Origin of the sequence: Plantibacter sp. lyk4-40-MEA-4 (assembly GCF_030209415.1) — a bacterium.
In the GTDB taxonomy this organism is placed as follows: domain Bacteria; phylum Actinomycetota; class Actinomycetes; order Actinomycetales; family Microbacteriaceae; genus Plantibacter; species Plantibacter flavus_A.
Map to the genome: position 1 here is coordinate 1 of NZ_JARVSA010000010.1, position 113,351 is coordinate 113,351.

Here is a 113,351-nt window from a genome sequence, read left to right on the forward strand (position 1 = left end):
GCAACGACGCGGAACGCCTCGTGAACGAAGCGCCGGCCGTGCTCGCCTCGCTCGAGGCCGGTCGTATCTCGGCACGGCACGCGCAGACGATCGTCGACCAGCTCAGTGACGTCCCGACCGCGGGGCGGGCGGTGTTCCTCGCGGAAGTCCTGCCGGTCGCGGAACACTCCACCAATGCGTACCTCCGGAAGCGCGCCCGCGTTCTGCGCGAGCGGCTCCACCCGGAATCGATCACTGCGAGAGCGGTCCGGTCCGAGGCGGACCGCCGGGTCGAGTTCGAACCGGCAGCGGACGGCATGGCGTGGGTGCACCTGTTCACAACCGCCCCGATCGCCCAGGGCATCATCGAGCGGGTCGAGGCAGCGGCCTCAGAATCACGCGCATCTGGCGAAACCCGCACCTGCGCCCAACTGCAGGCCGACGCCCTGGCGGCGCTCGCCCTCACCGGTGTGACGCCTGAAGACGTCCTGTCGAGCCCGGTGCTCCCGCACCCGATCGAGGTCCAGGAACACATCACACCGACCGTGCAGATCACCGTCCCGGCACTCAGCATGGCCGGCGTCTCCGAGGCCCCGGCAACCCTCGACGGCTACGGCCCGATCGACCCCGAGACCGCGGCGCGTATCGCGGTGAACGCACCGAGCTTCACCCGGATCCTCGTCCAACCGGAAACAGGCGCGGTCCTCTCCGTCGGCCGAAACCAGTACCGCGTCCCGGCCGATCTCCAACGGGCGGTGCGCCTTCGGGACGGCACCTGTCGCGCACCAGGCTGCGGCAGACGGGCCAGAGCGTGCGATCTCGATCATTCGGTCGCGTGGGCGGACGGCGGCACCACGGATGTCGCGAATCTCGCCTGCCTGTGCCGACATCACCACCGGATGAAGCACCTCCCCGGATGGAACCTCGACCACGGACCCGGTGGGGTGCTCGAGTGGACGACACCCGACGGCAGATACCACCGGACGGCACCCGATCCCGCACCGTTCTGAACCCGCCGGCGAAGGGTTCCTCGTGGGCACTTCGACAAGCTCAGTGACCGGGAGGAGGCTGTCCGCACCGCTTCGGTTCCCGAGCCGTGCTGCACATCGACAAGCTCAGTGACCGGGGGAGGTTGTCCGGGAACGATTCGGTCCCTGAGCCTGTCGAAGGGCACTCGGGTCGCGCTGCCCCGGCTCGGGGGAGAGAGGTGTGCCCGGATGGACCTGGAGGAGGGACCCACTCGAAGCCGACAGGTGCTGTCTCGGACAGCTGTCCGAGAAGTCGTGGTACACTGGTGGGAATGCCTCGCACATCAGGAGTTCCCGCCCTCGGTGTCGAGCAGTCCACCACAGAACGTCCCGCTCCGCCGTCGCGCGTCGAGCGCTTCACTCCCGTCCTCCGAGCGACGGGCGACCCACGTGCCGAGCGCACCAGGCAGACGATCTTCGACGCCGTCGCCACCATTCTGGCGGGTCGGCCGGAACGCGTGTCCGTCGGCGACATCGTCCGCGTCGCCGGGATCAGCCGCAGCTCGTTCTACGCCCACTTCGCCAGCCTCGACGACCTCACCGCGGCCTACCTGCGGGTGCAGTTCGCCGGCCTTGCCGCGTCCGGAGTCTCGGTGCGGCCCGCGGGCGAGTCGCTGGGTAGCGCCGAGCGCGCCCGCGAAGCCTACCGACGCCTCGTCGCCCAGCTCCTCGAAGACGCACCGCTCTACTCGAGCGTGCTCGAGCTCCCCGTCGCCCGCAGCGCATTCGACGACCTCGTCGGCGAGCACGCCGACCACCTCATCGGCTCGCTGCTCGAGCGCACCGAGGTCCCGGTCGGCATCCCGGCGGGCCTGGTCTCCGCCTATGTCGCCGGTGGCACGCTCTCCCTCGTCGACGGCTGGCGCCGCGGACGCATCGACGTCTCGGACGACGAACTGGTCGAAGCCCTGGTCGCCCTGCTGCCCGCCTGGCTGCTCGACGAACGACCCGTCGGCGCGTCACCGCCACCACCGACCCCCGAACCATCCGGCCGCTGAACCGCCGGAGCACGACGACGCCGGTGCGCGAGTACCGGTGACGACCTGAGAAGAGAAGAGGAACCATGCAGTTCATCGTTGGAGAGACCCTGGTCTACCCGCACCACGGAGCGGTCACCATCACCGAGTTGTCGAAGGTGACGATCAAGGGTGTCGAGCAGGACGTCATGACGCTTCGCGTGCACACGTCCGAGCTCACCATCAAGCTGCCGATCGCGAACGCCGACCTCGTCGGTGTGCGCGACGTCATCGACCACGACGGCGTCCAGGCCGTCTACGGCGTGCTCCGCGAGCCGTTCGTCGAGGAGCCCGGCAACTGGTCGCGTCGATACAAGGCCAACCAGGAGAAGATGGCCAGTGGCAACGTCCACCGTGTCGGCGAGGTCGTCCGCGACCTGTGGCGTCGCGACCAGGACAGCGGCGTGTCGGCCGGCGAGAAGCGCATGCTCCAGAAGGCGCGCCAGGTGCTCGTCTCCGAACTCGCGCTCGCGCAGTCGATGACCGACGAAGAGGCGTCCGCGGGCCTCGACGAGGTGCTCGCCTCGTCGATCGCGACCCCCGAGGCCGTCGCAGCCAAGTAGGACCCATGCAGACGAAGAGCGCCCCGCCGGTTCGGCGGGGCGCTCTTCGTCGTCGTGGAGGGTGCCTCAGCTCCCGGTGTTGCCGCTGACGATCGCCAGCACGCCGACGACCGCGATGGCGATGATCGGCCCGAAGGACAGGGCGGCCTTGGTGATCGTCCAGGCGCGGCTCTCGCGTTCCGGGGCCGGCAGTTCGGCGGGCGACACGTAGACCGGAGCCTGCCCGCCGTCAGCGGACGCGCCGCCGCTGAGCTGCAACACCCGCGTGTCCGTCCATGCTCGTCCGTCGAAGTGGACCTGGCGTTCCTCGTCGGTCGGGTGCGGGTACCAGCCCGCGGCGTCGGCCTGCGACGGCTTGTCCCGCTGGAACCGCAGCACCCTCGAGTCGCCCCAGGTCTCGCCGTCGAAGTGGAGTTCCTTCGTCGGGTCGTCGGGGTGCGGGTACCAGCCTGCGGTCGTAGCCATCCCTCAAGTATGACAGCGGGATCGGGGATGCCGAGACCGTCCGATGGGCGGCAGAATGGAGACAATCATGACGACGACACCGCGACCTCGAGCCCCACGTCCACAGATCATCCTCGAGGTGGTACGCAGTTCCTGGGTCACACCGCACCTCGTGCGCCTCACCCTCGGCGGTCCAGGCTTCGCCGACTTCCAGCCCAAGGACGCCACCGACAGCTACGTGAAGATCTCCTTCGCCAAGCCCGAACTCGGCCTCGAGCCACCGTATGACCTCGCGGCGCTCCGTGAGACGCTGGCACCCGCCGACCTCCCGGTCACCCGCACCTACACGGTGCGACGCGTGGACCAGGCGGCGGGCACCATCGACATCGACTTCGTGGTGCACGGCGACGAGGGCATCGCCGGCCCGTGGGCCGCTGCCGCTCAGCCGGGAGACCGCGTCGTGCTCGCCGGCCCCGGCGGTGCCTACCGGCCCGACCCGACTGCCGACTGGCACCTCTTCGCGGGCGACGAGTCGGCGATCCCCGCGATCGCCGCCGCCCTCGAGGCGCTCCCAGCGGAAGCGAAGGGGCTCGCGTTCCTCGAGATCGGTGGGCGGGACGACCTCGTCGAGCTCGACCACCCGGCCGGGGTGCAGCTCATCTGGGTCGGCCGTGCGGCCCGCGACGAATCGACGGCCGCGCTCCTCGCGACCGCCATCACCGGACACCCGTGGCCTGACGGACGCGTGCAGGTCTTCGCCCACGGCGAGCGGGAGTCGATGAAAGCACTTCGTGAGGTGTTCCTCACCCAGCGCGGGCTCGACCGCTCCCAGCTCTCACTGTCCGGGTACTGGGCCTACGGACGCACCGAAGACCGCTTCCAGGCGGAGAAGCGCGAACCGATCGGGGTCGTCCTGCCGGCCTCGTGACGCCCGCCCCGGCGCCGCGCTGCGGGCGGGCGCCTGACTCAATGTGAGGGGTCGGCCGGCTTGCTGCGCGTCCGGCGGACCCGCGACGGACGCTCGACGCGTGCCCGGATGTCCGGTGGAACGAGGTCGAGCAGCTGATCGCGACGCAACGGGAGGTCGAGCAGGCTGAGTTTCATCCGGCCCTTGCGCGAGTGCCGGCTCGGGTCGAGTCGCACGACGTTGGCTGCGTCGCGCACGAGCCGGACGGTCACGACCGCGCCACTTGCGACATCGGACAGGACCTGGCCGTCGATCTCGACGGCGGCCTGCTTCGTCGCCGTGCCGATCGAGAACTGCAGGCGCTCCGCCGGCCCGAGGATGAACGAGCGGTCGATGCCCGACATGGGCGCGACCGGCGTGACGACGGTGGCGGCGACGGCGGGGGAGAGCACCGGCCCGCCGGCCGCGTAGTTGTAGGCCGTCGATCCGGTCGGGGTGGCGATCACGATCGCATCGGCTTTGAAGTACCCGTAGGCGGTGCCGTCCACGGCGAGGTCGGCCATGACCACGCCGGTTCCCGGGCGCCGGGCGATGGAGACGTCGTTGAAGGCGAGGAGATGGGCGACCTGCTCGCCGGTGGTGATCGTCACCTCGAGGCCGTGGTGCGGTTCGAGGGAGAACTCGTTGTCGCTGACCCGTTGGAGTGCCTCAGCGAGCGCGGCCGGCTCGACCTCGACGAGGAAGCCGACGTTGCCGTAGTTGACGCCGAGCACCGGTGCGGATCGGCCGGCGAGCAGCCGCATCGCGCCGAGCATCGTGCCGTCGCCGCCCATCGCCACGGCGACGTCGACCGACGACGCGAAGGCGTCCTCGTCGAGCAGTTCGACGTCGTCGCCGAGCCGGTTGGCCTCCGCGCGGAGTCCGACGAGGCGCGCGCCGTGTTCGAGCTGCCATGAGCGGAGGATGCGGACGGAGTCGTCGATGTTCTTCGTCGGGTGCGTGATGAGGCCGATCGTCATCGACGGCCCGGTGGGGTGCTTCGTGCGAGTGGTGGTCACCCGTCGAGCATAGGCCGATCGCCTGGCAGCACGACCGGGACGCGGGCTCCCGGCGGGCAGTGGCGTGCCTCGCGACCGACGCGCCCTGGGCCGCGTTTGGGATACTGGAGGGAGCCGGTCCGCCGTGATCCTCGCGGGGCGCCGAGCGTGGAGGAACGACATGAGCGATGTGACCGAGCACCCTGGCCGACCGCGGCGGGCGGGGCGGCTGAAGTCGATCCTCATCGGAATCCTGTGCACGGTGCTCGTCGTCGTCCTCGGGTTCGTCGTCTGGACCCAGATCGTCATGCAGGGCACCCGTCCCGCCGCACTCGCGGTGTGGGAGGACCCTGCGGTCTCCGTCACCGACGTCGGCGACGCCGTGGTCCTCGCCCCGACCGCGGACGCCGAGCGTCCGGCCTCCGGTACCGGTCTCGTCTTCATCCCCGGGGCGAAGGTCGACCCCTACGCCTACCTGTACAAGCTGTCCGGCGTCGTCGAGGAGGCCGGCGTGACCGTGGTCATCACGAAGCCGACGCTCAACCTGGCGTTCTTCGATCAACGGCCGCTGGAGACGTTCACCGCCGCCGCCCCGGACGTCGACACCTGGTTCGTCGGCGGCCACTCGCTCGGCGGGGTGCGCGCCTGCCAGCTCGCAGAGGATCCCGCGGTGACGGGTCTCGTCCTGTTCGGGAGTTACTGCGCGAACGACCTCTCCGGCTCGGCCCTCGAGGTGCTGAGCCTCGCGGGGAGCGACGACGGACTGAGTACCCCGGAGAAGGTCGCCGACGCGCGCGTCCGGCTGCCCGCCGACGCGACGATGGTCGAGATCGGCGGGGCGAACCACGCGAGCTTCGGTGACTACGGGGTACAGCCCGGTGACGGTTCGGCGACGATCTCCAGTGATGAGGCCCGCTCCGAGATCACGCGGAATCTGGTCGAGCTGCTCGGCTGAGCGGGCGGGGTGGGCCCCGGCGGTCCGCAGGGACCCTGACGATCAGCCCTTCGGGACCGGCGGCCCGACGACGAGCAGCGCCGTGAAGACGGCGACGACCACGAGGCCGCCGACGACCACGAGCAGGATCGGGTGTCGGACGAGCCAGCGGGTCAGGCGGTCGAGCACGCGCTGGTCGCGCGGGTCGGCACCAGCCTCACGGCGCCACGCCCCGTCGAGTCGGCCGGTGCGGTCCGCCCAGAGGTCGAAGGGGATGGTCGCGTACGGGACGACGGCGCTCACGAGGCCCACGAGGATCGTGCCGATGGGCCAGCGCTGGTTGATGCCGATGAGCAGGACCGTCGCGCCGTAGACGAGGAACACGAAGCCGTGCAGCGCGCCACCGATGCTCACGCCGAGGTCGGTCGTCTTCGTGACGTACTTGAGGATCATCCCGATGATGAGCAGGGTCCAGGTGATCGCCTCGGCGATCGCGATCAGGCGGAAGAGGCGGCGCGGCGACACAGGGGCTCCAAGGCTCGGGGTGCAGGTCTTCCAGCTTGCCAGGCACTGCTGAGAGGGTGCTCCCAGCGGGCGCCCGGTTCTGCCACCCTGGGTGGATCGGGAATACGCGTCAGAGCGACGCGGTTCACCGAGATGTATGCAAACACATACAATCGCCGTGACAGCTCGCGGCGAGCCACACGACGTTGGAGAACCCCATGACCACACCCCTCGAGTTCGGCATCGACACCTTCGGTGACGTCACGGTCGACGCCGACGGCGCACCACTGTCCCAGGCGCAGGTCCTGCGCAACGTCGTGGAGCAGGGTGTCCACGCCGAGGCGGTCGGCCTCGACTTCATCGGGGTGGGGGAGCACCACCGTGAGGACTTCGCGGTCTCGTCACCCGAGGTCGTGCTGGCGGCGATCGCGGCCCGCACCGAGCGCATCCATCTCGGATCCGCCGTCACGGTGCTGAGTTCCGACGACCCGGTGCGCGTCTACCAGCGGTTCGCGACGCTCGACGGCATCTCGGGAGGGCGGGCCGAAGCCATCCTGGGCCGCGGATCCTTCACCGAGTCGTTCCCGCTCTTCGGGTACGAGCTGTCGCAGTACGAGGAACTCTTCGAGGAGAAGCTCGAGCTGTTCGTCGCCCTCCTCGAGCAGGGACCGGTCACCTGGTCGGGCAAGACGCGCGCGCCGCTCCGGGAACAGTCGGTCTACCCGCGGGTGGAACACGGGAAGCTGAAGACGTGGGTCGGTGTGGGCGGAAGCCCCGAGTCGGTCGTGCGGACCGCTCGATACGGCCTGCCGATGATGCTGGCCGTGATCGGTGGTGGGCCGCTGCGGTTCGCCCCCTTCGTCGACCTCTACCACCGCGCACTCGCGCAGTTCCAGCTGCCGACCCAGCCCGTGGGCATGCACTCTCCGGCCCACATCGCCGAGACCGATGAGCTCGCGCAGGAGCAGCTCTGGCCGCACTACCGGGCGATGATGGACCGGATCGGCCGCGAGCGGGGCTGGAGCCCGATGACCCGTGGGCACTTCGAGCAGGAGGCCGGCCCGGAGGGTGCCCTGTTCGTCGGTTCGCCGGAGACGGTCGCACGCAAGGTCGCGACCGCGGTCGACGGCTTGGGGCTGTCCCGCGTGGATCTGAAGATCAGCAACGGTTCGCTGTCGCACGAGCACCTCATGGACAGCATCGGTCTGTACGGCTCCGCGGTCGTCCCGCGCGTCCGCGAACTGCTGACCGAGGCCTCGACCGCCTGATCCGGTTCAGCGGATCGCCGGCGGGCGGTAGGGCATCGTCAGCGTCAGGACGGTGCCGCCGGTCTCGTCGGCTGCCGGGCCGACCCTGAGGGACCCGCCGAAGGCGCCGGCCCGTCGATCCAGTTGCAGCAGGCCGCCGGACGGTTCGGCGTCGTCGCGGATTCCGGAGCCGTTGTCGACGACGCGCAGCTCGACGGCGCCCGCAATCGTCCCTCGCCGCTCGGTGGCTGGCGACGAGACCCGGAGGTCCACGACGAGTCGATCGGCCGCCCCGTGGGTCAGCGCGTTCGTCACGCCCTCCTCGAGCGTGCGGACGACCACCGCGCGCTCCGCCGTCGTGAAGACGTTGTCGATCGGGTCGTCGAGGAGCCGGAAGTCCGGAGAGACGTCGAGACTGGTGGTGATCGACGGGGGGAGCCGTTGCAGGATCGCGCGGATGCTCGGTGCGATCCCGACCTCGAGCAGCGGCGGCGACAGGAGCCGGCTGAGCTCGCGCACGTCGCGCTCGCGCACGGTCCGGAGTTCCTCGCCGAGGGACCGAAGGGTCCTGGCCGCATCCGACCCGACGTCCGGGCCGCCCCGTTCGAGTGCTGTCGTGACGGACGCGAGCTGGGCGCTGATCAGGACGAGGTGCTGCTGCAACGTGCCATGCAGCCCTTCCGCGACCTCCCGCTTCACCCGCAGCTCCTCACCCTGCAGGGATTGGAGGGCGAGGTCGGCCCGGTGTCGCTGATCGGCGTGCGCGCGCTCCTGCTCGCGGGCGCGTCGCCGGGCGGCACTGAGGCTGAACCCGAACGTCGCGCAGACCGCCAGGGCGAGCGTCGTCGTCCCGGCCTCGACGAGGACCGTCTGCAAGCTCGGGTCGCGGTACACGCCCAGCAGCAGCTGGAGGCCGCTCCGCAGCAGCCCCGTCAGCACCGCCACGAGGAGGACACCCCCGAGCACCTTCGGGCGCCACCACTCGTGGAGCGACGGCCCCCACCTCGACCACAGCAGGAGTGCGAGTACGAGGATCGCCGCGCTCAACGAGACGAGGTTGGCGGTGACCCGTTCGGCGAGCATGCCACGCGTCCCACCCGGGGCGACCCAGGTGTAGATGTAGACGCTCTGGAAGGACACCGCGAGTCCGAAGACCGCTGCCATGGCACCACTGGCCGTGATGAACGCCCGGCTGTCGCTCCAGCGCTCAGCGCGAGCGGTCCGGGCCTCCTGGGTCATGGCTCCATTCTGACCTGCCGTGCGCGCCACCGCCGACATCGACGTGCGGTCGCTCGGGAGCTTCCCCCTCGGTCGTTCCCATCTCGATCCGGGATACTCGGAACATGCACCACCAGTCGCACTCCGACCCTTCGCCCGCCGCGCTGTCCACGGTCGACGATGCGACGACGGACGCCGCGACCACCAGGCCGCTGCGTGTCGGGGTGATCGAGGACCAGCCGCTGCTCGGCGGCATGCTCGCCGAGCTGCTCGACGGGGCGCCAGGCGTGACGTTCGTCGGGCGTGCGGGTACGGTCGCCGAGGCCCGCGGGCTGTTCCTCCCGGGGACGGTGGACGTGCTGACCATGGACATCGAGCTGCCCGACGGCAACGGGGTGAGCCTCGGCGTCTCCCTCCGCCGGGCGCAACCCGGCCTCGGTGTCGTCCTGCTGTCCGCCTACGACCTGATGGACATGCTGCTCGAGATGCCGGCCGACGTCCGCGAAGGGTGGAGCTACCTGTCGAAGACCTCGTCACTCACGCGCGAGATCCTCCTCGAGGCCATCCGGGTTTCCGCTCGCGGCGAGACGATGCTCGATCCCGAACTCATCGACCGGACCAGGCCCAGGGCGGGGTCGAGTCTCGAGTCGCTCACTGACCGGCAGTACGCCGTGCTGCAGCTGCTCGCGACCGGTCGATCGAACACGGGGATCGCGACCAGGCTCGGGATCGCGGAGAAGTCCGTTCAGAACCACCTCACGGCGATCTACGCCGCACTCGGGATCGAGCATGACACCTCGAGCAACCCGCGGGTGTCGGCCGTTCTCGCCCTCCTCTCCGAATCCGGCCGCTTGTCCTGACCCGACGTCCGCGGTCGGTGCGCGGGCTCAGCGTCCGCGGTCCGGCGCTTCGAGATCGTCCACCGTCCGATCAGGGCGCCATCCGCGCCAGACCGGATGCCTGAACCGTCCATCCGGTGTCCACTCGCTGAAGCGGACCTCCCCGATGAGGACCGGTTCCACCCAGTTGGCGTCGGCCGCGTCGGCCGGCGGGACACCCACGAGAGCCGTCGACGCCCGACCCAACCGTTCGAAGCGCAGCGCGGTCGCCGCCAACTCCCGATCGCTGAAGCCGCTCCCGACCCGCCCCGCGTAGTGCAGCAGCCCATCCGCGCCCGGCACCCCGAGCAGGAGCGACCCGATCCCACCCGAGCGCCCGCCCCGACCGGGACGCCAGCCCGCGACCACCACCTCCTCCATGCGTTCGTGCTTGAACTTGACCCAGGTGCTGCTGCGCCGACCCGGTCGGTAGCGGCCGTCGAGCTCCTTCGCCATCACCCCCTCCAACCGCAACCCCCGACTCACCTCGAGCGCATCGTCGAGCGAACCGTCGATCGTCGGCGGTACCTGGACGACGGTCCCGGACGCGATCGTCCGCTCGAGCAGCTCCCGACGCTCCCGGTACGGCAGTTCCGTCCGATCCGTGTCGTCCAGCGCGAGCAGGTCGAACAGCAGCAGACGGACCGGTGTCCGACGGCGCTCCCGTTCGACGTCCCGCTCCGCGGTGAGCTGCATCCGACGCTGCAGGAGCGAGAAGTCGGGACGGCCGTCAGGCCCTGACGCCACGATCTCACCGTCGAGGACGACCGCACGGCCGGCGAGCGACGTCGCGAGCTCCTCGACCACCTCCGGGTACGCCATCGTGAGGTCCTTGCCGTTCCGGCTCGACAACCGCACCCGCCCCGTCGAGCCGTCGACGCTCGCGATCGCACGGATGCCGTCCCACTTCATCTCGAACGCCCAGGATCCGTCGTCGACCAGCTCGCCGGGTGCCGCGACACTCGCGAGCATGGGGGTGGGTATCCCACGAGGCCGTACGACCGGTGGAGCGGGCGGGTCACCCGGCGCGCGCATCCGGTGGATGAGCCACGACGGCGCCTCCCGTCCCGTCCCGCCCGCGGTCCGGATGAGCGCGAACCGCATCGGCCCGCCGAGCGCGCCTCCCGCCCGGCCGTGCAGGGTCCCGATGACCTCGTCGTCGCGCCACTTCTCCAGCTCGTAGGTGCCCGCGTCCCAGATGGTCACCTCACCGGCCCCGTACTCCCCAGCCGGGATCGTCCCCTCGAAACTGCCGTACTCGATGGGGTGGTCCTCCGTGCGCACCGCCAGGTGGTTGCTGCTCGGATCCGTCGGGACCCCCTTCGGCAGGGCCCACGACACCAGCACACCGTCGTGCTCGAGCCGGAAGTCATGGTGCAGTTTCCGCGCCTCGTGTCGCTGGATCACGAACGAGGGCGGTGTCCCGGCAGCGGCAGGCGACGGCGGTCCGTCCGGGACGGGCTCGGGCGTCCGCTCCGCGTCCCGCTTCCGCCGGTACTCCGCGAGCCGGTCCTCGTGCTCCGACGGGAGGATCGTGATCGACGGACGCGGGTCGCCGAGCACCCGCAGCGGGTCCTCACCGTCCGCCAGACGCTCGAGAACCGCAGGGAACTCCAGCTGCACCAGCCCCGGATCGTCGAGCTCCTCCCACCGGCGGGGAGCCGCCACCGTCGGCCGCGACCGACCACGCAACGAGAACGGCGCGATCGTCGTCTTCGACCCGTTGTTCTGACTCCAATCGACGAAGACCTTCCCCGTGCGTCGCTGCTTCGACATCTCGCTCACCACGAGGCCCGGCTCGTCCGCGGCCAGCGCCCGCGCGAGCTCATGCGCCACGAGCGACACCTCCTCGGAACTCTGCCGGCCGTCCAACGCCGCATACAGGTGGATCCCCTTGCTCCCACTCGTGAGCGGGACCGGATCCAGCCCCATGTCCACCAACACCGCCCGCGCCAGGCCCGCGACCCCAGCGCACTCTACGAGGGACACCCCCTCACCCGGATCGAGGTCGAGGACGAGACGGTCGGGCGGACGGCGCTCGCCGGATCGGTCGAACCGCCACTGCGGCACGTGCAGCTCCAGCGCACCCAACTGCGCCAGCCACGTGAGGGTCGCGAGATCGTCGACGATCGGGTATTCGTTCGTGTGATCGCTGTGCTCGATGGGGAGCCGCTGGACCCAGTCGGGAGCCGCTGTGCCCAGATCCTTCTGGAAGAACCCGGACTCCGGCGCCGCAGCCGTCCCGACGCCGTGCACCCAGCGTTTCCGGGTCACCGGCCGATCGGCGAGGTGCGGGAGGAGGTGTTCGGCGACCGCGGCGTAGTAGGCGAGGACCTCGGCCTTCGTCGTGCCGGTCTCGGGGTACAGCACCTTGTCGAGATGGGTGAGTTGGATCCGGCGTCCGTCGACGTCGACCCACTGCGTCTGCGCGCCGCCACCGCTCGTCCTCGCCATGGCGATCAGCCTGCCGCCCACGGGCGTCAAGGGCTAGCCCTTGACGATGTTCCGGGTGTCTACTGGTCACCACGACAGCGCGGGCGGAACCGCCGGCGGACGGGAGCGGTCATGCGCGCGATCTGGAAGGGTGCGGTCACCTTCGGTCTGGTGAACGTCCCGGTGAAGGTGTACAGCGCCACGGAGGACCACGACCTGTCGCTGCACCAGGTCCACGACGCCGACGGCGGGCGCATCCGGTACCAGCGCAAGTGCGAGGTCTGCGGCAAGGTCGTCAGCTACGACCACATCGACAAGGCCTACCAGGACGGCGAGCAGACGGTGGTCCTCACCGCCGACGACCTGGCATCGCTCCCCGAGGAACGCAGCCGCGAGATCGAGGTCGTCGAGTTCGTGCCGAGCGACGACCTCGACCCCATCATGTTCGACCGCAGTTACTTCCTCGAACCCGACTCCTCCTCGTCGAAGGCCTACGTCCTGCTCCGGCGGACGCTCGAGGAGACCGACCGCACGGCCATCGTGCGGTTCGCCCTCCGCCAGAAGACGCGTCTCGGCGCCCTCCGGGTGCGCGAGGACGTCATCCTCCTGCAGACGCTGCTCTGGGAGGACGAGGTCCGCGAGGTGCGGTTCCCGGCACTCGAGGAACGCGTGCGCATCTCCGCGAAGGAACTCGAGATGTCGGAGGCGCTCGTCGAGTCGTTCTCGTCGCGCTTCCGCCCGGACGCGTTCGTCGACGAATACCAGGCACAGCTCCGGAAGCTCATCGAGGCGAAACTCGAGCAGGGCGACGCACTCGACACCGCCGCCACCTTCGGCGAGCAGCCCGAGCCCGACGACGACACGGGCGCCGAGCCGATCGACCTCATGGAGGTGCTGCAACGCAGTATCGAACGGCAGCGCGGCACGACCGGCGCGAAGACGGCGAGCGGGGCGAAGCGATCCGGCACCGCCAAGCCCGCAGCGACGAGCCGCTCGGCGAAGACCGGTACCGCGAAGACCGGTACAGCGAAGACGGGTACCGCCAAGACGAGCGGCGCGAAGAGCGCTACCGCCAGGACCGCGCCGTCGAAGCCGTCGACCGCGACGAAACGCAAGAAGAGCGCCTGAGCGACGACGCCCGGGCCGAGAGGGAGCACGACATGATGGAGCACCGCATCACCCCGTTCCTCTGGTACGACTCACAGGCCGAGGAAGCGGCGACCTTCTACGTGTCACTGTTCCCCGACTCCCGGATCACCTCGGTGAGCCGCTACCCGGAAGGCGGACCCATGCCGGCCGGCCAGGCGATGGTCGTCGAGTTCGAGCTCGAAGGCCTCCCCGTCAGCGCGATGAACGCCGGGCCCATCTTCTCCTTCACCGAGGCGTTCTCCTTCTCCGTCAGAGCCGACACCCAGGACGAGATCGACCGACTCTGGGACGCCCTCATCGCCGACGGCGGCGCCCCGAGCCAATGCGGCTGGCTCAAGGACCGCTGGGGACTGTCCTGGCAGATCGTGCCCGGCATCCTCACCGAACTGCAGAACGACCCCGACCGGGAACGCGCGGCACGAGCCATGCGATGCATGATGGGGCAGACCAAGCTCGTCATCGCCGAACTCGTCGCCGCAGCGGACGGTCGATAGCGGCTCCTCCACAAGCGACCGACCGCCGGGACACCGCCCCTCCGAGACACCGACGCAGTCCACCGTCAGCAGCTCCTGACAGACTTGCCGCATGTCCCACCCCAGCGCGCCCACCCCCGCCCACCCCGAACCAGCCCCCACCGGATCGGTCGCCGAGGCGACGTCGGCGCTCGCCGCACTCACGGGCGTTCCGGGGGCCACGTTCCACGACGGTCAGCTCGAGGCGATCCTCGCGCTCGTCGACGAACATCGTCGTGCGCTCGTCGTCCAGCGCACCGGTTGGGGCAAGTCCGCCGTCTACTTCATCGCGACCGCCCTCCTGCGCCGACGGGGCGCCGGGCCGACCCTGTTGGTCTCGCCGTTGCTCGCGCTCATGCGCGACCAGGTGGCGGCCGCCGAGCGCGCCGGCGTGCGCGCGGTGGCGATCAACTCGGCGAACGCGCACGAATGGGACGACGTCCGGGCGCGGCTGGAGGCCGACGAGGTCGACGTCCTGCTCGTTTCACCCGAGCGGCTCAACAATCCGCGCTTCCGCGATGAGCAGCTCCCGACCCTCGTGGCCCGCACGGGCATGCTGGTGGTGGACGAGGCGCACTGCATCTCCGACTGGGGTCACGACTTCCGACCCGACTACCGGCGGCTCGCCGAACTGATCGGGCGTCTTCCTACCGAGGTCCCGGTCTTGGCGACCACCGCGACGGCCAACGCACGCGTCGTCCGCGACATCGCCGAGCAGCTCACCGCACCCGGTGCCGCAGGCTCCCGCGGAGCCGAGGTGCTCACCATCCGTGGCTCACTCGCGAGGGCGTCCCTCCGGCTCGGCGTGCTCCGGCTGCCGGAGTCACGGGACCGCCTCACCTGGCTGCTCAGCCACCTCGGCGGGCTCACCGGGTCCGGCATCATCTACACGCTCACGGTGTCGGCCGCGGAGGACACCGCGCGGCTGCTGCGCGAGGCCGGCCACGAGGTCCGGGCGTACACCGGCCGGACCGATCCCGACGAACGCGAGGAGTCCGAGCGGCTCCTCAAGGAGAACCGCCTGAAGGCGCTGGTCGCGACGAGCGCGCTCGGCATGGGGTTCGACAAACCGGACCTCGGGTTCGTCGTGCATCTCGGCGCTCCGTCCTCGCCGGTCGCGTACTACCAGCAGGTCGGCCGTGCGGGCCGTGCCACCGAGCACGCAGACGTCCTGCTCCTGCCAGGAGCGGAGGACGAGGAGATCTGGCAGTACTTCGCGACCGCGTCGATGCCGGACGAAGCGCGGGCCACCGCGGTCCTCGACGCACTCGACAGCCAGCCACGGTCCACGCCTGCGCTCGAGGCGCTCGTGAACCTGCGTCGCACACCCCTCGAACTCCTCCTCAAGGTGCTCGACGTGGACGGCGCGGTCCAGCGGGTGGCCGCGGGGTGGGTGTCGACCGGGCAGCCGTGGGTCTACGACCGGGAGCGGTACCGGCGGATCGCCGAGGCCAGGGTGGCGGAGCAGCAGGCGATGCTGGCCTACGAGCGGGGCGACGAGTGCCGGATGCTCGTGCTGCAACGCGAGCTCGACGACGCGAGCGCGGCGCCCTGTGGCCGATGCGACCGGTGCGCCGGGCCGTGGTTCCCCACCGAACTCGACAGTGCGGCGGCCGCTTCGGCGTCGGAGGCGCTCGGGCGGGTGGGCGTCGAGCTCGAACCGCGGGCGCAATGGCCGACGGGAGCCGACCGCCTCGGCGTCACCGCGGACGGCGCAGCGGTGAAGGGACGCATCGCGCTCGAGGACCGCCTCGAGGCCGGGCGCGCCCTCGCTCGGCTCACCGACCTCGGCTGGGGCGGTGTCCTCCGCGAGCTCTTCGCCGCGGGCGCGCCCGATGCTCCCGCCTCCCGCGCGGTCATCGACGCGAGCGTCCGCGTCCTGGCGGATTGGCCGTGGACGCAACGACCGGCCGCCGTGGTCAGTGTGCCCTCACGGTCGCGTCCGCAGCTCGTCGACTCCGTGGCGAGGGGTATCGCGTCGCTCGGGCGACTGCCCTACCTCGGGGAGCTCGACCTCGTCGGCGACGGCCCGCGCGGTGGTCCCGGCGGCAACAGCGCCTACCGGCTGGCCGGGGTCTGGGACGCCTTCACCGTCGGATCCGAACTCCGGGCGCAGCTCGCAGCGCTCGAGGGTGCGCCGGTCCTGATCGTCGACGACCGCGCCGACAGCCGGTGGACGCTCACCGTCGCCGGTCGCGCGCTCCGCCGCGCCGGATCCGGACCGGTCCTCCCGTTCGCGCTCGGGATCGTGGGCTGATCGCCCGTCAGCCCTCGTGGAGGCTGGAGCGGGTGTCCTTGGCCAAGTGCCGCGGCAGCAGGATCGTGCAGACGAGTCCGACGACGGCCGCTGCAGCGCAGATCGCGAAGCTCAGGCGGAAGGCGTCCGCACTGGGTGTCGTGACAGCTCCGTCGGTGACGACCTGGGAGGCCAGGATGGCGCCGATCACCGCACTCGCGATCGTGGAACCGAGCGTCCGCATGACGGAGTTGAGTCCGTTGGACGCCGCCGTCTCGCTGGGTGGGACGGCACCCATGATGAGCGTCGGCATGGCGGCGTAGGCGAACCCCACCCCGAAGCCGACCGCGGTGGCCGTGAGCACGGTGTGCCAGACCTCGGTCATGAGTCCGATCGCGATCGCGTAGCCGACCGCGATGATCGCGATGCCGATCAGCAGGCTCAACCGGGCGCCCTTGGCTGCGGTCAACCGCGCGGCGACCGGCGACATCGCCCACATGATGAGACCGCTCGGCATGAGGCAGAGGCTCGCGATGAGCATGTTCTGCCCGAGACCGACCCCGGTGCCGACCGGCGCCTCGAGGATGCCCGGGAGGACGACCGTGCTGCCGAAGAAGGCGAAGCCGACCGTGATGGACGCGAGGTTCGTGAAGAGCACCGTCCGCCTGGCGGCGATGCGCAGGTCGACGAGCGGGCTGGCGGAGCGTACCTCGAACCACCCCCAGACCAGGAGCACGACGATGCCGCCGATCAAGCAGCCGAGCGTCCCGGCACTCGTCCAACCCCACTCGTTGCCTTTCGAGACGGCGAGGAGGATGGGGACGAGGCCGGCGGCGAGACCGATCGCGCCGATCCAGTCGAAACCACCTTCACTCCGAAGGGTGCTCACCGGGACGAAACGCGCGACGAGGACGAAGCCGATGAGCCCGAGGGCGCCGGCGACCCAGAACAGCACGTGCCAGTCGAGGTACTGCGAGATCACCGCGGAGATCGGCAGACCGACGGCACCACCGATGCCGAGCGTGGCACTCACGAGCGCGACCGCGGGGCCGAGCCGCTTCGCGTGGAGCACGTCGCGCAGGATGCTGATGCCGAGCGGGATCACGCCCATCGCCATCCCCTGGAGGGCCCGGGCGACGATGAGCGGGACGATCGTGGACGAGAAGGCGGCGAGCACCGAACCGGCCATCATGATCCCGAGCAGGACGAGCACCATCCGCCGTTTGCCGTAGAGGTCGCCGAGCCGGCCGGCGATCGGGGTCGCGACCGCGGCCGACAGGAGCGTCGCCGTCACGACCCACATGCTGTCGGAGGCGTGCACGCCGAGGATCGTGGGGAGCGACGGCACGAGCGGGGTGACGAGCGTCATCATGAACGCCGCGACGAGACCGGTGAACGCGAGGCTCGTGACGACCGCGCGCTCCGGAAGCGGCTTGCGGAGCGCCGCGCGCTCCTCGTCGCTGAGCCAGGGACGCTCGGCCTCAGGCTGGTCCTCATCGTGGTCGTCGGGCTGCGCTGAATCCTGCGTCACGGGTCCTGTTCCTGTGGAGAGTCGATGCGGCCGAGGCCACTCGGAGTCGAACACCGTCCGTCGGTGCGGTATTCCCGGCTCGGCCACGCCGATGTCGTCCGGCCTCGTCGCCGGTTCAGCGCGGGAGGCGGGGGATCGCCGCGATGAGCTGCTTCGTGTAGGCCTCGGCGGGATCATGGAGGATCTGAGCGGTGGCGCCGGCCTCGACGACCTGCCCGTGTCGGAGGACCACCGTGCGTTCACACAGCGCTGCCACCGTGCCGAGGTCGTGCGAGACCATGACCAGGGCCAGACCGTTCGAAGCCCGCAGCTCGGCGAGGAGCTCGATGATCTGGATCCGGGTGCTCATGTCGAGGGCGCTGACGGGCTCGTCGGCGAGGAGGAGCCGGGGGTTCGGGACGATCGCGCGGGCGATGGCGATCCGCTGCCGCTGGCCGCCCGAGAACTCGTGCGGGAACCGCGACGCCGCGTCGGCGGGCAGTCCCACCGCCTCGAGCGCCGCGGACGCGCGGACGGCCGCCTGCTCGGTGGTCGCCAGCCGGAGGGAGCGCAACGGTTCGGCCACGATGCGCCCGATACGTTGCCGCGGGTCGAGCGAGGAGTACGGATCCTGGAAGACGGCCTGCACCGATGCGCGGAATCGACGGACCCGCGTCCGGTCGCGCGGGTCCAGCGCGCCACCGTCGAACCGGACCGAGCCCGAGGTCGGCCGGTCGAGGCCGAGCAGCAGTCGGAGGAGGGTGCTCTTGCCGGCGCCGGACTGACCGACGATCCCGACGGCCTCGCCTGCACCGACGGCCAGCGAGACGCCGTCCAGGGCCTCCTGACCACCGCGGTATCGGAAACCGACCGCGTCCAGCTCGAGGATCGGCGTCGTCGTGATCGGTGCATCGATCATCGCGGGTCCTCCAGCGCGTCGTCGAGCGCGCGGGCGCTGGCGACCAGACGACGGGTGTCCTCGTGCTGCGGTGCCGTCAGCACCTGCGCCACCGCGCCGCGTTCCACGGCCCGACCATCGCTCAGCACGACGACCTCGTCGACCATGGCCGACACGACGGCGAGGTCGTGACTGATGAACAGGAGCGCCATGCCGCGTTCCCGGACGAGCCGGTCGATGAGCGCGAGCACCTCCGCCTGGACGGTCACGTCGAGGGCCGTCGTCGGCTCGTCCGCGATCAGGAGCTGCGGGCGACCGGCGAGCGCGATGGCGATGGCGACCCGCTGCCGCTGCCCGCCGGACAGCTCATGGGGGTAGGAGGCGGCGATGCGCGCGGTGTCGGTGAGGGACACCTCCACGAGGGCCGCTTCGACGGCCTCCTCGAGCCGTTCGCCCCGGAGCCCCAGATGGCGACGCAGGGGCTCGGCGAGTTGGGCGCCGACCCGCATGAGCGGGTCGAGTGCGGTCAGCGGCTCCTGGAAGACGAGTCCCGCCACCCGGCCGCGGAGCGGCCGCAGCGCGCGGTCCGGGGCGCCGATCACCTGGGTGCCGGCCAGTTCGACGCTGCCGCTCGCGCTCAGCTGCTCGCCGAGCAGCCCGATCACTGCGAGGGAGGTCAAGGACTTCCCGGACCCGGAACCGCCGATGAGGCCGAGGCGACCCCCGGCGGCGATGGTCAGGTCCAGCCCGTCGAGGAGCGGCCGGTCCGTGCCGTCGGGAGCTCCGCGCCGGATGCCTCGGGTGATGGTCAGGCCGGAGATGTCGAGGAGATCGCTCATGCGCCGCGCCTCCTCGTCGGATCGCCGAGGTCCCGCAGGCCGTCCGCGATGAAGTTCACGCCCACCACGAGCATCACCACGGCGACGCCCGGAGCGATCGCGCCGATCGGTGCCGTCGTGACGGTGGCCTGGGCCTCCTGCAGCAGGCGTCCCCAGGAGGCGTTCGGCGGTGGCGCACCGAGGCCGAGGTACGACAGGCTCGCTTCGGCGAGGACGGCGATGCCGAACTGCAGTGCGAGGTTGACGCTCAGGGTGGGCCAGATGTTCGGGAGCACGTGCTGGCCGATGACACCGGCCCAGCTCGTCCCGGCGGTCCTGGCCGCGACGACGTACTGCTCGCTGAGGACCCGCTTCGTGAGGATCCGGGTCAGGCGGGCCACGATGGCCGACATGGCGAGTCCGATCGCGATGATCGCGGTGCCGAGTGACGCGCCCTGCGCGGCCACGATGAGCATGGCGAGCAGGAGCACCGGGAAGGCGATCACGACGTCGAGCGCGGCGGAGATCGTGTCGTCCAGCCAGGCCGATGCGAAGGCCGCGGCGAGTCCCACGGCGATCCCGATGACCGCCCCGACCGCGACGGCCCCGGCGCCGGTCACGAGCGCGATGCGCGCGCCGATCATGAGCTGGGTCATGAGGTCGCGACCGAGCTTGTCGGTACCGAGCCAGTGGGTGCCGGTCGGACCTTCGAGACGACCGCCGGCGGTGTCCGTGGGGGCGAAGGGCAACCACACGAGCGAGACGGCCGCCAGGACGGCGATGACGCCGACGAGGACCAGTCCGACGGTCAGCGTCGCGGACCTGGCGCGTCGCCGCACCGGGCGGCGGTCGGTGAGCGCGGTCTGGGCGTCGACGGCGCTCATCGGAGCCCGTTCCCCGAGATCGAGGTGCGCAGACGCGGATCGATGAGCCGTTGCGCGATGTCGGCGAGGAAGCCCGTCAGGAGGACGACGAGGGTCGAGACGAGGAGGATGCCCTGGATGTTCGGGTAGTCGTGCTGCTGGATCGCCGTCAGGAGCATCGACCCGAGGCCCGGCAGGCTGAACACGCTCTCGACCACGACGGCGCCGAGGAAGGTGGTGGCGAGCTCGATGCCGAGGATCGCGACGACGGGCACCGCGGCGTTCCGGGCGCCGTGTCGGAGCAGGGCCTCGCCGAAGCCGGCTCCCTGCGCCCGCGAGGACCGCAGGTAGTCGCTGCCGACCACGTCGAGCGTGGCGGAACGGACGTACCGGGTGATCGACGCACTCATGACGATGGCGATGGTGATGACCGGAAGGGCGAGGCTCGTGAGCGCCGCGGCGGGGTCGGCCCAGTCGTCGCGCGGGAAGCCGCCGGACGGGAACAGCCGGAGCGTCACCGCGAACACGCTGACGAGCAGGATGCCGACCCAGAACACCGGCACGGCTATCCCGAGCTGCGAGAGGCCGGACAACGCGATGCCGTACCAGCGGTCGGCTCGCAGCGCGGACACGACCCCGGCCACGAGGGCGAGCACCACGGCGAGGAGGAACGCGAGGAGCGTCAGCGGCACGGTGACCTGGAGGCGCGACGCGATCTCGGGCCCTACCGGGAGTGAACTCACGAACGAGGAACCGAGGTCGAGGGTCAGGACGCCGCCGAACCAGGCCGCGAACTGCTCGCCGAGCGGCCGGTCGGCTCCCACCTGCTCGCGTGCAGCGTCGATCTGCTCCTGCGTGGCGTTCACCGAGAGGAGGGCGTTCGACGGGTCGCCCGGCAGTAGGCGGAGCAGCACGAACAGCACGGTCATGGCGACGAGGAACGACACCACGAGGAACGCGGATCGGCGCAGCAGGTAAGCGAGCATGGTGGACCTCAGCGTAGCGAGGCCCGGGCCGACCAGGCGGTGCCGGTCGGCCCGGGCGACGACTACTTGCGGACGATGTCCGCCACGAAGAACTGCGAGTTCAGGCCGTTGACGCCGTATCCCGAGACATCACTCGCGGCGACGACGATCTGCGGGTAGAGGTACAGCCACACGCTCGCCGCGTCCTCGGCGATCTGCTCGTTGACGAGCTTCAGCTTCGCGGTCTGCTCTTCGGTGGTCGTCGCCTGTTCTGCCTCCGACACCCACTGGGTCACCTCGGGGTTGTCGTAGCCCCAGTAGAAGTCCGGGTTGCCGTACCAGACGACGTCACGGTCGTTCACGTGCTCCTGGAGCGTCGCCTGGAAGTCGCGTTCCTTGAACACCTTCGAGTACCACTCGTCCGCACTGATCGTGTTGATCTCGACCGTGATGCCGACCTTCGCGAGTTCACTCTGGAGGAACTCGGCGACGGCCGGGTGCGGGTCGTAGCTCGGGGTGTCGAGCGTGAACGTGAAGCCGTCGGCGAAGCCCGCTTCGGCGAGCTGCTGCTTGGCGAGCTCGGGGTCGTAGGGGTTCACCTGTGTGAGGTCTTCGTACCAGGGGTCCGTCGGCGGGACCATCGACCCGATGAGTGTGCCGTAGTCACCCCAGATGGACGAGAGCAGCTTCTTGGTGTCGATCGCGGAGTACACGGCCTTCCGGACGAGCGCCTGGTCGAACGGGGCGACCCGGTCGTTGAAGGCGAGCAGCTCCTTCGTCGTGGAGTCGCCGTCGGAGACGACGTAGTCCGCGTTGTCGGTGAACTGGCTCAGCTGGTCGGGGCTCTGCACGCTCGTGATGATGTCGATCTGCTTCGTGACGAGCGCATTGCTGAGCGCGGTCGCGTCGGTGAAGTAGGTGAAGACCACCTCCGCGTTCTTGGCGGGCTCGCCCCAGTAGTCGTCCCAGCGCTCGAGGCTCAGAGTGCTGCCGCGCTTCCAGTCGCCGAGCGTGTACGGACCTGTGCCGTCCTCGGTCGTCTTGAGGTCCTTCGCCGCGTCGTTGACGATCCAGACGTAGCTCAGGTTGTAGATGAAGGAGATGGAGCGCTCGGAGAGGGTGATGACGACGGTCTTGTCGTCGGGGGTCGCGATGTCCGAGATCACCGCGAAGCTGCTCTTCCGCGCGGACTGCGAGTCCTCGGCGGTCACGGCCTCGATGCTCGACTTCACATCTGCCGAGGTGAGTGGGTCGCCGGAGTGGAAGGTGACGCCGTCCTTGAGGGTGAAGGTGTACGTCAGGCCGTCGTCGCTCACGGTGCTGTCGGCGGCGAGCACGGGCTCGACCTCGCCGTCGTCCGTGAGGCGGTAGAGGCCCTCGTACACGTTGCCGGTGAAGGCCTCCGTGACGCCCTGGCCGCCGCCGCCGGTGTTGCTGAGGTTCTGCGGCTCGTAGAGCGAGCCGACGGCGATGGTCGCGTCGTCGCCCGTCGCCGAGCCGCCACCACCACCGGCGCAGCCGGCGAGGGCGACGGCGGCGGCGACGGACAGGGCGACGAGCCCGATGGTTCTCTTCACGGATACTCCTGTGGTGTGGGGGTGCTGGTGCTGGGTGCGGGCTGTGGGGTGTGGCGGTGTGGACGGGTCAGACGGCGTAGAGGTCGAAGCCCTCGCGGAACCGGACGATCCGTTCCCCGGCGAGGACCGCTCCGGCGAACCGGTTCTGCGGCGGCGGCATCGGACAGTTGTACTGCACGGAGAAGCCGCAGGGCGGGACGAACGCGCGGTTGAAGTCGAGGACGACCTCGCCCGCCGTGCCGAAGCCGCCGTCGTCGGTCCGCTGCACGAACAGGAACCGGCCGGCGCCGTAGGTGCCCGATTCGTCGTCGCGACCGTTCGTCGCGTCGCCGAACACGAGGAGCAGCGTGCCGCCGTCGTCGAAGGCGCTCATCGTGTACTCGACCCCGTCTCGCGTGAACACGATGTCGCCGGGGACGACGAGCTCCCGTGATCCGCCGTTGTCGCGGATGTGCTCGAAGGGCACGGTCCGCGAGCCGTCGACCGGCGTGAACCGCGCCGTCTGGACCCAGGCGGGGTCGTACGGGAAGACGTCGATGCCCTCGAACGCGCGGATGGCGGGTGCGTTCGCGTCCCAGCGGCGGACACCGACCTCGTCCTGGCCCGTGTCGAGGTGGGTGCGGCGGAGCGTCGTCACCGTGACGCCGCTCGGCTGCTCGGCGGCGATGGCGGCTGCGGCCTCGTCGACGGTGGCCGGCGTCTCCTCCGCGAGCCACCGTGTCTCGACGAGGGCGAGGTTGCCGAGCGGCGAGGTCACGGCGGCTCGGCGGTCGTCGCGCCAGGCGTCGTGCTCGGCGATCGCGTTCGGCTGCGGGGCGGTGTGGATCGGCATGTCTCGATTCTCCGGATGACGGCGGGCGGGTCCCAATCGTGTGTCCTTCGGAGTCCAGCTCGTTTCGGGCGGGAACTATTCCCGAGCCCGGCGACGACCCTGCGCAGGACGGCGAGCGACGGGGTCGCGCCGTTCTGGGAGGATGTCCTCATGAACGCCACGCTCGTCCGCATGCCCGCCGATCGACTGCGGGGGTGGATGCTCGCCGCGAACGCGCAGTACCGCCTCGAACGCATCGAAGCGGGGGAGACCGAGGCGGAGGCGACGGCGAAGGCGGCGCAGTCCCTCGCCGAGACGTTCCCGGCCGGCCGGCTCCAGGTCGGACACCTCGTCTTCGAGGTGGTCCTCGACGACGCCGCGGTCGGCGTGCTCTGGATCGGACCGCGGAGCACGAGCCACCCGGACGAGTGGTGGGTCTGGGACGTGGAGATCGACGAGTCGTTCCGTGGCCGTGGGCTCGGTCGGCAGGCCATGCAGCTCGCCGAGACGGCGGCCAAGGAGCAGGGCGCGAAGACGCTGGGGCTGAACGTGTTCGGGTTCAACCGGATCGCGCGCGGCCTGTACGAGTCGCTCGGCTACGAGACGATGGCCGTGCAGATGCGCAAGGCGCTCTAACGCGGGTCCAGCCCGTCGATCAGCTCGGTCATGACCCGGTCGGCGAGTGATGGAGGCTTCGGGTGCCCGTCGGCGGTGGTCCGCGAGGTCGTCGCGCGGTCGAGCGCGAGGACCTCTCCGTGGAGGTGCTCCATCTTCGCGTCGAGCCTGGAGGCCGCCTCGGCGGCGTGCTTGAGCTCGGCGAGCAGGCTGTCCGGCACGGCCTTGTCGTACTTGTAGTAGATCTTGTGTTCGAGGCTCGCCCAGAAGTCCATGGCGATCGTCCGGAACTGGATCTCGACGGGCACCTGCACGACGCCGTCGGACATGAACACCGGAACCTCGACGATCACGTGGAGGCTCTGGTACCCGTTCGGCTTCGGGTTCGCGATGTAGTCCTTGACCTTCACCACGGTGATGTCCTGCTGGCTCGTCAGGAGTTCGAACACCTTGTACGTGTCGGAGATGAAGCTGCAGGTGACGCGGATGCCCGCGATGTCGGTGATGTGTTCGCGGATGTCGTCGATGTCCTGCCCGTACTGCTTGCGTTCGATCTTGCCGATGATGCTCTCCGGCGACTTCAACCGCGAGCTGATGTGCTCGATCGGGTTGTAGTCGTGGATCTGCGTGAACTCCTCCTTGAGGATGTTGAGCTTCGTGGTGATCTCGTCGATGCCGAACTTGTACAGCATCATGAACCGCGTGAACTCGTCCTTGAGGCGCTTCAGCTCCTCGAGGTTGTCCGACGACGTTGGTCCGGTCATGGGCATGCACTCCAGCTCTGTCTCCGACGGGCCGACGGCCCGCTCGCACTCTACTGAAGCGGCCTTGGAACGCCTCTCAGCCTCCTGTGAATCAGGACCGTGCCGGGCGCTTCAGTGCTGCAGGGCCGCGCGGCGGCGTGACGAGGCCTGGAGCCGGCGGGCGCGCCCGGCGGTCAGCATCAGGCCGAGGACGACCCCGGCGACGGCACCGGACGTGTTCGCGAGGAGGTCGCGGGGATCGCTCACGCGTCCGGGGATCGCGAGCTGCGCGGCCTCGATGCCGACCGTCAGCGCCGCTGCGACGAGGATGGCGAGCCACCAGCGCCGCCGTCCGAGCAGGAGCAGGAAGAAGACGCCGATCGGGACGAACATGGCGATGTTCGCCCCGAACTCGAGGCGTTCGTAGGTGATCCAAGCCGTCGACTCCCACCGAGCGAGGACGTCGACGAGTCGGTACACGAGGGATTCGGTCCTGCCGTCGAAGGGCCGAGGGCCGAGGGTGATGGTCGCCACGAGCGCGAGGTACACCACGGTGAGGGTGCTGAGCACGGGATGGCGGCGGAACATCGGCCCAGCATGCCCGAGTCACCTTGGCGGCGCTTGAGTGTTCCCTGGACGGGGTCGATGCGTCGCCGATGAGGCCGGTCGGATCGTCAGCAGCGCGTCAGCGCCCTCGCAACCGCTCGATGTCGCGTCGTTCACGCTTCGTCGGTCGACCGGCGCCCCGGTCGCGGACGGCCACGACCTGCCGTTCCGCCGGCGTCGGCAGCGGGGGAGAGCGGTCGATGAGACATTCCGCCGCGACGTCCGCGCCGACCCGTTTCGCGATGAGGCGCCGGACCTCCACGATCCGGTCGAAGCCCGCCACGCGGAGCCGGACCTCGTCGCCGATCCTGACGGCCTGTGCCGGCTTCGCCCGATCGCCGTTGACCCGGACGTGGCCGGCTCGGCAGGCGGTCGCGCCGGCCGAGCGGGTCTTCGTCAGCCGGACCGCCCAGATCCATGCGTCGACGCGTACGCTCGACGGGCTGTCCATCCTCCGATGGTAGAGCAGCCCATCGGTAGACTCGACCCGTGACTGACGGGGCGGGGCGCGGGGCTCGACGGACCGGTGAAGACCGCGTCGTCACCCTCCCGAACGCGCTCAGCGTCTTCCGGATCCTCCTCGTCCCGGTCTTCCTGATCCTCCTCGTGCAGGGGCATGACCTGTTGGCCCTCGCGACGCTCGCGTTCTCCGGCGTCACCGACCTGCTCGACGGGTGGATCGCGAGACGGTTCGACCAGATGACGAAGCTCGGCCGTCAACTCGATCCGGCCGCCGATCGCCTCTACATCCTCGCGGCGTTGATCGGTCTCGCGGCCCGCGGACTGATCCCGTGGTGGTTGCTCGTCGTCGTCTTCGCCCGCGACCTGCTGCTCGTCGGGCTCGCCGTCGCGCTCCACCGGTCCGGCACCGGCGTGCTGCCGGTCATCCGTGTGGGGAAGTGGGGTACGGCGCTGCTTTTCATCGGGCTCCCGGTCCTCATGCTCGGCCAGGCGTTCCCAGCCGTCGCGATGATCGCGGCGCCGCTCGGTTGGGTGTCGGTGATCGCCGGAGCGACGCTCTACTGGTGGGCCGGCATCCTCTATCTGCTGCAGACCGTGCGCATCTCGGGGGATGCCCGTGCGAAGCAGCGGGAACGGGCCGGATCCGGTGGGTCACCCTCGACCGGGCGGCTCGACAGCGACGCCACATCGGATACGCTTGACGGAGAGGAGGTCGACGGTGGCTGAGCACGATGAGAAGTATCCCGCGACCGGGGCGTACACGCCGGGAGCCGTCGACGACGGTGCCCCGACGAGCGGCTCGGGCGATCGGGAAGTCGACACGACACTCACCTTCGGTGAAGACCTCGGAGCGGCCCTCGCGGCGATCGACTCCGACGTCACCGCTGAGGAGCACGAGGCGATCGCGGCCCTGCCGTCCGGTTCCGCCCTGCTGATCGTCCGTCGTGGTCCGAACGCCGGTGCGCGGTTCCTCCTCGACGCCGACGTCACGACCGTCGGACGTCACCCCGAGGCAGACATCTTCCTCGACGACGTCACGGTGTCGCGTCGGCACACCGAGTTCCACCGTCACGGGACCGCGTTCGAGATCCGCGACCTCAACTCGCTGAACGGCACGTACTTCGACGGTGTCCGCATCGACAAGGCGATCCTGCGTGACGCCGCCGAGGTGCAGATCGGCAAGTTCCGCCTCACCTTCTACGCGTCGCGGATCGACCTCGCCTCCCAGCTGGGAAGCTAGTGGCGGCAGCCAGCGCGAACGCGCGAAGCGATGGCGCTCCGCTGCTGAGCATCGGGCAGGTGCTCGCACGCCTCACTCCGGAGTTCCCCGAACTGAGCAATTCGAAGCTCCGGTTCCTCGAGGAGCAGGGGCTGGTGTCCCCGGCACGGACGAAGTCGGGCTACCGGAAGTTCTCGAGTGAGGACCTCGAACGTCTGCGGCTGATCCTGTCGATGCAGCGCGACCACTACTTCCCCCTCAAGGTCATCCGCACCTACCTCGTCGAGGTCGACGCGGGACGGTCGCCCCTGTTCCCGGGCAGCGGGCAAGCCGTCGGCGCGCCGTCGATCCATCCCGGCGTTCGCAGGTTCTCGCGGAACGAATTGATCCGCGAAGCCAGCGCCACCCCGATGCTCTTCAACGACGCCGTGAGCGCGTCGCTGATCCTGCCCGCCGAGAACTACGGCGAGGACGTCGCGTCCCTCCTGAGGATCCTGGTGGAGTTGCAGCGCTCCGGCATCGAACCACGGCACCTCCGCGGGTTCCGCGCCTCGATCGAGCGCGAGGTCGGGCTCATCGAGAGCGCGTTGAGCGCCGTCGCCAAGCGGAACGACGCCGCCGGCCGGGCACGCACCGCCGACCGGGCGCTGGAGATCGCCGCACAGCTCGAGGGCGTGCGGTCGAACCTCGTCCGCTCGGCACTCGAGCGACACCAATCCTCCTGATCGACGTCCCAGGGCGTAGACTGCCCTCATCCATCACGTCCAGGTCACAGTTCGATCACTCGTCACGACACGCCGTCCGTTTCGAACGGATGTCGCAGCGTTGACCGGGGCGGATCGGTAGCGTGGTGGGAGTGGTCAAGCCGTCTCGACGCCCCCGTCGAGACCGTACCGACCGTGCAGCGAACATCGAGGAGAAGCAGACATGAGTGAACTCAGTCGCGACGGGGCGTCACGGTACGGTGACCTCGGGCTGCTGTTCACCGACGGGCTTCCAGAACTCGAAGAGGGCCAGGGCTACCGCGGAGCGGTCGCCGCCCGTGCAGCCGGCATCAGCTACCGCCAGCTCGACTACTGGGCCCGGACGGGTCTGGTCGAGCCGACCGTGCGCGGTGCATCCGGATCCGGAACGCAGCGCCTCTACGGCTTCCGCGACATCCTCGTCCTCAAGCTCGTCAAGCGACTGCTCGACACGGGTATCTCCCTGCAGCAGATCCGCACGGCGGTCGACCAGCTCCGCGAAGCGGGCATCGTCGACCTCGCCCAGACCACGCTCATGAGCGACGGCGCGAGTGTGTACCTCTGCACCTCGAACGACGAGGTCATCGACCTCGTCAGTCGCGGACAGGGCGTCTTCGGCATCGCCGTCGGCAAGGTGCTGCGCGAGGTGGAGTCCACGCTCATCGAGTTCGACGCACAGTCGGCCGACCCCATGGACGAGCTCGCAGCACGTCGCTCCGCTCGCAGCGCCTGACCCGAGCCGAAGGCGCAGGTCCTGAGCCTGTCGAACGGTTCACCGACGCGCGCCACACGTTCCCTGAGCACGCATCTCGGGTACTTGGTGCTCCTGCCGGTCCCTGAGCCTGTCGAAGGGCGACCCGAGCGAGCGCCTGGGCCGGGAGGCGGCCGAACGTTCTCGCCGCGACCTCAGCTGTCGGTGGAGGGCGCTTCGACGGCGGCGGGGCTGGTGACGGCAGCCGGCTCCGGGGGAGCGCCGTCGGCGTACTCGCCGACGCGGCCCGTGCGCAACACGCGGTCGAGGAGTGAGTCGAAGTTCTTCGCCATCTCCTGCGCCGTGTCACCCGGCCACACGTGGACGGGCTTGGCGGCACCCTGAGCCTGCTGGAGGGACGTGCGCTCCAGCAGCTGCGGGTTGAGGATGAGGGGACCGAACATGTCGCGCAGTTCCTTGATGCGGAACTGGTGCTCCATCGACTGCGGACGCACCCGGTTGACGATGATGCCGAGCGGCTGCAGCCGGGGGCTCAGCCCGCGACGGATCTCCTCGACGGCGCGGAGGGCGCGGTCGGCTGCGGAGACCGAGAACAGGCCCGGCTCCGTGACGACGGCGACGCGGTCGCTCGCCGCCCAGGCGGTGCGGGTGAGCGCGTTGAGCGAGGGGGCGCTGTCGATCAGGACGAGGTCGTACTCCTCCTCGACGTGCGCGAGCGCCTCTTCCAGGCGCCAGATGTCGCGGATGCTGGGGTGCGGGCCGTCGAAGTTGATCGCAGACGGGCTGCCGATCATGACGTCCATCTTGCCCGGGTGGATCTTCGTCCAGCCGCTCGCCACGATCGCCTGCTCGACGATCTTCTTCTTCGGCGAGGTCAGCACATCCGTCACCGTGAGGTGCCCTGCGACGTCGACGGCCATGCCGGTCGAGACGTCGGATTGGGGGTCGAGATCCACGACCAGCGTGCGGATGTCCTTCGAGAACGCGGCGGAAGCCAGGCCAAGGGTGACGGTGGTCTTGCCGACGCCCCCCTTCAGGGAGCTAACGCTGAGTACATGCACAAGGCTCAACGTTACCGTGACTAGGCTAGGGAATCTCAACGTTTGCTGAGTTGGCTGTTGTGGGAAGGGTTCCATGTTCAGGAAGATTCTTGTCGCCAATCGCGGAGAGATCGCCATCCGGGCGTTCCGTGCCGCGTACGAGCTGGGGGCGAAGACGGTTGCGGTGTTCCCCTATGAGGACCGCAACTCGATGCATCGGCTGAAGGCCGATGAGGCTTACCAGATCGGCACGGAGGGTCATCCGGTGCGCGCCTACCTCGACGTCTCGGAGATCATCCGCGTCGCGAAGGAGTCGGGCGCCGACGCGATCTACCCCGGGTACGGCTTCCTGTCCGAGAATCCGGAACTGGCCGAGGCCGCCCGGGCAGCCGGCATCACCTTCATCGGTCCGCCGTCCTCCGTCCTGGAGATGGCCGGTAACAAGGTGACCGCCAAGGAGCACGCCATCGCGGCCGGGGTCCCGGTCCTGAAGTCGACGCCGGCCAGCCGCGACATCGAAGAGTTGCTCGCCGGTGCCGCCGACATCGGATTCCCGATCTTCGCGAAGGCGGTCGCCGGTGGCGGCGGCCGTGGCATGCGCCGCGTCGACAACGCCGAGGACCTCCGCGGAGCCCTCGAGGCCGCCATGCGCGAGGCGGACAGCGCCTTCGGCGACCCGACGATGTTCCTCGAGCAGGCCGTCGTCCGCCCCCGGCACATCGAGGTCCAGATCCTGGCGAGCGCCGACGGCGAGACCATCCACCTCTTCGAGCGCGACTGCTCGGTGCAGCGCCGACACCAGAAGGTCGTCGAGATCGCGCCGGCCCCGAACCTCGACGAGGACACCCGTCAGGCGATGTACCGCGACGCCATCGCGTTCGCCAAGTCGATCGGCTACGTCAACGCCGGGACGGTCGAGTTCCTCCTCGACACCGCGGGGGAGCGCGCCGGTCAGCACGTGTTCATCGAGATGAATCCGCGCATCCAGGTCGAGCACACCGTGACCGAGGAGGTCACGGACGTCGACCTCGTCCAGTCGCAGATGCGCATCGCCGCCGGCGAGTCGCTCGGCGACCTCGGCCTCACGCAGGAGTCCCTGCACCTCCGTGGCTTCGCACTCCAGTGCCGCATCACCACCGAGGACCCCACGGCGGGCTTCCGTCCCGACACCGGGAAGATCACGACCTACCGTTCTCCGGGCGGCGGCGGCATCCGACTCGACGGCGGTACGGTCGCCTCCGGCGCCCAGATCAGCCCCCACTTCGACTCGATGCTCGCGAAGCTCACCTGCCGCGGGCGCACCTTCGAGGCGGCCGTCACCCGCGCCAAGCGCGCCCTCGCCGAGTTCCGCATCCGCGGCGTCTCCACGAACATCCCGTTCCTGCAGGCGGTCCTCGAAGACGCCTCGTTCGTGGCCGGCGACCTCAGCACCTCCTTCATCGACGAGCGTCCGCAGCTCCTCCGCGGCCACGTCTCGAAGGACCGCGGGACGAAGATCGTGAACTGGCTCGCCGACGTCACGGTCAACCAGCCCAACGGGTCGCGTCCGTCCGGACCGGACCCGGTCGAGAAGCTGCCCGCGATCGACATCACGACCGACGCCCCGGCCGGCTCGCGTCAGCGGCTGCTCGAGCTCGGACCGAAGGGCTTCGCTGACGCCCTCCGCGCCCAGACCGCCCTCGCCGTGACCGAGACCACCTTCCGCGACGCCCACCAGTCGCTCCTGGCCACGCGCGTCCGGACGAAGGACCTGCTCGCGGTCGCACCGTTCGTGTCGCGGCTCACCCCCGAGCTGCTCTCCGTCGAGGCCTGGGGTGGCGCGACGTACGACGTGGCCCTCCGCTTCCTCGGTGAGGAGCCGTGGGAGCGACTGGCCTCCCTGCGTCAGGCGATGCCGAACATCGCGATCCAGATGCTGCTGCGCGGCCGGAACACCGTCGGCTACACGCCCTATCCCACAGAGGTGACGAACGCCTTCGTGCGGGAGGCCGCCGACACCGGGATCGACATCTTCCGGATCTTCGACGCCCTCAACGACGTGTCGCAGATGCGCCCGGCCATCGATGCGGTCCTGGAGACGGGGACGACCGTGGCGGAGGTCGCCGTCTGCTACACCGGCGACCTGCTGAACCCGGCCGAGGACCTCTACACCCTCGACTACTACCTCCGTCTCGCCGAGAAGATCGTCGAGTCCGGTGCCCATGTGCTCGCCATCAAGGACATGGCTGGGCTCCTCCGTCCGTCCGCGGCGGCCAAGCTCGTCGCGGCGTTCCGCGAGCGCTTCGACCTGCCGGTCCACGTGCACACGCACGACACCCCCGGTGGACAGCTGGCGACCCTCCTCGCGGCGAGCAACGCGGGCGCCGACGCCGTCGACGTCGCGAGCGCGCCGATGGCCGGCACGACGAGTCAGCCGTCCGCGTCCTCGCTGGTCGCCGCGTTGGCCCACACGGAGCGCGACACCGGCATCTCCTTGCAGGGGATCGCCGACCTCGAGCCCTACTGGGAGGCCGTCCGCGCGATGTACCGGCCGTTCGAGTCAGGACTCGCGGGGCCGACCGGTCGCGTGTACACGCACGAGATCCCGGGCGGTCAGCTGTCGAACCTCCGCCAGCAGGCGATCGCGCTCGGACTCGCAGACCACTTCGAGCTCATCGAGGACATGTACGCGGCCTCCAACCGGATCCTCGGTCGGGTGCCCAAGGTGACCCCGTCGAGCAAGGTCGTCGGCGACCTCGCCCTCCACCTCGCCGCCGTCAAGGCGGATCCGGCGGACTTCGAGGCCAACCCCGACAAGTACGACGTCCCGGACTCCGTCGTGGGGTTCATGGCGGGCGAACTCGGGGAGCTCCCGGGCGGATGGCCGGAGCCGTTCCGCTCGAAGGTCCTCGCCGGTCGTTCGGTCGACATCGGGATCACGCCGATCTCCGCTGAGGACCAGGCCTCGCTCGACGGCGGGTCCACCGAGCGCCGCTCGACCCTCAACCGCCTGTTGTTCCCGGCGCCGACCAAGCAGTTCGAGCAGCAGCGCGACCTGTACGGCGACCTCTCCGTCGTCGACACCGCCGACTACCTGTACGGCCTCGAGCCGGGCATGGAGCACGTCGTCGAGATCGACAAGGGCGTCCGGCTGTTCGTCGGGCTCGAAGCGATCGGTGCGGCCGACGAGAAGGGCATGCGCACCGTCATGGCGACCCTCAACGGTCAGCTGCGGCCGGTGTTCGTCCGCGACCGCAGCATCGAGGTCGACTCCCGCGCGGCCGAGAAGGCCGACACCTCCGTCCCCGGTCAGGTGGCCGCGCCGTTCTCCGGTGTCGTGACCGTCAAGGTCGCCGTCGGCGACCGCGTCGAGGCCGGCCAGCCGGTCGCCTCGATCGAGGCCATGAAGATGGAGGCGGCGATCACGACCGCCGTCGCCGGCGTCGTCGAGCGCCTCGCCATCCCGGCGACCCAGCAGGTCGAGGCGGGCGACCTGCTCGTCGTCGTGAAGCCGAGCGCCTGACCCTCCCGAGACCGGCCGCGTCCCTCCTCGAGGCGACGCGGCCGGTCTCCGCGTCCACCACACCTGTCCCGCCCGGAAGGATCCAACCCGTGACGACACGACCCATCAGACACTTCGGCGACCCGGTCCTGAAGGCTCCGACGGCCGAGGTCGTCACGATCGACGACGACATCCGCAGCCTCGTCCGCGATCTCGTGGACAGCGTGGAGCTCCCCGGCCGTGCCGGCGTCGCCGCGACGCAGATCGGCGTCGGACTCCGCGTGTTCAGCTACAACGTCGACGGCGTCATCGGGTACCTCATCAACCCGAAGCTCGTCGAGGTGCGCGGTGAACTCGAGGAGATCGGCGAGGGCTGCCTGTCGGTGCCCGGACTCTGGTTCCCGACGCCGCGCCATCCCTACGCCCGTGCCGTCGGCATCGACCTCGACGGGCAGGAGCTCGTCGTCGAGGGTGAAGGACTCCTCGCCCAGGCGTTGCAGCACGAGACCGACCACCTCGACGGCACGCTCTACCTCGACCGGCTGTCGAAGGAGCACCGCCGCGAGGCGATGAAGCAGGTCCGCGAGAGCGACTGGTTCTAGACGCCGGTCGACGGGCCCGGCGGTCGTCGACCGACCGCCGAGCCCGTCGAGGCGCTACTTCAGGGACATCCCCTGGGTCTCGGGCGAACCCGCTCCGAGGTACATGCCCTCGATCGTCTCCGCGAAGTCCTTGAGGATCACGTTCCGCTTGATGCTGAGCTTCGGCGTGAGGTGCCCGCTCGCCTCCGTGAGCTCGTCGTCGAGGATGACGAACTTGCGGATCGACTCCGCGCGGGACACCTTGGTGTTGGCCTCGTCGATGGCGCGCTGCACGGCGGCGAGCACCGCGGGGTTCCGAGCAGCCTCGGCGGCGCTCATCGAGGCGTCCTGGCCGTTGTTGGCGAGCCATGACGGCAGCATCTCGGTGTCGAGCGTGATGAGGGCGCTGATGAACGGCTTCTGATCGCCGACGACGACGACCTGGCCGACGACCGGGGTCGCGCGGATCGGGTCCTCGAGCGCCGCCGGGGCGACGTTCTTCCCGCCGGCGGTGACGATGATCTCCTTCTTCCGCCCGGTGATCGTGAGGAAGCCGTCGGCGTCGAAGGAGCCGATGTCGCCGGTGCGGAACCAGCCGTCGTCGAAGGCCTCCGCCGTCGCCTCGGGGTTCTGCCAGTACTCCTTGAAGACGTTGATGCCGCGCACCTCGACCTCGCCGTCGTCGGCGATGCGGAGGGAGACGCCGGGGAGTGCCGGTCCGACCGTCCCGATCTTCGACTTCTGGGCGAGGTTCACCGTCGCGGGCGCGGTGGTCTCGGTGAGGCCGTAGCCCTCGAGGATCACGATGCCGAGCGCGTGGAAGAAGTGACCGAGTCGCGGACCGAGTGGAGCGCTGCCGGAGACCGCGTACCGCACCCGGCCGCCCATGGCCGTGCGGATCTTCGACAGCACGAGGCGGTCGAGGACCCGGAACTTCACCTTCAGGCCGAACGGTACGGAACCGCTCTCGAGGGCCTTCGAGTAGGCGATCCCGGTCTCGGCGGCTGCACGGAAGATCTTGCCCTTGCCGCCGGCCTCCGCCTTCTGCTCGGAGGAGTTGTAGACCTTCTCGAAGACCCGGGGGACCGCGAGGAGGAATGTCGGCTTGAACGTGCCGAGCGAGGGGAGCAGCTGCTTCGTGTCGGGCTGATGGCCCGTCTTCACGCCGGAGTGCACGCACAGCACGGCGATGAAGCGCGCGAAGATGTGCGCCGTCGTGATGAAGAGGAGGGTGGAGGCACCGGGAGCGGACACGACGTCCTTGAGTGCGACTGCCGAGTTCCGCGACAGCTCGACGAAGTTCGAGTGGGTGAGGACGCACCCCTTCGGCCGACCGGTCGAGCCGGAGGTGTAGATGAGGGTCGCCATGTCGGAACCCACCGCGAGGTTCCGACGGCGTTCGATCTCCTCGTCGGGGACGTCGACGCCCGCGGCCGCGATCTTGTCGAGGTCTCCGAGGTCGATCTGCCAGACCCGCGCGACGTCGGGGAGGTCACCGTGCACCTCGTCGAAGCGGGCGAACTGGTCGGGTGTCTCGACCAGCACGCTGGTCGCTCCCGAGTCGCTGAGGATCCACTGCACCTGGCTCGGCGAGCTGGTCTCGTAGATCGGGACGAGGAGTGCTCCGGCGAACCAGACGGCGAAGTCGATGAGGGTCCACTCGTACCGGGTCTTGCACATGAGCCCGATCTTGTCGCCGGGTTCGATCCCCGCGGCGACGAGGCCCTTCGCCAGGGCGACGACCTGCGCGTGGAATTCGGCGGTGGTCACGTCCACCCACTCCGACCCGCGGGGAACGGCGAACAGCGCGGCGTCGGGCGCAGCAGCCAGGCGCTTCACGAGCAGATCGGTCGCATTGGCGGATGGGTCTGCTGCGACGACTGCAGGGACGTCGAACTGTTCCACGGCAACTCCTTCGGTACCAGGTCGGCAAGATGTTGCTCCATCCTAGAGCACGGGTGTTTGCGCGGTTTCTGTGGCGCGCAGACGCTCAGTAGACTCGACTGCGGCGCGCGAGCGACCGACTCGACTGACGGTCGGTCACACGCCGCTGCCGGTATCGGCGACATCAGGACAGGGAGACGGCACCGTTATGGCAAACGCGATCGGCATCGACATCGGCGGGACGAAGATCGCGGGCGGGGTCGTCGACGACGACGGCCGGATCCTCGCGGCCGGGCGCACGCCGACGCAGGCCTCCGATCCCGACGCCATCATCGACGACGTCGTCGCCATGGTCCGGTCCTTGGACGACGGCAGCATCTCGAGCGTGGGCGTCGCAGCGCCGGGGTTCTTCGACGCCACTCGCTCGACCGTCTACTACTCGCCGAACATCGCCTGGCGGAACGAGCCCCTGCAGGCCCGGCTGGCCGCGCGGCTGCCCGACAAGGTCGTGACGATCGAGAACGACGCGAACGCCGCGGGTTGGGCCGAGTTCCGGTTCGGTGCGGGGCGCGAGGAACGCAGCATGGTCATGGTGACGATCGGCACGGGTGTCGGCGGGGCGATCGTCCTCGACGACCGGCTGCTGACCGGTGGCTTCGGCAGCGGTGCGGAACTGGGACACATGCGCCTCATCCCGGACGGACTGCCCTGCGGCTGCGGCGCGCGTGGCTGCGTCGAGCAGTACTGTTCGGGGAACGCGTTGCTCCGGCTCGCGAACGAGGCCGCGGACGCCGGTGGCGACGGTGCCGCCCTCGCCCGAGCCCGGGCCGCGGCCGGCGGACTGCTGAACGGACACCACGTCTCCGCCCTGCTCGAGTCCGGTGATCCCGGCGCCCTCCGATGCCTCAACGAGCTCGCCGATCTGCTGGGGCAGGCCCTCGCGAGCATGTCGGCCATCCTCGACCCCAACATCTTCGTGATCGGCGGCGGCGTCGCCCAGGCCGGCGACCTCCTCCTGGACCCCGTTCGTGAGGCGTTCCTGACGCACCTCCCGGCGCGCGGATTCCACCCGGAGCCGTCCTTCAGCATCGCGCAGCTCGTGAACGACGCCGGGGTCATCGGCGCCGGCGATCTCGCCAGGAGCGCCCTCGTCCTCGGCTGACGACGACGGCAAGACGGAGGAGCACGATGTTCTACTGGTTCATGAAGTACCTGGTCGCCGGCCCGATCCTCAAGTCGATCTTCCGGCCGTGGGTGATCGGCGCCGAGAACATCCCGGAGCACGGCGGCGCGATCATCGCCAGCAACCACCTGTCCTTCATCGACTCGGTGATCCTCCCGCTGTGCGTCGACCGGCGGATCTCCTTCCTGGCCAAGAGCGAGTACTTCCGCGGCAAGGGATTCGGTGGCTGGGCCACGAAGACCTTCATGCTCGGCACGGGGCAGCTCCCGATCGACCGGTCGGGCGGCAAGGCCTCCGAGGCCTCGCTCAACACCGGGCTCGCGGTCCTCGGTGGCGGTCACCTGCTGGGGATCTATCCGGAGGGCACCCGCAGTCCCGACGGGACGATGTACCGCGGCCGCACCGGCGTCGCGCGGATGGTGCTCGAGGCCGGGGTCCCCATCGTCCCCGTCGCGATGATCGACACCGAGAAGGTCATGCCCATCGGCACGAAGCTGCCCCGGATCCGCCGGATCGGGATCGTCATCGGCAAGCCGCTCGACTTCTCGCGGTTCGAGGGCATGGAGGGCGACCGCTTCATCCTCCGCAGCGTCACGGACGAGTTGATGGTCGAGCTCCGCAAGCTCTCGGGCCAGGACTATCGCGACGTCTACGCCACGAGCGTCAAGGAGCGCGCCGCGTCGGCGTGACGCTAAGCTGAAAAACCGGGCCGCGATCGCGGTCCGTTCCCCCTTCCGGGCGGGCTCCGGAGCGCGTCCGGTCGAAGAGAAACAGGAAATCCGTGTCCCACGCTACAGAACCAGTCGTCATGGCCGAACCCTCGGTGATCGCCGGACTGGACTATTGGCGTGAGCTGCCGATCAAGCAGCAGCCGTCATGGCCGGACCAGGCCGCCGTCGCGCGTGCCTCCGCCGAACTCGCGACGCTCCCTCCGCTGGTCTTCGCCGGCGAGGTCGACATCCTGCGCGACCGCTTGGCCCGGGCGGCGAGCGGCAACGCGTTCCTGCTCCAGGGCGGCGACTGCGCCGAGACCTTCGCCGGTGCGACGGCCGAGCAGATCCGCAACCGCGTGAAGACGGTCCTGCAGATGGCCGTCGTGCTCACGTACGGTGCGTCGATGCCGGTCGTGAAGATGGGCCGGATGGCCGGGCAGTTCGCCAAGCCGCGCTCCAACGACTCGGAGACGCGGGGCGACGTCACCCTGCCCGCCTACCGCGGCGACATCGTCAACGGCTACGACTTCACCCCGGAGTCGCGCACGGCCGACCCCGCTCGGCTCGTCAAGGGGTACCACACCTCCGCATCGACCCTGAACCTCATCCGGGCGTTCACCCAGGGCGGGTTCGCCGACCTCCGCGAGGTCCACAGCTGGAACAAGGGGTTCGCCGCCAACCCGGTGAACCACCGCTACGAGGGACTGGCGCGCGACATCGATCGTGCGATCAAGTTCATGGAGGCGGCCGGAGCCGACTTCGACCAGCTGCGGGGTGTCGAGTTCTACTCGAGCCACGAGGCGCTGCTCATGGACTACGAGCGACCGATGACGCGGATCGACTCGCGGACCGGCACGCCGTACAACACCTCCGCCCACTTCGTGTGGATCGGGGAGCGGACCCGCGAGCTCGACGGCGCGCACGTCGACTTCCTGTCGCGCGTCCGCAACCCGATCGGCGTGAAGCTCGGCCCCACCACCTCGGCCGACGACATGCTGCGTCTCATCGACAAGCTCGACCCCGAGCGCGAGCCCGGGCGCCTGACGTTCATCACGCGGATGGGTGCGGGCAAGATCAGGGACGCCCTGCCTCCGCTGCTCGAGGCGATCAAGGGTGCCGACGCGACGCCGCTCTGGGTCACCGATCCGATGCACGGCAACGGGCTCACGACGCCCACCGGCTACAAGACGCGTCGCTTCGACGACGTCGTGGACGAGGTCAAGGGGTTCTTCGAAGCCCACCGCGCCGCAGGGACGCACCCCGGCGGCATCCACGTCGAGCTCACCGGCGACGACGTCACCGAGTGCCTGGGCGGCTCGGAGCAGATCGACGAGGCCACCCTGGCGACGCGGTACGAGTCGCTGTGCGATCCTCGCCTCAACCACATGCAGTCGCTGGAGCTCGCCTTCCTCGTGGCGGAGGAGCTCGCCGCCGCGAAGTAGGTCTCACACGACGAAGCGCCCGTGCCGGATCCGGCATGGGCGCTTCGTCGTGTGACAGCCGTGTGGGTCGAGCACGTGTCGCCGTGGCTACAGACCGAAGTCGGTGATGTTGACGGTCGAGCCCTTCTTGACGGACTTGCCCGCCGGGGGATCGGTCTTCTTCACCTTGAAGATGTCGCGGAAGGCCTCTGCCACGGCGATGTCACCGACGGTGAATCCGGCGTCTTGGAGTGTCGTGATGGCCTGATTGATCGTCTGGCCGGTGGTGTCGGGGACGGCGACCAACTCGACGCCCTTGGACACGATCAAGGTCACGTCGTCGCCAGGGATGAACGCCGTCTCGTTCCCGTCCGCATCGGTCTTGGCCTGGATGCCGATGACCTGCCCAGCGGGGATCGTGTCGTCGAACGCCTCGTCGGAGGTGCCCACGCCGAGCCCGACGGATTCGAGGGCGTCGCGCGCCTGATCCGGCGTCATCCCCGAGACCGAGGGCACCTGTCCGGCCGACACGAGCAGCGTCACCGTGGAGCCTTGGAAGGACGGCCCACCCTGGCTGTAGTCGGCTCCCGAGGTCGCGTCGGTCGCCGCGAGCACGATGTCCTTCGCGATGCTCGGGTCGAACTGCTGGTTCACGGTGCCGACGGCGACGCCGAGCGCGTCCAACTGCTGTTCGGCGTCGGACTGTGCGAGCCCGGCGAGGACCGGGATGTCCACCGGTTGCGGTCCCTGGGAGACGAGGACCGTGACGGAGCTGCCCTTCTCGATCTTCGAGCCGGACGGCGGATCGCTGCCGGCGACCGTGCCGGCCGGGACGGTGAGGCTGAACGTCGCGCCTTCGACGGGCACGAAGCCCAGCTCCACGAGTTTGGCTGACGCCTGGTCGAAACTCCCGTCGGCGACGTTCGGGACCTCGACGAGCGAGCCGGGGCCCTGGCCGAAGTACCATCCGGTCCCACCGGCGAGCGCGGCGAGCATGAGGACGATCGTGAACAGCGCGACGCCCGCGCGGCTGCGCTTGCGCGCCTTCGTGGCGAGCTTGCCCGGACCGTCCGTCGCGTCGGCGCGCACCGGGACCTGCTGCGGTTTGGTGTTGCGGCCGATGACCTGGGTGACGTCGTCGGCGTGCTCGCTCGAGTAGGAGGCCGGCATGACGATCGTGGGCTGCGCCCCGGTGGCGACCGAGGTGAACCCGAGACTGGACTCGATGGACCGCAAACGCTCGAGCATCTCGCCGGCGTTGGACGGACGATCGTCCGGTTCGCGCTCGGTGGCCCAGAAGACGAGGTCGTCGAGTTCCTTCGGGACGGCGGGGTTCTTGGCGCTCGGTGCGGGGACCGACTCGTTGGCGTGCTGGTAGGCGATCTGCATCGGCTGCTCGCCCTTGTAGGGCTGCTCGCCGGTGAGCATCTCGTAGAGCATGATCCCGAGCGCGTAGATGTCGCTCCGCGCGTCGGCCTGTCCACGGGTGACGAGTTCGGGGGAGAGGTAGGCGATCGTCCCGAGGAGTGCCTGGCCGGTGGCCGTGTTCGCGCTCGCGGCTCTCGCGAGGCCGAAGTCGCCGATCTTGATGCGCCCGTCGTCGGCGAGCAGGACGTTCTCCGGCTTGACGTCGCGGTGGACGATGCCGGCGCGGTGCGCGGCGGCGAGACCGGACAGCACGGCGTCGAGGATGTCGGCGGCCTGCCGAGGGGTGAGCGTGCCGTTGTCGCGGATGAGGTCGCGGAGGGTGATCCCCGGCAGGTGCTCCATGACGAGGTAGGCCATGTCGGAGTCCTGGCCCTGGTCGAACACGCTGACGACGTGCGGGTTCGCGAGCCGGGCGGCGGAGCGCGCCTCCTGGATGAAGCGGTTCTTGAACGTCGTGTCGTCCGAGAGATGGCCGTGCATGACCTTGATCGCGACGCGTCGTTCCAGCCGGAGATCGGTGGCGAGGTACACCGTCGCCATGCCGCCCCGGGCGATGCGTGAGCGCACCTGATATCTCCCGTCGAGGAGACGGCCGATCATCGGATCGGTCTGCTGGTTGCTACTCACCAGTCGAGTGTATGGAACGTCGGGCGCGAAGAGCTGTCAACACCCCGGGAGGGCGGCGAGGCGCCTGGATCGTTACCCGAACGCGATCCGATGGCGCCGAGCGGAGCGCGGTCGTGGCAGACTGCTGTGCGTGACTGAGCAGAATTCCGAACTCGTGTGGTTCACCCTTCCCGATCTGGCGACCGAACTCGGGCTGCCGATCCGACGCATCCGCCAGTACCTCGAGGAGCGCGACCTCCTCGCCGTCCGGCGTGACGGCGTGCTGCAGGTGCCGTCGTCGTTCATCGCGGACGGCGGGCCGGTGCACAACCTGCGCGGCACGCTCACGCTGCTGTCCGACAACGGCTTCGACGACGAGGCCGCGATGGTCTGGATGCTCGAGGACGACGACGCGATCGGGACCTCCCCGATCCAAGCCCTCCGCGAGGGACGTCGTTCCGAGGTCCGCCGGGTGGCTCAGGCGCTCGCCTGATCCCGTGCCGTCCGAGCCGGACGGCTCAGGTCTCGCGGCGTGCGACCGCGACCGCGAGGCCGCGCAGGTGGGCCCGGGCGTCGTCGTTGATCGGAGCCTCGCCCAGTGCGGAGAGTGCCCGTGCGACGTGGTCCTGGATGAGCTTCTCCACCTGGTCGACGGCCCCGCTGTCGCGGATGGTCGCCTGGAGCAGGCCGATCTGGTCGTCGTCGAGTTCGGGATCCCCGAGCATCTCGTCGAGGATGGCGCGCGCGCCCGGCTGGAGGGCCTCCCTCGTGAGCGCGATGAGGATGGTGCGCTTCCCCTCGCGGAGGTCGTCGCCACTCGGCTTGCCGGTCACAGCGGGATCGCCGTAGACGCCGAGGAGGTCGTCGCGCAGCTGGAAGGCGATGCCGAGGGGGAGGCCGTACCCGCGGAGCGACGCGAGCTGCTGCTCGTTCCCGCCGCCGAGGAGTGCCCCGAGCGCGAGCGGGGACTCGATGCTGTACTTGGCCGATTTGAAGATGAGGACGCGCTCGGCCCGGCGGCGCTGTTCGTCGTCGGCGGCGTCGCGCCAGGCGCGCTCCTCGAGGATGTCGAGGTACTGGCCGGCCGTGACCTCGGTCCGCATCCGGTTGAACTCGGCCCGCGCTGCGCGAGCGGCGGTGCGGTCGTCCAGCTGGTCGAGTCCGTCGTCGAGGAGTTCGTCACTCCAGCCGAGGAGCAGGTCGCCGAGGAGCGTGGCGGCTCCGGTGCCGAAGGTGGTCGGGTCGCCGTCCCATCTGCTGCGGCGGTGCAACTCCGCGAAGGAGACGTGAGCCGACGGTGCACCCCGGCGGGTGTCGGAGTTGTCGATGATGTCGTCGTGGACGAGTGCTGCGGCGTGGAACAGTTCGAGCGCTCCACAGGTCGCGATGACGGTCTCGAGGCCGCCCTGACCACTGGCGTGCCTGCCGGTGGAGACGGCCTGCCAGCCCCGGAAACAGAACTGTGCTCGGAACCGCTTCCCACCGCTGAGAAATTCCCGGGAGAAGTCGAGGAACGGGGAGAGCTCCGGGCCGATCTGCGCGACAATGGAGCTTCGCGAGGAGAGAAAGTCGGAGAGCCCGCGGCCCACCAGGGTGGCGAGTTCATTGCTTTCGATCACGCACCTAGCCTAGTCATGCTTCGGTGGCTAGACTCGATCAACAACGTCGCGTCGTGTGACCTTGAGGGGAATCAGATGCCACTTTCAGAGCAGGAGCAACGGCTCCTCGATGAGATGGAACGCCACCTCTACCGCAGCGATGCCGATTTCGTCTCCAAGGTCAGCGCTGGAGCGGGCAAACCGAGTTACCGCGGAATCGCGCTCGGCTCCCTCATCGCGGTGGTCGGGGCGATCGGCCTCGTGCTCGGAGTCGTGATCCAGCAGCCCATCGTCGGTCTGCTCGGGTTCGCGATCATGCTCACGGGCGTGCTCGTGGCGACCAAACCGACCCGGGCTCCACTCGAACAGCCGCGGCCTCGTCAGGCTGCTCCGGCCGGTCAGAAGTCGTCCCGTCTGATGGACCGCTTCAACGACCGCTGGGACAAGCGTCAGTCTGGCGACGAGCAGTAACGATGCCGCGCCTCCCGGTCGCTCCGCGTCCGGCCGCCTGACTCCACTTCCCTCCCTCGCGGCGCCGCCGCACCACGACTCCGAACGGGGCCGATCTTCGGATCGGCCCCGTTTCGTCGTTTCAGGCCCTCCCTGACCGTTCCGGATAGGGCGAAGTCCCTCCATTTCCCTCCACCCCGCAAAGCGCTGACTTTGCGGGGTTTTTTCGTGGGTAATCGAGCCAATGTGGGGGAATGTGCTGCATTGGTGGGGCAAAGTGGAGTAAAGTGGAGCCCAACCAAGATGTTGGCCAGAACGATTGGGGGCGGGGGCGTATGTTCCTCGGTAGTCACGCCCCCAAACTCGACGAAAAAGGCCGCATCATCCTGCCGGCGAAGTTCCGCGATGAGCTCTCCGGCGGGGTCGTCATGACCCGAGGCCAAGAGCACTGCATCTACGTCTTCAGCACGCGAGAGTTCGAGGCGCTCCACGAGAAGATCCGCCAGGCTCCGGTCACCAGCAAGCAGGCCCGCGACTACCTGCGCGTGTTCCTCTCCGGAGCGAGCGCCGAGACCCCCGACAAGCAGCACCGCGTGACCATTCCGTCCAACCTCCGCCAGTACGCCGGGCTCAGCCGCGACCTCGTGGTCATCGGCGCCGGCAGCCGCGCGGAGATCTGGGACGCCGAGGCATGGGAGTCCTACCTCGCCGAACAGGAGAGCGTCTTCTCCGAGACCGCCGAGGAGGTGATCCCCGGACTCTTCTAGTGCCCTGCCCCCTGACTCCCAGCCGTCCCGCCCTGACACACTTCCCCGGTGCCAGGTCGGAGCCCGCCCTGACACACTTCCCCGGTGCCAGGTCGGAACGGATGGGGATCAGGGGTCAGGGACCGTCCGGATTACGCATATGGCCATCGACGACATCCACACCCCGGTCCTCCTCGAGCGATGCATCGAGTTGCTCGCCCCCGCCGTGTCACACGAGGGCGCGGTCCTCATCGACGCCACGCTCGGCATGGCGGGGCACGCCGAAGCGATGCTCGAGCGGTTCCCGCAGTTGACCCTCATCGGGCTCGACCGCGACCTCGATGCACTCGACATCGCCCAGGAGCGGCTCGAGCGCTTCGGGTCGCGAGCCCGGTTCGTCAAAGCCGTCTACGACGACATCGACGAGGCCGCTGAGGAGCTCGGCTTCCCACAGGTGGACGGCATCCTGTTCGACCTCGGTGTCTCCTCGCTGCAACTCGATCGGACCGAACGCGGCTTCTCGTACTCGCAGGACGCTCCTCTCGACATGCGGATGGACGCCTCGAGCGAGCTGACGGCGGAGACGATCCTCGCCACCTACGACGAGGTCGCGCTTCGGAAGATCTTCTGGGAGTACGGCGACGAGAAGTTGGCGCAGCGCTACGCGCGCCGCATCGTCGAGGAACGCCAGCAGCGACCCCTGACGAGTTCCGGTCAGCTCGTCGAGCTCATCGATCGGGCCACGCCGGCGGCCGCACGTCGCACCGGCCATCCGGCCAAGCGGGTCTTCCAGGCGCTGCGCATCGAGGTCAACGCGGAGCTGTCGGTCCTCGAGTCCGCCGTGCCCCGCGCGCTCGACCTGCTTCGGGTCGGAGGACGGATCGTGTTCCTGTCCTACCAGTCGCTCGAGGACCGGATCGTCAAGCGCGAGCTCCAGGCCCGGGCGAAGTCGACAACTCCGGCGGGTCTGCCCGTCGAACTCCCGGAACACAGTGCGGAGCTGAAGCTCCTTGTCAAGGGCGCCGAACTCGCCACCGAGGCCGAGATCGACGAGAACCCCAGAGCGAAACCCGTGCGACTCCGCGCGGCCGAACGGCTGAGGAGGCCAGCATGAGCGGAGCGACCGCAGCACTCGATCTCGCACCAGAACGGCTCGGACGCGCTCGGCCGCAGCCGACCCGGACGGCCCCCGAACGGCAGCACATCCGTGCGGTCACGACCGGGGCGCGCTCGAAGCTCCGACCACGGCCGATGTACGCGGTCGTCGTCGTCGGTGCGGTCGTCGCCATCGTCGTCGGTCAGTTGCTCCTCAGCGTCGGGTTGAGCCAGGGCGCGTACCAGATCCAGCAGCTCGAGGGGAAGCAGGTCGAACTCGGCCGCACCTCGGCCGCGCTGGCCGAGGACCTCGACCGCCTGGCCTCGCCCCAGTACCTCGCCGTGAACGCGCAGGCACTCGGCATGGTGGGCAACTCGCTCCCGACCTACCTCCGACTCTCCGACGGTGCCGTGCTGGGGACGCCCACGCCGGCGTCGGCGAGCACGAGTCCGATCTTCAACGCCGCCCTCGTGCCGAACGCACAGGCCGCGACGCTCCCGCTCGTCGGCGGGCAGAACGCCGCCGCCGCAGACGGCGCGTCGAGCCAGGAAGCGGTCACCCCGCCCGTACCGTTGCAGGACGGGCTGCCGTCGCCGACCACACGATGACCGGACGGCTCACGGTGGAGGACGACGCCCTGCTCGGAGGTGCGACGTCGGGAGAGGACGCGGTGCGGGCATCATGGTGAGACACACGAAGACCACGCGCCGACGCCTCGCGTTCACCATCGTCGCGGTCTCCATCGTGATGACGCTCTTCGTCCTGCGTCTGGTGGACATCCAAGTGGTCCGCGCGAGTGCCTTGAGCGCCGAATCCCTCGAGAAGACCGAGACGGGTGACACGATCCTCGCCACCCGCGGCAACATCCTCGCCTCCGACGGTTCGGTGCTCGCCGAAGCGGTCATGCGGTACAGCATGGCGGCATCTCCGAAGGACGCCGGTCCGTTCGAACGCGACGTCGACGGCGCTGAGCAGACGATCACCCTCGAGCAGGCGACGAACGAGATCGGCGCGATCATCGGCAAGCCCGGTCCGGAGGTCCTCGCGCTCATCACGGATGCCCTCGCCGCGGACAAGGACTCGCTTTACGCCCTCATCGCGAAGAAGCTCACGCTCGACCAGCTCCGAGCGCTCAAGGCGCTGGAGATCCCGTGGACGACCTTCAAGGAGGAGCCCTACCGGGTGTACCCGAACGGTGCGGTCGCCGGCAACATCGTCGGCTTCGTGGGCGAGGAGGGCGAGGCCCAGGCGGGCGTCGAACTCATGGAGAACTCCTGCCTCGCCGGCAAGGACGGTCGCACGACGTACGAGAAGGGCAGCGGCGGTCTCCCGCTCCCCGGCACCACGGTGACGAAGCCGGCGAAGGACGGCGGCGACGTCGTGCTCACGCTCGACAAGGACATCCAGTGGTTCTCGCAGCAGTCGCTCGCCGCACAGGCCGAAGCGGTCGGTGCGAGCTGGGGCGTCGTCACGGTGATGGAGGTCAAGACCGGCAAGCTCCTCGCCGTCGCCGAGTACCCGGCCGTCGACCCCGGCAACGTCAGCGCGACGCCGTCCGAGGACCGAGGCTCACGGGCCTTCGCCGCGCCGTTCGAACCGGGATCGACGTACAAGTCACTCACCGCCGCGGCGCTCATCGACCAGGGTGTCGCGAATCCGAACTCCCAGGTGGTCGCTCCGTTCCGGTACAAGCCCTCGAACGGTGCCGACATCAACGACAGCGAGTTCCACGCGGATCTGAACCTCACCCTGTCGGGTGTCATGGTCGAATCGTCCAACACGGGGATCTCGCAGTTCGGCGAGAAGATGAGCGCCGACACCCGCTACGCGTACTTCCAGAAGTTCGGTCAGCTCCAGAAGACCGAGGTCGGCTTCCCGAGCGAGTCCGGTGGCCTCATGGCGGACCCTGCGGACTGGGACAACCAGACGGACTACGCGACCATGTTCGGTCAGGGCTTCTCGACGACCGCGATCCAGGGCGCCAGCCTGTACCAGACGATCGCGAACGGCGGTGTCCGCATGCCCGTCCAGCTGGTCGAGGGGTGCCGGAACGCCGACGGCACCATGACCGACGTCCCCGACGCGACCGGGACCCAGGTCGTCTCCGCCGACGCGGCGAAGCAGGTCAGCGACATGCTCGAGATGGTCGACCAGGAGAGCTGGGTCGCCAAGAACGTCGACGTCCCCGGCTACCGGGTGGCCATGAAGACCGGTACCGCACAGCAGCCCGACGGCGACGGTGGCTACAGCTCGAGCTACCTCGTCTCGATGGCCGGTTTCGCGCCTGCGGAAGCGCCGCAGTTCGTCGTTTCGGTGAACCTGGCCGACCCGGTTAAGATGAATTCATCGGCTGCAGTCGCTCCCATCTTCCGGGATGTGACCACCCAGGTGCTGAAGAGCAGGGGAGTGCAGCCGTCCACGGAGCCGGCACCGAACCTGCCGCTCAGATTTTGAACGACCTCATGAAGGATGGGCTCAGCGTGAACAATCAGGGCCCGATCAGCCTCAGGCCGGAACATCCGCAACGGCGGGCGCTCTCGCAGCTGGTGACCGAATTCGACCTCGACCTGCACGGCTCGGCCGACGGCGTGGAGATCAGCGGCGTCAGTCTGAGCTCCGGTGCCGTCGAGCCCGGTGACCTCTACATCGGCATGCCGGGTGTCCGCGCCCACGGTGCCGCGTACGCCGAGCAGGCGAAGGAACGCGGCGCTGTCGCAGTGCTCACGGACGACGCCGGACGAGACCTGGCCGCAGCGGCCGGTCTGCCGATCATCGTCGTGCCGGAGCCGCGTGCCGCCCTCGGCCACCTCGCCGCCTGGGTCTACCGCACCGCCGAGGAGCCGCCGACGCTGTTCGGCGTGACCGGCACCAACGGCAAGACGAGCGTGGTCTACCTCCTGAGCGGCATGCTCGCGCAACTCGGGATCGTCGCCGGGCTGAGCTCGACCGCGGAGCGGCGCATCGGCGACCTCGCGGTGACGAGCTCCCTCACCACGCCGGAGGCCAGCGAGCTCCACGCGCTGCTCGCGCGCATGCGCGAGTCCGAGGTGCGCGCGGTCGCCATCGAGGTCTCCGCCCAGGCGCTGACGAGGCACCGCGTCGACGGCATCGTCTTCGACGTCGTCGGCTTCACCAACCTCAGTCACGACCACTTCGACGACTACGGCGACTTCGACGAGTACTTCGCGGCCAAGCGGGAGCTGTTCGAGCCCGATCGCGCCCGACGAGGAGTGGTCACGATCGATTCCGAGTGGGGCGGTCGACTCGTCGAGCAGAGCCGGATCCCGGTGACGACCCTGACGACCCGCCCGGAGGTCGACGCCGACTGGCGCATGACGATCCTCGAGGAGACCGCCGGTTCCACGACGTTCCGCCTCGACGGCCCCGGCGACCAGGTGCTCGTGACGAGCGTGCCGCTGCTCGGCTGGTTCATGGCGGCGAACGCCGCGCTCGCGATCGTGATGCTCGTCGAGTCCGGTGTGGAGTTCGACATGATCGCCCAGGCCCTCGAACGGGACGGTGGGATCGACGCCTACATCCCCGGGCGTGCCGAGCGGATCAGCGGCGACCGCGGCCCGGTCGTGTACATCGACTACGGGCACAGCCCCGACGCGTTCCTCAACACCCTCGCGGCCATCCGCGCCGTCACGCCGGGCCGCGTCATCATGGTGTTCGGCGCCGACGGAGACCGCGACACGACGAAGCGTCGCGACATGGGCGCGATCGCGGCCCGGGGTGCCGACATCGTGGTGGTCACCGACTTCCATCCCCGGAGCGAGAACCCGGCGTCGATCCGACGCGTGCTCCTCGAGGCCGCCCGCGAAGCCGCACCGGACGGCGAGCTGCACGAGGTCGCCGACCCGGCGACCGCGTTCCGCACGGCGCTGGCGCTGGCCGGTCAGGGCGACACCATCCTCTACGCCGGACCCGGGCACGAGGACTACCACGAGGTGGCCGGCGTGAAGCTCCCGTACTCGGCGCGCGACGACTCGCGCGACGCGCTGCGTGAGGCAGGGTGGCTCTGATGATCGACCTGACCCTCACCGAGATCGCCGCGGCGACCGACGGCCGACTGATCCCCGGTCCGGCGGACCCCGGCCTCGTCGTGTCCGGCGTCGCCGACACCGACTCCCGACTCATCACGCCCGGCGACATCTTCGTCGCGAAGCCCGGCGAGGAGACCGACGGACACCTGTTCGCCGATGCGGCGGTCGCCAACGGCGCCGCCCTGCTCATCGTTGAACGGGAACTGGCCGTCGCCGTGCCGCAGATCGTCGTCGAGAACTCCGTGACCGCGCTCGGTGCCCTCGCCACCGAGGTCATCACGAGGGTGCGCGCGCTCGGACGACTCCGGATCGTCGGTATCACCGGCTCCAACGGCAAGACCACGACCAAGAACCTCCTCGCCGCGGTCCTCGAGCGCGTCGGGGAGACGGTCAGCCCCAAGGCCTCCTTCAACAACGAGGTCGGAGCGCCGATCACCATGCTGCGCGTGACGAACGACACGCGATTCCTCGTCGCGGAGATGGGTGCCAGCGGCATCGGTGAGATCGCCCGACTCATCCGCATGGCGAAGCCCGACATCGGCGTGGTCCTCAAGGTCGGACTCGCGCACGCGGGGGAGTTCGGCGGGATCGAAGCGACCGTCACGGCGAAGACCGAGATGGTGTCCGAGCTGCTCCCGGAGGACGTCGCCGTCCTCAACCTCGACGATCCACGGGTGGCCGGTATGGCGCATGCCACCCAGGCACGCGTGCTGTGGTTCGGCCTCGACGACCGCGCCGCCGTTCGCGCGACCGACATCGTCGCGACGGCGTCCGGAACCGCGTTCACGCTGCACCTGCCCGACGGTTCCTCTGCGCCCGTCCGGTTCAAGGTGCTCGGTGAGCACCACGTCATGAACGCCCTCGCCGCGGCCGCAGCCGCCCACGAACTCGGTGTGGAGATCGACCTCATCGTCGACGCCCTCGAGAGCGTGAGTCGGGCGGAGCGCTGGCGGATGGAGCCCCTCGGCGGACGCGACGACGTGTCCATCATCAACGACGCCTACAACGCCAGCCCCGACTCGATGTCGGCCGCCATCCGGACCCTCGCCCAGATCGGTGCTGAACGTGGCCGGACCATCGCGGTCCTCGGCGCCATGAGCGAACTGGGCGACTGGGCGGGCGAGGAACACGACCGGATCGGGCTCCAGGTCGTCCGGCTCGGTATCGGCCGCCTCGTCGTGGTCGGCCCCGAGGCCCGCCGCATGCACATCACCGCGATCAACGAAGGGTCGTGGGACGGGGAGTCGGTGTACTTCGCGACCGCGGACGAGGCGTTCGCGTACTTGAGCGCGGAGATCGCCCCGGGCGACACCGTGCTCGTCAAATCGTCCAACGCGGCCGGACTCCGGTTGTTGGGCGATCGACTGGGGGAGTTGTACGCATGAGAGTCCTGTTGGCTGCGGGAGCGATCTCGCTGGCGTTCTCCCTCTTCCTGACCCCGCTGTTCATCAGAGCGTTCCGCAAGCTGGCCTGGGGCCAGTTCATCCGTGACGACGGGCCGCAGAGCCACCACACGAAGCGCGGGACCGCGACGATGGGCGGCGTCATCATCATCGTCGGCACCCTCGTCGGTTTCTTCGCGAGCTATCTGATCTTCCAGGAACAGGTCGGCGTCTCGGCGCTCCTGGTCCTGCTCATGATGGTCGGCCTCGGCATCGTCGGATTCATCGACGACTTCCTGAAGGTCCGGAAGAAGCAGAGCCTCGGCCTCGGCGGGTGGGCGAAGGTCGCCGGGCAACTCATCGTCGCGACGGTCTTCGCCGTCCTCGCGATCAACTTCCCGAACACCGAGGGGTTCACCCCGGCGTCGACGAACATCTCGATCATCCGCGACATCCCGATCAACTTCATGGCGATCGGCATCCCGGTGATCGGCATCCTGCTGTACATCCTCTGGACCTCGGTGATCGTGGCCGCGACGTCGAACGGCGTGAACGTCACCGACGGGCTCGACGGGCTCGCCACCGGCGCCTCGATCCTCGCGATCGGCTCGTACATCATCATCGGCTTCTGGCAGTTCAACCAGTCGTGCTTCAGCTCCTCGCTCGCCTCCGACGTCGCCTACAAGTGTTACGACGTCAGGGATCCACTCGACCTCGCCGTGGTCGCAGCGGCGATCGTGGGTGCGCTCATCGGGTTCCTCTGGTGGAACACCTCGCCGGCGCAGATCTTCATGGGTGACAGCGGGTCGTTGGCGCTCGGTGGAGCGCTCGCGGCTCTGGCCATCCTCAGCAAGACCGAGCTCCTCCTGGTGCTCGTCGGTGGTCTCTTCGTCATCGAGGCCGGTTCCGTGATCGTCCAGCGGGTCTACTTCAAGGCGACCCACGGCAAGCGCATCTTCCTCATGAGCCCCATCCACCATCACTTCGAGCTCAAGGGTTGGGCCGAGGTCACCGTCGTCGTCCGCTTCTGGATCATCGGCGGTCTGCTCGTCGCCGCGGGTGTGGGTTCCTTCTACCTCGAGTGGCTGAGCCGATGAGCGCTGAGCGCCTCGACGGGCTCCGCAGCTGGCACGCCGACTGGCGTGGTCTGCGGGTCGCCGTCCTGGGACTCGGGATGACCGGGTTCTCCGTCGCCGACACCCTCGCCGAGCTCGGCTCGGAGGTATTGGTCCTGGCAGGCGAGGCGGCGGACGAACGCGCCGAACTCGTCGGCGTCATCGGTGCGCGGCTCATCCAGCGGGACCTGTCGACCGTGCCGTCCGAGCTCGTGGAGTTCGCTCCGGAGCTCGTCGTCGTCTCACCCGGATTCCACCCCGACCACGCCGTGGTCACCTGGGCGCAGGCGGCGGGGGTCGCCGTCTGGGGCGACATCGAACTCGCCTGGCGGGTCCGCGACAAGGTCGGCACGCCGGCCGAGTGGATCTGCGTCACCGGTACGAACGGCAAGACCACCACCGTTCAGCTGACGGCGTCGATGCTCGTCGAGGCGGGTTTCCGCGCGGCGCCCTGCGGCAACATCGGTGTCCCGGTCCTGGACGCCGTCCGTGATCCGCAGGGCTTCGACTTCTTCGTCGTCGAGCTCTCCAGTTACCAGTTGCACACCCTCGGCCTGCAGGGCGGTCGGAGCATCGTCTCACCGCTCGCCAGCGTCTGCCTGAACCTCGCCGACGACCACCTCGACTGGCACGGCTCCGCCGAGGCGTACCGGGCGGCGAAGGCCGTGGTGTACGAGAACACGAAGGTCGCGTGCGTCTACAACCGCGCTGACGCGGCGACGATGTCGATGGTCGAGGAGGCCGAGGTCGTCGACGGCGCCCGCGCCGTCGGGTTCGGCCTCGACGTCCCCGGACCGAGCGACTTCGGCGTCGTCGACGGCATTCTGGTCGACCGCGCGTTCCTCGACGACCGTCGGACGAGCGCCCTCGAGATCACGACGGTCGAAGCGCTCGCCCAGCGCGGGCTCGCCGCCCCGCACATCGTCGCCAACATCCTGGCGGCAGCCGCACTCGCCCGGGCCGCCGGCATCACGGTCGAGGCCGTGCGCGACACCCTGCTGTCGTTCGGCCTGGACGCGCACCGGATCCAGCTCATCACCCGGAGACTCGAGGTGGACTGGATCGACGACTCGAAGGCCACCAACCCGCACGCCGCCGACGCATCGCTCGCCGCCTACCGCTCGGTGGTGTGGATCGTCGGAGGCCTGTTGAAGGGCGTCTCGATCGATCGCCTGGTGGAGCGGCACGCCGACCACCTGCGCGCGGCCGTCGTGATCGGCGCCGACCGCTCGGAGGTCCTCGCGGCATTCGCGCGACACGCGCCGACGCTGACCGTCATCGAGGTCGACGCAGCGGAGACTGAACACGTCATGCCGGAGGCCGTTCGCCGGGCCGCCGAGGTCGCGCAGGCAGGGGACACCGTGCTCCTCGCTCCTGCAGCCGCCTCGATGGACCAGTTCACGGACTACGGGCACCGTGGTCGCCTGTTCCAGGCCGCCGTCGAAGCAGAGCTGGGAGGTGAGGCGGATGATCGATCCGCCTCGCGCTGACCCGCGCCGCGTGCGGTCGTCGTCGTCCCGGATGACGGCGACCGCCTCAGGTAGTGGGACACCCGACGCGCCGACGTCGCCGAGAGGCATGTCGAGTGCGCGGATCTCGCTGGGCAAGGTGCTGCGTCCGGAGTCGAAGAACTACTTCCTCCTGCTGGGCGTCACCCTCTTCCTCGTCGGGCTCGGCCTCGTCATGGTGCTGTCCTCGTCCTCCGTCGAGTCCTACGAGGCCGGCGACGGGTATTTCGGGCTGTTCTGGCGCCAGGCGACGTTCGCGATGATCGGTGTCCCGCTCATGCTGATCGTGAGCCGCTTCCCGGCACGGTTCTGGAAGAAGTGGGCGTGGGTGTTCCTCCTCGTCGCCATGGGCTTGCAACTGCTCGTCTTCACACCGCTCGGCTACGAGATCGGCGGCAACCGCAACTGGATCGAGATCGGCGGCTTCACCGCGCAGCCCTCGGAAGCGGTCAAGCTCGCGCTGGTCGTGTGGCTCGGGCTCGTGCTGACGATCAAGCAGCCGCGTCTCCTCGAGTGGAAGCACGCCCTGATCCCGGTCATCCCCTTCGCCGGTCTCTCCATCGGCCTCGTCCTGCTCGGTGGCGACCTCGGTACCGTCGTGATCATGGCACTCATCGTGTTCTCGGCGCTGTACTTCGCGGGAGTGCGACTGCGCTACATCGCGATCCCGGTGGTCGCCGGGGCCGTGCTGTTCCTCATCATGGCCGTCACGAGCGCCAACCGCATGCAGCGCATCATGGCGTTCTTCGGCGACGGCAAGGGCGACTACGAGAACGCCGACTGGCAGTCGACCCACGGCACGTGGGCCCTGGCGAACGGCGGCCTCTGGGGCGTCGGTCTCGGCAACTCGCGCGCGAAGTACGGGTGGCTGCCGGCGATCTCGAACGACTTCATCTTCGCGGCGATCGGCGAGGAGCTGGGCCTCATCGGCGCCGTCCTCGTCCTCGGACTGTTCGTCTTCCTCGCCGTCATGTTCATCCGGGTGATCCGTACCAGCGACGACTCCTTCGTCCGGATCACCACCGGCGCCATCATGGCCTGGATCATCGGCCAGGCACTCGTGAACATCGGCGTCGTCCTCGGAGTCCTCCCGGTGCTCGGCGTGCCGTTACCGCTCCTGTCCTCGGGTGGCACGGCGCTGCTCACCACCCTCGTCGCGATCGGGATCGTCCTGTCGTTCGCCCGGGAGCGGGGGCGTCCCACGCCCCAGCAGTCCCGCCGATCACCCGCTCGACGTCCCCAATCCTCCGGAGTCACCCGATGACCACCTACCTCCTCGCCGGCGGCGGCACCGCCGGCCATGTCAATCCGCTGTTGGCGGTGGCCGACGGACTCCGCGCCAGAGACCCTGAAGCGACGATCCTCGTCGTCGGCACGGCGGAGGGCCTCGAGGCTCGACTCGTCCCGGAACGCGGTTACGAGTTGCTCACGATCCCCAAACTGCCCTTCCCCCGCCGTCCGAACATCGACGCACTCCGCTTCCCCGGTCGCCTCCGCCGGGCGGTCGCAGCCGTCGTCGCGATGATCCGCGAGCACCGCGTGGACGTCGTGATCGGTTTCGGTGGCTACGCGGCCGCGCCGGCGTACACGGCGGCCAGGCGCGCCGGGGTCCCGCTGGTCATCCACGAGGCGAACGCGCGTCCAGGCCTCGCGAACCGACTCGGTGCGAGGTACACGCCCTACGTCGGCGTCGCCTTCCACCACACGCCCATCCGCAACGCACGCTTCGTCGGCATGCCGCTGCGTCGCGAGATCGAGGGGTTGGACCGCGAGACGCTCCGGCCGGCGGCCCTCGCCGAGTTCGGCCTCGTGTCGGACCGACCGCTGCTGCTCGTCACCGGCGGTTCGCTCGGCGCGAGACGGATCAACGCGACGATGAGTCAGAGCGCCGAGGACGTCGTCGCGGCCGGCTGGCAGGTGCTCCACATCACGGGTGCGAAGAGCGAGATCTCGGATCCGGGTGTCGACCACTACCACCTGCTCGAGTACTGCTCCCGGATGGAGCTCGCCATCGCCGCAGCCGACTTCGCGGTGTCGCGTGCGGGCAGCGCCACGGTCAGCGAGCTGTGTGCGGTCGGGCTGCCGGCCGTCTACGTGCCCTATCCGGTCGGCAACGGTGAGCAGCGCTTCAACGCGGCCGACGTCGTTCGGGCCGGGGGAGCGGTTATGGTAGATGACGCGCAGTTCGTGCCGGCCTGGGTGCATGAGCACCTCGTCCCGTTGCTGAGCGATCGGCACCGGGTCGACGACCTGGCCGCCCAATCCAAGAGCGTCGGTGTCTCCGACGGCACGGCTCGCGTCATCGCCCTCATCGATGAGGCGCTCCAACCATCGGTGCAGCGCGTGCGCGGCCGGTGATCCAGTCTTCCCAGAAAGCGTGACACCGTGATCAAGCCAGACCCCACCGTCGAGATCCCCGCCGACCTCGGCGTCGTGCACTTCGTCGGCATCGGCGGCAGCGGGATGAGCGGCATCGCACGGTTGTTCGTGAGCGCCGGATCACGCGTGACCGGCTCGGACGTACGCGAGTCGAAGAACATCGACGCCCTGCGCGAACTCGGGGTCCCGGTCGCCATCGGCCACGATGCGCAGAACGTCGGTGATGCGGACACCCTCGTCGTGACCGGAGCGCTGTGGGCGGACAACCCCGAGTACCTGCTCGCGAAGGAACGGGGTCTGACGATCCTGCACCGGTCGCAGGCGCTCGCGTGGCTGACCTCAGGGACGCGACTCATCTCCGTCGCGGGGGCCCACGGGAAGACGACGTCGACCGGCATGATCATCACGGCGCTCCTGGAGCTCGGCGCCGACCCCAGCTTCGTCAACGGTGGCGTGATCGAATCCCTCGGGCTGAGCTCGGCCAGAGGCGCCGGAGAACTGTTCCTCGTCGAGGCGGACGAGTCCGACGGTTCGTTCCTGCTCTACGACACGGCCGTCGCGCTCATCACGAACATCGACCCGGACCACTTGGACCACTACGGCTCGCTCGAAGCGTTCGAGCAGGCGTTCGTGACCTTCGCCCAGCAGGCACGCGAACTCGTCGTCATCTCCTCGGACGACGCCGGCGCGGTCCGGATCACCCCGGCGCTTCGCGAGGCCGCCGACGGCAAGCGCGTGCTGACCTTCGGAGAGGCCGCCGACGCGGACGTCCGACTGCACGACGTCGGCTCGACCGGTCCGGTCTCGTTCCAGCTCAGCTACGAGGGCACCAGCTACGCGGCGACCCTCCGCGTGCCCGGGCGCCACAACGCCATCAACGCCGCCGGCGCCTTCGCGGTCCTCGTCGGTGTCGGATTCGATCCGGCGGACGCGCTCCGAGGCATCACCGCCTTCGGCGGGACGCAGCGCCGATTCGAACTGCACGGTGTCGTCGACGGTGTGAGCGTCTACGACGACTACGCGCACCACCCCACCGAGGTCGCCGCAGCCCTCGCCGCAGCGCGCACGGTGGTCGGCGACGGTCGCATCATCGCCGTCCACCAGCCGCACCTGTACAGCCGGACCCGTCTGTTCGCCCAGGAGTTCGCCGACGCCCTCGAACGGTACGCCGACCACACGGTCGTGCTCGAGGTCTACGGTGCGCGCGAGGACCCCGAGCCCGGCGTGACCGGTGCGACCGTGTCGACCCGGTTCTCTGACGCGGACCGCGTCGCGTACATCGACGACTGGCAGCGCGCCGCGGACTACACGGCGACGGTCGTGCGACCAGGCGACTTCGTCATCACGCTCGGATGCGGCGACGTCTACCGGATCGTTCCGCAGCTCCTCGAGGCCATCGCCGGTCGCGAGTCCGTCTGATGGGCGTCCGGTGAAGCGCCCGGACGGCTTCGACCCCGCGGCCGGTCCGCGCCCCGAGCGTCAGACACGGCCGGCGGTGTCGGCCCCGGTCGACCGCGACGGCGTGACCGCCGAGCCCGTCGCCGAGCAGGAGACGGACGTCATCGCGCTCGACGCCGCTCGGCTCCGGCCGAAGCGGTCGGGTGCCGGCGCATCCGCCCGGCCGTCGGGCCCGAAGTCGACATCGAGGTCGGCTGCACCCTCAGCGACGCCGTCCCCGTCGTCGAAGGTCGATGCGAAACCGACGGCGACGTCCTCCGCCTCCGCGACGGTGACCCTGGAGCGCCCGGACGAACCTGCTGACGAGGCGTTCCTCACCCCGCGTGAGGCCGCCAAGCTGCGACGTCGTCACGAACGCCAGGAGATCCGTCGGTTCACGGCCCGCAAGCGTGGCCGCCACCGTCCTTGGGTGATCGCGGCCGCGATCCTCGGCGTCCTGATCGTCGTCTCGGTCGCCGGAGCCTATTCGCCGCTGCTGGCAGTCCGGTCCATCGAGGTCGTCGGTGCGAGCCGGGTGAACCAGGCCGAGATCACCGAGGCGCTCAGTGATCAGCTGGGTCGCCCACTCGCACTGGTCGACGCGGGAGCCGTCAAGGCGGTGCTCGTCGGATACCCGCTCATCGCGAGTTACTCCCTCGAATCCCAGCCTCCGAGCACACTCGTCGTGCGGATCGTCGAACGCGAGCCGGTGGGCGTGCTGCAGTCCGGATCGGTGTACACCCTGGTCGACGCCGCCGGGGTCACGATCGAGCGCAGCGACCAGCCGATCGCCGGGTATCCGACGCTCATGGTCACCGGTGGCCCGACCTCCAAGGGCTTCGTCGCCGCGGCCGCGGTGATCCGGGCGTTGCCGACGGATCTGCGTGCCCGCGTGGCGTCCGTTTCGGCGTCGACCGCGGACGACGTCACCCTCACGCTCGTGGACTCGCCCGCCGAGGTCGTGTGGGGGAGTGCGGAGGACTCGGTCCTGAAAGCGCGGATCCTCGCGACCACGATGGCGGCCACCGACCCGTCCCAGGTGAACCAGTACGACGTGTCGTCGCCGTCCGCCGCCATCGTCCGCTGAGGAAGAGCACCGGGATATTCCCGTCGATGTGCCGACACGCCCGGAAGCGTCCCGACACGGTCGGGGCTGGGCCCTAACGTCGTGCTCAGGACAGAAAATGCATACGCAGCATAACTTTAAACCTTAACTAGAGGTTGAGAGTTCTCACGGAGGCCTGAAGTGACTACAAACCAGAACTACCTCGCCGTCATCAAGGTCGTCGGTATCGGCGGCGGCGGTGTCAACGCGGTCAACCGCATGATCGAGCTCGGCCTCCGAGGCGTGGAATTCATCGCCATCAACACGGACGCGCAAGCGCTGCTGATGAGCGATGCCGACGTCAAGCTCGACGTCGGCCGCGAGATCACCCGCGGCCTCGGCGCCGGTGCCGACCCCGAGGTCGGACGCCGTGCGGCGGAGGATCACGCCGAGGAGATCGAAGAGGCGATCGCCGGCGCCGACATGGTGTTCGTCACCGCCGGCGAGGGTGGCGGCACCGGAACCGGTGGCGCACCCGTCGTGGCGCGGATCGCGAAGTCGATCGGTGCGCTGACCATCGGTGTCGTCACGAAGCCCTTCGGCTTCGAGGGTCGTCGCCGTCAGGCCCAGGCCGAGCTCGGCGTCGCCCGCCTGAAGGAGGAGGTCGACACGCTCATCGTCGTGCCGAACGACCGCCTGCTGGAGATCAGCGACCGCGGCATCAGCATGCTCGAGGCGTTCGCGACCGCCGACCAGGTGCTCCTCGCCGGTGTCCAGGGCATCACCGACCTCATCACCACCCCCGGCCTCATCAACCTCGACTTCGCCGACGTCAAGTCGGTCATGCAGGGAGCCGGCTCCGCCCTCATGGGTATCGGCTCCTCGCGTGGCGCGGACCGTGCCATCAAGGCGGCCGAACTCGCCGTCGCCTCCCCGCTCCTCGAAGCGAGCATCGAGGGCGCCCACGGTGTCCTGCTGTCCATCCAGGGTGGCTCGAACCTCGGTATCTTCGAGATCAACGACGCCGCCAAACTCGTCCAGGAGGCCGTGCACCCCGAGGCGAACATCATCTTCGGTGCGGTCGTCGACGACACCCTCGGCGACGAGGTGCGCGTCACGGTCATCGCCGCCGGATTCGACGGTGGCGAGCCCCTCACCAGGACGGCGGCCTCGCCGGCCGACGCGGTCATCTCGGGCGGCGTCATGAGCACCTCGGACGAGGCGCCCAGTGCTCCGATCAGCACCTCGGCCAACCCGGCCTCCGAGTCGTCCGAGCACCGCTCGGCACCTGCTGCGGCGCCGGTCGCCTCCGGCGGTGACTGGGGCTCCAGGCAGAACGCGTCCTCGCCCTTCTCCGGCGCGACGCACCGTCAGCCCGATGCGGTCGTCGAGACCGCCGTCGTCGACCCCTCGTTCGACGACGAGGGCGAGCTGGACATCCCCGACTTCCTGAAGTAGTGGGCGGCGACTCGATCACCCCGGCCGGATCGGGCTCTTCGGAGCCCGATCCGGCTCTGGTCGATCGCCTCGCGGCGATCCGCGGCCGTGTCGCAGACACCGCCCGTGCAGCCGGTCGAGCCGATGAGCCGACGCTCATCGTCGTGACGAAGTTCCATCCGGTCGCACTCGTGCAGCAGCTCGCGGCCGCGGGGGTCACCGACGTGGGGGAGAACCGACACCCGGAGGCCCGAGACAAGGCCGAGGCTGCGTCCGGACTCGGGTTGCGGTGGCACTTCATCGGCCAGTTGCAGACGAATAAGGCCAAGCAGGTGCGCCGATACGTCGACGCCGTGCACTCGGTGGACCGACCCGAACTCCTGCGGGCGCTCTCATCACCGGACCGCCTCCTCGAGGTCTTCCTCCAGGTGAACCTGACCGACGACCCGGGTCGTGGCGGCGTGGTCGGCGATGCGGCGCTGGAAGCGCTCGCCACGGAGACGCTCGAAGCCCAAGGCGTGCTCCTGCGAGGTGTGATGGCCGTCGCCCCGCTCGACGAGCCACCGGCCGATGCGTTCGCGCGCGTCGTCGCGGCGTCCGCGCGGGTGCGATCCCTCGCTCCGCAGGCCGACGGTCTGTCGATCGGGATGAGCCACGACTACGTCGAGGCGATCGAAGCGGGCGCGACACACCTACGCATCGGCACGGCAATCACCGGGAATCGTCCGGTGTGACGTTAATCTCGAAGGTGCAAGGACCGCAGATCACGGAGGAAACGATGTCGAACCCACTGAAGAAGACCATGGTGTACCTCGGGCTCGCCGACGATGATCTCGAGTACGAGCAGCAGCACGCTGCTCAGGCCGAGCCCACGCAGCAGGCCGAGCCTCGCCGGGCAGAACGTCCTGAGCGCGCAGAGCGGGTCGAGCGCGTCGAGAAGGCCGCTCCCGTGACCCCGCTGCGCAAGCCGGTCCCGGTCCGTCAGCCGGTCGCCCCGAGCTCCGACCTCAACGAGATCCTCACGGTGCACCCCAAGCAGTACCGCGACGCTCAGATCATCGCCGAGAGCTTCCGCGACGGTGTGCCGGTCATCATCAACCTCTCCCAGATGAGCGACGGCGACGCCCGACGCCTCATCGACTTCGCCAGTGGCCTCTCGCAGGGCCTCTACGGGAAGATCGAGCGAGTGACGAGCAAGGTCTTCCTGCTCTCGCCCGAGCACGTCGCCGTTTCCGGCGACAACGGGCAGGGTGCACCGGAAGCGACCGAGGCGACCTTCTTCGCTCAGTCATAATCGAGGGGTGGCTTCTCTCATCTCCGTGATCGGCACGATCCTCTATCTCGCGCTGCTCCTGTACTTCTTCGTCCTCTGGGCGCGGTTCATCCTCGACCTGGCTCGGGTGCTCCGCCCGCAGTGGCGACCGTCGGGCGTGGGCCTGGTCCTCGCCGAGCTGAGTTTCACGGTCACCGACCCGCCGATCCGGTTCTTCCGCCGCGTCCTGCCGCGCGTCGCGGTCGGTCCCGTCGCGCTCGACTTCGGTTGGACGCTGACGATGCTGTGTTGCATCATCGCGATGACGCTCGTCCAGCTCCTGTAGCCGCCGACGTCGATGCCCGCGCAGGGTTCACGACGATTGTGCGGCTACGATAGAACGCCCGTCACCTGACGGGAAGCTCCGACGCTGACAACATGTCTCACCCACTGGGTCAGACTTTGCTAGCGTGGGGGCGTTGTACACAGATTTTCGATTCGACAGTGAAGGTGGTTCGCTATGGCGCTCACTCCCGAAGACGTGGTCCAGAAGCGGTTTCAGCAGACCAAGTTCCGCGAAGGCTACGACCAGGACGAGGTGGACGACTTCCTCGACGAGGTCGTCGTCGAACTGCGTCGCCTCATCCAGGAGAAGGACGAGGTCCAGCAGAAGCTGACCGCGGCCGAGGCCAAGGTCGCCGAGCTGCAGAAGGGCGGCTCCTCCGCTCCCGCCGCGCTCGCGAAGGCTGAGCCCGCTCCCGCACCGGCTCCGGTCGTCGCACCCGCAGCGGCTCCTGCCGCCGAGTCGACCGACAACACGGCCGAGAGCTCCAACAACCTCCTGCAGCTGGCGCGCCGCCTGCACGACGAGCACGTCGCAGAGGGCGCTCAGCGTCGCGACGCACTCATCGCCGAAGGTCACGCGACCGCAGCACGTGTCGTCGCCGAGGCCGAGGCCAAGCAGCGCGCACAGATGCAGATCCTCGAGCAGGAGCGCTCTGTGCTGGAGCACAAGATCGACGAGCTGCGCAACTTCGAGCGTGAGTACCGCTCGCAGCTCCGCAGCTACATCGAGGGTCAGCTGAAGGACCTCGACGCCTCGTCGTCGAGCTCCGCTCCCGATGCGAAGTCCGGCGTCACCGCCGACAGCGCAGCGGTCTAGCGCAGACACCCGGTTGTCTCCCGCATCACCGTCGAAGGCCAGCGCCAGGACTCTTGCAGTCCTGGCGCTGGTTGCCGTCGTGGCCTATTCGGCCGATCAGTTCACGAAGTTCCTCGTCACCACCAACCTGACGGTCGGTGAGTCCGTCCCCGTCTTCGGGCAGGCTCTGGTCCTGTACTTCGTCAAGAATTCGGGTGCCGCCTTCTCGCTGGGGGCCGGCTACACCTGGATCTTCTCGATCCTCGCCGCGGTCGTCGTCATCGTCATCGTCTGGTTCGCGCGCCGCATCCGTTCGCGAGCGTGGGCGATCGTCTTCGGTCTGCTCCTCGGCGGCGTGCTCGGCAATCTGACCGACCGCCTCTTCCGAGAGCCGTCCTTCGGCCTCGGCCACGTCGTCGACTTCATCTCGACGCCCTGGATGCTCCCCGCGATCTACAACGTGGCCGACATCTGCATCGTGGTCAGCATGGCGCTGTTCATCCTCCTGACGCTCTTCGGTGTCAACCTCGACGGCACGCGCACGACGCGAGCGAGTGAACGGGCCGCCCAGGAGGCGGAGGACCGCGAGGCCGAAGCCGACGCGGCCACCCTCGATCCCGCAGAGCCTGGCGACGCGAACCCGGACGCAGGTCGCCCGTGAACGAGTCCCGCAGCCTGTACGTCCCCGACGGACTCGACGGCGAGCGCGTCGACGCCGGACTCGCCAAGCTCCTGGGCTTCTCGCGCAGCTACGCGGCCGAGGTGGCCTTGGCCGGCGGAGTCGCCATGAACGGGAAGTCGGTCGACAAGTCCGATCGCCTGCTCGGCGGCGCCTGGCTCGAGATCGAATGGACGCCTCGACGGGAGGCCGTGATCGTCCCGATCGCCGTCCCCGACCTCGGCGTCGTCCACGACGACGACGAGATCGTCGTCGTCGACAAGCCTGCGGGCGTCGCGGCGCATCCTTCGGTCGGTTGGGAGGGACCGACGGTGCTCGGTGCCCTCGCGGCGGCGGGCTTCCGCATCTCGACCTCGGGAGCCGCCGAGCGCGCAGGCATCGTCCATCGGCTGGACGCCGGGACGAGCGGCCTCATGGTCGTCGCGAAGACCGAGCGGGCATACACCTGGCTCAAGCGGGCCTTCCACGACCGCGAGGTGGAGAAGATCTACCGCGCTGTGGTGCAGGGGCACCCCGATCCACTCGCGGGCACCATCGACGGACCGATCGGCCGCCATCCGCGTCACGACTGGCGGTTCGCTGTGACAGCCGACGGCAAGCCGTCGATCACCCACTACGAGACGCTCGAGGCGTTCCCGTATGCCTCGCTGCTCGAGGTGCACCTGGAGACCGGCCGCACCCACCAGATCCGCGTGCACATGGCGGCCCAGCGGCACCCCTGCGTCGGCGACACGATGTACGGAGCCGACGCTGCGCTCTCAGCGCGGCTGGGGCTCACCCGCCAGTGGCTCCACGCCACGAAGCTCGGGTTCGCCCACCCGGCCACGGGGGAGTTCGTGCGGTTCGAGGCTGCCTATCCGGCGGACCTCCAGCACGCCCTGTCCGTGCTCGAACTCGACTGAGCCGACGCCCAGCCCTCCCGTCGCCGTGCGTGACGACGTCGCAGGAGTCGACCGTCAGCGGTGACGGTTAGGCTGGATCACAGACCACCTCGGCGTCCGCGCCGAACCCCACAGCACGATCCCCGGAGGCGCCGTCCGTGCCCACGTCCACCGATTCGTTCGTCCATCTGCACGTCCACAGCGAGTATTCGATGCTCGACGGAGCAGCCCGCGTGAAGCCGCTCATCCAGGCCGCGGTCGAGCAGGGCATGCCCGCCGTCGCCGTGACCGACCACGGCAACATGTTCGGCGCCTTCGACTTCTGGCGCACGGCGACCGATGCCGGGATCAAGCCGATCATCGGGACCGAGGCGTACATCACCCCGGGGACCGCGCGCGGCGACCGGACGCGGATCAAGTGGGGCGACGGCGGGGGAGACGACGTCTCCGGCGCCGGCGCCTACACGCACATGACCTTGCTCTCGGAGACGACCGAGGGGATGCACAACCTCTTCCGGCTCTCGTCGAAGGCGTCGATCGAGGGGTACTACTTCAAGCCGCGCATGGACCGCGAGATCCTGAGCCAGTACAGCGCCGGCCTCATCGCGACGACCGGCTGCCCGAGTGGCGAGGTGCAGACGAGACTCCGTCTCGGCCAGTACGACGAGGCGGTCAAGGCCGCTGCGGACTTCCGCGACATCTTCGGCGCGGAGAACTACTTCTGCGAGATCATGGACCACGGGCTCGGGATCGAGCGCCGGATCATGGCCGACCTCATCAGGCTGTCGAAGGACCTTGGTCTCCCGCTCCTCGCGACGAACGACCTCCACTACACGCACGCTGCGGACGCCAAAGCGCACGCCGCCCTCCTCTGCGTGCAGTCCGGTTCCACGCTCAACGACCCGAACCGCTTCAAGTTCGACGCCGACGAGTTCTACCTGAAGTCCGCGGACGAGATGCGCCGGCTGTTCCGCGAGTACCCCGAGGCGTGCGACAACACCCTCGCGATCGCCGAGCGATGCGACGTCGCCTTCGACACCTCGGCCAACTACATGCCGCGCTTCCCCGTGCCGGAGGGGGAGAACGAGGAGAGCTGGTTCATCAAGGAGGTCGAGACCGGGCTGAACCTGCGGTACCCGAACGGGATCCCCGCCGACGTCCGCGAGCGTGCGAACTACGAGACGCGCGTCATCGTGCAGATGGGCTTCCCCGGGTACTTCCTCGTCGTCGCCGACTTCATCCAGTGGTCGAAGCGCAACGGCATCCGCGTCGGGCCCGGTCGTGGTTCCGGTGCGGGTTCCATGGCGGCGTACGCGATGCAGATCACCGATCTCGACCCACTCCGCCACGGGCTCATCTTCGAGCGGTTCCTCAACCCCGACCGCGTCTCGATGCCCGACTTCGACGTCGACTTCGACGACCGCCGCCGCGGCGAGGTCATCAAGTACGTCACCGAGAAGTACGGCGACGAGCGCGTCGCGCAGATCGTCACGTACGGCACCATCAAGGCCAAGCAGGCGCTCAAGGACTCGTCGCGCGTCCTCGGCTTCCCGTTCGGCATGGGCGACAAGCTGACGAAGGCCATGCCGCCGGCGGTCATGGGCAAGGACATCCCGCTCGAGGGCATCCTCGACACCAAGCACCCGCGGTACAAGGAGGCGGTCGACCTCCGTGGCATCCTCGACACCGACCCGGAGGCGCGGACCGTCTTCGAGACCGCGCTCGGCATCGAGAACCTGAAGCGTCAGTGGGGCGTGCACGCGGCCGGCGTGATCATGTCGAGCGACCCGCTCATCGACATCATCCCGATCATGAAGCGCGAGCAGGACGGCCAGATCGTCACGCAGTTCGACTACCCGGCGTGCGAGTCCCTCGGATTGATCAAGATGGACTTCCTCGGGTTGCGCAACCTGACGATCATCAACGACGCCCTCGACAACATCAAGAGCAACCGCGATCTCGACCTCGTCCTCGAGGATCTCGAGCTCGACGACCGCGGCGCCTACGAACTCCTGTCCCGAGGCGACACCCTCGGGGTGTTCCAGCTCGACGGCGGACCGATGCGCGCGCTGCTCCGCCTCATGAAGCCGGACAACTTCGAGGACATCTCGGCGTTGATCGCCCTGTACCGGCCCGGGCCGATGGGCGCGAACTCGCACACGAACTACGCGCTGCGGAAGAACGGCCTGCAGGAGATCACCCCGATCCATCCGCAGCTCGAGGAACCGCTCTCCGAGATCCTGTCGACGAGCTACGGCCTCATCATCTACCAGGAGCAGGTGATGGCGATCGCGCAGAAGGTCGCCGGTTTCTCCCTCGGACAGGCCGACATCCTCCGTCGCGCGATGGGCAAGAAGAAGAAGTCCGAACTGGACAAGCAGTTCGAGGGCTTCTCCGGCGGCATGGTCGCGAACGGGTTCTCGATGGAGGCCGTCAACAAGCTGTGGGAGATCCTCCTCCCGTTCTCGGACTACGCCTTCAACAAAGCGCACTCCGCCGCCTACGGGGTCATCTCCTACTGGACGGCGTACCTCAAGGCGCACTATCCGGCCGAGTACATGGCCGGTCTGCTGACGAGTGTCGGCGACTCCAAGGACAAGATGGCGCTCTACCTCAACGAGTGCCGCCGCATGGGGATCCAGGTCCTGCCACCCGACGTCAACGAGTCCATCGGGTTCTTCGCCGCAGTCGGGGAGGACATCCGGTTCGGCCTGGGTGCCGTGCGCAACGTCGGTTCGAACGTCGTGGAGCTCATCCGGCAGGCACGCGAGCGCGAGGGGCGGTTCACCTCCTTCCACGACTTCCTCCGCAAGGTGCCGCTGCCGGTGGCGAACAAGCGGACCATCGAGTCGCTCATCAAAGCCGGCGCGTTCGACTCCATGGGCGACAGCAGACGTGCGCTCTACGAGATCCACGAGGACGCCGTCGACTCGGTCGTGAAGGACAAGCGTGCCGAGGCCTCCGGGAGCATCGGCTTCGACTTCGACAGCCTGTTCGCCGAGGTCGGCGAGGTGCCGCTCGCGAGCGTCCCCGCGCGTCCCGACTGGAGCAAGCGCGACAAACTCAACTTCGAGCGGGAGATGCTGGGGCTGTACGTCTCGGACCACCCGCTGGCCGGACTCGAGATCGAGCTGGCGAAGCACGCCACGACGACCATCACCGACCTCATGACCTCCGAGGGCATGGACGGCGAGACCGTCGTGATCTCGGGGCTCGTCACGAGTGTCCAGCATCGGATCGCCAAGGCCTCCGGCAACCAGTACGGCATGATCCAGGTCGAGGACTTCGGCGGCGAGATGACCGCCATGTTCATGGGCAAGGCGTATCAGGAGTTCGCCTCCGAACTCGTCGGCGACTCGATCGTGGTGGTCCGCGGGCGGGTCAGTGTCCGAGACGACGGGATGAACCTCCACGCGTACAGCATCTTCTCGCCCGAACTGCCAGAGGCCGGTGCCGACCGCATGCTCCAGCTGTCGATGGCGGACGCCCGGGCGACGACCGAGACGGTGACCACCCTCAGCGACGTCCTGACGCGGCACGCCGGGTCGACCGAGGTCCGGTTGAAGCTCATTCGAGGCGAGATCGCGCGGGTGTTCGAGCTGCCCCATCGCGTCAGCCTCTCGTCCGGACTCTTCGGCGAGCTGAAGTCCCTGCTCGGCCCGAACTGTCTCGGCTGACTCCGCTCGGGCGCTGGCGGCAGCCGGGACGGTCCTCTGCGGACGATAGGCTGTGACGGCCATGATCACCACCATTGACCTCAGGGGAGTGCGGCCGAGCCGCACCGAGCTCCTGGACATGCTGCCCCGTCCCGTCGTCGACATCACCGCGGCCGCGCATGCCGCTCAGGCGCTGATCGACGACGTCCGATCGGACGGGTCCAAGGCGCTTCTGGCGCAGGCGGACCGGTTCGACGGGGGGCGCCCCGAGCGGCTCCGCGTCCCGCAGGCCGAGATCGACGCGGCCGTCACGGCACTCGAGCCGGCCGTGCGCGCCGCGCTCGTCGAGGCCATCGACCGGGTCCGGACGGCCACCAGGGCGCAGGTCCCGCCGGAGCGCACGACCGAGCTCGGCGACGGCGCGACCGTTGTGCAGCGCTGGGCACCGGTCGGTCGTGTCGGCCTCTACGTTCCGGGCGGGAAGGCCGTCTACCCGTCGAGTGTCGTCATGAACGTCGTGCCGGCCCAGGAGGCCGGCGTCGGCTCCGTGGCGCTCGCTTCGCCCCCGCAGCGCGAGTTCGGCGGCCGCGTCCACCCGACGATCCTCGGCGCCGCCGGGCTGCTCGGGGTGACCGAGGTCTACGCCATGGGCGGCGCCGGAGCGATCGGTGCGTTCGCCTACGGGGTACCCGACCTCGCCCTCGACCCGGTGGACGTCGTGACCGGGCCGGGCAACATCTTCGTGGCGGCCGCCAAGCGCCTCGTGAAGGGGCAGGTGGGGATCGACGCCGAAGCCGGGACCACCGAGATCCTGGTCATCGCGGACGCCGGGGCCGATGCCCGGCTCGTCGCAGCCGATCTCGTGAGCCAGGCGGAACACGACGAGGCGGCGGCATCACTGCTCGTCACCGACAGCGCGCCGCTCGCGACCGCGGTGGAGGAGTGGTTGCAGCGGTACGCCGCAGGCACGCGTCACGGATCGCGCGTCGTCGAGGCCCTGGGCGGACCGCAGTCGGCGATCGTGCTCGTCGACGACCTGGAGGCGGCCGTGGCGTTCAGCAACGCGTACGGGCCGGAGCACCTCGAGGTGCAGACGCGCGACCCGGAGTCGCTCCTCGGCGCCATCACGAACGCCGGCGCGATCTTCCTCGGTGATCACACCCCGGTGAGCCTCGGAGACTACCTGGCCGGGTCGAACCACGTCCTCCCCACGGGCGGCCAGGCACGGTTCTCCTCGGGCCTCGGAGCGTTCACCTTCCTCCGGCCGCAGCAGGTCGTCCGGTACGACGAACCGGCGCTCCGTCAGGTCTCTGCCCACATCGTCGCTCTTTCGGGTTCGGAGGACCTGCCGGCGCACGGCGAGGCGGTGACGGCCCGATTCGGGCTCGTCGATGCCGAGATCCGTGCGGCGGACGACACCACCGCCCCCACCACCCCCGAGGGAGCCCGCTGATGTACTGCCCGTTCTGCCGCCACCCGGACTCCCGGGTGATCGACTCCCGCACCAGCGACGACGGACTCGCCATCCGCCGACGTCGGCAGTGCCCCGAGTGCGGGAGGCGCTTCAGCACCATGGAGACCTCGAGTCTCGGTGTGATCAAGCGTTCCGGCGTGGTTGAGCCCTTCAGCCGGGAGAAGGTCGTGAGCGGTGTCCGCAAGGCCTGCCAGGGCCGCCCGGTGACGGACTCGGACCTCGCCGTCCTGGCTCAGCGGGTGGAGGAGTCCATCCGGGCCACCGGCGCGTCGCAGATCGACGCGAACGACATCGGACTGGCGATCCTCGCACCGCTGCGGGAGCTGGACGAGGTCGCGTACCTCCGCTTCGCCAGCGTGTACCAGGCCTTCGAATCGCTCGACGACTTCGAGTCCGCGATCGCGCTGCTGCGCGTCGAGCACGCTTCGGGCGCCGCCCCCGTCCCGTCCGAGGAGCTCTGAGCCGTGTACCGCTTCCTCTTCGCCCAGGTGCTGTCCAAGCTCGATCCCGAACGCGCACACCACCTGGCTTTCGACGTCATCCGCGCGCTTCCCGCGACCGGCCTCGGCCCCGCCATCAGGCGCTGGACGCTGCCGCGACTCGACCAGTCGGTGGAGACGCTGGGGCTGCGGTTCGAGACCCCGTTCGGTGTCGCCGCCGGCTTCGACAAGGACGGCAAGGGCGTCCTCGGTCTCGGACTGCTCGGGTTCGGCCATGTCGAGGTGGGCACGATCACGGCGATCCCGCAGCCAGGTAATCCCAAGCCCCGACTGTTCCGACTCATCGCCGATCGGGCGGTCGTCAACCGCATGGGCTTCAACAACGGGGGAGCCGACCAGGCCAGGCGTCGGCTCGAACGGACCGCGCGGGTGAGCCGCCGACCCGTCCTCGGCGTGAACATCGGCAAGAGCCGTGTCGTGGACGTCGCCGACGCCACGGCCGACTACGTCCGGAGCGCGACGCTCCTCGCGCCCGTGGCCGACTACCTCGTGGTCAACGTCAGCTCGCCGAACACCCCTGGGCTCCGCGGCCTCCAGGAGCTCGACCAGCTCGCGCCGCTGCTCGAGGCCGTCCGCGCCGCCGCCGGTTCGACGCCGTTGCTCGTCAAGATCGCGCCCGACCTCAGCGATGCGGAGGTCGACCGCATCGCAGCGCTGGTCGTGGAACTCGGCCTGGACGGCGTCATCGCGACGAACACGACCATCTCGCGCGACGGACTGACCACCGATCCCGCCATCGTCGAGGCGGCCGGGGCCGGCGGACTGTCCGGTGCGCCGCTGGCCGCCCGCTCGCTCGTCGTCCTGCGGCGCATCCGGGCCATCGTGCCCCCGGAGTTGTGCGTCATCTCGGTCGGAGGCGTCGACACCGCCGAGGACGTCCAGGAGCGTCTGGCCGCGGGAGCCACGCTGGTGCAGGGGTACACGGCGTTCCTGTACCGCGGGCCGCTCTGGGCGAGGCACATCAACCGCGGACTCGACCGACTGGCTCGAACCGGCCGCTGAGCGGTACCACGCGCTGTCGACGACGAACGCCCGCCGGTCTGGGACCGGCGGGCGTTCGGTTTCGTGGGACTACTTGTTGGGGAACTGGCCGCGCTTGACCTGCGGCTTGGGCAGGCGGAGCGGGCGCAGCTGCAGCGCGCGCATGGCGGCGTACCAGCGCACGCCCCGCTCGTCCTGCCCGAACTTCGCCCGCAGCGCCTTCCGGACGCGGAAGCCGAGGAAGAAGCAGTCGGCGATCGCGATGATGAAGAACACCCAGAGGGTGAGCATGCCGTAGACCTGGATCTCGGGCACCGGCATGAAGGTGAGGATGATCACGAGGAACATCACCGGGATCATGAACTCACCGATGTTGAACCGGGCGTCGACGTAGTCGCGGACGAACTTCTTCTGCGGGCCGCGCTCGCGTGCCGGGAGGAACTTGTCGTCGCCGGCGGCCATGCCGGCCTGCGCCCGCCTCCGTGCCTCGGCCTGCTGCGCCTTCGCCGCCTTCGAGGCCTCCTTGCGGTCGGAGGGGACGAGTGGACGCTTGTTCTGCGCCTCGCGTTCCGCCCGGGACGGGGTCGGTCGACCCTTCGCCTCCTTGGCGCCGCGGGCGAGGCGCTCAGCCGTCTGCGCTGCGGTCTCGACGATCGGCTCTGATGCCGGGGTGCTCTGCTGTTTGGCCACGATGGAACGTCCTTGATTCGGGGATTCCCTTAAGATTACTCGCATGACGACAGGTACCACGACGGAATCGACCCAAGACCCACGCAACGACCAGGAAGTCCTCGATCGGCTGCGCGAATCCGTCGCCGGTGCGTTGCCGTCGTCGATCGCCGATCTGTCGGCGCTCGTCCGCATCCCCTCGGTGTCGTGGTCGGCGTTCGACGCGGCCGAGGTGGCGCGGAGTGCCGAGGCGGTCGCGGAGCTCGCACGCGGTCTCGGTGTCTTCGACGAGGTCTCGGTGCGCCGGTCCGCCATCGACGGCGGAGCGGAGCTCGGGCAGCCCGCCGTGCTGGCCCGACGAGAACCGCGGAACGGCCGACCGACCGTGCTGCTCTACGCGCACCACGACGTCCAGCCCCCCGGAAGCGACGACAAGTGGGACTCGCCGCCGTTCGAGCCGACCGTCCGCGACGGCCGCATCTACGGACGGGGCGCGGCTGACGACAAGGCCGGCGTCATGTCCCACATCGCCGCGATCCGGGCCGTCACCGAGGTCCTCGGTTCCGACCTCGACCTCGGTATCGTGCTGTTCATCGAGGGCGAGGAGGAGTTCGGCTCGCGGTCCTTCGGTTCCTTCCTGGAGGAGCACCGCGACACCCTCGCTGCGGACGTGATCGTCGTCGCCGACAGCGACAACTGGGACGAGCGGACGCCGGCGCTGACGATCGGTCTGCGCGGCAACGTCACGTTCCGGCTGCGCGTGAAGACCCTCGACCACGCCTCCCACTCCGGGATGCTCGGGGGAGCGGTGCCGGACGCGATGCTGGCCGCGGTCACCCTGCTCGCCACACTGTGGGACGCGGACGGTTCGGTGGCGGTCTCCGGACTCACCTCGCACGACGCCGTCACCCCGGAGTTCGACGAGGCGCAGCTCCGCGCCGAGTCAGGTCTGTCCGAGGGGGTCACGCCGATCGGACGCGGCTCGATCCTCAGCCGGATCTGGTCGCAGCCGGCGATCACCGTCACGGGCATCGACGCACCGTCGGTGGCCAACGCCTCGAACACGCTCATCCCGGAGGTGTCGGTTCGCATCAGTGCGCGGATCGCCCCCGGGCAGGATCCGGCCGAGGCCTACCGTGCACTCGAGGCCCACCTCCTCGCCAACAGCCCGTTCGGCGCGCAGCTGACGATCGACGAGGTCGACCAGGGGAGCCCGTTCCTCGTGGACACGAGCGGTTGGGCCGTCGCCGAGGCGAAGCGCGCCATGGCCGACGCCTGGGAGGTCGAGCCCGTGGAGACGGGTGTCGGCGGATCGATCCCGTTCATCGCCGACCTCGTCCGGGTCTTCCCGGACGCCCAGATCCTCGTCACCGGTGTCGAGGACCCGCACTCGCGCGCCCACAGCCCGAACGAGTCGCTGCACCTCGGCGTCTTCCAGAAGGCGATCCTCACGGAGGCGGTGCTCCTCGCTCGCCTGGCGGCCGCACCCCGTCCGTCCTCGGACGCGTAGACGCGACGGACGCGCCGCCGCACTTCCAGGGGTGCGTCCGTCGCGGCAGGCGGTAGAATCTCACACAGGCGTCGACCCGGCGCCGCCAGACCTCGCGAGGAGCATCATGAGCGACACCATCCTGACCGAGACCAAGATCGACGCGGCTCACGGCGTCGGCCTGTCCGACACGGCGGCGCAGAAGGTCAAGAGCCTCCTCGAGCAGGAGGGTCGCGACGACCTCCGTCTCCGCGTGGCCGTGCAGCCGGGCGGATGCTCGGGCCTCATCTACCAGCTGTACTTCGACGAGCGCATGCTCGACGGCGACGCCACGGTCGACTTCGACGGCGTCGAGGTCATCGTCGACAAGATGAGCGTCCCCTACCTCGACGGCGCCAAGATCGACTTCGAGGACACCATCCAGAAGCAGGGGTTCACCATCGACAACCCCAACGCCGAGGGTAGCTGCGCCTGCGGCGACAGCTTCCACTGAGCCAGATTCTTCCTGAAGGGGAAATTGCCCGGTCCCGGGTGGTTTCCCCTTCGTCATTCCGGTCACGATCCCGCACCGCGGACCCGAATGGTCCGGCGTTCACCGCCCATCCCCACTAGACTGGGGGGCGATCCACAGGTGTGTATTCGAAAGGTTTCAGAGGTGCGCTCGACTCGTCGTCTCAGATGGGCTGCCATTCCGGTCGCAGCCACACTCGCCATAGTCCTGGCGGGTTGTACGCAGGCGGAACTGCATGGTTACCTGCCGGGATTCGTCGAGGGCGAATCTCCCGTCACGAACCACACGGACCGCATCGCGGGCCTGTGGGTGACGGCATGGCTGGTGCTGCTCGCAGTCGGCGTCATCACGTGGGGGCTCATCATCTGGGCCGTCATCGTGTACCGACGCCGCAAGGGGCAGACCGGTCTTCCGGTCCAGCTGCGGTACAACATGCCGATCGAGATCTTCTACACGATCGTCCCGCTCATCCTGGTGCTCGGCTTCTTCGCCTTCACGGCACGCGACCAGAACGCGATCGAGACCCAGTACGAGGATCCCGACGTGGCCATCGAGGTCTTCGCCAAGCAGTGGGCGTGGGACTTCGTGTACGACGAGGCCGTCGACGGCCAGGACGTCTGGACCGCAGGCGTGCAGGCCGATGAGAAGCCCGGTGGCGTCATCGACCAGGACGCACTCCCGACGCTCTACCTGCCCGTCGGCAAGACGGTGAAGATCGCGCTGCAGTCGCGCGACGTCATCCACTCCTTCTGGGTCATCGACTTCCTCTACAAGAAGGACATGATCCCGGGCAAGACGAACTACATGTCCTTCACCCCTGAGCGCGAGGGCACGTACGCCGGCAAGTGCGCCGAGCTCTGTGGCGAGTACCACTCGCTCATGCTCTTCAACGTGAAGGTCGTCTCGCAGGCCGAGTACGACAAGCACCTCGAAGACCTGGCCGAGTCGGGCAACATCGGCGACTACGGCACGGCATACGACCGCAACAGTAACCTCCCCGGCACCAAGGCGCCGGCAGGTCTCGAAGAGCACGGAGACGGGGAATGACCTCCACCACGCTTCCCGCAGGCCAGGCGAGCGTCGTCGGACGCACCTCGGTCGAGCGCAAGGGCAACATCCTGGTCAAGTGGATCACCTCCACCGACCACAAGACCATCGGGTACATGTACCTGATCGCCTCGTTCATCTTCTTCTGCCTCGGCGGCGTGATGGCGCTCATCATCCGCGCCCAGCTCTTCGAGCCCGGCGGCACGATCGTGGAGACCAAGGAGCAGTACAACCAGCTCTTCACGATGCACGGCACGATCATGCTCCTCATGTTCGCGACGCCACTCTTCGCCGGGTTCGCGAACGCGCTCATGCCGCTGCAGATCGGCGCACCGGACGTCGCCTTCCCGCGACTGAACGCCTTCGCGTTCTGGCTCTACGCCTTCGGTAGCCTCATCGCCGTCGGTGGCTTCCTCACCCCGCAGGGCGCCGCCGCCTTCGGCTGGTTCGCCTATGCGCCACTGTCGAGTACGACGTTCTCGCCAGGCCTCGGAGGCAATCTCTGGGTCCTCGGACTGGCGCTCAGCGGCTTCGGCACCATCCTCGGTGGCGTCAACTTCATCACCACGATCATCACGATGCGCGCCCCCGGCATGACGATGTTCCGCATGCCGATCTTCACGTGGAACGTCCTCGTGACGTCCATCCTCGTCCTGATGGCGTTCCCGGTGCTCGCAGCGGCCCTCTTCGGCCTTGCCGCGGACCGCGTGTTCGACGCCCACATCTACGACGCGGCCAACGGCGGCGTCATCCTGTGGCAGCACCTCTTCTGGTTCTTCGGGCACCCCGAGGTCTACATCATCGCGCTGCCGTTCTTCGGCATCGTCTCCGAGATCTTCCCGGTGTTCAGCCGCAAGCCGATCTTCGGCTACAAGACCCTGATCTACGCGACCATCGCGATCGCGGCCCTCTCCGTGACGGTGTGGGCACACCACATGTACGTCACCGGATCGGTGCTCCTGCCGTTCTTCGCCCTCATGACGATGCTCATCGCGGTTCCGACCGGCGTGAAGATCTTCAACTGGCTGGGCACGATGTGGCGCGGTTCGGTCACCTTCGAGACCCCGATGCTCTGGTCGATCGGCTTCCTGATCACCTTCGTCTTCGGTGGACTCACCGGCGTCATCCTCGCTTCGCCGCCGCTCGACTTCCACGTCTCCGACTCCTACTTCGTCGTGGCGCACTTCCACTACGTCGTGTTCGGCACGGTCGTGTTCGCCATGTTCGCCGGCTTCTACTTCTGGTGGCCGAAGTGGACGGGCAAGATGCTCAACGAGAAGCTCGGCTACTGGCACTTCTGGCTGCTCTTCATCGGCTTCCACACGACGTTCCTCATCCAGCACTGGTTGGGTGTCATCGGGTTCCCGCGCCGCTACGCGACGTACTCGCCTGAGGACGGCTTCACCTGGATGAACCAGCTGTCGACCGTGGGCTCGTTCATCCTCGCCATCTCGCTGCTGCCTTTCTTCCTGAACGTGTACATCACGATCCGGAAGGCTCCTCGAGTCACCGAGGACGACCCGTGGGGGTACGGTGGATCGCTCGAGTGGGCGACCAGCTCGCCCCCGCCGCGTCACAACTTCGTCTCCATCCCGCGCATCCGCTCGGAGCGCCCGGCCTTCGACCTCCACCACCCCGAGGTCGGTATCCCGGTCGGCGTCGGTCCCGCGAAGGACGCACCTGACGCACCCACGCTCGACATCGACGCCGGAAAGGTGAAGTAGCCGCCATGCGCGCCAATATCATCCTCTTCACGATCCTGACGGTGTTCTGCGCCCTCCTCTGCGCGGTCTACACGGTGTGGTCGCTCGTCGACCCGCTGCACGGCCGGGTCGAATGGGTCGGCACGGTCACCCTGGCTCTCGCCGCGATCCTGAGCGCCTTCCTCGGCTTCTACCTCAGCCGGGTGCACAAGAGCCAGGGAGCCGAGCTCCCCGAGGACACGCTGACCGCGAACATCGACGACGGCGACCCGGAGATCGGGCACTTCAGCCCGTGGAGCTGGTGGCCCATCATCCTCGCCGGTGCGTGTGGTCTGCTCGTACTCGGTCTGGCGGTCGGGTTCTGGATCGCGATCATCGGCATCCCGCTGGTCGTCATCGCGGTCGTCGGTTGGAACTACGAGTACTACCGCGGATACTTCGCACGCTGATGGTCGCCTCGTTCAGCATCCGTCGCGGTCAGCCCGACGACCGTTCAGCCGTCTTCGCGCTGGCCGGCCAGCTGATCACCGGGTCCATCCCGCCTGCGGCGGACGACTTCATGGCCGCGTACAACAACGTCATGCGCCCTCGTGAAGACGAGACCAACGTGCTGTACGTCGCGGTCGACGAGGCGAACCGCGTTGTCGGATACACCCTGATGACGGTGTCGCGGCTGCTGCACGCGGCCGGTCTGACCGCCCACCTGCAGGAGCTCGTGGTCGACGAGACCGCCCGCGGCGCCGGCATCGGATCGGCCCTCGTCGAGGCGAACGAGCACTATGCCGTCGAGCGCGGTGCGCGCCAGCTGACGATGTCCACCTCTCGAGCCGGCGACTTCTACCGTCGTCTCGGCTACAACGTGACGGCGGAGTTCTACAAGAAGATCCTCCCGCTGGGCTGACCCCCAAGCGGTCATCGAAGAGCCCCCGAGCCACCGCTCGGGGGCTCTTTCGTGTTCTGGTGCGCGCCGAGACATGGAGAACAAGCAGCTGGCAAGGTGCGGGGACCGCCCCTGAAGGTCATGAGCGTCACCCTTCGGTTCCGTCGAGACTTCACGGTGGCAGCCGTCGTCAGGTGACGCCTCCTCACGCCTCGTAGACCGGGGGAGCGCCCGTCGCCCTGAGGCTGTCGAGGGGCACACGCCGCCCTCAGCGGACTCAGCGTGCGTGCGAACAGACCTGGCGTAGGCCGTTCCCCGGTCCCTGAGCCCGTCGACGGGCAGGCGTCGTCCGGTGTCTCCTCTGTACGGTCCCGATCACCCTGTGACGGGAACGTCGGACCCGGAGCCGGTCGACAGGCTCACATCGTCTGCGGTCGCGCGGGAATGGCGGTGGACCGCGGTGAGCGATCACAGGTCCCCGAAGCTTGTCGACGGGCTCATACCGCCCGCAGCGGCCTTCCGCGCCCGGAGAGCGGGGGAGCGGGACCGCATGGACCTCCACTGTCGCCGCGTCGTGTCGCAGCACAGTTCCACGAATCCCCGCCGCAGAACGACGAAAGCCCCGCAGTCCGTGAGGACTGCGGGGCTTTCCAGAGGGATCCGCCTAGTGGTGGTCGCCGTGGGAACGTTCGATCTCCGTGTTCGTGACGGGAGCGATCCGATCCTCGAAGAACCAGCGGGACATCGCGGCGCGAGCCTTCTGGACACCGGTGATCTTGCCCTTGGCGTTCGGACGGATCATCAACGGCTTGTGGTCGTCGTAGCTCGCGAGGCGCCAGCGCTCGTACTCGTCGACGGGCTCGTGGACCTCGATGAACTCGCCACCGGGGAGGCGGACGATGCGCCCGGTCTCGTAGCCGTGAAGGAGGATCTCGCGATCCTTCTTCTGCAGCGCCAGGCAGGTGCGCTTCGCGATGAAGTAGGCGATGAACGGTCCGAGGATGAGGATCGCCTGCAGCGTGTGGATCACGCCCTCCATCGTCACCTTGAAGTGGGTGGCGATGATGTCCGAGCTCGCAGCAGCCCAGAGGGCGGCGTAGAAGGTGACACCGGCAGCACCGATCGCGGTGCGGGTCGGCGCGTTGCGCGGACGGTCGAGGATGTGGTGCTCGCGCTTGTCACCCGTGATCCACGCCTCGACGAACGGATAGATGAACACCGTGACGATGAACAGACCCAGGACGAGGACGGGAAGGATGATGTTGAACGAGAACGTGTGATCCCAGAGGACGAACTCGAGGTGTGGCGGAACCAGCCGGAGCGCGCCGTCGGCGAACCCGATGTACCAGTCAGGCTGCGTACCTGCCGAGACCGGGGAGGGGTCGTACGGCCCGTAGTTCCAGATCGGGTTGATCGTGAACAGCGAGGCGATGAGCATCACGACACCGAAGACGATGAAGAAGAAGCCACCGGCCTTCGCCGCGTAGACGGGGAGGACGGGGAATCCGACCACGTTCTGCTCGGTGCGACCGGCGCCCGGGAACTGCGTGTGCTTGTGCACGACGACGAACACCAGGTGCAGGGCGATGAAGAGCAGCACCAGCGCCGGCAGGAGCAGGATGTGGAGCGTATAGAGGCGGCCGACGATGTCGGTGCCCGGGAACTCTCCGCCGAACAGCAGGAAGGTCGTCCACGTACCGATGATGGGCAGACCCTTCACCATGCCGTCGATGATCCGCAGACCGTTACCGGAGAGCAGGTCGTCGGGCAGCGAGTATCCGGTGAAGCCCTCGGCCATGGCGAGGATGAACAGGACGAAACCGATCACCCAGTTCAGCTCACGCGGCTTTCGGAACGCACCGGTGAAGAAGATGCGCAGCATGTGCAGGCCGATGGACGCCACGAACAGCAGGGCAGCCCAGTGGTGCACCTGACGCATCAGGAGGCCGCCGCGGATGTCGAAGGAGATGTCGAGCGTCGACGCCATGGCGACGGACATCTCGATGTTCTTCAGCGGGACGAAGGACCCGTCGTAGTGGACCTCCGCCATCGATGCCTGGAAGAAGAAGGTGAGGAAGGAGCCCGACAGCAGGATGATGACGAAGCTGTAGAGCGCGACCTCGCCGAGGAGGAACGACCAGTGGTCGGGGAAGATCTTGCGGCCGAACTCCTTGACGGCGACCGAGATGGACGTCCGCTCTTCGAGGTAGTTCGCTGCAGCGCCGGTGAATCCACCGGAGCTCTTCGCCGGAGCGGCCTTGGCCTGCTCAGGGGCGCGTGTTGCGGTCGAGGTGCTCAATGACGCTCCCAGAAGCTCGGGCCGACAGGTTCGTGGAAGTCGCTCCGCGCGACGAGGTAACCCTCGTCGTCGACGGTGATCGGCAGCTGCGGAAGCGGCCGGGCGGCCGGTCCGAAGATGACCGCGCAGTGGTTCGTGACGTCGAACTGCGACTGGTGGCAAGGGCAGAGGAGGTGGTGCGTCTGCTGCTCGTAGAGCGCGACAGGGCAACCGACGTGCGTGCACACCTTGGAATAGGCGACGATGCCGTCGTAGGACCAGTCCTTCTTGGACTCCTCCTCGACGAGGTCTTCGGGCTTGAGCCGCATGAGCAGCACGATCGCCTTCGCCTTCTCGTTGAGGACGTGGTCGGCCTCGTGGAGGTTCTCGGGGATCACGTGGAACGCGCTGCCGAGCGTCACGTCGGACGCCTTGATGGGCGTTCCGGAAGGGTCACGGGCGAGGCGCGTGCCTTCCTTCCACATCGTGTGCTGCATGAGCTCGACGGGGTCTTCGTCGTACGGCGCGAGGCCGCGGAACAACGCGATGCCCGGGAGCGGGAAGACGATGAGGGAACCGATGAGGCTGTTGCGGATGAGCGCGCGTCGACCGATGCCGGACTCGACGTTCGCCTGGTGCATGATCTCCACCGCGCGATCGCGGCTGACCTGGTTGCCGCCGACCTTGTGACGGTAGTCGATGCCTTCCTCGTCGTGCATGAGGGCCTTGCCCCAGTGCACGGCACCGATACCGATCGCGAGCAGGGCCAACGCCATGCCGAGACCGATGAACAGGTTGTTCAGACGGACCGAGGCGATGTCCTCGGGCTCGATCGGGAACGCCATGTAGGCGGCGACCGCCCAGACGCTGCCGGCGATCGACAGGTAGAAGAGGGTGTAGACGGCGCGCTCGGCCCGCTTGTCCTTCTTGGGGTCGAGGTCCGTGACGCGCTTCCGGTGCGGAGGCAGGCCGGGGTCGACGACGGCATCGCGGGAGATGACCCCGGTACCGGTCGCGACCTGCAGCTCCTGCCCGTGGGCGGACGGATCGGCAGACGAGTCGGCGGCTGGGTGACCCGAGCCGCTCGAGTTGTCGTGAGCCATGGTGCTCCTTCTTACGTGTTGTCGATCCGCGTCGGTCAGTTCGACTTCGCGGTGATCCAGACGGTGAGGGCCACGATCGAGCCGAGGCCGAAGATCCAGAGGAACAGGCCCTCGGAGACGGGGCCGAGCGAGCCGAGGTCGTTGCCGCCCGGTGACGGGTTCTTCTCCATGAACTTGAGCGCGGTGATGATGTCGCGCTTGTCCTCGGGGGAGAGGTTCATGTCGTTGAAGACGGGCATGTTCTGCGGGCCGGTGATCATGGCCTCGTAGATGTGGGCGGCGCTGACGCCGACGAGCGAGGGAGCGTACTTGCCCTCGGTCAGGGCGCCACCGGCGGCTGCGACGTTGTGGCACATCGCGCAGTTGATGCGGAACAGCTGGGCGCCGTTGGAGGCGTCGCCCTCGCCGTCGAGGTACTGCTCCTCGGGGATCTCCGGGCCGGGTGCGACCGAGGCGACGTAGGCCGCGAGGGAGGAGATCTGCTCCTCGGTGAACTGCACGGGCTTCTCCGGGGCCTGCGGGCCCTGGTTCTGCAGCGGCATCCGGCCGGTGCCGACCTGGAAGTCGACGGCGGCGGCACCGACGCCGAGGAGGCTCGGTCCGGCGGTCGTGCCCTGCATGTCGAGGCCGTGGCAGGTGGCGCAGTTCGCGGAGAAGAGCTTCTCGCCCTCGTCGACGGAGGCCTGCGACTTGGCGGCGGCGACGGGCTCGGCGCTGGCCGTGCTGACGCTGACGGCTGCGTAGGCGCCACCGGTCACGAGGAGGCCGATCGCGAGCAGTGCCGCCGAGGCGAACGGGCTGCGGCGGCCACTCTTGCGCGTGGCACGGGCGGCCTTCTTGGACGCCTTGGTGGTCGTCGTCTGGGTGGGGTCAGTCTTCATGGAGGCAGTCATTCCGGGTCAGCGCAGGATGTAGATGACGAAGTAGAGGCCGATCCACACGACGTCGACGAAGTGCCAGTAGTACGAGACGACGATGGCACTCGTCGCCTCCTTGTGGCCGAATCGTTTGACGGCGTAGGCACGGCCGATCACGAGGAGGAAGGCGATGAGGCCGCCGGTCACGTGCAGGCCGTGGAAGCCGGTCGTGAGGTAGAACGCCGAGCCGTACGCGTTCGAGCTGAGGGAGATGCCCTCGCTGACGAGCGTCGCGTACTCGAGGATCTGGCCGGCGACGAACACGGCACCCAGGGCGTAGGTGAGGAAGAACCACTCGACCATGCCCCACTTGCGCGGGCTCCAGCCGGTCATGCGGGGCTGCATGCGCTCCGCTGCGAAGACGCCGAACTGGCACGTGAACGACGAGGACACGAGGATGATCGTGTTGATCGTCGAGTACGGGACGTTCAGGCGACCGGCCTCGGCCGCCCACAGTTCGGGAGCCATCGATCGCAGCGTGAAGTAGATCGCGAAGAGGCCGGCGAAGAACATGACCTCGCTGCCCAGCCAGACGATCGTTCCAACCGCGACCGTGTTCGGTCGGTTGATCCGGGGCGCGCTCGGCGCAAGGTTGATTGAGGTGCTCGTCACCCCTCCATTATGGCCGAAAGCCGGAGCGGTTTTTCGCATTTCGGCGGCGGCGAGCACGCTCGGATCAGTAAGGCTAGCCTTATTTCCTGACCGGAATCTTCGGTTCTGCTGCGGGATTCATGTGATCTTCGCCTCCACGGGCCGCTCGAGGCGTCGGCGAGTCGCGCTTGTAAGATCGTCGACATGCCTCTCACGACCTGGCCGACGCTCATCGGCGACCTGCTCGCCGGAACCGATCTCAGTGTGTCGGAGTCGACGTGGGCGATGGAACGGATCATGACCGGCCAGGTGACGGACGCCCAGCTGGCCGGCTTCCTGATCGCGTTGCGCCGCAAGGGGGAGACGGTCGACGAGATCGTCGGGTTCCGCGATGCGATCCTCGACCACGCGAAGCCGCTCGTCGCCCCTTCTCGGGCCCTCGACATCGTCGGCACCGGCGGCGATCGCTTCGGCACCGTCAACATCTCGACGACCGCGTCCATCGTCGCGGCGGCGACGGGCATCCCCGTCATCAAGCACGGCAATCGCGCGGCGAGCTCCGCCTCGGGATCGAGTGACGTGCTCTCGGCGCTCGGCGTCGACCTCGCCCTGCCGACGGACCTGGTGGCGGAGGTGCTGGCGTCGACGGGCATCACCTTCGCGTACGCGGCGGCGTTCCACCCCGGTTTCGGCCACGCTGGAGCGGTCCGCGCGGAGCTCGGCGTGCCGACGGTCTTCAACTTCCTCGGTCCGCTCGTCAACCCGGCCCGCCCGGAGGCGTCGGCGGTCGGCGTCGCGCACGCCGACCGCATCCCGCTGTTCGTGGGCGTGTTCCAGACGCGTGGGGCGACCGCCCTCGTCTTCCGGGGCGACGACGGACTCGACGAACTGACGACGACGGGACACAGCCACCTCTGGGAGATCACCCGTGGAGCCGTCACCGAGCACGACCTGGATCCCCGGGAACTCGGCATCCGACGTGCGTCGATCGACGATCTCATCGGCGGTGACGCCCAGCACAATGCCGGTGTCGTGCGCGCCACGCTCGCCGGCGAGGAGGGTCCGGTCCGCGACATCGTCCTGCTGAACGCGGCGGCCGGGATCGTGGCGTTCGAATTGTCGGAGGATCCGTCGCAGGCCCAGCGGCCGATCCTCGAGCGGTTCGCTGCAGCGCTCGTGTCCGCCGCGGCCGTCATCGACTCGGGTGCGGCGACCGCGACACTCGACGCGTGGGTGGACGCCACCCGCTCGCTCGGCTCGCGCTGATCCGCGCCGTGGCCGGGTCCGCCGGCCCTACCGGCGGTGGGCTGCAGCGCGTAGGTTGAGACCCGATGCCGGCGTACCCGGTCGGCGGACCCGAACCGATCTTGCAGGAGGATTCAATGAAGAAGCTCATCAATGATCCCAAGGACGTCGTCGTCGAGGCGGTGGCCGGATTCGGCGCCGCGCACCCCGACCTCGTCACCGTGTCGCTCGACCCGGTGTTCATCGCCCGAGCGGACGCGCCGGTCGCCGGGAAGGTGGGGATCGTGAGCGGCGGCGGAAGCGGGCACGAGCCCCTCCACGGAGGGTTCGTCGGATTCGGGATGCTCGATGCGGCCGTACCCGGCCCGGTGTTCACCTCACCGACTCCGGACCCCATCCTCGCCGCCACGAAGGCCGTCGACGGTGGTGGCGGCGTCCTGCACATCGTCAAGAACTACACGGGCGACGTGCTCAACTTCGAGACCGCGGCCGATCTCGCGCTGGCCGAGGGCATCGAGGTGCGCTCGGTCATCGTCGACGACGACGTCGCGGTGAAGGATTCGCTCTACACGGCGGGGCGTCGGGGTGTCGCCGGCACCGTCCTCGTGGAGAAGCTCGCCGGAGCACGTGCCGAGGCCGGGGGAGGCCTCGACGAGGTCGCCGACCTCGCGACCAAGGTCAACGAGCGCACCCGCACGATGGGCGTGGCACTCACCCCGTGCGTCGTCCCGCACGCGGGCGAGCCGAGTTTCACCCTGGCCGATGACGAGATCGAGATCGGGATCGGTATCCACGGTGAGCCCGGCCGTGAACGCATCCCCCTGGAGCCCGCCGACCGGATCGTCGACCGGCTGCTCGCCGCCATCCTCGAGGACCTTCCGTACGCACCCGACGAGCGTGCCCTCGTCCTGGTGAACGGGATGGGCGGGACGCCGCAGGTCGAGTTGCTCATCGTCTTCCGCCGTGTGGCCGAGGCGCTCGCGGAGCGCGGGATCGAGGTGGCACGGTCGCTCGTGGGGAACTACACGACCAGCCTCGAGATGCAGGGTGTTTCGATCACCCTCCTGAAACTCGACGACGAACTGATCGAATTGTGGGACGCCCCGGTGCAGACCGCGGCGCTCCGGTGGGGACGGTAGACGGATGGGGTTGGACGGAGCCTGGGCGATCGCCTGGATGCGGGGGAGTGCGGCGGTCGTCGCGGAACATCGCGTGGAGCTGATCACGCTCGACCGTGACATCGGGGACGGCGACCACGGCGAGAACCTCGACCGCGGGTTCTCCGCGATCCTGCCGAAGCTCGACGAGCAGCCTGACGGTGCCACGCCCGCCGACATCCTCAAGCTCGCCGCGACGACGCTTATCTCGACCGTCGGAGGAGCGAGCGGCCCGCTGTACGGCACCGCGTTGCTCAAGGCGTCGATCGCCGTGACCGGCCAGGAGGATCTCGACGCCGATGCCGTCGTCGCCCTGCTGACGGCGGCACGCGACGGGATCGTGCTCCGTGGCAAGGCCGAGGTCGGCGACAAGACCATGGTCGACGCGTGGACGCCCGCCGTGGACGCTGCCTCTGCGGCGGCGGCAGCGGGGGAGTCGCCGGCACGGGTGCTGGCCGCAGCCGCGGAGGCCGCGTGGGGTGGCGCCGCCGCGACCGAACCGCTCGTCGCCCGCAAGGGGCGTGCCAGCTACCTCGGTGAACGGGCCGTCGGGCACCGCGACCCTGGGGCGCAGTCCACCTCCTATCTCCTGCAAGCGGCGGCTACCGCCGCCGCCGGGGAGGATGCTGCATGAGCGCGGGAGCCGTCGGCCTCGTCTTCGTCTCGCACAGCGCGCTGATCGCGGAGGGGCTCATCGCCCTGGCCCGGCAGATGGCGCCCGACGCGGCCCTCGCCGCGGCCGGTGGTACCGATGACGGAGGGATCGGCACGAGCTTCGAGCTCGTCTCCGCCGGGATCGGCGCGGTGGACTCCGGGGACGGGGTGGTGGTGCTGTGCGATCTGGGGTCGGCGATCCTGACCGCTGAGACGGCACTCGACTTCCTCGACGACGACGTCCGAGGCCGGGTACGCATCGTCGACGCCCCGCTCGTCGAGGGTGGGGTCGCCGCGGCCGTGGCCGCGCAGACCGGCGCGTCGCTCGACGAGGTCGTGGCCGCAGCGCGGTCGGCAGTCGGCGGTGACCCTGCCCGGCACGGTGCCGACGAGGCGACTCGGGTGGGTGGCTCCGACGATCCGACGGCGTCCCACGCCGCAGCCTCGGTGACCCTGCGGAACAAGGACGGGCTCCACGCTCGACCCGCTGCCGAGTTCGTGAAGCTGGCGAGCACGTTCGCGGCCAGGGTGGTCGTGAACGGGAAGGACGCCAAGAGCCTGCTCGGGATCATGTCACTGGGCCTCGTCAAGGGGGCGGTCGTGGAGCTGCAGGCGGACGGTCCGGATGCGGAGGATGCCATCGGGGCACTGGAGTCGCTCATCGAATCCGGCTTCGGAGAGGTCTGACGGGTCGCGCTCGGGACGGAAGCAGGTCGGCGTCCCGGGCGCAACGGGGTGGTCGACCCCGACGGTCGGCGTAGCATGACCCGCATGAACGAGCAGACGAAGACGTCGGACACCGAAGACCGCCAGTGCACGGTCTGTGGCCATCCGCTCGCCGAGCACACCTTCGACCGTTCCTCCGGGCACGATCACTTCATGACCTGCCCGACGGGGGAGCGGCTTCCGGACCCGGCGCAGTCCGCCATCCCGGTCAACGAGTTCGGGATGCCGCTCTGGGACCAGGACCCCGATCGACCTGCTCCGTCGGCCTGACGACCCCGGTGACCGGCGCCGTCATCCGAGGAGGAGCAACGACCGGACGGCGACACTGACACCGTTCTCGCGCGACGCCGACGTCTCGTGGAGAGCACTGCCGTCGATGAGCCAGCGCACCCATCGGACGAGTTGCTCCGGCGTGGCGTCGGAGCGGGCTGCGGTGGTGCGGACGGCCTCGGTGATGTGATCGAGCAGGAAGCGGTCGACCATGTCCCGCTCGACGTCGAGGACGGCCGCCACATCGTGGACGTGCGCCATGCCCTGGACCGCGCGAGCGAAACCGGCCGTCTGGTCGGCAGCCCGCTGGCGGTCGAGTGTGCCGAGGTACGTGGCCAAGGCGGGTCGCCCAGGCCCGGCCCGTGCGGCGAGGTGGAGTTGCTCCTCGGTCCAGGCGGCGCTCACCCGCAACAGGGTGACCAGGATGTCGAGCTTGGTGGGGAAGTAGTGGAACAGGGTCCCCGAGGAGATGTCCGCCGCCCGGCAGATGTCCGCCGTCGAGGTGGTCTCATACCCTTCGGCGGCGAAACAGCGGTAGGCCGCAGCGAGGATCGCGGTCTGGCGCGCGGTGAACCGCTGTGGGTCGACGATCCTCGGCATGTCTGCTCCCATAGTCCTAGAGCGCCTACTCTAGCGCACGCACTCTATGAATTCGGACCAGATCAGAGCCGATTTCTGGGCCGATCGATTGTTGCGCGCAGCTCGGAGTGTGGAGCGCCGGTGGTTCATCGAGCACTCCGCCGTCCTGTGGACGGCCGGGCGATCGTGGGGGAGCAGGCGGGACCGTCCACCTGCCGGACCCGCCCTGCCCGCGTGAGCTCGAGGTGTACGGGTGCATCGTCGTCGGGCTGTCGGATCGCGTGATGTCCGGCGCTTCCAGCTATCGCCCCGCGGTGGAGATGCACGTCGACGGCATCTTCGCCGAGTCACACCTGCACGATCGGATCCACGCGGTGACGACCCTGGGCAGGACCTCCGGAACGGGCGGCTTGGCATGCCGGATGAACCTGAGTTGACATAATGTGCATTATCAGCTCTTTCCAGCCCGCCGCGAGCGGGGTCGGATCGGGTCATGTCGGCGTGCATGTCCGAGCTGAGGATCGCGACGACGACCGAGCCGCGTCAGGAGCCGATGTACCGAGCGAGATGTTCGCCGGTCAGCGTCGAGCGATCGGCGACGAGTGCTGCGGGCGTCCCGGCGAACACCAGGCGTCCGCCGTCATGACCTGCGCCGGGTCCGAGGTCGACGATCCAGTCCGCATGCGCCATGACCGCCTGATGATGCTCGATGACGATCACCGACTTGCCGGAGTCCACCAACCGGTCCAGGAGCCCGAGCAGGTTCTCCACGTCAGCGAGGTGCAGGCCGGTCGTCGGCTCGTCCAGGATGTAGACCTCGCCCGAGTCGGCCATCTGCGTCGCCAGTTTGAGTCGCTGTCGTTCGCCTCCTGACAGGGTCGTCAACGGCTGTCCGAGGCTGACGTAACCGAGCCCGACGTCGGCGAGTCGCGCCAGGATGACGTGCGCTGCAGGTGTCCGTGCCGGCCCGTCGGCGAAGAAGGCCTCGGCCTCCGTCACCGACATCGCGAGCACCTCGCTGATGTCCCGCTCCCCCAACTGATATTCCAGGACGGAAGCATCGAACTGGCGGCCCTCGCACACCTCGCAGACGGTCGAGACGCTCGCCATGACGCCGAGATCGGTGAAGACGACACCTGCGCCGTTGCAGTTCGGGCAGGCTCCCGCCGAGTTCGAGCTGAACAGCGCCGGCTTGACCCCGTTGGCCTTCGCGAACGCCTTGCGGATGGGCTCGAGCAGACCCGTGTACGTCGCCGGATTACTGCGACGCGAGCCGCGGATCGGGCTCTGATCGACCGTCACGACACCGGGACGCCCGGCGACCGAGCCGTGGATGAGCGAGCTCTTGCCCGAGCCGGCGACACCCGTGACGACCACGAGGACGCCGAGCGGCACGTCGACGTCGACGCCCTGCAGGTTGTGCCGGTCGGCGCCACGGATCTCGATGACACCGGTCGGTCGACGCAGCGCCGGCTTGAGCGTGGCGCGGTCGTCGAAGTGGCGTCCGGTGAGCGTGTCGCTCGCTCGGAGGCCGTCCACCGTCCCCTGGAACGTCACCTGTCCCCCGCCGGTCCCGGCTCCGGGACCGAGGTCGACGACGTGGTCGGCGATCGTGATCGTCTCCGGCTTGTGTTCCACGACGAGGACGGTGTTCCCCTTGTCGCGGAGCCGCAGGAGCAGTTCGTTCATCCGCTGGATGTCATGCGGGTGCAGTCCGACCGTCGGCTCGTCGAACACGTAGGTCACATCGGTGAGCGACGACCCCAGGTGGCGGATCATCTTCGTGCGCTGCGCCTCCCCACCAGAGAGGGTGCCCGTCGTGCGGTCGAGTGACAGGTACCCCAGCCCGATGGCGACGAAGGAGTCGAGCGTCTCCTGGAGGACCGTCAGGAGTGGGCGCACCGACGGTTCGTCGAGCGCCCGGGTCCACGCCGCGAGGTCGCTGATCTGCATCGTGCACAGTTCGGCGATGTTCCGACCGGCGATGCGCGAACTCCGTGCGCCCTCGCTCAGGCGGGTCCCCTCACACGCCGGACACGTGGTGAAGGTGACGGCGCGGTCGACGAATGCGCGGATGTGCGGCTGCATCGCCTCACGGTCCTTCGAGAGGAACGACTTCTGCACCTTCGGGATCAGGCCCTCGTAGGTCATGTTGATGTCGCCGACCTTGACCTTCACCGGCTCCTTGTGGAGGAAGTCGTGGAGTTCCCGCTCCGTGTAGTCCTGGATGGGCTTGTCCGCGTCGAGGAATCCGGATCCGGTGAAGATCCGCACACCCCAGCCGTCGGGTGTGTAGCCGGGGATCGTGAGCGCGCCCTGGTTGAGCGACTTCGTGGCGTCGTAGAGCTGGGAACGGTCGATGTCGTTCACGGTCCCCATCCCTTCGCACCGCGGGCACATGCCGCCGGTGATCGAGAAGCTCCGCCGCTCCTTCGTGCTCTGTCCCCCACGTTCGATGGTCACCGCTCCGGCGCCGCTGATCGAGGCGACGTTGAAGGAGAAGGCCTGTGGAGAGCCGATGGACGGGTCTCCGATCCGACTGAAGAGGATGCGCAGCATCGTGTTCGCGTCGGTCGCCGTGCCCACCGTCGAACGCGAGTTCGCGCCCATCCGCTCCTGGTCCACGATGATCGCCGTGGTGAGTCCCTCGAGCACGTCGACGTCGGGCCGCGCCTGCGACGGCATGAAGCCCTGGACGAAGGCACTGTAGGTCTCGTTGATCATCCGCTGTGACTCGGCGGCGATCGTCCCGAAGACGAGGGAGCTCTTCCCCGAGCCGGACACGCCCGTGAACACGGTGAGGCGGCGCTTGGGGAGGTCGACGTCGACGTCGCGCAGATTGTGCTCGCGGGCACCCCTGACCCGGATGACGTCGTGGCTGTCAGCGGCCCTGGTGTGCATCGGCGTCTCGGTCATGGCGATCAGCGTATCCGTCGTCATCGGCCGGCGTCTCGCCTCGATCGACATTGGATCCGCGCGACATGGAAGGTCATGCTGTGAAACAGCTGTGTGGATGCGTCACACTGGTGGAACGCTCCCGGTCCGCGCGGGAGCGCCGCACTGTCCACCGTCAGGAGCCGACCATGTCCGAACCGTCCACCACCACCTACACGCTGAACTCCGCCAAGCTGACCGCGAGCCAGATCTCCGGTGTCCGATGGGCCTTCGCCGTCGGAGGGATCCTCACGATCCTCTTGGGTGTCTTCCTGCTGGTCGCGCCGAAGGCCTCGCTGGTCGCCGTCGCGTGGATCTTCGCCGTCTACTTCCTGATCGCCGGGATCGCCCGCATCACTCGTGGCGTCGTCGCCCGGGAGCACGGCGGACTCTGGCGGGTCCTCACGATCGTGTTCGGTGCGCTGCTGTTGGCCGCCGGCGTCTACATCTTCATCGATCCGCTGCTCGGCATCGGCGCACTCGTCTTCGTGATCGGTGTCTCCTGGATCGTCGAGGGCGTGGCTTCGCTGTTCGACTCGGCACCGGACGTGTCGCGGTGGATCACGATCCTCTACGGCGTCATCAGCGTCGTCGCCGGCGTGTTCGTCCTCGCGAACCCGCTGCTCGCCGCCGTGACCCTCCTGCTCGTCACCGCGTTCTTCCTCATCGCGGCCGGCGTCGTCGAGATCATCCAGGCGATCACGTTCGGCAAGCAGGTGAAGCGGGCCGGTCTCGCCGGCTGACCCCGCTTGGCAGGACGACGAACGCCCGGCCCCTCGAGGGACCGGGCGTTCGTCGCGTCGGGATCGTCGCTTACTCGGCGATGAAGTCGCTCGTGTCCCCCACGTAGCGGGTGTGGTCCTCGGGGATCGGGTCCACGGCGGCCGAGGCGACCTCGGCCGCGAACTCGCCCACGTTGTAGAGGCGACCGGCCGACTCCTTGCGGGAGCTGATCGCACCGGGGTTGGCACGTTCGAGGAGCGTCGCGGTGATGGTCCCCTCGATCATGTCGCCCGAGACGACCACGAACTCGACACCGGCGGCGTCGAACTGGTCCTGCTTGGCGCGGAGCGCGTCCTCGCCCGCGCGCTTGGAGGTCGCGACCGGCACGTACTCGGGCATCGTCGGCGTGGTCCGGATGAAGTGCGCCTGGTGGCTCGTGACGAACACGATCCGCGAGCCGGGGCGGAGCAGCGGGAGGGCGTGTTCGACGACGCTCACCTGCGCGTCGCGGTTGAGTTGCATGGCGTAGTCCTCGGCCATGCCGCTCTCCATCCCACCGGAGGCGTTCAGCACCAGGACGTCGAGGTCGCCGAGTTCGGCCTTCGTCGTCGCGAACATCGCGGCGACCGACGCGGGGTCGGTGAGGTCGGCTCCGACCACCACGGCCTGCACACCGAGGGCTCGCACCTCGTCGGCGAGCTTGACGGCGCGAGCCTCCTTGTTCCGGTAGTTGATCACGACGTTGGCGCCGGCACCGGCGAAGTAGCGGATGGTGTCGGCACCGATGCCGCGGGAGGAGCCCGTCACGAGGACGTTCTTCCCGGAGAGTGATCCGGCGGCCAGGGGGTTCGTCACGTGAGGGCTCCTTCAGATCTGGGGCCGCTCATCGGCGGCTGGTTCCAGCCAACGACCTTACCAAGAACCGGGAGACGGATCCGGTTCGGCGCTCCGCCCAGCTGATAGCGTTGAACCCGACCGGCGCACCGTCTCGCGCTCCCCCGGACTGCGAGGCGGCAGACGCGAGAGCCGATCCGGGAGGAATCCGCACCATGGACGTCATCACCGAGTACGCCTGGATCGCCTGGTTGGTCCTGATCCTCGTGTTCGTCATCATCGAGATCCTGTCGCTCGAGTTCACCTTCCTCATGCTCGCGCTCGGCGGCACCGTCGGGCTGCTCTCCGGCCTCCTCGGCGCTCCGTGGTGGCTCCAGCTGCTCATCGCAGCCGCCGCCGCTCTCCTGCTCCTGTTGGCCGTCAGGCCGCCGCTGCTCCGAGCGCTGCAACGCGGTGCTGACCCGGCGAAGAGCAACGTCGATGCGCTCCTCGGCATGCCGGGGCTCGTGCTCTCGACGGTCACCCCGCACGGTGGCCAGGTGAAGCTCGGCAACGGCGAGGTCTGGACCGCCAGGACCCCGCACGACTCCCCCGCGTCGTCGCTCGAGCCCGGCACGCGCATCGTCCTGTCCGTCGTCGACGGCGCCACCGCCGTCGTCGTCCCCGTCCCGACCCACCCGGCACCGCTGGGCGAGCAGAAGGAGTAGTCGTGAACGACATCTCATCAGGAGCGATCATCGGTTGGGTGATCGCGGCCATCGTCGTCGTCTTCGTGCTGGTGGTGCTGTTCCGATCCATCCGCATCATCCCGCAGGCGAGCGCCGGCGTGGTCGAGCGGCTCGGCAAGTACCACAAGACCCTCATGCCCGGGTTGAACCTGCTCATCCCGTTCATCGACCGGCTCCGGCCGCTCATCGATCTCCGAGAGCAGGTCGTCTCCTTCCCGCCGCAGCCGGTGATCACCGAGGACAACCTCGTCGTCTCGATCGACACGGTCGTCTACTTCCAGGTGACCGATGCCCGTGCCGCGACCTACGAGATCGCGAACTACCTGGGTGCTGTCGAGCAGCTGACCACGACGACGCTTCGAAACGTCGTCGGTGGGCTGAACCTCGAGGAGGCGCTGACGAGCCGCGACGAGATCAACAGCAAGCTCCGCATCGTGCTCGACGAGGCGACCGGCAAGTGGGGCATCCGTGTCGGACGCGTCGAGCTCAAGGCGATCGACCCGCCGCTCTCCATCCAGGACTCCATGGAGAAGCAGATGCGGGCAGAGCGCGACCGTCGAGCCCTCATCCTCACCGCCGAGGGAACCAAGCAGTCGGCCATCCTGACGGCGGAGGGCGCGCGGCAGGCGGAGATCCTCCGCGCCGAGGGTGATGCCCAGGCGGCTGTGCTCCGTGCACAGGGTGAGGCGTCCGCCATCCAGACGGTGTTCAAGGCCATCCACGACGGCGACCCCGACGAGAAGCTCCTGGGTTACCAGTACCTGCAGATGCTCCCGAAGCTCGCGGAAGGCCAGGCGAACAAGCTCTGGGTCATCCCGAGCGAACTGACCGAGGCGCTCAAGGGCATCGGCTCCGCCTTCGGGCCGGGCAACACCCGCGACCCTGCGGCCACGGCACGGGCGGCGGCCGCAGCTGCGCAGGCGCCCTCCTTCGCCGCAGCTCCGGCCGCGTCACCCCAGACGCCTCCGGCACCGACGACCCCCGTCCAGCCCGAGGGCTGAGCACGCGGTGACGACAGCGGTCCTCCCCTACTTCCGTCCGGCCCGCCCTCGGGTCCTCGCCCATCGAGGGCTGGCCGGGCCGGGGGTTCCCGAGAACACGCTGTCGTCCTTCCGTCGTGCCCTGGCTGCCGGCGCCGAGTACGTCGAGACCGATGCGCACTGCACGCGCGACGGACACGCCGTCCTCTTCCACGACCCGTCCCTGCGCCGCATCACGGGCGATCCGAGACCGATCGCCGACCTCGAACTCGCGGAACTCCAGCGGATCGACCTCGGCGGCGACCGCATGCCGACGTTGTCGGAGGCGCTGGCCGAGTTCCCCGGGGCGCGCTTCAACCTCGACATCAAGGCCGCCGCAGCGGCTGCTCCGGCAGCTGCCGCGATCATCGGCGCCGGTGCGGCCGATCGGGTGCTCGTCACCTCCTTCGACGAAGGCAGACGTTCCGCGATCGTGCGGGCCGTGGGGCTGGAGGCCGGTGCCGACTCCGTGGCATCATCCGCGTCGGCCCGGATCCTGTTCCGCGTCCTCCCCGCAGCCGCCCTCGGGCTCCGCGGAGCGCTCCGTCGGTCGCTCGCCGGTGTCCAGGCGCTCCAGGTGCCCGAACGGTTCCGCGGCGTGCCCGTCGTGACGAAGCGCCTCCTTGCACAGATGCACGCCCTCGGCGTCGAGGTGCACGTGTGGACGGTCAACGACCCCGCCGACATGCGACGCCTGCTGGATCTCGGCGTCGACGGCCTCGTCACCGACCGCTGTGATCTCGCGCTCGACGTGGTCCGCTCACGCTGACGGCCCAGCTCTCCGCATCCGTCGTGGCTCCAGCTGGGCATGAGCTGATAGCTAGATGGGTGAACGGAACAGTTTACCCAGCTTGCGGGTTTATAACTGTGGATGCCGAGCGAGAGGAGACCACACAATGGCAGATCGCAGTTTGCGCGGAATGCGCCTGGGCGCCCAGAGTCTACAAACGGAAGAGGGCGTCATATTCTCGGCGCGGAGCAACCACATCTACCGGTGTCAGAGTTGCGAGCGCGAGACCACCATGACCTTCGCCGCCGATGCGGAAGTCCCCGAACTGTGGGAGTGTCGGCACTGCGGTGCGGAGGCCGTCCTCCTCGTCGACTCGAAGCCCGTCGTCGTCGACCGCGGTGACGTGAAGACCCCCCGCAGCCACTGGGACATGCTGCTCGAGCGCCGCTCGCGCGATGAGCTCGAGGAACTGCTCGAAGAGCGCCTCTCATATCTCCGGGCCCGTCGCGGCCAGCAGAAGAGCGCGTGACACCGAGCCCCTGACAGGCCTCCCCTCGATCGGCTGATCCGATATCGGATCAGCCGATCGTCATGTCCGGGGATGGTTCGAGACGCGCCTGGGCCTGGCCGCGAACCCGGCGAGGACCAGCGAGGCGAGTCCCATGCCACCGATGAACATCTCGAGCTGGTGACCGAAGGCCATCGACGGCGTGACCGTGTCCGCGAGCGGCACCTCGGAGACCATCGACCCGGGGCGGAAGGCCGGGATGCTGTCGATCGTCGAGCCGTCGGGCCCGATCATCTGGCTGGTCCCCACCGTGGAGATGTTCACTACGGACCGAGCCGATTCGATCGCCCGGAGCCGAGCGATGGCCAGCTGCTGTTGATTCTCGTCCGTCTGCCCGAAGTCCGCGTTGTTGGTCTGGGCGAACACGATCCGCGCGCCACCCGCCACCGCATCGCGGGTGAGCTGGTCGTCGGCGATGTCGAAGCAGATGCTGATCCCTGCGAGCACCCCGTCGATGTCGAAGACGTTGTCCTTCGTGCCCGGGGTGTACTCGCGCTGGATGAGGCCGATGAGGTCGGGCGCGAACGGCTCCCAGAACTTCCGGTCCGGGACGTATTCACCGAACGGGACCGGGTGCTTCTTGTCGTAGACGTCGCGGACGCCGTTCGCGGCGTCCCAGAGGAGCGACGAGTTGTAGTAGCGATCGCCGCGCTGAGAGATCGCACCGACGACGAACGGTGCGTCCATGCGGCGGCTCAACGCGTCGAGGGCCGCAGCCGATTGGGGAACCCGCTGCGGGTCGAGGTCTGCGCTGCCCTCGGGCCAGACCACGACGTCGACGTCCGCATCGAGCACCTGCAGCGTCTCGTCGATCTGGGTCTGCATGACGGTCCCGGGTGCTGCGGCGTCGAAGTAGCCGGCGGGGCCGTTGCCCTGGATGGCAGCCACCCGCATGCTCCCGGTCGTCGCCGTCGGCCATGCCGGCACCACGAGCACCGCGATGACCGCGAGGACCCCGGTCCCGACGCGGCTGACCGTCGGGAGCTCCGCGATCGCGGCGAGCTGCAGGGCGAGTGCCACGAGCAGCACCATGAGGAACGACAGCCCCGAGAACCCGACCCAGGCGACGAGCGGTGCGAACGGACTCTCGGATTGGCTGAGCGCCATCCTCGCCCACGGGAATCCGCCGTAGGGCCAGGTGCTCACGAGCGTCTCGCGCGCGGTCCACAGGGCGGCGACCACCGCGGCGGTCAACCAGACCCGTCCCCCGATGCCGGGGAAGGCGCGCGGTACCCAGCGGTACGCCAGGGTGATGAGCACGGCTCCGAGCGCGAAGAAGATGGCCTCGAGTGTCGACAGTGCCGCCCAGGGGACGGGACCCAGGTAGGCGGTCGCCCACTCGATGTGGATCAGGTAGAACGACTCCCCAGCCAGGAAGCCGACGAGGAGCGCACCGCCGACGCTGCGTCCCATGAGGGCGAGGAGGACGAGGGCGATGCCGACGAACGTCAGGGGCCAGACCCCGCGGTCCGGGAAGCCGGCGTCGAGGACCGGCCCGGCGGCGATGGCCACGACGGCCGCGAGCCAGAGCGGGAGCGGTGGACGACGATCGACCAGCGCGTCGATCGGTCGGAGCCGGCGGCTCCGACCGTGCGGGGACCTCACAGCGAGCTGTACGCGACGATGCCGCGTCGGATCGAGTCGAGCGCCTCGCGCGAATGACGGCCCACCGGTCCATCGACGACGCGGAGCTGATCGAGCAGGTCGATGGTCTGCTTGCACCACCGCACGAAGTCGCCGGCGGCGAGTTCCGCCTCGATGAGCACCGTGTCGAGATTCGCGCCCTTGGCCCACTGGTGCATGGCGAGCGAGAGGCCGGTCGAGATCGGGTTGCTCCCCGGGAGGCGGTGCTCCCGTTCGCTGTCGTCGAGCCGACTCCAGAGGTCCTGCGTCCGTTCGAGTGCCGACCGGAACGGGCCGCGGGGCAGGAAGCGTTCCGGGGTGTTCTGCTCCTCGCGCCGTGGTTCGTACACGATCGCGGCGGCCATCGCGGCGAGGGACGCGGCGTCGAGGTCGTTCCACGCGCCGGTGCGCAGGCATTCCGCCACGAGGAGGTCCCGTTCTCCGTAGATGCGCTTCAAGGTACGTCCGGGAGCCGCGACGACGACCGCGCCGTGCTCGTCGCGTGCCAGGTACTCGTACTCGAGCAGCACGTCGACGACCCGGTCGAACACACGCGCGACCGCGCCCGTCCGCGTCTGGATCTGCTGTCGCAGCTGGTCGGTCTGCTTCTTGAGCTTGAACCATCGTTCCGCCCAGCGAGCGTGGTCCTCGCGGTGCGGGCAGACGTGGCAGGCGTGAGCCCGCATGCGCTTGCGGAGTTCGGCGAGCTTGCGTTGGCGACGGTCCTTCGACGCGCGCGAGCCGTTCGGCTCGCCCTTGCGTTCGAGGTCCGTGAGTTCGCGCCGGATTCCCGCGTACTCGACGAAGTTCCCGAGGTGGCACGACATGGACTTCTCGTAGCCGGCGAGCGAGGACTCCTGCTCGCGCACCTTCCGGGCGATCCCGACGACGGCCCGGTCCGCCTGGAACTGTGCGAAGGACGACTCGAGGATCTGACGGGTGCGTTGACGGCCGAACTGGTCGATCAGGTTGACCGCCATGTTGTAGGTCGGGCGGAAGCTGGAGTTGAGCGGGTAGGTGCGTCGGGAGGCCAGCGAGGCGACGGACTGCGGGTGCAGCCCCTCGGCCCACTGGATCACGGCGTGGCCCTCGACGTCGATGCCACGGCGTCCGGCGCGCCCGGTGATCTGGGTGTACTCCCCCGGGGTGATCGGGACGCGTGCCTCACCGTTGAACTTCTCGAGCTTCTCGAGGACGACCGTCCTGGCCGGCATGTTGATGCCGAGCGCGAGGGTCTCGGTCGCGAAGACGACCTTCACGAGCTTCCGCCGGAAGAGCTCCTCGACGACCTCCTTGAACGCCGGCAGGAGACCGGCGTGGTGGGCGGCGACGCCCCGCTCCAGACCGTCGAGCCACTCCCAGTAGCCGAGGACGGCGAGGTCCTCGTCGAGCAGGGTCCGGCAGTGCTCGTCGACGATCTGACGGATCTCGTCGCGTTCGTGCGCCTCGGTCAGCCTGATGCCGGAACGGAGGACCTGCTTCACCGCCTGGTCGCACCCGACGCGGCTGAAGACGAAGAAGATCGCCGGGAGCAGGAGGTGGTCGTCGAGCATCTGGACGAAATGCCCGCGGTCGAGCTTCTCGGCCCGATGCGGGGCTCGGCGCTGGTTGTAGCGGCTGATGTCCTTGTACTGACGACTGTTCGGTGCACGGCCACCGAACTGCGCCATACGGACGAGCTCCGGGTTGACCTGGTGGGTGTCGGCGAGGCTCGGCGCGGCGAACAGGTCGATGAGCTTGTTCCGCATGAGCACGTGCTGGGTGAGCGGCACCGGGCGATCCTCGGACACGATCACGGCGGTGTCACCGCGGACGGCCTGCAGCCAGTCACCGAACTCCTCGGCGTTCGACACGGTCGCGCTCAGCGACACCATCCGGACGGCCTGCGGGAGGTGGATGATGACCTCCTCCCACACCGCTCCGCGGAACCGGTCCGCCAGGTAGTGCACCTCGTCCATGATGACGAAGGCGAGATCGGTCAGCGCGTCGGAGTCCGCGTACAGCATGTTGCGGAGGACCTCGGTCGTCATCACGACGATTCGGGCGTTGCCGTTCACGTTCGTGTCGCCCGTGAGCAGGCCGACGTGCTCGGACCCGTACTCGGCGGTGAGTTCCTGGAACTTCTGGTTGCTGAGCGCCTTCATCGGCGTGGTGTAGAAGACCTTGCCGCGGTCGCCGTGCATGGCGAGGGCGATCGCGAACTCGGCGACGATGGTCTTACCGGCCCCCGTCGGTGCGGCGACGAGGACGCTGCTGCCGTTCTCGATCCGCTCGCACGCCTCGAGTTGGAACGCGTCGAGGTCGAAACGCTGCCTCGCGCGGAACTCCTGGAGCCTCGGTGTCGCGTTCCGGACCGCCGCTGCCCGATACCGCTCGGCAGGCGAAGCGGTGTCGCTCATGCGAGCCCCGCGCTACCGAGTTCGGCGTCGATGCGTCGCTGCCGCTTGGCCGCACTGCGGTCGTGGAGGACGGCGACGCCGTACGCCGCGAAGTACAACAGGACCATCGGGATCGCGAGGACGAACATCGACACGATGTCGGCGGCGGGCGTGGCGATGGCCGTGAAGAGCACGATGACGAGGATCGCGACCCGCCACGCCTTGATGATCGCCGCTGCGGAGAGCACACCGACGAAGTTCAACAGGACGAGGAACACGGGAAGGACGAAGGCGACACCGACCGCGAGCACCAGCTTCAGGACGAAGTCGTAATAGGTGGTGGCGTCGAGGAAGTTGGCCGCCGCCGTCGGGGTGAAGCCGAGCATGAGCTCGACGATGTGGGGCAACACGAACCAGCCCGCGTAGCAGCCCGCGAGGAACAACGGCACAGCGGTCGCGAAGAACCCGATCGCGTACTTCAGCTCCTTGCGGGTCAGGCCGGGCACGAGGAACGCCCAGATCTGGTAGAGCCACACCGGGCTGGACAGGACGACGCCGGCGGTGAGGGCGATCTTCATCCGCAGGTCGAACGCGCTCGTGACGTTGGTGAAGTTCAGGAACGCCTGCCCGCGATCGTCGGCGATGACGAGGATGGGGGCGCTCATCGCCTCGATGATCCACTCGGAGGCGATGAAGCCCGCGACCATGCCGACGATGATGCCGATGGCGGAGTAGAACAGACGTTTCCGCAACTCGACGAGGTGCTCGCCGAGCGACATCCGCCCTTCGCGGTTCTGTTTCTTGGGACGCTTCTCGGTCAGGGCCACGGCGACATCGTCCGTTCCTGAGCGGCGTGTTCGAGGCGCACTCGTCGGGGGCCAGGTGCTGGCGTCATCGGGCTCGGGTGGTCCTCAGGGCTACGGCTTGACCGGCGGGTCGGTCGGCTTCTGCGGGGCCGTCGCGGCCGGGCTCTGATCGGCGGGTGCCGCACTCGCAGGCGGAACCGTGCCAGTCGCGTCGGGCGAGGCGGGCTCGTCGTCGCGCATGCTCTTGACCTCGCTCTTGAAGATCCGCATCGACTGACCGACGCTGCGGGCGAGACCCGGGAGCTTCGGTGCTCCGAACAGCAGCAGGACGATGAGGAGGATGATGACGAGGTGCCACCCGGTGAATGCATTGCCGAACATAGTCTTCGTTCCTGATCTTCGAGGTCGAGGTCCACTCACTCTACCCTGCATCTCCCGTTCGACCGCCGGGAGTCTCGGGAGTCAGCTTCCGGATGTCGTGCGGTACTGCGCGAGGCCGGCGGCCGCCCAATCGGCGACCGCATCGCGGGCATCCGCCGGCCCGAGCACCGTGATGAGCCCGGGGTGCGCGGCGACCAGTCGTTTGAGGCCGTGATGGTGAGCGAGGCGCAGGGTCGCGGTGACCTCGACATCGGCGTCTTCGCGGGCTGCGGGGCCGCCTGGCGCGCTGTCGACGGCGACCACGTAGTCGTCGATGAGCGGGAGGACCGAGCGTCGGACGAGCACGGTGACGTTGCGATCGGAGTCGCTCGGCTCGAACAACGCGGTCGGGACGACGACGTCCGCTTCGCGGAACACGACCTCGGCATCGGTCTCGCGCAGCTCGGTCATCCGATCGAGACGGAAGCGACGCGTCGCCTCGCGCAGGTGGCACCACCCGTAGAGGTACCAGTCCTGGTCCTGGGATTCGAGACGCAGTGGGTCCACCAGCCTCGCCTCGGTCGCCCCGCTCGCATCGACGTAGTCGAACGCGACGCTGTGGCCGGCGGCCAGAGCCGACCGGATGATGCCCACCGCGTGCGCGGAGTAGGACTCGGTGACCGCGAGCTGGCCCGGAGCCGACGACGCCCCGCGGGCGAGCTTCGCCATCACGCCCCCGATGACGTCGCTGTCGACGAACTCGGGGAGGCGCTGGAGCGACTGCAGACCGGCGATGAGGGCCGAGGCCTCGCGGGCTGAGAAGCGAGGACTGTCGTCGAGCGCGACCCGGTGCGTGAGGACGATCTCGTCGTCCTCCTCGAAGCTGCCCCAGTCGATGTCGAAGAGGTCGCCGGCGAGGTACTGCCGGGTGTCGCCCGGCACGCCGGACACCGTCAGGAGCTCGACCGCTTCGCGGATCTGGCGCGGGGACAGGCCGAAATGCCGCGCGGCCTCGTCGACCGTCACCCGCTCGCGGTCGATGAGGTACGGCACGAGCGAGAGGAGGAAGATCAGCTTGTCCTGGGCGCGGGGCGCCGCCGGTCGCTTAGCCACGGGCGGCCTCCTCGGGGTGGGGTGCGTCGTCGGTCGCGCGGTGGCGGGCGACGACCAGCTCGAGTCTGGACGCCACGGCCTCGACGAGTGCCGGAGGGTCGAGGACGACGACCTCCGGGCCGAACCCGGCGAGCTCGTCGGCGAGGATGTGGTGGTCGAGGTACGGGATGGTGAGTTCCGTGCGCTCCGTGTCGCTGACGCCGTAGCGGTTGCCGAGGCGGGCCGCGGCGTCGGTCCCGGGCCGGACACGGACGAGGGCACGCTGCGACGAGGACACGCGGCGCAGGCCGTCGATCGCGTCGGCGGCGTGGTCGCGGTCCTCGGCGGGGAACGACTCCCCCGTCGGCTTGACCGGACCGACGATCCGCGACAGGAGGAACGTCCGGGGCTCGTCCACCGTCCGGTCGGTGGCGTAGAGGTGCCAACGACCCTCGTGCTGGACGAGCGCCAACGGTGCGACGGTGCGGACGCGTGGCCGCGCCTCGCCGGGCTTCAGGTAGGGGAAGGCGACCACGGACCGACGTTCGAGCGCCGCGTCGAGCGGTTCGAACGAGGCCTCCCGGGTGCGGAGTCTCGGCGCGTATCCGATGATCGGTTCGTCGGGCTCGATGCCGAGCGACCGCAACTTCGTCATCGCGCGCTGCGACTGGCCGGAGAGCGACCCCTCACGCCACACCGTGGCTGCGAGCGACAGCAGTGACAGCTCCGCCGGGGTGAACCGGACGTCGGTGGGAAGCTCGTAGGCGCCCTTCGGGATCCGATAGCGCATCGACTGGTTGTTGCCGGGTTCACCCGGCTGTTCGATCGTCTCGAGCGGGACACCGAGTTCGCGGATGTTGTCCTTGTCGCGCTCGAACTGTCGCTCGAGGCTGGCGTTGCCGCCGCCACTCGAATACTGCTGGCGGTACCCCTGGACGGTCGACAGGATCTCGTTCTTCGTCAGGCCGGTCTGCGTGGCGAGGAGCGCGAGCACGAGGCTGAAGAGTCGCTCCTCCACCGGGACCGGCTTCGGGGACTCGCTGGCTGAGGACACCGGTCCAGTCTACCGACGGACGGCCCGTCCCCCACCCGCGACGCGGGCGTTGGACGGGCCGTCTCCGAGGCGTGTCGGTTACTGTGCCGCGCGCTGGGTGCCGAGCACGTCGATGACGAACACGAGCGTCGCGCCGGCCGGGACGCTGCCCGACCCCTGCTCGCCGTAGCCGTCCTTCGGCGCCACCACGAGGATGATCTGCGAGCCGACCTGCTGGCCGACGACCGCGTCGTTGAAGGCCTTGATCATCTGACCGCCGTCGGCCTGGAAGACGAGGGGCTGACCCTTCTCCCAGCTGCTGTCGAAGACGCTCTTCTGATCCCACAGCACACCGGTGTAGTTGACGATGACCTGGTCGCCGGCCTTGACCGTGGCACCGTCGCCGACGCGGGACAGGGTGTGCTTCGTCTCGGTCGGGGCGGGGGCCGCCGGGATGGTGATGCCGGGCTGGCCGCTCGGAGCGGTCACGACGGACGGGAACCCCGACGGGATCGGGCGCTCGGCGCCGTCGGCCTTGGGCAGCGCCGCACCCTGGATGTCGGCGACGAGGATGATCGCGTCGTCCTTCTTGATGCCGTTCGCCTCGCTGCCACCGCTCGGGCCGAAGGCGTCCTCGGGTGAGATCGCCGCGACGACACGGGATCCGACCGTCGTGCAGGCGAACGCCTTCGCGAAGCCGGGGAGGCTCCCGGACAGGGCGATGAGGGTGCTCGCGGGCCCGTTGAAGTCCGTCTGCTGCAGGACGTCTCCGGTGCGTCCGTTGAGGAGCATCAGGTTGAGGTTGACGGTGCCTTCAGCCGAGACCTGCTGACCGTCGCCCTGGATGACGACCTGGCGCTCCGTCGTCTTCGTGTACAGCGGCGTCGGGAGATCCACCTTCGGGGTGGATCCGAAGTCACCGGACACGCTGATGAGCTTCGTCGCGTCGCCGGCGGACGCCGCGGTGTCGCAGGAGGCCGAGCCCGGCGCAGTGCACCCGGTGAGGGAGACGAGCAGGAGGCCTGCTGCGGCGATGAGAGCTGGTGCAGTGCGCACGGATCCTCGTTTCGGTGGTACGGGTGGGACGGCAGGTCGCCGTCGCACAGTTTAGTCGACGTGAACCGTGGTCAACGATCGTCGCCGAGAGCCGGCTCAGCGGCGGACGGTTCGATCGACTCGTCCGGCCCCGCGCTGTCACCGTCGAGGCCCCGTGCCCGGGAGAGCTCGGCGCTCGCCCCGGCGCTCCTGGCGCGCTTCCGCAGGATCTTCGCACTCGCGGAACGTTCCCCGAGGGCGCCCGGCGTCCACAGCTCGACGTCCTCGGCGCTGAAGTCGCTCTTCGAGGCGCGTCGCTTGAGCTCGGGCAGGACCGTGCCGGGCGCGAGCTTCCGTGCGGTGATGAGGAAGCCCGTGTGCCCGATCATCCGGTGGTCCGGTCGGACGGCGAGCCCCTCGACGTGCCACCCGCGCATCATCGTCTCGTTCGACTGCGGGTTCGTGAAGCCGCCCGTCCCTCGGATCGCCTCGGCGACGCGCGACAGCTGGGTGACCGTGGCGACGTAGCAGAGGATCACTCCGCCGGGCTTCAGCGCCTCCCACGCGGCGTCGAGGCACTCCCACGGTGCGAGCATGTCGAGCACCACGCGGTCGACGGACTCGGCGGGCATCGTGTCGGGCAGGGTCTCCTGGAGGTCGCCGACCGTGACCGACCAGTTCTGCGGGTCGTAACCGAAGAAGGTCGCGACGTTGCCTCGCGCGACATCGGCGAACTCGTCCCGGCGCTCGAAGGAGGCCAGCCTGCCCGACGGCCCGATGGCCCGGAGGAGCCAGAGGGAGAGCGCGCCGGAACCGACACCGGCCTCGACGACCGTCGCGCCGGGGAAGATGTCCGCCTGTCCGATGATCTCGGCCGCGTCCTTCGGGTAGATGATGGCGGCACCGCGAGGCATCGACATCACGAAGTCGACCAGCAGCGGCCGGAGTGCGAGGTGCTCGATGCCCTCGGTGTTGGCGACGACGCTGCCGTCCGGCAGACCGATGATCGAGGTGTGCTCGATCATCCCGCGGTGCGTGTGGAAGACCTTGCCGGCCTCCAGCGTGATGGTGTTCTTCCGCCCCTTCGGTCCGGTCAGCTGCACGCGGTCACCCTCGCGGAAGGGGCCGCTGTTCGCCGGCTGGTGGTTCGCGCTCATCGCTGTGCTGCCTCTGTCTCGGGGTGGTGGGTGGTGCCGCCCGCGGTCGAGCGCAGCTCGGCGAGGTCGGCGACGGAGCGCCCGGCGAGGGTGTCCCAGGTGGTGTGGTGCGGGCCCTCGGGGATCGGCACGATGTGCGGGACGGACACGGCGATGGTCCCCGCTGCGAGCGCGGACGCGAGACCGGTGGCGGAGTCCTCGATCGCGATGCACTCGCGCGGGTCGACGCCGAGTGCCGCTGCGGCTCTGAGGTAGGGGTCAGGATGGGGCTTGGGCTGCTCGACCTCGTCGCCGGCGACGATGAGGTCGAACGCGTCGAACGGGATGCCGCCTGCGATGTCCTCGGCCATGGACCGGATCGACATGGTGACGAGCGCCGTCGGCACGCCGGCCTCCCGGAGCTCGCGGAGCAGCTCCTGGGCACCGGGACGGAACGGGACGCCGCGTTCCTGGATGAGGCGCCGGACGTGGTCCGTGAGGTGGGTGACGATCGTGTCCGCGTCCAGCGCGACGCCGCGGCCCTGGAGGACGGCGGCGGAGTCCCAGAGGCCGTTCCCGACGAGCAGGAGGCCGTCCTCATGGGTCCAGGTGCCGCCGTGGGCCGCGACCAGCTCGGTCTCGGCCTCCATCCAGTAGGGCTCGGTGTCGACGACGGTGCCGTCCATGTCCCAGAGGACTGCGGCAGGGAGGAGAGTGGTCACGGGGTGCCATGCTACCGGGTGCCGAAGCGCCTATCCTGGATGGATGGTCGCGGAAGGTCCCCGTGCACCGAGGAGTGAGACGTGACGGAAGACACCAAGGAGCCGCTGGGCGGTCGCCTGCTCGTCGTGGCGTTCGAGGGTTGGAACGACGCCGGCGAGGCGGCGAGCGGCGCGGTGCGCGTGCTTCGCGACTCGCTCGCCCTCCGCCCGCTGCTCGAGATCGACCCGGAGCCCTACTACGACTACCAGTTCAACCGGCCGACGGTCGGCGTCGATGAGGACGGCAAACGGTCCCTGACCTGGCCCGGTACCACGATCTCGGGGCCTGACCCCGAAGCGGCGAAGCCCGCGACCCCATTGGCGGAGGACGCCGCGCTCCGCGTCAGCGAGGGCGGCGGCGACAACGTCTACGTGCTGCTCGGTGCCGAGCCGTCGCGCGGATGGAAGGCGTTCGTCGACGAGATCCTCGCCGTGATCACCGAGCAGCGCATCACCGGCATGGTGATGCTCGGTGCGATGCTCGCCGACGTCCCGCACACGCGACCGATCTCGGTCTTCGCCTCGAGCGAGAACGCTGAGCTGCGGCAGGCGCTGCAGCTCGAACGCAGCACCTACGAAGGACCGGTCGGCATCCTCAGCGTGCTGGCCGACGCCGCCGAGCGGCAGGGCGTCCAGAGTCTGTCGGTCTGGGCCTCGGTCCCCCACTACGTGCACAGCGCGCCCTCCCCGAAAGCCGTGTTGGCGCTGATCGACAAGCTCGAGGAACTCATCGACGTCGTCATCCCCCGCGGAGCCCTCGTCGAGGAGTCCGGTGAGTGGCAGAGCGGGATCGACACGCTCGCCGCCGAAGACGAGGACATGGCCGCCTACATCCAGCAGCTGGAGCAGGCGCGCGACACGGTCGAATCGCCCGAGGCGAGCGGCGAGGCCATCGCCAAGGAGTTCGAACGGTACCTCCGTCGGGACGAGGGCAAGGGCGACGAGCCCTGGCGGAAGGACCGCGAGTAGCTTGGTCCCATCGCGGTGGGGTGACTCCGGTGAGCCGCCGTCCTGCTCAGCGCACGCCGAGGAGCGCGTCGACGGCCGACCGCGCGAGGTCGGCGTCGTCGACGCCGGTCGTCGCTGCGGCGTCGACGAGTGCGATGGCACCCGGGGTGTCGAGGTCGTCGGCCAGTCGGATCCGCATCGCCTGCAGCAGCTCGACGGCGGATGCTCCACTCGCGCTGTCCGTCGCGAAGGACGAACGCCAGGTCCTGAGCCGACGATCGGCCAGGACGAGGTGCTCGTCGTGCCATTCCCAGTCACTGCGGTAGTGGTTCGCGAGGATCGCGAGCCGGATGGCCGAGGGGTCTGCACCGTCGGCGGCCAAGCGTGAGACGAGGACGAGGTTGCCGAGGGACTTCGACATCTTCGTGCCCTCGTAGGCGACCATGCCGGCGTGGCTGAACACCTTGGCGAGCGGGCGGCCGGACAGCGCCGCGGCGTGCCCGGCACTCAGATCGTGGTGTGGGAAGACGAGGTCGGAGCCGCCGCCCTGGACCGTGAAGTCCGATCCGAGATGCTGGAGGGCGATGACCGAGCACTCGATGTGCCAACCGGGACGCCCTCGGCCGACGGCTGACTCCCAGCTCGGCTCGCCGTCGCGCGCCGCCCGCCAGAGCAGCGGATCGAAGGCGTCGCGTTTCCCGGCTCGGTCGGGGTCTCCCCCGCGCTCGGCGAAGAACGCGGCCATCGTGGCCTCGTCGAGTCCACTCTCCGCGCCGAGGTGCCAGACGTCGTCGGCCGCGGCGCGCACGTCGAAGTAGACGTCGTCTCCGGCGGTGCTGTCCGGGGTGTCGACGGAGTAGGCGACACCGCGTTCGATCAGGAGCGCGACGGCGTCGGCGATCGGCCCGATGACCTCGGTGACCGCGACGTAGTCCTCGGGGGGAAGGATGCTGAGGCGTTCCATGTCGCTCCGGAAGAGTTCGACCTGGCTCGCTGCGAGTTCGACCCAGTCGACGCCGGTCGCGGTGGCCCGCTCGAGCAGCGGGTCGTCCACATCGGTGACGTTCTGGGCGTAGTGCACCTCGTAGCCGGCGTCCAGCCAGACGCGCTGCAGGGTGTCGTAGGCCAGGTAGCTCGACGCGTGGCCGAGGTGGGTCGCGTCGTACGGCGTGATGCCGCAGACGTACAACCGCGCCGTGCGTTCGGCGGAGGCTTCGATGAGCCCGGCGCTCGGGGTGTCCCAGAGACACGGGGCCGCGCCGGAGCCGGGCAGCTTCGGGACGACCGGGGCGGACCAGGCCCTCACGCGTTGATCACGCCCGTGCCGAGCAGCACCAGCAGGACGACGCCGAGCACGATGCGGTAGACGACGAAGGGCAGGAAGCTGCGCTTCGAGATGTAGCTCATGAAGAAGGCGATGACCGCGAGGCCGACGACGAACGCGATGACGGTGGCGACGAGCGTCTCGACCGGTCCGTACGGGCTCGGCTCGCCGATGCTCTTGAAGACCTGGTAGAAGCCGCTGCCGAACACCGCGGGGATCGCGAGCAGGAAGGCGTACCGCGCCGCAGCACGGCGCTCGTAGCCCATGAACAGCCCGGCGGTGATCGTGCCGCCGGAGCGGGAGACACCGGGGATGAGAGCGAGGGCCTGGGCGCCTCCGAAGATCGCGCCGTCGCGGTAGGTCAGGCTCTTCAGACGTCGCTTCTTCGCACCGACCGCGTCGGCGACACCGAGCAGGATGCCGAACACGATGAGCATGATCGCGACGATCCACAGCGACCGGAAGGTCGTCTCGATCTCGTCCTGGAACAACAGGCCGAGCACGACGATGGGGAGGCTGCCGATGATGATCAGCCACCCCATGCGGGCGTCGGCGTCATCCCTCGGGATCTTGCCGACGAGGGCCTTGCACCAGGAGGAGATGATGCGGACGATGTCGCGCCAGAAGAACACCACGACGGCGGCCTCGGTACCGATCTGGGTGATCGCCGTGAACGCCGCGCCAGGGTCCTTCGCTCCGGGGAGGAACTCGCCGAGGATGCGCAGGTGTGCACTCGACGAGATCGGGAGGAACTCGGTGAGTCCCTGGACGAGTCCGAGGATGATGGCGTTGATGAGGTCCACAGGGCACCTTTCTGCAGCCGGATGGCTGGTGTTCGGCCGGATCCGGCAGTCGTCGGCGGGGCGGCTCCTGGAGCGTCTTGCGGCTCGGAGGGCGCGGAGACGGACCGTGGGAAGTCAGTAGTCGAGGAGGAGGTCCGTGAGGACCTGCTTGCCAAACCCTAGCGCGTCGAGCGGCACGCGCTCGTCGACTCCGTGGAACATCGCGGGGAAGTCCAGGTGTTCCGGCAGCCGCAGCGGAGCGAAGCCGTACCCGGTGATCCCGAGGAGTGACAGCGCCTTGTTATCGGTACCGCCGGAGAGCATATACGGGAGCACCGGGGCGCCGGGGTCATGGCGCCCGAGGGTCTCGACGACCGCGTCGACGAGCGGACCCGAGAACGGGGTCTCGAGGCCGATGTCGCGGTGCATGACGACGATCTCGATGTCCTCGCCGACGATCTCCGCGACGCGCGCGAGCACGGCGTCCTCCTCGCCGGGCAGGGTGCGGATGTCGACGAGCGCCTCGGCGCGATCGGGGATCACGTTGTGCTTGTATCCGGCCTGCAGCAGGGTCGGGTTGCTCGTCGTGCGGAGCGAGGCCTGGATGAAGCCGGAGGCCGTACCCGTCGCGAGGGCGAGCTCGTCCGGGCCGAGCCGTTCGGGCGTGGTGCCGAGGATGGAGGCGATCTCACGGAGCAGCTGCTCGGTGGTGTCGGTGAGTCGGACGGGCCACTCGGTGCGTCCGATGGCCGCCACCGCTTCCGCGAGGCGGGTGACGGCGTTGTCCTGCACGTAGCGGGATCCGTGGGCCGCTCGTCCGGTCGCGACCAGTTTGATCCAGACGAGGGCCTTCTCCGAGGTCTGGAGGAGGTAGGAGCGGCGTCCGCCGAAGGTGATCGAGTACCCGCCGACCTCGCTGATCGCCTCGGTCGCGCCGGCGAAGAGCTCCGGTCGTTCGGTCACGAGGTGGTGGGAGCCGAACACGCCGCCGTTCTCCTCGTCCGAGAACATCGCGATCACGAGGTCGCGTTCCGGCCGACGGCCGCTGCCGAGGATCTCGCGGAGCGACGCGAGGATCATCGCGTCCATGTTCTTCATGTCGACGGCCCCGCGTCCCCACAGCAGGCCGTCCTTGATCTCGCCGCCGAAGGGGTCCACCGACCAGTTCGCAGGATCGGCGGGCACCACGTCGAGGTGCCCGTGCACGACGAGCGCCGGCTTCTCGGGGTTCGCGCCGGCGACCCGTGCGACCACGCTGGTCCGGCCCGGAGCGGCGTCGATCAGCTCCGGCTCCAGACCGAGGTCGCGGAGGTACGCCTCGACGTATTCGGCGGCCTCCGTCTCGCCGTTGGAGCGGCCCTCGCCGTAGTTCGTCGTGTCCATGCGGATGAGGTCCCGCGCGATCCGCGTGGTCTCGTCGAGCGTGAGGTCGGATGCGTCTGAGCCGGAGGTCATGGCTCCACGGTACCCGTCGGCCCTGACAGCTGCACCTCTCCCCCGATCGCGCGGTCGACGCACGGCCGGAGGGCGTCGAGCAGATCCTCCGGCTGAACGAGGTGGTGAACGGCTGTCGAAATCCGTGCTAGAGTTTCTTCTCGTGCCCAGCGAAAGCCGGACACGATCACAACACGCGCGGGTGGCGGAAATGGCAGACGCGCTAGCTTGAGGTGCTAGTGCCCTTACGGGCGTGGGGGTTCAAGTCCCCCTTCGCGCACACCGTGTTGAGACGGCGAACGGCCGGAGCGAAAGCTCCGGCCGTTCTTGTTTTCCCGCCGCACTCCACGACACGCCGACACCCGAGATCATCGTCGGTTCGAGCGAGATCCCGCACACCTTCGCCGGTCCTGGACCCTGCTCCGCCGGTACCGGGCCTTCCTCCGCCGGACCCTGAGCCTGTCGAAGGGTCGACCGAGCTGGTGGTCCCTGGTGGGCACTTCGACAAGCTCAGTGACCGGGAGAGTCCCGCCCGGAACACGCCGGTCCCTGAGCCTGTCGAAGGGTAGGAGGACGCGCGTGAGGAGCGGTGCTGTCCTCAGTGCCCGTGACCCAGGCGCCGACGCAGCAGGTCGATGCGCGACTGCAGCTGCGTCACGCTCGCCTGTGCCACCGCGGGTCCGCCGCAGACGCGTCGCAGTTCGGCGTGCACGAGTCCGTGCGGCTCCTTCGTGTGCTTCGCGTAGAGACCGACCAGGGTGTTGAGCACTTGGCGCTGTTCCTTGAGCGTGCGGTAGAGCGGAGCGGGGATGTCCGCCTGCGGACTCGGCGAGGCTGCGTTCTTGTCGACGAACGCCCCGCGCTTGGCCTGCCGGCTCTGGCGTTGCACGAGCAACTCGTGCACCTGTTCAGGTTCGAGGAGCCCGGGGAACCCGATGAAGTCGAACTCCTCCTCGGTGCCCGGCTGGGCGAGCTCGCCGAACTCGTCGCCGTCGAACACGACCCGGTCGAAGTGCGCGTCCGAGGAGACGGCCTGCCAGGTGAACTCCTCGAGGAGTGAATCGGAAGCCTTGTCCTCGCGCTCCGCGGCCGCCATCATCGCGTCCTCCGGATTGAAGAGGTCGCCCTCCGCGTCCGGGTCGCTCGGGCGGTCGAGTGCGTGGTCGCGTTCGAGCTCGAGTTTCTCCGCGAGGGCCATCAGGTTCGGTACGTTCGGAAGGAAGATGCTCGCGATCTCGCCGCGTCGTCTGGCCCGGACGAATCGCCCGATCGCCTGCGCGAAGAACAGTGGTGTGGCGGAGGACGTCGCGTAGACGCCGACGGCGAGTCGTGGGACGTCGACGCCTTCCGACACCATGCGGACCGCGACCATCCAGCGCTTGGTGTTCCCCGAGAAGTCGGCGATCCGGTCGCTGGCCTCCTTCTCGTCGGAGAGGACGACGGTGGGCTGCTCCCCCGTCAGCTCGTGCAGGATCGCCGCGTAGGCCCGGGCGGTCGTCTGGTCGGTGGCGATCACGAGTCCGCCGGCGTCCGGGACCGCCTGACGGACCTCGGACAGCCGGAGGTCGGCGGACTTCAGGACCGCCGGGATCCAGTCGCCCTGCGGATCGAGTGCGGTGCGCCAGGCAGCGGAGGTGATGTCCTTCGTGTTGCCCTCGCCGAGGCGGGCCTCCATCTCGTCGCCGGCCTTGGTCCGCCAGCGCATGTGGCCGGCGTAGACCATGAAGAGCACCGGACGGACGACCCCGTCCTGGAGCGCGCGACCGTATCCGTAGTTGTAGTCGGTGACGGAGGTCCGGATGCCCTGGTGATCAGGCTGGTAGACCACGAACGGGATCGGTGCCGTGTCCGACCGGAACGGGGTCCCGGTCAGGGACAGCCGGCGGGTCGCCCGCGAGAACGCCTCGTGGATGCCGTCGCCCCAGCTCAGGGCGTCGCCGCCGTGGTGGACCTCGTCGAGGATGACGAGGGTGCGACCCGAATCGGTCGTGCGCTGATGGACGGGCGGGTTCGCCGCGACCTGGGCATAGGTGACGGCGACGCCGTGGTAGTGGCGGCCGAAGACCTGGTCGCGGTTCGCGAAGTTCGGGTCGAGGCGGATGCCGACCCGGCTCGCGGCCTCGGCCCACTGACGCTTCAGGTGGTCGGTCGGGGCGACGACCGTGATGCGGTCGATCGTGCCGCGATGGAGGAGTTCGGAGGCGAGCCGCAGCGCGAACGTCGTCTTGCCTGCGCCCGGTGTCGCCGCCGCGAGGAAGTCACGGGGTTCGGTGGTGAAGTACTGCTCGAGCGCCTCGGCCTGCCAGGCTCGAAGCTTGCTCGCCGTGCCCCACGCTGCACGTTCCGGGAAGGCCGGTGAGAGGTGTTCGGCTGCGGACCCGCCCAGGTGCTGGGTCGAAGAGATTTCCGCGTTCACTGGAGACCACTGTACCCGGCCGAACCGACACCGCCGACCATCGTGTGGGGCCTCGACAGACGTCCGGATGTCCGACTCGCGACTGATCCGCCACCCGAGGGGCGGGCGTACGCTGGAGGTTCCGGATGCACAGCAGGAGGAACCACCCATGACCGAACAGCACCATCCCTGGTCGCGGTACGTCGCCATCGGCGACTCGTTCACCGAGGGGATCGGCGATCCCGAGCCGGGTGCGCCGGGCGGGCACCGCGGGTGGGCCGATCGGGTCGCCGAGGTGCTGGCCGCGCAGAACTCGGACTTCGCCTACGCCAACCTCGCGGTCCGCGGCAAGCTCGCGCAACAGATCCTCGACGACCAGGTGGAGCCGGCCCTGGAGCTGCACCCGGACCTCATCACGATCTCCGCGGGCGGCAACGACGTGATCCGGCCCGGCACCGACCCCGATGACATCGCCAGACGACTCGAGCAGGCGATCATCCGGCTTCGGAGCGACGGAGCGACGGTCGTGCTGTTCACCGGCGTCGACGTCGGCTTCTCCCCCGTGTTCCGGAGCATCCGCGGCAAGGTCGCGATCTACAACGAGAACCTGCGGGCCATCGCCGCCCGACACGACTGCATCATCGCCGATCAGTGGTCGCTCCAGGCGATCCAGGATCCGCGGATGTGGGCCCCGGACCGGCTGCATCTGAACGCGCTCGGCCATCACGAGGTCGCCCGCCTCGTCCTCCACGCGCTGAACGTGGAGAACGACCTCAAGCCGCTGCAGCCGGAGCCGCTGCCCGTGCGGCGTTGGCGTCAGGCCCGGACCGAGGACCTCGCCTGGGCGCGGGAGTACCTCGTGCCCTGGGTGCTCCGCCGGGTGCGGCACCAGTCGTCCGGCGACCACATCACCGCCAAGCGACCGATCGCCGGTCCCTTCCTGACGGTTGCAGCCCAGGACCAGGAACTCGACGTCTGACCGTCCGGTCGATCACCCGGGCTCCGGCGTTCGCTGCGGTCACGGGTTGGTCAGGCGCCACCATGGCGTGACCGGGGCGATGTCCGCGTCGAGAGCCAGTGGGACGTCGATCGTCGCCGCACCGCCCTCCGCGCCGGCACCCACGGTGTAGCTGAGCTTCCCGACCGTCGAACCGGCGGCACCCGCCTCGATGGCTCTGGCGCGGCTCTCGACGGTGATCGGGGTGTCCTGCCAGACCAGCACGGAGGCGTCGGACGCCACGACGACCTTCGCCGCCTCGTCCCACGCGGTCGAGTAGGAGCCGACCGATTGCCCGGCGGTGGCGAGCTGGACCTGGTGGAATCCGGCCGGCACGCTCTGCAACAGGGAGACCACGGCCTCGTTGAGCACGGTGTGGTCGTCGGCACCGAGGATGACGCCGACGACGGTCACCGTCCGCCCTTCCACCTGGAGGTCGGCGGAGAACAGCAGGCAGGCGCCGGAGGCGTCGTCGGTCCCCGTCTTCATGCCGGTCACCCCGTACCGGCCGAGGAGGGCGTTCGTGTTCTCGACCTCGCCGATGGCGGGCAGCACCGCCGTGGGCTCTTTGACGATCGAGGAGAGCACCGGGTCGGCGAGCACGAGCTTGCCGATGGTCACGAGGTCGCTCGGGGTGCTGACGTTCGTCTCGCCCAGGCCGCTCGTGTTCGTGACGGTCGTGCCCGTCAGCCCGTGTGCATCGAGCCAGGCGCGCGCCGCGTCGAGGTACGCGTCGACCGAACCGAAGGCCCAGACGGCGAGCGAGATGCTGTAGTTGTTCGCCGACGGGAGGAGGAGCGCTTCGAGCATCTGCCGCTGGGTGAACACCGACCCGGCGACGACGGGTGCCGCTGAACCGTTCTCCGCGATGGTGTCGTAGTAGAACCCGACGTCGGCGTCGGTCAGCGTGATGGACGGGCCCTGATCGCCCGCGGCGAGGGGCTTGGCCTCCAGCACGACGAGGGAGGTGATCGTCTTGGTGATGCTCGCGATGGGGAACGGCGTCTGTTCGCCACTCGAACTCAGGACGCCGTCGAACCCGACGGCACCGAGGGCGCCCCGCCCGAATCCGGGCCAGGCGACCGGTGTGGTCTGCTGGACGAGCGAGGTCGTGAGGGCGTCGCCGGCTTCGAGCGTCGCAGCCGCGGCCGGGACCGGTCGGAGCAGCGCGCCTGCGCTGTACCCGAACAGCCCGATCAGGAGGGCGAGGACGCCGAAGACGGCGAGACGGCGGCGGCGATAGATCTGTCGTCTCGTGAGTGGCACCCGGTCATGCTACCCGGCGCTCCTGCACGTCCCCTGTCGCGACCTGCCGCCGTGCGGCTGCCCGGAGAGCAGCGTTGGACCGTGGTCAGCGGACCCGGAGCTCCCAGAGGGCGACGGCACTGGCCGACGCGACGTTCAGCGAGTCGACGCCGTGGAGCATCGGGATGGTCACGATCGTGTCGGCGGCGGCGAGGGCCGAGGCGCTCAGACCGTCACCTTCAGCGCCGAGCACGATGGCGAGCCGTTCCGGGGCGGTCCGAGCATAGGTGTCGAGGTCCACGGCGTCGTCGGCCAGAGCGAGGGCGGCCGTCTCGAAGCCGGCATCCCGCAGGACGTCGGATGCGACATCCCATTCCGGCAGGCGGGTCCACGGTACCTGCAGGACCGTTCCCATGCTGACGCGGACGCTCCGGCGGTACAGCGGGTCGGCGCATCGCGGGGTGATCAGGACCGCGTCGGCACCGAGGCCGGCGACGGAGCGGAAGATGGCGCCGACGTTGGTGTGGTCGACGATGTCTTCGAGGATGACCACGCGGCGGGCGTCGGCGAGGAGTTCGGCGGGGTCGGCGAGCGGTGGGCGGTGCATCGCCGCGAGCGCTCCCCGGTGCAGGTGGAAGCCCGTCAGCTGCTCCAGGAGTGCGGGCTCGCCGACGAAGACCGGGACGTCGTGGTCCTCGAGGAGTGGCGAGACGTCGTCGAGCCACTTCTCCTGCAGCAGGACCGATCGCGGTCGGTGCCCGGCGCGCAGCGCACGTTCCATGACCTTCGTGGACTCGGCGATGTACAGGCCACCCGCGGGTTCGGACACCCGGCGGAGGGCGACGTCCGTCAGCCGCGCGTAGTCGTCGAGTCGTCCGTC

Annotated in this window: 106 protein-coding genes and 1 tRNA gene (1 of these 107 running past the window's edge); 65 read left to right on the forward strand and 42 right to left on the reverse strand. The window is 69.0% G+C overall.

Translation table 11 applies throughout. From position 1 onward, the window contains the following. The 3 genes from QRN44_RS15925 to QRN44_RS15935 all read left to right on the forward strand — a co-directional run. Positions 1 to 989, forward strand: a 989-nt coding sequence (locus tag QRN44_RS15925; RefSeq protein WP_285039609.1) for an HNH endonuclease signature motif containing protein, incomplete at its 5' end; no start/stop codon positions are given. Positions 990 to 1,279: 290 nt separating this feature from the next. Next, a complete protein-coding gene (locus tag QRN44_RS15930; RefSeq protein ID WP_285039610.1) occupies positions 1,280 to 2,005 on the forward strand; it encodes a TetR/AcrR family transcriptional regulator in 726 nt (241 codons plus the stop codon). A 65-nt stretch (positions 2,006 to 2,070) separates the two neighbouring features. Beyond that, positions 2,071 to 2,586 carry a CarD family transcriptional regulator gene (locus QRN44_RS15935; RefSeq protein WP_064296128.1) on the forward strand — a complete coding sequence of 172 codons (516 nt, stop codon included), beginning with the start codon at positions 2,071 to 2,073 and terminating at the stop codon, positions 2,584 to 2,586. 66 nt (positions 2,587 to 2,652) lie between these two features. Here QRN44_RS15935 and QRN44_RS15940 read toward each other — a convergent pair whose 3' ends face one another. Then, positions 2,653 to 3,051, reverse strand: coding sequence for a hypothetical protein (locus tag QRN44_RS15940; RefSeq protein WP_121290535.1), 399 nt, complete (start codon positions 3,049 to 3,051; stop codon positions 2,653 to 2,655). A 67-nt stretch (positions 3,052 to 3,118) separates the two neighbouring features. Between QRN44_RS15940 and QRN44_RS15945 the strand changes: the two genes are divergently transcribed. Next, on the forward strand, positions 3,119 to 3,958 hold the full coding sequence (locus QRN44_RS15945; RefSeq protein WP_285039611.1) for a siderophore-interacting protein: 840 nt from the start codon (positions 3,119 to 3,121) through the stop codon (positions 3,956 to 3,958). Positions 3,959 to 3,996: 38 nt separating this feature from the next. On the opposite strand, the gene QRN44_RS15950 is transcribed toward QRN44_RS15945, so the two are convergent. Next, positions 3,997 to 4,995 carry an NAD(+)/NADH kinase gene (locus QRN44_RS15950; RefSeq protein ID WP_231884386.1) on the reverse strand — a complete coding sequence of 333 codons (999 nt, stop codon included), beginning with the start codon at positions 4,993 to 4,995 and terminating at the stop codon, positions 3,997 to 3,999. A gap of 160 nt (positions 4,996 to 5,155) precedes the next feature. On the opposite strand from QRN44_RS15950, the gene QRN44_RS15955 reads away from it, so the two are divergent. Further along, positions 5,156 to 5,929: an alpha/beta hydrolase gene (locus tag QRN44_RS15955; protein ID WP_121290539.1), complete on the forward strand. Its 774-nt coding sequence runs from the start codon at positions 5,156 to 5,158 to the stop codon at positions 5,927 to 5,929. A gap of 42 nt (positions 5,930 to 5,971) precedes the next feature. Here QRN44_RS15955 and QRN44_RS15960 read toward each other — a convergent pair whose 3' ends face one another. Then, complete coding sequence (locus tag QRN44_RS15960) at positions 5,972 to 6,433, reverse strand: DUF3817 domain-containing protein (RefSeq protein WP_079706044.1); 462 nt, start codon at positions 6,431 to 6,433, stop codon at positions 5,972 to 5,974. Between the two features lie 197 nt (positions 6,434 to 6,630). Here QRN44_RS15960 and QRN44_RS15965 point away from each other — a divergent pair, with 197 nt between their 5' ends. Then, positions 6,631 to 7,680 carry an LLM class flavin-dependent oxidoreductase gene (locus tag QRN44_RS15965; protein WP_121290541.1) on the forward strand — a complete coding sequence of 350 codons (1,050 nt, stop codon included), beginning with the start codon at positions 6,631 to 6,633 and terminating at the stop codon, positions 7,678 to 7,680. Positions 7,681 to 7,686: 6 nt separating this feature from the next. Here the strand turns inward: QRN44_RS15965 and QRN44_RS15970 are convergent, their stop codons facing one another. Beyond that, positions 7,687 to 8,898, reverse strand: a complete 1,212-nt coding sequence (locus QRN44_RS15970) for a sensor histidine kinase (RefSeq protein WP_285039612.1) — start codon at positions 8,896 to 8,898, stop codon at positions 7,687 to 7,689. A 104-nt stretch (positions 8,899 to 9,002) separates the two neighbouring features. Here QRN44_RS15970 and QRN44_RS15975 point away from each other — a divergent pair, with 104 nt between their 5' ends. Beyond that, the gene (locus QRN44_RS15975) at positions 9,003 to 9,737 is read left to right on the forward strand and encodes a response regulator transcription factor (RefSeq protein WP_285039613.1); all 735 of its coding nucleotides are present in this window, start codon (positions 9,003 to 9,005) and stop codon (positions 9,735 to 9,737) included. A 27-nt stretch (positions 9,738 to 9,764) separates the two neighbouring features. Here the strand turns inward: QRN44_RS15975 and QRN44_RS15980 are convergent, their stop codons facing one another. Continuing rightward, entirely contained in the window at positions 9,765 to 12,209 is a 2,445-nt protein-coding gene (locus QRN44_RS15980; protein ID WP_285039614.1) for an ATP-dependent DNA ligase, read from the reverse strand. Between the two features lie 111 nt (positions 12,210 to 12,320). Between QRN44_RS15980 and ku the strand changes: the two genes are divergently transcribed. From ku to QRN44_RS15995, 3 genes are all read left to right on the forward strand, one after another. Continuing rightward, positions 12,321 to 13,316: a non-homologous end joining protein Ku gene (gene ku / locus QRN44_RS15985; protein ID WP_285039615.1), complete on the forward strand. Its 996-nt coding sequence runs from the start codon at positions 12,321 to 12,323 to the stop codon at positions 13,314 to 13,316. 32 nt (positions 13,317 to 13,348) lie between these two features. Further along, positions 13,349 to 13,831 (forward strand): VOC family protein, encoded by a 483-nt coding sequence (locus QRN44_RS15990; RefSeq protein ID WP_502928648.1) that lies wholly within the window; start codon positions 13,349 to 13,351, stop codon positions 13,829 to 13,831. Positions 13,832 to 13,922: 91 nt separating this feature from the next. Next, a complete protein-coding gene (locus tag QRN44_RS15995; protein ID WP_285039616.1) occupies positions 13,923 to 16,106 on the forward strand; it encodes a RecQ family ATP-dependent DNA helicase in 2,184 nt (727 codons plus the stop codon). Between the two features lie 7 nt (positions 16,107 to 16,113). On the opposite strand, the gene QRN44_RS16000 is transcribed toward QRN44_RS15995, so the two are convergent. From QRN44_RS16000 to QRN44_RS16030, 7 genes are all read right to left on the reverse strand, one after another. After that, the gene (locus QRN44_RS16000; RefSeq protein WP_285039617.1) at positions 16,114 to 17,616 is read right to left on the reverse strand and encodes an MFS transporter; all 1,503 of its coding nucleotides are present in this window, start codon (positions 17,614 to 17,616) and stop codon (positions 16,114 to 16,116) included. Positions 17,617 to 17,731: 115 nt separating this feature from the next. Next, the gene (locus tag QRN44_RS16005) at positions 17,732 to 18,514 is read right to left on the reverse strand and encodes an ABC transporter ATP-binding protein (RefSeq protein WP_285039618.1); all 783 of its coding nucleotides are present in this window, start codon (positions 18,512 to 18,514) and stop codon (positions 17,732 to 17,734) included. Further along, on the reverse strand, positions 18,511 to 19,332 hold the full coding sequence (locus QRN44_RS16010) for an ATP-binding cassette domain-containing protein (protein WP_064297022.1): 822 nt from the start codon (positions 19,330 to 19,332) through the stop codon (positions 18,511 to 18,513). The genes QRN44_RS16005 and QRN44_RS16010 overlap by 4 nt, the downstream gene beginning before the upstream one ends. Beyond that, on the reverse strand, positions 19,329 to 20,195 hold the full coding sequence (locus QRN44_RS16015; RefSeq protein WP_079002587.1) for an ABC transporter permease: 867 nt from the start codon (positions 20,193 to 20,195) through the stop codon (positions 19,329 to 19,331). Before QRN44_RS16015 ends, QRN44_RS16010 begins: the two co-directional genes overlap by 4 nt. Continuing rightward, positions 20,192 to 21,160: an ABC transporter permease gene (locus QRN44_RS16020; protein ID WP_285039619.1), complete on the reverse strand. Its 969-nt coding sequence runs from the start codon at positions 21,158 to 21,160 to the stop codon at positions 20,192 to 20,194. Before QRN44_RS16020 ends, QRN44_RS16015 begins: the two co-directional genes overlap by 4 nt. Positions 21,161 to 21,222: 62 nt before the next feature. Continuing rightward, entirely contained in the window at positions 21,223 to 22,716 is a 1,494-nt protein-coding gene (locus QRN44_RS16025; RefSeq protein ID WP_285039620.1) for an ABC transporter substrate-binding protein, read from the reverse strand. A gap of 67 nt (positions 22,717 to 22,783) precedes the next feature. Continuing rightward, positions 22,784 to 23,548: a DUF1684 domain-containing protein gene (locus tag QRN44_RS16030; protein WP_285039621.1), complete on the reverse strand. Its 765-nt coding sequence runs from the start codon at positions 23,546 to 23,548 to the stop codon at positions 22,784 to 22,786. A 150-nt stretch (positions 23,549 to 23,698) separates the two neighbouring features. On the opposite strand from QRN44_RS16030, the gene QRN44_RS16035 reads away from it, so the two are divergent. Beyond that, a complete protein-coding gene (locus tag QRN44_RS16035) occupies positions 23,699 to 24,163 on the forward strand; it encodes a GNAT family N-acetyltransferase (RefSeq protein ID WP_064297018.1) in 465 nt (154 codons plus the stop codon). Here the strand turns inward: QRN44_RS16035 and QRN44_RS16040 are convergent. From QRN44_RS16040 to QRN44_RS16050, 3 genes are all read right to left on the reverse strand, one after another. After that, on the reverse strand, positions 24,160 to 24,912 hold the full coding sequence (locus QRN44_RS16040) for a GTP pyrophosphokinase (RefSeq protein ID WP_285039622.1): 753 nt from the start codon (positions 24,910 to 24,912) through the stop codon (positions 24,160 to 24,162). The genes QRN44_RS16035 and QRN44_RS16040 overlap by 4 nt on opposite strands. A 105-nt stretch (positions 24,913 to 25,017) precedes the next feature. Then, positions 25,018 to 25,473, reverse strand: coding sequence for a VanZ family protein (locus tag QRN44_RS16045; RefSeq protein WP_079002583.1), 456 nt, complete (start codon positions 25,471 to 25,473; stop codon positions 25,018 to 25,020). Between the two features lie 97 nt (positions 25,474 to 25,570). Beyond that, positions 25,571 to 25,942 (reverse strand): RNA-binding S4 domain-containing protein, encoded by a 372-nt coding sequence (locus tag QRN44_RS16050; protein WP_079002582.1) that lies wholly within the window; start codon positions 25,940 to 25,942, stop codon positions 25,571 to 25,573. Positions 25,943 to 25,980: 38 nt separating this feature from the next. On the opposite strand from QRN44_RS16050, the gene QRN44_RS16055 reads away from it, so the two are divergent. The 4 genes from QRN44_RS16055 to QRN44_RS16070 all read left to right on the forward strand — a co-directional run bounded on the left by QRN44_RS16055 (position 25,981) and on the right by QRN44_RS16070 (position 28,648). Next, positions 25,981 to 26,679 carry a CDP-alcohol phosphatidyltransferase family protein gene (locus QRN44_RS16055; protein ID WP_285039623.1) on the forward strand — a complete coding sequence of 233 codons (699 nt, stop codon included), beginning with the start codon at positions 25,981 to 25,983 and terminating at the stop codon, positions 26,677 to 26,679. After that, positions 26,672 to 27,193, forward strand: a complete 522-nt coding sequence (locus QRN44_RS16060) for an FHA domain-containing protein (protein WP_086473205.1) — start codon at positions 26,672 to 26,674, stop codon at positions 27,191 to 27,193. The genes QRN44_RS16055 and QRN44_RS16060 overlap by 8 nt, the downstream gene beginning before the upstream one ends. Beyond that, the gene (gene ftsR, locus QRN44_RS16065) at positions 27,193 to 27,897 is read left to right on the forward strand and encodes a transcriptional regulator FtsR (protein WP_285039624.1); all 705 of its coding nucleotides are present in this window, start codon (positions 27,193 to 27,195) and stop codon (positions 27,895 to 27,897) included. The genes QRN44_RS16060 and ftsR overlap by 1 nt, the downstream gene beginning before the upstream one ends. Positions 27,898 to 28,099: 202 nt before the next feature. Beyond that, positions 28,100 to 28,648 (forward strand): MerR family transcriptional regulator, encoded by a 549-nt coding sequence (locus tag QRN44_RS16070; protein WP_064297014.1) that lies wholly within the window; start codon positions 28,100 to 28,102, stop codon positions 28,646 to 28,648. A 173-nt stretch (positions 28,649 to 28,821) separates the two neighbouring features. Here the strand turns inward: QRN44_RS16070 and QRN44_RS16075 are convergent, their stop codons facing one another. Then, positions 28,822 to 29,688, reverse strand: a complete 867-nt coding sequence (locus QRN44_RS16075; protein ID WP_079002579.1) for a ParA family protein — start codon at positions 29,686 to 29,688, stop codon at positions 28,822 to 28,824. A 73-nt stretch (positions 29,689 to 29,761) separates the two neighbouring features. On the opposite strand from QRN44_RS16075, the gene QRN44_RS16080 reads away from it, so the two are divergent. Further along, on the forward strand, positions 29,762 to 33,169 hold the full coding sequence (locus QRN44_RS16080; RefSeq protein ID WP_285039625.1) for a pyruvate carboxylase: 3,408 nt from the start codon (positions 29,762 to 29,764) through the stop codon (positions 33,167 to 33,169). An 89-nt stretch (positions 33,170 to 33,258) separates the two neighbouring features. After that, a complete protein-coding gene (locus tag QRN44_RS16085) occupies positions 33,259 to 33,750 on the forward strand; it encodes a peptide deformylase (protein ID WP_285039626.1) in 492 nt (163 codons plus the stop codon). A gap of 54 nt (positions 33,751 to 33,804) precedes the next feature. Here QRN44_RS16085 and QRN44_RS16090 read toward each other — a convergent pair whose 3' ends face one another. Then, entirely contained in the window at positions 33,805 to 35,634 is a 1,830-nt protein-coding gene (locus tag QRN44_RS16090) for an AMP-dependent synthetase/ligase (RefSeq protein WP_071260288.1), read from the reverse strand. Positions 35,635 to 35,821: 187 nt separating this feature from the next. On the opposite strand from QRN44_RS16090, the gene QRN44_RS16095 reads away from it, so the two are divergent. From QRN44_RS16095 to QRN44_RS16105, 3 genes are all read left to right on the forward strand, one after another. After that, positions 35,822 to 36,775, forward strand: a complete 954-nt coding sequence (locus tag QRN44_RS16095; RefSeq protein WP_064297010.1) for an ROK family glucokinase — start codon at positions 35,822 to 35,824, stop codon at positions 36,773 to 36,775. 26 nt (positions 36,776 to 36,801) lie between these two features. After that, on the forward strand, positions 36,802 to 37,485 hold the full coding sequence (locus QRN44_RS16100; protein ID WP_064297009.1) for a lysophospholipid acyltransferase family protein: 684 nt from the start codon (positions 36,802 to 36,804) through the stop codon (positions 37,483 to 37,485). A 119-nt stretch (positions 37,486 to 37,604) separates the two neighbouring features. Then, complete coding sequence (locus QRN44_RS16105; RefSeq protein ID WP_056005400.1) at positions 37,605 to 38,951, forward strand: class II 3-deoxy-7-phosphoheptulonate synthase; 1,347 nt, start codon at positions 37,605 to 37,607, stop codon at positions 38,949 to 38,951. Positions 38,952 to 39,038: 87 nt separating this feature from the next. Here the strand turns inward: QRN44_RS16105 and pknB are convergent, their stop codons facing one another. Then, positions 39,039 to 40,985, reverse strand: coding sequence for a Stk1 family PASTA domain-containing Ser/Thr kinase (pknB, locus tag QRN44_RS16110; protein WP_285039627.1), 1,947 nt, complete (start codon positions 40,983 to 40,985; stop codon positions 39,039 to 39,041). 130 nt (positions 40,986 to 41,115) lie between these two features. Between pknB and QRN44_RS16115 the strand changes: the two genes are divergently transcribed. Further along, positions 41,116 to 41,457: an Rv2175c family DNA-binding protein gene (locus QRN44_RS16115; RefSeq protein WP_064297006.1), complete on the forward strand. Its 342-nt coding sequence runs from the start codon at positions 41,116 to 41,118 to the stop codon at positions 41,455 to 41,457. Positions 41,458 to 41,482: 25 nt separating this feature from the next. Here the strand turns inward: QRN44_RS16115 and QRN44_RS16120 are convergent, their stop codons facing one another. Then, positions 41,483 to 42,583 (reverse strand): polyprenyl synthetase family protein, encoded by a 1,101-nt coding sequence (locus QRN44_RS16120; RefSeq protein ID WP_285039628.1) that lies wholly within the window; start codon positions 42,581 to 42,583, stop codon positions 41,483 to 41,485. Positions 42,584 to 42,658: 75 nt separating this feature from the next. Between QRN44_RS16120 and QRN44_RS16125 the strand changes: the two genes are divergently transcribed. From QRN44_RS16125 to QRN44_RS16240, 24 genes are all read left to right on the forward strand, one after another. Beyond that, complete coding sequence (locus QRN44_RS16125) at positions 42,659 to 43,033, forward strand: SCO2097 family morphological protein (RefSeq protein WP_079002572.1); 375 nt, start codon at positions 42,659 to 42,661, stop codon at positions 43,031 to 43,033. 314 nt (positions 43,034 to 43,347) lie between these two features. Beyond that, a complete protein-coding gene (mraZ, locus tag QRN44_RS16130; protein ID WP_064297003.1) occupies positions 43,348 to 43,779 on the forward strand; it encodes a division/cell wall cluster transcriptional repressor MraZ in 432 nt (143 codons plus the stop codon). 139 nt (positions 43,780 to 43,918) lie between these two features. Beyond that, the gene (rsmH, locus tag QRN44_RS16135) at positions 43,919 to 44,872 is read left to right on the forward strand and encodes a 16S rRNA (cytosine(1402)-N(4))-methyltransferase RsmH (protein ID WP_121290567.1); all 954 of its coding nucleotides are present in this window, start codon (positions 43,919 to 43,921) and stop codon (positions 44,870 to 44,872) included. Further along, on the forward strand, positions 44,869 to 45,462 hold the full coding sequence (gene ftsL, locus QRN44_RS16140; protein WP_191941137.1) for a cell division protein FtsL: 594 nt from the start codon (positions 44,869 to 44,871) through the stop codon (positions 45,460 to 45,462). The genes rsmH and ftsL overlap by 4 nt, the downstream gene beginning before the upstream one ends. Positions 45,463 to 45,535: 73 nt before the next feature. Beyond that, positions 45,536 to 47,308 (forward strand): peptidoglycan D,D-transpeptidase FtsI family protein, encoded by a 1,773-nt coding sequence (locus QRN44_RS16145; protein ID WP_064297000.1) that lies wholly within the window; start codon positions 45,536 to 45,538, stop codon positions 47,306 to 47,308. 26 nt (positions 47,309 to 47,334) lie between these two features. Next, positions 47,335 to 48,879, forward strand: a complete 1,545-nt coding sequence (locus tag QRN44_RS16150) for a Mur ligase family protein (RefSeq protein ID WP_285039629.1) — start codon at positions 47,335 to 47,337, stop codon at positions 48,877 to 48,879. Further along, positions 48,879 to 50,285: a UDP-N-acetylmuramoyl-tripeptide--D-alanyl-D-alanine ligase gene (locus QRN44_RS16155; protein WP_121291047.1), complete on the forward strand. Its 1,407-nt coding sequence runs from the start codon at positions 48,879 to 48,881 to the stop codon at positions 50,283 to 50,285. The genes QRN44_RS16150 and QRN44_RS16155 overlap by 1 nt, the downstream gene beginning before the upstream one ends. Continuing rightward, positions 50,282 to 51,379: a phospho-N-acetylmuramoyl-pentapeptide-transferase gene (mraY, locus tag QRN44_RS16160; RefSeq protein WP_064296998.1), complete on the forward strand. Its 1,098-nt coding sequence runs from the start codon at positions 50,282 to 50,284 to the stop codon at positions 51,377 to 51,379. The genes QRN44_RS16155 and mraY overlap by 4 nt, the downstream gene beginning before the upstream one ends. Then, a complete protein-coding gene (gene murD / locus QRN44_RS16165; protein WP_285039630.1) occupies positions 51,376 to 52,887 on the forward strand; it encodes a UDP-N-acetylmuramoyl-L-alanine--D-glutamate ligase in 1,512 nt (503 codons plus the stop codon). Before mraY ends, murD begins: the two co-directional genes overlap by 4 nt. Before the next feature lie 88 nt (positions 52,888 to 52,975). Then, positions 52,976 to 54,169, forward strand: a complete 1,194-nt coding sequence (ftsW, locus tag QRN44_RS16170; RefSeq protein WP_254628143.1) for a putative lipid II flippase FtsW — start codon at positions 52,976 to 52,978, stop codon at positions 54,167 to 54,169. After that, the gene (locus QRN44_RS16175) at positions 54,166 to 55,263 is read left to right on the forward strand and encodes a UDP-N-acetylglucosamine--N-acetylmuramyl-(pentapeptide) pyrophosphoryl-undecaprenol N-acetylglucosamine transferase (protein ID WP_121290573.1); all 1,098 of its coding nucleotides are present in this window, start codon (positions 54,166 to 54,168) and stop codon (positions 55,261 to 55,263) included. Before ftsW ends, QRN44_RS16175 begins: the two co-directional genes overlap by 4 nt. A 27-nt stretch (positions 55,264 to 55,290) precedes the next feature. After that, positions 55,291 to 56,703 (forward strand): UDP-N-acetylmuramate--L-alanine ligase, encoded by a 1,413-nt coding sequence (gene murC, locus QRN44_RS16180; RefSeq protein WP_285039631.1) that lies wholly within the window; start codon positions 55,291 to 55,293, stop codon positions 56,701 to 56,703. Between the two features lie 10 nt (positions 56,704 to 56,713). Then, positions 56,714 to 57,808 (forward strand): cell division protein FtsQ/DivIB, encoded by a 1,095-nt coding sequence (locus tag QRN44_RS16185; protein WP_121290576.1) that lies wholly within the window; start codon positions 56,714 to 56,716, stop codon positions 57,806 to 57,808. 159 nt (positions 57,809 to 57,967) lie between these two features. Then, the gene (ftsZ, locus tag QRN44_RS16190; protein ID WP_121290578.1) at positions 57,968 to 59,224 is read left to right on the forward strand and encodes a cell division protein FtsZ; all 1,257 of its coding nucleotides are present in this window, start codon (positions 57,968 to 57,970) and stop codon (positions 59,222 to 59,224) included. Then, positions 59,224 to 59,937, forward strand: a complete 714-nt coding sequence (locus QRN44_RS16195; protein WP_285039632.1) for a YggS family pyridoxal phosphate-dependent enzyme — start codon at positions 59,224 to 59,226, stop codon at positions 59,935 to 59,937. Before ftsZ ends, QRN44_RS16195 begins: the two co-directional genes overlap by 1 nt. A 44-nt stretch (positions 59,938 to 59,981) precedes the next feature. Further along, a complete protein-coding gene (locus QRN44_RS16200; RefSeq protein WP_064296992.1) occupies positions 59,982 to 60,497 on the forward strand; it encodes a cell division protein SepF in 516 nt (171 codons plus the stop codon). A 7-nt stretch (positions 60,498 to 60,504) separates the two neighbouring features. Next, a complete protein-coding gene (locus QRN44_RS16205) occupies positions 60,505 to 60,801 on the forward strand; it encodes a YggT family protein (protein ID WP_064296991.1) in 297 nt (98 codons plus the stop codon). A gap of 174 nt (positions 60,802 to 60,975) precedes the next feature. Beyond that, positions 60,976 to 61,617, forward strand: a complete 642-nt coding sequence (locus tag QRN44_RS16210; RefSeq protein WP_064296990.1) for a DivIVA domain-containing protein — start codon at positions 60,976 to 60,978, stop codon at positions 61,615 to 61,617. Further along, entirely contained in the window at positions 61,577 to 62,257 is a 681-nt protein-coding gene (gene lspA / locus QRN44_RS16215) for a signal peptidase II (RefSeq protein ID WP_175115803.1), read from the forward strand. Before QRN44_RS16210 ends, lspA begins: the two co-directional genes overlap by 41 nt. Then, positions 62,254 to 63,177, forward strand: coding sequence for an RluA family pseudouridine synthase (locus QRN44_RS16220; protein WP_121290582.1), 924 nt, complete (start codon positions 62,254 to 62,256; stop codon positions 63,175 to 63,177). The genes lspA and QRN44_RS16220 overlap by 4 nt, the downstream gene beginning before the upstream one ends. A gap of 191 nt (positions 63,178 to 63,368) precedes the next feature. Continuing rightward, positions 63,369 to 66,833, forward strand: coding sequence for a DNA polymerase III subunit alpha (dnaE, locus tag QRN44_RS16225; protein WP_064297037.1), 3,465 nt, complete (start codon positions 63,369 to 63,371; stop codon positions 66,831 to 66,833). A 61-nt stretch (positions 66,834 to 66,894) separates the two neighbouring features. Further along, positions 66,895 to 68,265 (forward strand): histidinol dehydrogenase, encoded by a 1,371-nt coding sequence (gene hisD / locus QRN44_RS16230; RefSeq protein ID WP_285039633.1) that lies wholly within the window; start codon positions 66,895 to 66,897, stop codon positions 68,263 to 68,265. Next, a complete protein-coding gene (gene nrdR, locus QRN44_RS16235; protein ID WP_064296987.1) occupies positions 68,265 to 68,747 on the forward strand; it encodes a transcriptional regulator NrdR in 483 nt (160 codons plus the stop codon). Before hisD ends, nrdR begins: the two co-directional genes overlap by 1 nt. A gap of 3 nt (positions 68,748 to 68,750) precedes the next feature. Next, complete coding sequence (locus QRN44_RS16240; RefSeq protein WP_175115805.1) at positions 68,751 to 69,788, forward strand: quinone-dependent dihydroorotate dehydrogenase; 1,038 nt, start codon at positions 68,751 to 68,753, stop codon at positions 69,786 to 69,788. 69 nt (positions 69,789 to 69,857) lie between these two features. On the opposite strand, the gene QRN44_RS16245 is transcribed toward QRN44_RS16240, so the two are convergent. Continuing rightward, positions 69,858 to 70,457 carry a DUF3043 domain-containing protein gene (locus tag QRN44_RS16245; protein WP_064296985.1) on the reverse strand — a complete coding sequence of 200 codons (600 nt, stop codon included), beginning with the start codon at positions 70,455 to 70,457 and terminating at the stop codon, positions 69,858 to 69,860. A gap of 43 nt (positions 70,458 to 70,500) precedes the next feature. Here QRN44_RS16245 and QRN44_RS16250 point away from each other — a divergent pair, with 43 nt between their 5' ends. The 6 genes from QRN44_RS16250 (at position 70,501) to QRN44_RS16275 (ending at position 76,087) form a co-directional block, all read left to right on the forward strand. Then, positions 70,501 to 71,946, forward strand: coding sequence for a dipeptidase (locus QRN44_RS16250; protein ID WP_079002556.1), 1,446 nt, complete (start codon positions 70,501 to 70,503; stop codon positions 71,944 to 71,946). Positions 71,947 to 72,052: 106 nt separating this feature from the next. After that, positions 72,053 to 72,418 carry an iron-sulfur cluster insertion protein ErpA gene (erpA, locus tag QRN44_RS16255; RefSeq protein ID WP_064296983.1) on the forward strand — a complete coding sequence of 122 codons (366 nt, stop codon included), beginning with the start codon at positions 72,053 to 72,055 and terminating at the stop codon, positions 72,416 to 72,418. A 162-nt stretch (positions 72,419 to 72,580) separates the two neighbouring features. Then, positions 72,581 to 73,483 carry an aa3-type cytochrome oxidase subunit II gene (ctaC, locus tag QRN44_RS16260; RefSeq protein WP_064296982.1) on the forward strand — a complete coding sequence of 301 codons (903 nt, stop codon included), beginning with the start codon at positions 72,581 to 72,583 and terminating at the stop codon, positions 73,481 to 73,483. Further along, positions 73,480 to 75,207: an aa3-type cytochrome oxidase subunit I gene (ctaD, locus tag QRN44_RS16265; protein WP_064296981.1), complete on the forward strand. Its 1,728-nt coding sequence runs from the start codon at positions 73,480 to 73,482 to the stop codon at positions 75,205 to 75,207. Before ctaC ends, ctaD begins: the two co-directional genes overlap by 4 nt. Positions 75,208 to 75,212: 5 nt before the next feature. Continuing rightward, a complete protein-coding gene (locus QRN44_RS16270) occupies positions 75,213 to 75,635 on the forward strand; it encodes a cytochrome c oxidase subunit 4 (protein ID WP_064296980.1) in 423 nt (140 codons plus the stop codon). Then, the gene (locus tag QRN44_RS16275) at positions 75,635 to 76,087 is read left to right on the forward strand and encodes a GNAT family N-acetyltransferase (RefSeq protein ID WP_064296979.1); all 453 of its coding nucleotides are present in this window, start codon (positions 75,635 to 75,637) and stop codon (positions 76,085 to 76,087) included. The genes QRN44_RS16270 and QRN44_RS16275 overlap by 1 nt, the downstream gene beginning before the upstream one ends. 643 nt (positions 76,088 to 76,730) lie before the next feature. On the opposite strand, the gene qcrB is transcribed toward QRN44_RS16275, so the two are convergent. From qcrB to ctaE, 4 genes are read right to left on the reverse strand one after another with little or no spacing between them, the layout of a single operon-like run. After that, positions 76,731 to 78,365 carry a cytochrome bc1 complex cytochrome b subunit gene (gene qcrB, locus QRN44_RS16280; protein WP_064296978.1) on the reverse strand — a complete coding sequence of 545 codons (1,635 nt, stop codon included), beginning with the start codon at positions 78,363 to 78,365 and terminating at the stop codon, positions 76,731 to 76,733. Next, positions 78,362 to 79,447: a cytochrome bc1 complex Rieske iron-sulfur subunit gene (gene qcrA, locus QRN44_RS16285; protein ID WP_064296977.1), complete on the reverse strand. Its 1,086-nt coding sequence runs from the start codon at positions 79,445 to 79,447 to the stop codon at positions 78,362 to 78,364. Before qcrA ends, qcrB begins: the two co-directional genes overlap by 4 nt. Before the next feature lie 35 nt (positions 79,448 to 79,482). Continuing rightward, positions 79,483 to 80,328: a cytochrome bc1 complex diheme cytochrome c subunit gene (gene qcrC, locus QRN44_RS16290; protein WP_064296976.1), complete on the reverse strand. Its 846-nt coding sequence runs from the start codon at positions 80,326 to 80,328 to the stop codon at positions 79,483 to 79,485. 18 nt (positions 80,329 to 80,346) lie between these two features. Next, positions 80,347 to 80,976 carry an aa3-type cytochrome oxidase subunit III gene (ctaE, locus tag QRN44_RS16295; RefSeq protein WP_285039634.1) on the reverse strand — a complete coding sequence of 210 codons (630 nt, stop codon included), beginning with the start codon at positions 80,974 to 80,976 and terminating at the stop codon, positions 80,347 to 80,349. 183 nt (positions 80,977 to 81,159) lie between these two features. On the opposite strand from ctaE, the gene trpD reads away from it, so the two are divergent. The 5 genes from trpD to QRN44_RS16320 all read left to right on the forward strand — a co-directional run bounded on the left by trpD (position 81,160) and on the right by QRN44_RS16320 (position 85,007). Further along, positions 81,160 to 82,221, forward strand: a complete 1,062-nt coding sequence (gene trpD, locus QRN44_RS16300) for an anthranilate phosphoribosyltransferase (protein WP_121290588.1) — start codon at positions 81,160 to 81,162, stop codon at positions 82,219 to 82,221. 116 nt (positions 82,222 to 82,337) lie between these two features. Further along, positions 82,338 to 83,339 (forward strand): dihydroxyacetone kinase subunit DhaK, encoded by a 1,002-nt coding sequence (dhaK, locus tag QRN44_RS16305; RefSeq protein ID WP_285039635.1) that lies wholly within the window; start codon positions 82,338 to 82,340, stop codon positions 83,337 to 83,339. Between the two features lie 4 nt (positions 83,340 to 83,343). After that, positions 83,344 to 83,991 carry a dihydroxyacetone kinase subunit DhaL gene (gene dhaL, locus QRN44_RS16310; protein WP_285039636.1) on the forward strand — a complete coding sequence of 216 codons (648 nt, stop codon included), beginning with the start codon at positions 83,344 to 83,346 and terminating at the stop codon, positions 83,989 to 83,991. Beyond that, positions 83,988 to 84,698 (forward strand): dihydroxyacetone kinase phosphoryl donor subunit DhaM, encoded by a 711-nt coding sequence (gene dhaM, locus QRN44_RS16315; RefSeq protein WP_285039637.1) that lies wholly within the window; start codon positions 83,988 to 83,990, stop codon positions 84,696 to 84,698. Before dhaL ends, dhaM begins: the two co-directional genes overlap by 4 nt. An 84-nt stretch (positions 84,699 to 84,782) precedes the next feature. Further along, complete coding sequence (locus QRN44_RS16320; RefSeq protein WP_124769389.1) at positions 84,783 to 85,007, forward strand: hypothetical protein; 225 nt, start codon at positions 84,783 to 84,785, stop codon at positions 85,005 to 85,007. Between the two features lie 21 nt (positions 85,008 to 85,028). Here QRN44_RS16320 and QRN44_RS16325 read toward each other — a convergent pair whose 3' ends face one another. Then, on the reverse strand, positions 85,029 to 85,607 hold the full coding sequence (locus QRN44_RS16325) for a TetR/AcrR family transcriptional regulator (protein WP_285039638.1): 579 nt from the start codon (positions 85,605 to 85,607) through the stop codon (positions 85,029 to 85,031). A gap of 263 nt (positions 85,608 to 85,870) precedes the next feature. Here QRN44_RS16325 and QRN44_RS16330 point away from each other — a divergent pair, with 263 nt between their 5' ends. Next, positions 85,871 to 86,023: a hypothetical protein gene (locus QRN44_RS16330; RefSeq protein ID WP_285039639.1), complete on the forward strand. Its 153-nt coding sequence runs from the start codon at positions 85,871 to 85,873 to the stop codon at positions 86,021 to 86,023. A gap of 106 nt (positions 86,024 to 86,129) precedes the next feature. Here the strand turns inward: QRN44_RS16330 and QRN44_RS16335 are convergent, their stop codons facing one another. Then, complete coding sequence (locus tag QRN44_RS16335) at positions 86,130 to 88,502, reverse strand: ATP-binding cassette domain-containing protein (RefSeq protein ID WP_285039640.1); 2,373 nt, start codon at positions 88,500 to 88,502, stop codon at positions 86,130 to 86,132. 167 nt (positions 88,503 to 88,669) lie between these two features. Here QRN44_RS16335 and QRN44_RS16340 point away from each other — a divergent pair, with 167 nt between their 5' ends. Then, positions 88,670 to 89,263: an HdeD family acid-resistance protein gene (locus QRN44_RS16340; protein ID WP_158596568.1), complete on the forward strand. Its 594-nt coding sequence runs from the start codon at positions 88,670 to 88,672 to the stop codon at positions 89,261 to 89,263. Positions 89,264 to 89,333: 70 nt separating this feature from the next. Here QRN44_RS16340 and QRN44_RS16345 read toward each other — a convergent pair whose 3' ends face one another. Then, positions 89,334 to 90,098 carry an SDR family oxidoreductase gene (locus QRN44_RS16345; protein ID WP_079002548.1) on the reverse strand — a complete coding sequence of 255 codons (765 nt, stop codon included), beginning with the start codon at positions 90,096 to 90,098 and terminating at the stop codon, positions 89,334 to 89,336. Positions 90,099 to 90,292: 194 nt separating this feature from the next. Here QRN44_RS16345 and QRN44_RS16350 point away from each other — a divergent pair, with 194 nt between their 5' ends. The 4 genes from QRN44_RS16350 to QRN44_RS16365 all read left to right on the forward strand — a co-directional run bounded on the left by QRN44_RS16350 (position 90,293) and on the right by QRN44_RS16365 (position 93,083). Then, positions 90,293 to 90,784 carry an NfeD family protein gene (locus tag QRN44_RS16350; RefSeq protein WP_064296968.1) on the forward strand — a complete coding sequence of 164 codons (492 nt, stop codon included), beginning with the start codon at positions 90,293 to 90,295 and terminating at the stop codon, positions 90,782 to 90,784. Between the two features lie 2 nt (positions 90,785 to 90,786). Further along, positions 90,787 to 91,806, forward strand: a complete 1,020-nt coding sequence (locus QRN44_RS16355) for an SPFH domain-containing protein (RefSeq protein WP_285039641.1) — start codon at positions 90,787 to 90,789, stop codon at positions 91,804 to 91,806. 7 nt (positions 91,807 to 91,813) lie between these two features. After that, positions 91,814 to 92,593: a glycerophosphodiester phosphodiesterase family protein gene (locus tag QRN44_RS16360; RefSeq protein ID WP_121290601.1), complete on the forward strand. Its 780-nt coding sequence runs from the start codon at positions 91,814 to 91,816 to the stop codon at positions 92,591 to 92,593. A 127-nt stretch (positions 92,594 to 92,720) separates the two neighbouring features. After that, positions 92,721 to 93,083: an RNA polymerase-binding protein RbpA gene (locus QRN44_RS16365; RefSeq protein WP_064296965.1), complete on the forward strand. Its 363-nt coding sequence runs from the start codon at positions 92,721 to 92,723 to the stop codon at positions 93,081 to 93,083. 60 nt (positions 93,084 to 93,143) lie between these two features. On the opposite strand, the gene lnt is transcribed toward QRN44_RS16365, so the two are convergent. The 9 genes from lnt to QRN44_RS16410 form a co-directional block, all read right to left on the reverse strand. Next, positions 93,144 to 94,727, reverse strand: coding sequence for an apolipoprotein N-acyltransferase (gene lnt, locus QRN44_RS16370; protein ID WP_285039642.1), 1,584 nt, complete (start codon positions 94,725 to 94,727; stop codon positions 93,144 to 93,146). Continuing rightward, positions 94,724 to 97,144 carry a DEAD/DEAH box helicase gene (locus QRN44_RS16375; RefSeq protein WP_285039643.1) on the reverse strand — a complete coding sequence of 807 codons (2,421 nt, stop codon included), beginning with the start codon at positions 97,142 to 97,144 and terminating at the stop codon, positions 94,724 to 94,726. Before QRN44_RS16375 ends, lnt begins: the two co-directional genes overlap by 4 nt. After that, a complete protein-coding gene (tatC, locus tag QRN44_RS16380) occupies positions 97,141 to 97,902 on the reverse strand; it encodes a twin-arginine translocase subunit TatC (protein WP_071260381.1) in 762 nt (253 codons plus the stop codon). Before tatC ends, QRN44_RS16375 begins: the two co-directional genes overlap by 4 nt. Positions 97,903 to 98,040: 138 nt before the next feature. After that, the gene (gene tatA, locus QRN44_RS16385) at positions 98,041 to 98,310 is read right to left on the reverse strand and encodes a Sec-independent protein translocase subunit TatA (RefSeq protein WP_121290605.1); all 270 of its coding nucleotides are present in this window, start codon (positions 98,308 to 98,310) and stop codon (positions 98,041 to 98,043) included. An 81-nt stretch (positions 98,311 to 98,391) separates the two neighbouring features. Further along, positions 98,392 to 99,402: a helix-turn-helix transcriptional regulator gene (locus tag QRN44_RS16390; RefSeq protein WP_079002542.1), complete on the reverse strand. Its 1,011-nt coding sequence runs from the start codon at positions 99,400 to 99,402 to the stop codon at positions 98,392 to 98,394. Beyond that, the gene (locus tag QRN44_RS16395; protein ID WP_175115814.1) at positions 99,395 to 100,435 is read right to left on the reverse strand and encodes a helix-turn-helix transcriptional regulator; all 1,041 of its coding nucleotides are present in this window, start codon (positions 100,433 to 100,435) and stop codon (positions 99,395 to 99,397) included. Before QRN44_RS16395 ends, QRN44_RS16390 begins: the two co-directional genes overlap by 8 nt. A gap of 78 nt (positions 100,436 to 100,513) precedes the next feature. Continuing rightward, positions 100,514 to 101,470, reverse strand: coding sequence for an FKBP-type peptidyl-prolyl cis-trans isomerase (locus QRN44_RS16400; protein WP_121290609.1), 957 nt, complete (start codon positions 101,468 to 101,470; stop codon positions 100,514 to 100,516). A gap of 71 nt (positions 101,471 to 101,541) precedes the next feature. Further along, positions 101,542 to 102,606 carry a tRNA (adenine-N1)-methyltransferase gene (locus QRN44_RS16405; RefSeq protein ID WP_121290611.1) on the reverse strand — a complete coding sequence of 355 codons (1,065 nt, stop codon included), beginning with the start codon at positions 102,604 to 102,606 and terminating at the stop codon, positions 101,542 to 101,544. After that, a complete protein-coding gene (locus tag QRN44_RS16410; protein WP_285039644.1) occupies positions 102,603 to 103,307 on the reverse strand; it encodes an HAD family hydrolase in 705 nt (234 codons plus the stop codon). The genes QRN44_RS16405 and QRN44_RS16410 overlap by 4 nt, the downstream gene beginning before the upstream one ends. Before the next feature lie 81 nt (positions 103,308 to 103,388). Here QRN44_RS16410 and QRN44_RS16415 point away from each other — a divergent pair, with 81 nt between their 5' ends. Continuing rightward, positions 103,389 to 104,315 carry a PAC2 family protein gene (locus QRN44_RS16415; RefSeq protein WP_064296958.1) on the forward strand — a complete coding sequence of 309 codons (927 nt, stop codon included), beginning with the start codon at positions 103,389 to 103,391 and terminating at the stop codon, positions 104,313 to 104,315. Between the two features lie 46 nt (positions 104,316 to 104,361). Here the strand turns inward: QRN44_RS16415 and mshC are convergent, their stop codons facing one another. The 3 genes from mshC to QRN44_RS16430 form a co-directional block, all read right to left on the reverse strand. Then, positions 104,362 to 105,600: a cysteine--1-D-myo-inosityl 2-amino-2-deoxy-alpha-D-glucopyranoside ligase gene (gene mshC / locus QRN44_RS16420; protein ID WP_285039646.1), complete on the reverse strand. Its 1,239-nt coding sequence runs from the start codon at positions 105,598 to 105,600 to the stop codon at positions 104,362 to 104,364. Beyond that, entirely contained in the window at positions 105,597 to 106,421 is an 825-nt protein-coding gene (locus QRN44_RS16425; RefSeq protein WP_071260226.1) for an undecaprenyl-diphosphate phosphatase, read from the reverse strand. Before QRN44_RS16425 ends, mshC begins: the two co-directional genes overlap by 4 nt. 114 nt (positions 106,422 to 106,535) lie before the next feature. After that, on the reverse strand, positions 106,536 to 107,855 hold the full coding sequence (locus QRN44_RS16430; protein WP_285039648.1) for a M20/M25/M40 family metallo-hydrolase: 1,320 nt from the start codon (positions 107,853 to 107,855) through the stop codon (positions 106,536 to 106,538). A gap of 175 nt (positions 107,856 to 108,030) precedes the next feature. Here QRN44_RS16430 and QRN44_RS16435 point away from each other — a divergent pair. Further along, a tRNA-Leu gene (locus QRN44_RS16435) sits at positions 108,031 to 108,114 on the forward strand. A gap of 318 nt (positions 108,115 to 108,432) precedes the next feature. On the opposite strand, the gene QRN44_RS16440 is transcribed toward QRN44_RS16435, so the two are convergent. Continuing rightward, the gene (locus QRN44_RS16440) at positions 108,433 to 110,250 is read right to left on the reverse strand and encodes a DEAD/DEAH box helicase (protein ID WP_229938898.1); all 1,818 of its coding nucleotides are present in this window, start codon (positions 110,248 to 110,250) and stop codon (positions 108,433 to 108,435) included. Between the two features lie 148 nt (positions 110,251 to 110,398). Between QRN44_RS16440 and QRN44_RS16445 the strand changes: the two genes are divergently transcribed. After that, positions 110,399 to 111,208 carry an SGNH/GDSL hydrolase family protein gene (locus tag QRN44_RS16445; protein WP_064296953.1) on the forward strand — a complete coding sequence of 270 codons (810 nt, stop codon included), beginning with the start codon at positions 110,399 to 110,401 and terminating at the stop codon, positions 111,206 to 111,208. Between the two features lie 39 nt (positions 111,209 to 111,247). On the opposite strand, the gene QRN44_RS16450 is transcribed toward QRN44_RS16445, so the two are convergent. Continuing rightward, positions 111,248 to 112,492, reverse strand: a complete 1,245-nt coding sequence (locus QRN44_RS16450) for a D-alanyl-D-alanine carboxypeptidase family protein (protein ID WP_121290619.1) — start codon at positions 112,490 to 112,492, stop codon at positions 111,248 to 111,250. 85 nt (positions 112,493 to 112,577) lie between these two features. Next, on the reverse strand, positions 112,578 to 113,351 hold the 3' portion of the coding sequence (locus QRN44_RS16455; protein ID WP_064296952.1) for a TrmH family RNA methyltransferase. It continues 30 nt past the right edge of the window; the window shows 774 of its 804 coding nt (coding positions 31-804); its start codon lies off the right edge, out of view; its stop codon occupies positions 112,578 to 112,580.

What these genes read in the sequence shown, in the direction of transcription:
- QRN44_RS16040 (WP_285039622.1), bottom strand. Translation starts at nt 24,912, where the DNA reads ATGCCCATGACCGGACCAACGTCGTCGGACAACCTCGAGGAGCTGAAG.
- QRN44_RS16125 (WP_079002572.1), top strand. Translation starts at nt 42,659, where the DNA reads ATGCCACTTTCAGAGCAGGAGCAACGGCTCCTCGATGAGATGGAACGC.
- QRN44_RS15980 (WP_285039614.1), bottom strand. Translation starts at nt 12,209, where the DNA reads ATGGCGAGGACGAGCGGTGGCGGCGCGCAGACGCAGTGGGTCGACGTC.
- QRN44_RS16035 (WP_064297018.1), top strand. Translation starts at nt 23,699, where the DNA reads ATGAACGCCACGCTCGTCCGCATGCCCGCCGATCGACTGCGGGGGTGG.
- QRN44_RS16155 (WP_121291047.1), top strand. Translation starts at nt 48,879, where the DNA reads ATGATCGACCTGACCCTCACCGAGATCGCCGCGGCGACCGACGGCCGA.
- QRN44_RS16070 (WP_064297014.1), top strand. Translation starts at nt 28,100, where the DNA reads ATGAGTGAACTCAGTCGCGACGGGGCGTCACGGTACGGTGACCTCGGG.
- ftsL (WP_191941137.1), top strand. Translation starts at nt 44,869, where the DNA reads ATGAGCGGAGCGACCGCAGCACTCGATCTCGCACCAGAACGGCTCGGA.
- tatA (WP_121290605.1), bottom strand. Translation starts at nt 98,310, where the DNA reads ATGTTCGGCAATGCATTCACCGGGTGGCACCTCGTCATCATCCTCCTC.
- dhaM (WP_285039637.1), top strand. Translation starts at nt 83,988, where the DNA reads ATGAGCGCGGGAGCCGTCGGCCTCGTCTTCGTCTCGCACAGCGCGCTG.
- QRN44_RS15945 (WP_285039611.1), top strand. Translation starts at nt 3,119, where the DNA reads ATGACGACGACACCGCGACCTCGAGCCCCACGTCCACAGATCATCCTC.
- murD (WP_285039630.1), top strand. Translation starts at nt 51,376, where the DNA reads ATGAGCGCTGAGCGCCTCGACGGGCTCCGCAGCTGGCACGCCGACTGG.
- trpD (WP_121290588.1), top strand. Translation starts at nt 81,160, where the DNA reads ATGCCTCTCACGACCTGGCCGACGCTCATCGGCGACCTGCTCGCCGGA.
- rsmH (WP_121290567.1), top strand. Translation starts at nt 43,919, where the DNA reads ATGGCCATCGACGACATCCACACCCCGGTCCTCCTCGAGCGATGCATC.
- QRN44_RS15940 (WP_121290535.1), bottom strand. Translation starts at nt 3,051, where the DNA reads ATGGCTACGACCGCAGGCTGGTACCCGCACCCCGACGACCCGACGAAG.
- nrdR (WP_064296987.1), top strand. Translation starts at nt 68,265, where the DNA reads ATGTACTGCCCGTTCTGCCGCCACCCGGACTCCCGGGTGATCGACTCC.
- QRN44_RS15965 (WP_121290541.1), top strand. Translation starts at nt 6,631, where the DNA reads ATGACCACACCCCTCGAGTTCGGCATCGACACCTTCGGTGACGTCACG.
- ftsW (WP_254628143.1), top strand. Translation starts at nt 52,976, where the DNA reads ATGTCGAGTGCGCGGATCTCGCTGGGCAAGGTGCTGCGTCCGGAGTCG.
- QRN44_RS16430 (WP_285039648.1), bottom strand. Translation starts at nt 107,855, where the DNA reads ATGACCTCCGGCTCAGACGCATCCGACCTCACGCTCGACGAGACCACG.
- QRN44_RS16010 (WP_064297022.1), bottom strand. Translation starts at nt 19,332, where the DNA reads ATGAGCGATCTCCTCGACATCTCCGGCCTGACCATCACCCGAGGCATC.
- ctaD (WP_064296981.1), top strand. Translation starts at nt 73,480, where the DNA reads ATGACCTCCACCACGCTTCCCGCAGGCCAGGCGAGCGTCGTCGGACGC.
- QRN44_RS15955 (WP_121290539.1), top strand. Translation starts at nt 5,156, where the DNA reads ATGAGCGATGTGACCGAGCACCCTGGCCGACCGCGGCGGGCGGGGCGG.
- QRN44_RS16405 (WP_121290611.1), bottom strand. Translation starts at nt 102,606, where the DNA reads ATGAGCGCGAACCACCAGCCGGCGAACAGCGGCCCCTTCCGCGAGGGT.
- QRN44_RS16030 (WP_285039621.1), bottom strand. Translation starts at nt 23,548, where the DNA reads ATGCCGATCCACACCGCCCCGCAGCCGAACGCGATCGCCGAGCACGAC.
- QRN44_RS16145 (WP_064297000.1), top strand. Translation starts at nt 45,536, where the DNA reads ATGGTGAGACACACGAAGACCACGCGCCGACGCCTCGCGTTCACCATC.
- qcrA (WP_064296977.1), bottom strand. Translation starts at nt 79,447, where the DNA reads ATGGCTCACGACAACTCGAGCGGCTCGGGTCACCCAGCCGCCGACTCG.
- QRN44_RS16275 (WP_064296979.1), top strand. Translation starts at nt 75,635, where the DNA reads ATGGTCGCCTCGTTCAGCATCCGTCGCGGTCAGCCCGACGACCGTTCA.
- QRN44_RS15990 (WP_502928648.1), top strand. Translation starts at nt 13,349, where the DNA reads ATGATGGAGCACCGCATCACCCCGTTCCTCTGGTACGACTCACAGGCC.
- QRN44_RS16200 (WP_064296992.1), top strand. Translation starts at nt 59,982, where the DNA reads ATGTCGAACCCACTGAAGAAGACCATGGTGTACCTCGGGCTCGCCGAC.
- lspA (WP_175115803.1), top strand. Translation starts at nt 61,577, where the DNA reads ATGCGAAGTCCGGCGTCACCGCCGACAGCGCAGCGGTCTAGCGCAGAC.
- QRN44_RS15995 (WP_285039616.1), top strand. Translation starts at nt 13,923, where the DNA reads ATGTCCCACCCCAGCGCGCCCACCCCCGCCCACCCCGAACCAGCCCCC.
- QRN44_RS15970 (WP_285039612.1), bottom strand. Translation starts at nt 8,898, where the DNA reads ATGACCCAGGAGGCCCGGACCGCTCGCGCTGAGCGCTGGAGCGACAGC.
- QRN44_RS16100 (WP_064297009.1), top strand. Translation starts at nt 36,802, where the DNA reads ATGTTCTACTGGTTCATGAAGTACCTGGTCGCCGGCCCGATCCTCAAG.
- QRN44_RS16270 (WP_064296980.1), top strand. Translation starts at nt 75,213, where the DNA reads ATGCGCGCCAATATCATCCTCTTCACGATCCTGACGGTGTTCTGCGCC.
- QRN44_RS16045 (WP_079002583.1), bottom strand. Translation starts at nt 25,473, where the DNA reads ATGTTCCGCCGCCATCCCGTGCTCAGCACCCTCACCGTGGTGTACCTC.
- QRN44_RS16080 (WP_285039625.1), top strand. Translation starts at nt 29,762, where the DNA reads ATGTTCAGGAAGATTCTTGTCGCCAATCGCGGAGAGATCGCCATCCGG.
- QRN44_RS16210 (WP_064296990.1), top strand. Translation starts at nt 60,976, where the DNA reads ATGGCGCTCACTCCCGAAGACGTGGTCCAGAAGCGGTTTCAGCAGACC.
- QRN44_RS16050 (WP_079002582.1), bottom strand. Translation starts at nt 25,942, where the DNA reads ATGGACAGCCCGTCGAGCGTACGCGTCGACGCATGGATCTGGGCGGTC.
- dhaK (WP_285039635.1), top strand. Translation starts at nt 82,338, where the DNA reads ATGAAGAAGCTCATCAATGATCCCAAGGACGTCGTCGTCGAGGCGGTG.
- mraZ (WP_064297003.1), top strand. Translation starts at nt 43,348, where the DNA reads ATGTTCCTCGGTAGTCACGCCCCCAAACTCGACGAAAAAGGCCGCATC.
- QRN44_RS16335 (WP_285039640.1), bottom strand. Translation starts at nt 88,502, where the DNA reads ATGACCGAGACGCCGATGCACACCAGGGCCGCTGACAGCCACGACGTC.
- QRN44_RS16005 (WP_285039618.1), bottom strand. Translation starts at nt 18,514, where the DNA reads ATGATCGATGCACCGATCACGACGACGCCGATCCTCGAGCTGGACGCG.
- erpA (WP_064296983.1), top strand. Translation starts at nt 72,053, where the DNA reads ATGAGCGACACCATCCTGACCGAGACCAAGATCGACGCGGCTCACGGC.
- QRN44_RS16340 (WP_158596568.1), top strand. Translation starts at nt 88,670, where the DNA reads ATGTCCGAACCGTCCACCACCACCTACACGCTGAACTCCGCCAAGCTG.
- QRN44_RS16365 (WP_064296965.1), top strand. Translation starts at nt 92,721, where the DNA reads ATGGCAGATCGCAGTTTGCGCGGAATGCGCCTGGGCGCCCAGAGTCTA.
- QRN44_RS16015 (WP_079002587.1), bottom strand. Translation starts at nt 20,195, where the DNA reads ATGAGCGCCGTCGACGCCCAGACCGCGCTCACCGACCGCCGCCCGGTG.
- QRN44_RS16325 (WP_285039638.1), bottom strand. Translation starts at nt 85,607, where the DNA reads ATGCCGAGGATCGTCGACCCACAGCGGTTCACCGCGCGCCAGACCGCG.
- tatC (WP_071260381.1), bottom strand. Translation starts at nt 97,902, where the DNA reads ATGTCGCTCGGCGAGCACCTCGTCGAGTTGCGGAAACGTCTGTTCTAC.
- QRN44_RS15935 (WP_064296128.1), top strand. Translation starts at nt 2,071, where the DNA reads ATGCAGTTCATCGTTGGAGAGACCCTGGTCTACCCGCACCACGGAGCG.
- hisD (WP_285039633.1), top strand. Translation starts at nt 66,895, where the DNA reads ATGATCACCACCATTGACCTCAGGGGAGTGCGGCCGAGCCGCACCGAG.
- qcrC (WP_064296976.1), bottom strand. Translation starts at nt 80,328, where the DNA reads ATGAAGACTGACCCCACCCAGACGACGACCACCAAGGCGTCCAAGAAG.
- QRN44_RS16350 (WP_064296968.1), top strand. Translation starts at nt 90,293, where the DNA reads ATGGACGTCATCACCGAGTACGCCTGGATCGCCTGGTTGGTCCTGATC.
- QRN44_RS16095 (WP_064297010.1), top strand. Translation starts at nt 35,822, where the DNA reads ATGGCAAACGCGATCGGCATCGACATCGGCGGGACGAAGATCGCGGGC.
- QRN44_RS16330 (WP_285039639.1), top strand. Translation starts at nt 85,871, where the DNA reads ATGTCCGGCGCTTCCAGCTATCGCCCCGCGGTGGAGATGCACGTCGAC.
- QRN44_RS16320 (WP_124769389.1), top strand. Translation starts at nt 84,783, where the DNA reads ATGAACGAGCAGACGAAGACGTCGGACACCGAAGACCGCCAGTGCACG.
- ku (WP_285039615.1), top strand. Translation starts at nt 12,321, where the DNA reads ATGCGCGCGATCTGGAAGGGTGCGGTCACCTTCGGTCTGGTGAACGTC.
- mraY (WP_064296998.1), top strand. Translation starts at nt 50,282, where the DNA reads ATGAGAGTCCTGTTGGCTGCGGGAGCGATCTCGCTGGCGTTCTCCCTC.
- QRN44_RS15975 (WP_285039613.1), top strand. Translation starts at nt 9,003, where the DNA reads ATGCACCACCAGTCGCACTCCGACCCTTCGCCCGCCGCGCTGTCCACG.
- QRN44_RS16175 (WP_121290573.1), top strand. Translation starts at nt 54,166, where the DNA reads ATGACCACCTACCTCCTCGCCGGCGGCGGCACCGCCGGCCATGTCAAT.
- QRN44_RS16375 (WP_285039643.1), bottom strand. Translation starts at nt 97,144, where the DNA reads ATGAGCGACACCGCTTCGCCTGCCGAGCGGTATCGGGCAGCGGCGGTC.
- QRN44_RS16105 (WP_056005400.1), top strand. Translation starts at nt 37,605, where the DNA reads ATGGCCGAACCCTCGGTGATCGCCGGACTGGACTATTGGCGTGAGCTG.
- QRN44_RS16445 (WP_064296953.1), top strand. Translation starts at nt 110,399, where the DNA reads ATGACCGAACAGCACCATCCCTGGTCGCGGTACGTCGCCATCGGCGAC.
- QRN44_RS15930 (WP_285039610.1), top strand. Translation starts at nt 1,280, where the DNA reads ATGCCTCGCACATCAGGAGTTCCCGCCCTCGGTGTCGAGCAGTCCACC.
- dhaL (WP_285039636.1), top strand. Translation starts at nt 83,344, where the DNA reads ATGGGGTTGGACGGAGCCTGGGCGATCGCCTGGATGCGGGGGAGTGCG.
- dnaE (WP_064297037.1), top strand. Translation starts at nt 63,369, where the DNA reads ATGCTCGACGGAGCAGCCCGCGTGAAGCCGCTCATCCAGGCCGCGGTC.
- QRN44_RS16020 (WP_285039619.1), bottom strand. Translation starts at nt 21,160, where the DNA reads ATGCTCGCTTACCTGCTGCGCCGATCCGCGTTCCTCGTGGTGTCGTTC.
- QRN44_RS16250 (WP_079002556.1), top strand. Translation starts at nt 70,501, where the DNA reads ATGACGACAGGTACCACGACGGAATCGACCCAAGACCCACGCAACGAC.